Raw genomic sequence first — 115343 nt, 5'->3', positions numbered from 1 at the left:
TTCACCGTACAGGGCCTCGGTGATGGCGCGGTTGGCTTGACGTTCGCGGCCAAACAGGCGCTGGAACATGCGGAGGGTCTCCGAAACCGTTTGTTGGTGCGGCCTTGTTGCATCGGCAGCCAAGCTGGTTTACCGCTTTTGCCACCTCGCGCAAGCGCGTGTATCCGGATTGGCGCCCAGGCGACAACGGCGAAACGACGCGGCCGAGGCCGAAACAACCGGTGTGGGTATCCGATTGGGCTATCAAAAAAGGACCAATCGGACGGAGCCGGCGGATTGGATGGAGTTGTTGTTGCGCGCGCTGAAATTCAAGTCGGCACTATCGTCACGGCCGGTTGGCATCGTTTCCGTTGTGGCGCTCGCCACGGCGCTTTCGGCCTGCAACTCGACGAAGATGTTTGGCGATGTCACACCGGGCGAAACCCTGCACCAGGGCTATGTGATCGACCAACAGGCGATCGATTCCGTGCCCGTCGGCTCCAGCCGCGAGCAGGTGTTGCTGGCGCTCGGCAGTCCTTCGACCACCGCCATCTTCGACAATGAGGTCTTCTACTACATTTCCCAGACCCGCCGCCGCTCTGCCGCCTTCGCAAAGCCGAAGCTCATCGATCAACAGGTCCTGGCTGTCTATTTCAACAAGGAAGGCCGGGTCGATCGCATTGCCAAGTACGGCTTGAAGGACGGCAAGGTGTTCGACTTCATCTCGCGCACGACGCCGACTGGCGGCAAGGACCAGAATTTCCTCTCCCAGATCATTTCCGGTGCCGGCAAGCTCACGCCGAGCGCGGCCGGCAGCCTTATGGGCGCCGGCAACGGCATGTAGACCGCGCCGAACCTTCTTTATCGGGACAAAAGCCCGCGGAAGCGATCCCGCGGGCTTTTCATTTCGAGATCTGAGGCGGGGCCTTTATCCCGCCAGCCAAGGCTGTTCAGCCAGCCGCGCTATGCGCCAAAATCGCCAAAAGCAGCAACGCCACAATATTGGTGATCTTGATTGCCGGGTTTACGGCAGGACCGGCGGTATCCTTATACGGATCGCCGACGGTGTCGCCCGTCACCGAAGCCTTGTGCGCCTCGGAACCCTTGAGATGCTTGACGCCGTCCTTGTCAGTGAAGCCATCCTCGAACGATTTCTTGGCGTTATCCCAGGCGCCGCCGCCGGAGGTCATCGAGATTGCCACGAACAGGCCGTTGACGATGACGCCGAGCAGTGAGGCGCCGAGCGCGGCAAAAGCCGAGGCCTTGGAGCCTGAAATGAGCAGCACGCCGAAATAGACGACGAGCGGCGCCAGCACCGGCAGCAGCGACGGGACGATCATCTCCTTGATCGCCGCCTTGGTCAAAAGATCGACCGCGCGTGCGTAATTCGGCTTCGATGTGCCCTGCATGATGCCGGGATCCTCGCGGAACTGTTTGCGCACTTCCTCCACGATCGAACCCGCCGCACGCCCCACCGCCGTCATGGCGATGCCGCCGAACAGATAGGGGATCAGCCCGCCGAACAGCAGGCCGGCCACCACATAGGGATTCGACAGGTCGAAGGAGACCTCGCCCATGCCCTGGAAGTAGGGATATTTGTCGCCATTGGCGGCAAAGAACTTCAGGTCGTTCGAATAGGCCGCGAAAAGCACCAGCGCGCCAAGCCCGGCCGAGCCGATGGCATAGCCCTTGGTGACCGCCTTGGTAGTGTTGCCGACCGCGTCGAGCGCGTCGGTGGATTGACGCACCTCTTTCGGCAGGCCCGCCATTTCAGCGATACCACCGGCATTATCCGTGACCGGGCCGAAGGCATCGAGCGCCACGATCATGCCGGCAAGCCCGAGCATGGAGGTGACGGCAATCGCGGTGCCGAACAGGCCGGCCAATTGATAGGTGGCAATGATGCCGCCAACGATGACGATAGCCGGCAGGGCTGTCGATTCCAGCGAAACCGCGAGACCCTGGATGACGTTCGTGCCGTGGCCCGTCACCGACGCCTGGGCGATGGAATTGACCGGGCGCTTGTCCGTGCCGGTATAATATTCGGTGATAACGACGATCAGCCCGGTCACCAGCAGACCGACCAGGCCGCAGATGAACAGGTTTGTACCGGTGACCATCATGTCGTTGGCGGTCCCGAGATCCCCCCAGCCGATCGTCAGCGACGTGGCTGCGCCAAGGCCGATGACGGACAGGACGCCGGTGACGATCAACCCTTTGTAGAGCGCGCCCATGATCGAGCCGTTGGAGCCGAGCTTGACGAAAAAGGTGCCGACAATCGACGTGATGATGCAGGCGCCGCAGACGGCCAGCGGATAAAGCATCACATCGGCCAGATTGGGTGCACTGCCAAAGAAAATGGCGGCCAATACCATGGTCGCCACCACTGTCACCGCGTAGGTTTCGAACAGATCGGCGGCCATCCCGGCACAGTCGCCGACATTGTCGCCGACATTGTCGGCGATGGTCGCCGGATTACGCGGATCGTCCTCGGGAATTCCGGCCTCGACCTTGCCGACGAGATCGCCGCCGACATCGGCCCCCTTGGTGAAAATGCCGCCGCCGAGGCGGGCGAAGATGGAGATCAGCGAAGCGCCGAAGCCCAGCGCCACCAGCGAATCGACCACTTCGCGGCTGGCCAGCGGATGGCCGAGCGGCCCGGTGAGGAACCAGTAATAGACGGACACGCCAAGCAGCGCGAGGCCGGCCACCAGCATGCCGGTGATGGCGCCCGACTTGAAGGCGATATCGAGACCGGCCGCGAGGCTGTTGGAAGCAGCCTGCGCGGTGCGCACATTGGCACGCACCGAAACATGCATGCCGATGAAGCCGGCAGCCCCCGAAAGTATGGCGCCGATCAGAAAGCCGAGTGCGGCCGTGCCGGAAAGCAGCCACCAGGCGAGCAGGAAGACAACCACGCCGACAACGGCAATGGTGGTGTATTGACGGGCGAGATAGGCCTGCGCGCCTTCACGTATGGCGGCTGAGATTTCCTGCATGCGCGCATTGCCCTGGTCGGCTGCAAGAACCGACTGCGTTGCCCATATCGCATAGACAACGGAAAGCACGCCGCAGAGAATGACGACATAAAGCATAGTCATTTGCGGATTTTTCCTCGACTGCTGGTCCGGAAGACCCCTCCCCGGACATTGGACTCCGACCGGCGTCGTTTCCTCCGGGCGCCGCGTCGATGGGACGCATGCGAGCAGGTTCGTTCGAGAACGTCAAGACGGTGTCGGGCTTTGCGCGTACTTTCAGGCCGAACGGATGGCACTCGGGCATCTTTGCCCGATGACATTCACGGTCGCGAAGGCTCAGGCGGGGCGACGCCGGCTGCTCAACCCAAGTGCGACGATCGCCACCAGGCCGAGGCCCGCAACCGGCAGGACGATGCGAACCAGCGCGTCCCAGCCCCAGCCATTATAGACCGCGCCCGACATCAATGACGCGAAGGCGACGCTGGAGAACAGCACGAAATCGTGGAAGCCCTGCGTCCGGCCCTTTTCTTCGGGGGTGTAGCATTGCGCGACGATGGCCGTGGAGCCGATGAAGGCGAAATTCCAGCCGAGGCCGAGCAGGATCAAGGCGCTCCAGAACTGCCACAGATGGATGCCGGACATCGCCACCAGCGCGCAGGCGATCAGCAGCAGGAAGCCGATTGCCACCACGGTGGCGGCGCCGATTCGGTGGATGATGCGGCCGGTGAAGAAACTCGGCCCGTACATGGCCATGACGTGCCACGAAATGCCGAGTGTCGCCTGATCGGAAGAAAAGCCGCAGCCGACCATGGCCAGCGGCGCGCCGCAGCAGGAACAGGATGCCGCCGCCGACCGCGGCCAGCGCCATGATGGCGGCAAAAGAGCCGGCAAACGGCACCGGCATCAGGAGATCATGGGTGAAGATCACCGTTTGCGGGCCGAGCACCGCAGTGATGATACCACCCGCCAGCACGAAGGAAATGGCGCGCGCCTTGAATTCGGGCGGCGCATTGTCGGCGGCGGCAAAGCGGAACTGCTGCACAAAGGCGCTGCCGGAGCCAACCACCAGAAGGCCGGCGGCAAACAGCCAGAAGCTTGATTGAAACAGTGCAATCGTCGCGATCAAGCCGCCCAGCGCTGTCAGCAAGGTGCCGGTCAGGAAGCCGTTGCGGTGGCCAAGCGCACGAATGATGGCTGCCGCCGGCAACGCGCCAAGAGCGACCCCGACATTGAAACCGGTAAGCGGCGCCGTCGAAAGCGACTTGTCGGCGCCGAGCATGAAATGCCCGGCGAGCGCGCCGAGGGCGAAGCAGACAGGAGCCGCCGAACCCAGAACCGCTTGCGCAGCGGCCAGGATCAGCGCCGTGCGACGCGCCTCGCTTGCCGTGTGGTCAGCGGTGATCGCGGTCATGACGCGCCCTTGCCACGGCTCCCGCCGCGCATTTGCTTCGCCACGCGATCAAGCACCGCATTGACCAGTTTCGGCTCGTCCTCGACATAGAAGGCCTTGGCGATATCGACATATTCGGAAACGATGACAGCGACCGGCACGTCAGCACGCTTCATCAACTCATAAACGCCGGCGCGCAGGATAGCGCGCAGCGTCGAATCGAGCCGCGACAGCGGCCAGTCTTCGGTCAGCGCCTGGCGAATCACCGGATCGACCGTTTTCTGGTTTTCCACCACGCCGGCCAGGATGGCGCGGAACCACTGCGCGTCCGCCTCGCGATAGACCGCGCCGTCGACCTCCTTGCCGAGCCGGAAGGCTTCATATTCGGCCGTCGTTTCCAGAAGACCGCTGCCGGCAACATCCATCTGATAGAGCGCCTGCACGGCCGCAAGGCGCGCAGCACCGCGCTTGTTCGCCTGGCGTATGGGTGGAGTGACGGGGACGGGTTCGGTCAACGCGCGTCGCCTCCCAGCTTCTGCTTGAGCGCTATCATGGTCAGCGCGGCACGCGCCGCGAAACCGCCCTTGTCGGCTTCCGATCTGCGGGCGCGCGTCCAGGCCTGCTCCTCATTCTCGGTGGTCAGGATGCCGTTGCCGATGCAGACGGCCTCCTGCACCGAAAGATCCATCAGCGCGCGGCTCGATTCATTGGCAACGATATCGAAATGATAAGTATCGCCGCGAATGACCGTACCCAGCGCCACGAAACCGTCATAGGCCGTGCCGCCCTCGGCGGCGCCATCGAGCGCGAAGGTAATCACGGCCGGAATTTCCAGCGAACCCGGAACCGTCACGACGTCGTAGCTCGCGCCCGCCTCTTTCAGCGCGGCAATCGCGCCTTCGAGCAGCGCATCTGCCAGCCCGTCATGAAATCGCGCCTCGATAATGAGCACATGCGCCTTTTCAGGGCGGATGAATGCCTTGCCGTGCTGGGAAGTGCCTGCCATGTCGATCTCCGAGAAGCGCGTGACTTAGGCCGAAGTGACGCTGACCGCAAGCGTCCTCCTGCATCAACTTGGCTGGTTTGGTGTCGCGGCCTTACAGCCCCTCGCTCGCCGCCTGCGAAAGTCGTGCGGCGTAACGGGCCATGGTGTCGATCTCCAGATTGACCCGGTCGCCGACCTTGCGTTCGCCCCAGGTGGTCACGGTCAGCGAATGGTGGATCAAAAGCACGTCGAAGCGCGTGCCTTCCACCTTGTTGACCGTCAGCGACGTACCGTCCAGCGCCACCGAGCCTTTCGGCGCGATGAATTTCGCGAATTCGCGCGGCGCTTCCAAAATGAAGCGCACCGCCTCGCCTTCCTCTTCGCGCGCCACGATCTCGGCGGTGGCATCGACATGACCCGAGACGATGTGGCCGCCCAGTTCGTCGCCGATTTTCAGCGCCCGCTCCAGATTGATGCGCGTGCCCTTCCGCCAGCCGGACGCGGTGGAAAGGCGCAGCGCCTCCTCCCAGGCCTCGACCTCGAACCAGCGGGCATTCGAGCCCGCTTCGGGCAACGCGGTCACGGTCAGGCATACGCCGGAGCAAGAGATCGAGGCACCGATGTCGATCGTTCCAGGGTCATAGGCTGTCTCGATTCGAAGCCCCACCCCTTCATCGCGCGGCACGACCCGCGCGACCGTCCCGACATCGGTGACAATTCCCGTAAACATCAACCCGCCTCTATATCCCTGATCCATTCCGCACAGCTATCGTCACCGAAGCGCATGTCGCGCAGCTTGCGGAAACCGGCAGGAATGTGGGCGGCGTCCACGGGAGTTGCAATACCACCTTCGCCGATCTCCACTTCCCCTTGGAAAAGAACGATACGATCGACCAGTTCGTCTTCGAGCAGGGATTTAGCCACAGCCGCACCGCCTTCCACGAACAGGCTCGTCATGCCGAGCGCGGCGATATCTTCCAGCAATTCCGGCAGGGCGATATGGCCGTCATGTATCTCGGCACCGATAAAGCGTACGCCAAGCCGCTCGAACGCCGCCCGCTTCTGCGGATCGGCATCGTGGCCGACGACGAGATACAGCGGCACGCGCTCGATATCGGCAAGGAGTTTTGCATCCGCAGGCAGCCGAAAACGGCTGTCCAGTACGATTCGAACCGGCGAACGATTTTCGAGGCCGGGCAGCCGCACCGTCAACGCCGGATCGTCCTCCAGCGCGGTGCCGATGCCGACCAGGATGGCGTCGGCCTCCGCCCGCATCATATGCACGATACGCCGGCTGACCTCACCGGTAATCGCCACCTGCCCGGCGCCGCCACGACCGATCTTTCTGTCTGCCGAATATGCCATTTTGAGAATGACTTCAGGCCGCTTCTTCACGGAGCGGATGAGATAGCCTGCGAGATGATCGGCGGCCTCATCCGCCAACACCCGTTCGGTCACCGTCAGGCCGGCGGTACGCAGGATCGCATAGCCCTTGCCGGAAACACGCGAATCCGGATCGCTGGCCGCGCCGACCACACGCGTGATACCGGCCCGAACAAGCGCCTCGGCGCAGGGCGGCGTGCGGCCATGATGCGCGCAAGGCTCCAGCGTCACATAGGCGGTCGCGCCACGCGCCAGTTCTCCGGCTTCCGCCAATGCTTCGGTCTCGGCATGCGGCCTGCCGCCAATAGCGGTCACGCCGGTCCCTACGATCATCGGGCCGGAGCCGTCGTCGCGGACAATGATCGTGCCGACCGAGGGATTGGTGCCGGTGCGCCCGGCATTGCGGCGGGCAAGGCGAAGCGCGGCCGCCATATATCGGCGGTCAAGCGCCTCCTGCGCCACCGGGTCCGCGCTGGTCATTCGGCGTCCTCTTCGCCCTTCAGTTCGCCGAGCACGTCATGGAAGTCCTTGGCTTCGCGGAAATTGCGATAGACCGAGGCGAAACGGACATAGGCGACATCATCCAGCGATTTCAGCGCATCCATGACAAGACGGCCGACTTCCGCCGACGGAACCTCGGTTTCGCCGGAGCTTTCCAACTGGCGCACGATGCCGCTCACCGCCCGATCGATGCGTTCCGGATCGACGTTGCGCTTGCGCACGGCGATCTCTACCGAACGCAGCAGTTTGTCGCGGTCGAACGGCACCTTGCGGCCCGATTTCTTGACCACCACGAGATCGCGCAACTGCACACGCTCGAACGTGGTGAAACGGCCGCCGCAATCGGGGCATACACGCCGCCGGCGAATGGCAGTGCCATCCTCGGCGGGGCGCGAATCCTTCACCTGCGTGTCTTCGGACTGGCAATAGGGGCAGCGCATGATCGATGTTGCCTTACGTTTCTGGCGATAGCGAAGGCTTAAAGCCTTTCGGCGCGAGTGCAAATACGAGAACAGCCCCGCTATCGGGAGATAGCGAGGCCGCACAACAATTTCTATGCCGATGATCAGCCTTGGTAGGAATACATAGGGAAACGGTCCGTCAACGCGCCGACCTTCTTTTTCACCGCGGCTTCCACGGCCGCATTGCCCTCATCGGAATTGGCCGCCTTCAGCCCGTCCAGCACTTCGGCGATCAGATGACCGATCTCGCGGAATTCGGCCTGGCCGAAGCCGCGCGTCGTGCCGGCCGGCGTGCCGAGGCGAACGCCGGAGGTAACGAACGGCTTTTCGGGATCGAAGGGAATACCGTTCTTGTTGCAGGTGATGTTGGCGCGACCCAGCGCCTGTTCGGCCCGCTTGCCGGTCGCGTTCTTCGGGCGCAGATCAACCAGCATCAGATGGTTGTCGGTGCCGCCCGAAACGATGTCGAGCCCGGTTTCCTGGAGGCTCGATGCCAGCGCCTTGGCGTTGGCCGCGACATTCTCGGCATAGAGCTTGAATTCGGGTTTCAGCGCCTCGCCTAACGCCACCGCCTTGGCGGCGATGACATGCATCAGCGGGCCGCCTTGCAGGCCGGGGAACACGGCCGAATTGATCTTCTTGGCGATTTCCTCGTCATTGGTCAGGGTCATGCCGCCGCGCGGGCCGCGCAGGCTCTTGTGCGTCGTCGTCGTCACCACATGCGCGTGCGGCAGCGGCGACGGATGCACGCCACCGGCCACCAGGCCGGCGATGTGGGCCATATCGACCATCAGATAGGCGCCGATCGAATCGGCGATCTCGCGGAAGCGTTTCCAGTCCCAGATGCGCGAATAAGCGGTGCCACCGGCCAGAATCAGCTTCGGCTTCGTCTCGCGCGCCTTTTTTTCCACCTCGTCCATGTCGAGCAGATGATCGTCCTTGCGCACGCCGTAGGATACGACCTTGAACCACTTGCCGCTCATATTGACCGGCGAACCGTGCGTGAGATGACCGCCCGAATTGAGGTCGAGCCCCATGAAGGTATCGCCCGGCTGCAACAGCGCCAGAAACACCGCCTGGTTCATCTGGCTGCCGGAATTCGGCTGCACATTGGCAAAATTGCAGGAAAACAGCTTTTTCGCCCGCTCGATGGCCAGTTCCTCGGCCACATCGACGAACTGGCAACCGCCATAATAGCGTTTGCCCGGATAGCCCTCGGCATATTTGTTGGTCATGATCGACCCTTGCGCCTCCAGCACCGCACGCGAGACAATGTTTTCTGAAGCGATCAATTCGATCTCATGGCGCTGGCGGCCAAGTTCGTTGCGGATGGAGCCGAATATTTCGGGGTCCGCATCGGCAAGCGTGGTTTCGAAAAATGACGAGGAACCGTTCGAAGCGGCCGTTGCGATTGCCATGGCGTGACATCCTTGCTGCGAGGAAAATGCGTCGCGCCATTAACACGATTGGCCTTGCCTCGCCACGTTTGCCGCGCGAAATTTGCTGGCCCGATTGCGGCACCATGCTTGTCGGCGTGCCGCCTTTGGCACAAATGAAAAAGGGCCGCCCGAAGGCGACCCTCAAAACCTTGCTTACCCTAGTGTGGTGGATTTGAAATTCGTCGCACAATGAACCGAAGGCGCCGAACGAATTTCAAATCCTGAAACCACACTAGAGTCATATATTTGCTAGTGTTCCTTTCGAATCCGAAATTCGTAAGGCGTCTCTCGGAAATGATGCGAATTTCGGATTCGGGACACTCGCATCAAAGCGCCGAGGTCAATTCAAGTTCCTTGGCTCCATCCCAATGATAAATGTCGTCGCGGAACTGCACGACACCGGGACCGGTGGACCAGGCCGTGACGTAGAGGAAATGCACCGGCACCGGATTTGTCACCGGCACGGACTGGCTTTCCCCGGTCTTGATGGCGGCCTCAAAATGCTGGCGATCCCAGCCGGGCGTGTCGCGCAAGATCCAGGTGACAAGGTCACGCACATTCTGGACACGCACGCAGCCCGAGGAATCGAAGCGCATCAACTGCCCGAACAGGCTCTTTTGCGGCGTATCGTGCATATAGACGCCGTCGGGGCTCGGGAAATTGATCTTGACCGTCGCCATCGCGTTATTGGCGCCCGGATCCTGCCGAAAGCGATATTTCGCCGCCTCCTCAGTCGACCAGTCGATGGTCATCGGATCGACCTCGCTGCCATCCGGCGCGAACAGCCGGATATGGCTGTCCTTGAGGTAGTTCGGATTCTTGCGCATCAAGGGGATGATGTCCTTGCGTACGATCGAAACCGGCGCGTTCCAGTACGGATTGACGATGATCTCGTTGATCTTGGAATTGACGATCGGGGTCTGGCGATCGATCTTGCCGACGACCGCCGTATGGCGCGAAACCACGCGTCCGTTTTCCACCGCCTCGATTTCGGCAGCAGGAATGTTGACCAGCACGTAACGATCGCCAAGCTTGCCGACCTTATCGCGCAGGCGGCCGAGATTGGTCATCAATTGGTTGAGCCGGATCTGCGCCGGGACATTCATGGCGGCAAAGGTGTATTTGCCCGTCACGCCGTCGTCAGGCAGGCCGTGCCGTGCCTGGAAGCGCCGCAGCGCGGCATCGACATAAGAATCGAAGGACTGCGAAAAGCCGGCGCTTTGCGGCAGGTCGCCGCCGACCATCAAACGCTTGCGCAATGGCACGACGTCCGGGTCGACCACGCCGAGTTCGAGTTTCTTGGTATCGGGAACCTGCTGCCAGCCGCCCTGCGCGGCGATATTCTGGTATTGTCCGATGGCCTGTTCGGTGAAACTCACCGTCTGCGGGCTGAAGATCGGCAGCGTCGAAGCGACCTGCCCGCCATTGCTGACGCGGGCGTCGAACTGCACCTGCCAATCGCCGCGAGCGGTCGCGCCAAGCACGTCACCGAGGAAATCCTGCGCACGCGCCCTGCCTGCGATCGCGGTCGCTGCGAGCGTGGCTGCCCCGGAAAGAAACATACGACGACTGGTTTTCATGGACGTTCCAGACATTTCTGATGCTGTGCAATCGGCAATTCGGCAATCCGAATTGCCTGAACTGTACGGCCCCCAATCTTAACAATTGGCCAACCATGACGATATTCTCAACGCCGCAGAACCGGACGATGCCGGGTTCGGGCGCGGTACCGATCATCTCGCTTTCACCTGAATATGGCCGCAACGTGGCGCAGGTGCAAATCAATCCCCGATCCGCCCGGCCATCGGCGCGCGCGCCCAAAAAAGCTCAGGACCGATGCAGGGATACATCGGTCCTGACTGGAGGCATGAAGAAAACCGGCGCTTCGCCGGGCTTACATGCGATAGGCGATGGTGTCGTTCCAAAAGCGGTCGAGGCGCTGCAGGGCCTTGTTCATCTGCTTGAACTCGTCCTGGTTGATGCCGCCGACATGCTCGATCGAGCCGATATGGCGCTCGTACAGCCCGGCGACGACATCGGCGACCTCCTGCCCCTTCTCCGTCAGGCTGACCCGGACCGAGCGGCGGTCGATGCGCGAGCGCTGATGGTTGATGAAGCCGAGATCGACAAGCTTCTTGAGGTTGTAGGACACGTTGGAGCCGAGATAGTAACCGCGCGAGCGCAATTCGCCCGCTGTCAGTTCAGCTTCGCCAATGTTGAACAGAAGCAGCGCCTGGATCGCATTGATGTCGGAGCGGCTGTTGCGGTCGAATTCGTCCTTGATGACATCGAGCAGACGGCGATGCAGCCGCTCGACCAGTTGCAGCGATTCCATGTAGAGCATGCGGATCGACTCGCGGCGCTCGTCGGCAGCGTTGGCGGGCTTGGCAGCCTGGCTCGAAGTGTTCATTGTCTTTGCCTCTCGTTTGTCGCCTGGTGACTTTTTGTGTCTTTCACCTTGATCGCGACACTACCCAATACCTATAAAATTCGACTTAAACGCCAAGGCTAACAAGAGCTTACCGGTAACGACCTTGATAAGAGGCTTAACGAACGGTCACGCCGATCGGGAAAATTAACCTAAATAATGAGCGAATGGCCGAAGGCCCGCAAAACTACCGCGCGGCCTGCTTCTTCTGCCAATGAACGGCAAGACGCAGAGCGACGTAGACAATCGCCACGCCGCAATGCGTGAAGACGATCGACCAGTGCTGGCCGAAAAGCTGCGGCAGGCCGGCATACATGATGCACTCGGTCGCCGCGCACAAAAACCAGATGACCGGCCCCCACGACGCCAGCATCCACAGCCCCGCCGCCGCGAACGGGAAAAGCACGGCAAGCATGGAAGCGGCGACCTGCCAATGGACCGGCATCAGGTCGAAACGCCAGAGCGGGCCGGGATAGAAGCCGATCAGCCGCACCCAATAAAGAACGCCGAACAGCAGGCAATAAGCAGCAACGATACGCATGAACCAGGCGAGCGCGACCTCGCCCAGCAGAGGTCGAAGCACGACCGGATGGGCCGCATAGCCGTTCACAGCGTCAGTTCCCTGTCGCCCAATGGGGCAAAATAAGCGTCGATCTCAGCTTCGTCGACGTCTTCCAGCCGGGCCGGTTGCCAGGCCGGCGCCGTCCCCTTCTCGATAACGGCAGCGCGGATGCCTTCATAAAAATCGTGGCCGGCAAGCATGCGGTTGAGAATGCGGAACTCCATGCGCATGCAGTCATCCATGGAAAGGGCTGCACCCGAAGCAATTTCCCGGAACGCCACATTGAGGCTGGTCGGCGAGCGCGAACGCATCGTGGCGAGTGTCCTGGCCGCGAATTCATCACGCCCCGCCGCTTCTTCCAGGCTGGAGACCACGCCAACCAGGGAATCTTTGGAGAAATGATCGTCGATGGCGTCCAGAACCGCCTGTTCGCTCTCACGCGGCGCCGGAGCATGATAATCGGCAAGTACCGCATCCGGATCGCCGCTCTCGGCCAAGCTGGCGACGAAAGCTTCCTGATCCGCCGCCTTGATCGTGTGCGTGGCCAACCCCGACCACAGCGCGTCGCCATAGGGGATGCGGTTGCCGGTCAGGCCGAGATAGAAACCGAAATGGTGAGCCAGACGCGGCAGAAGATGGCTGCCGCCGACATCGGGAAAGAAGCCGATGCCGACTTCCGGCATGGCGAAAAGCGCGTTCTCGGTCATCACCCGATGCGAGCCATGGCCGGAAATGCCGACCCCGCCGCCCATGACGATCCCGTCGATCAGCGCAATGTAAGGCTTCTTGAGGCGCGCGATGCGGGCATTCAGCTGGTACTCCTCGGCAAAGAAGCCGACTGGCGGATTACCTCTGCCGCGCGCTTCATAGACCTGCACGATATCGCCGCCGGCACAGAACGCACGGCCCTCACCACGAACCAGCACCGCCGCGACACCATCGTCGGCCTCCCAGGCATCCAGCGCTTTGGCGAGACCGCGCACCATGGTGAGCGTCAGCGCATTGAGCGCGCGCGGCCGCGCCAGCGTGGCAATGCCGACCCTGCCCTGCCGCTCGAAGCGGATTTCATCGCCGCCGCCGAAATCCATGCGCACAAGAATCTCTCTCATCCCATCGGTTCATGAAAGTGCTAAAGACGGTGGAGGAATGCGTCAATGCCGCTGGCACAACCATGCCGCATTGGTCCCGCCCGGCATGCGTGATAGGAAGGCCGCGATCCCGGAGACACGCCATGAACAAATTCACTCCCGCCAAGCCAGCCGGCGCGCGCAGCGTCGATGAGATCACCGCCTCGCGCCGCCTGCGGCGCATGCGCAAGGCCGACTGGTCGCGCCGACTTGTGCGGGAAAACAGCCTCAGCGTGAACGATCTCATCTGGCCGATCTTCATCATCGAGGGCAAGGACCGGCGCGAACCCGTCGATGCCATGCCGGGTGTGTTTCGCCTCTCGGTCGATCAGGCGGTCAAGGAAGCCGAACGCGCCGCGAAACTCGGCATTCCGGCGCTCGCCACCTTCCCCAAGGTCGAGATGGGCCTGCGCGACAGGACCGGTGCCGCTATCCTCGATCCCGACAACGTCATCAATCGCGCCACCCGCGCCATCAAGGAAGCCGTGCCGGAAATCGGCATCATCACCGATGCCGCGCTCGATCCCTTCACCGACCACGGGCACGATGGCATCCTGCGCGACGGCATCATCGTCAACGACGAGACGGTGGAGCAGGTGACGGCGGCGGCCGTGCTTCAGGCGGCAAGCGGCTCCGACATCATCGCCCCCTCCGACATGATGGACGGCCGCATCGGCGCGATCCGCGACGCGCTCGACGCCAACGGTTTTCAGGACGTGGCAATCATGTCCTACGCAACGAAATTCCATTCCGCCTTCTATGGCCCCTACCGCGACGCCATCGGCACCGCCGGCCTGCTCAAGGGCGACAAGCAGACCTATTATCTGGATCACGCCAATTCGGACGAAGCGGTGCGCGAGGCCGAACAGGACCTGGCGGAAGGCGCCGACATGCTGATGGTCAAGCCCGGTCTGCCCTATTTGGATATCGTGCGCCGCCTCAAGGACGAATTCGCCATGCCGACCTTCGCCTATCAGGTGTCGGGCGAATACGCGATGGTCAAAGCCGCAAGCGCAAATGGCTGGATCGACGGCGAAAAGGTGATGCTGGAAAGCCTGCTTGCCCTGAAGCGCGCCGGCTGCGACGGCGTGCTGACCTATTTCGCCCCGCAGGTGGCCGAGGTGCTCAAGGGGTAATGCCCGTTCGATGACTTGAGCGGGCTATATACGGCGATATTTTATCCTACAATAACCCTGACGCACCTCAGCGCCTCTTTCTGTCCGCAATAGGAGGCATCCAATGGAATACCGCACGCTTGGACGTTCCGGCCTGAAGATCTCGACGCTGACCATGGGCACCATGACCTTTGGGGGAGCCGGCAAGTTCGCCAGGGTCGGCACCACCGACCTCGCAGGCGCGCGCCGGCAGATCGATCTTTGCCTCGACGCCGGCATCAATCTCATCGACACCGCCAATGTCTATTCGGACGGGCTTTCCGAGGAAATCATCGGCGACGCGCTCGACGGCAAGCGCAGGAACGACGTTCTGATCGCCTCCAAGGCGCGCATGCGGGTTGGCGACGGCCCCAATGACGAGGGCCTTTCGCGCCATCATCTCATCCGCGAATGCGAAAAAAGCCTGAAGCGACTGAAGACCGACGTCATCGATATTTATTTCCTGCACGAATGGGACGGCGTAACGCCGCTGGAGGAAACGCTCGCCGCGCTCGACACGCTGGTGCGGCAAGGCAAAGTCCGCTATGTCGGCTGCTCCAATTTTGCCGGCTGGCACATGATGAAAGCGCTGGGCATTGCCGGGCGCGACCGCTATCCGCGCTTCGTCACCCAGCAGATTCACTACACGCTGGAAGCGCGCGAAGCCGAATACGAGCTTTTGCCGATCGCGCTCGATCAGGGCCTCGGCGTGCTGGTGTGGAGCCCGCTCGCCGGCGGCCTGCTTTCGGGCAAATACAGCCGCGACAAGGCGACCGCTCGGCAATTGGCGGGCTGGCACGAACCGCCGATCCGCGATGCCGACCGGCTGTGGACAATCGTCGATACGCTCAGCGAGATCGGCAGGGAGCGCGGCGTTTCGGCGGCCCAGGTGGCGCTGGCTTGGCTGCTCACCCGTCCGGCCATCACCTCGCTGGTCATCGGCGCGCGCAATGAGGCCCAGTTCAAGGACAATATCGCCGCCGCCAGCCTGGCGCTGAGCGACGACGAAAAGGTCAGGCTCGACGCAGTCAGCCGCCCGCCCGCCATCTATCCCTATTGGCACCAGCAACAGACGGCGCACCGGCGCTTGGGTCCTGCCGACATCGTGGCCGGCCGCGAAGAAATACCCGAATGAGAAGACTGCATCACCGCGACCTTGCACGCCGGCGGGAGCGGACACCTGCATGACGGACACGACCTCGACCGGCGGCGCGATTGAGAGCGTCCATTGGCGGCGCAATCTGTTCGTCTGCCTCGGCGGCTCGTTCTCGACGCTGGTGGCAATGACGCTGCTGCTGCCCTTCCTGCCGATCTATGTCGAGGAACTCGGCGTCAAGGGCCATGCGGCCATCGTGCAATGGTCGGGCATCGCCTATGGCGCCACCTTCTTCGCCGCCGCTCTGGTGGCGCCGCTATGGGGGCGGCTCGGCGATCTTTACGGCCGCAAACTGATGCTGGTGCGCGCCTCCTTCGGCATGGCGGTGTGCATGTCGGCCATGGGGCTGGTGCAGAATGTCTGGCAACTGGTGGCGCTGCGGCTCTTGATCGGGCTCGCCGGCGGCTATTCCTCCGGCTCGACCATACTGGTTGCTATGCAGACGCCGAAGGACCGCTCCGGCTGGGCGCTCGGCACGCTGTCCACGGGCATTACCGCCGGCGCATTGGTCGGCCCGCTGATCGGCGGCATCCTGCCGCCGCTGATCGGCACGCGCGCCACCTTCTTCCTGTCGGGTGCGGTGATCTTCGTCGCCTTCCTCGCCACCACCTTCCTGATCAGGGAAAAAAAGCAGACGGTCGCGGAAGGGGGAAAAGCGGCCAAAGACGCGCCGAAAGGCGGCTGGGCGCAAATCCCCGACAAGCGGCCGGTGGTGGCCATGCTCGTCACCGGCATGCTGCTGATGTTCGCCAACATGTCGATCGAGCCGATCATCACCGTCTATGTTGCGCAACTGGTCGAGGATCAGAGCCGCGTCACATTGGCGTCCGGCATTGTGATGTCGGCGGCGGCGCTGGGCGCAATCCTGTCGGCGCCGCGCCTCGGCAAGCTTGCCGACCGCATCGGCCATTGGAACGTCATCATCGGCGCGCTGGCCGTTGCCGCCCTGCTGCTCATCCCGCAGGCCTTCGTCACCGAGAACTGGCAACTGGTCGGCCTGCGCTTTCTGATGGGACTGGCGCTGGGCGGGCTTGTGCCCTGCATCGTCAGCGTCATCCGCCATAACGTGCCGGACGGTGTCGGCGGCAATGTGCTCGGCATGTCGATCTCGGCGCAGTATGCCGGCCAGGTCGTGGGCCCGGTTTCCGGCGGCTTCATTGGCGGCCATTTCGGCATGCGCGCCGTCTTCCTCGGCACCTGCGTGCTGATGGCGGCGGGCGCGGCCTATAATTGGCTGGTGCGCACGCGCTTCACACAACAGGCCGCGCTTGCCGAGACCGGCGAAACCTGATTCGATCCGAAAAATAACCAGAATCGGACCGCGACAGTGCCAGAATCAAGCTACGCCAGCCGCCTGCTGATCCTCGCCGCCGGGCTTGCCGGTGCCGCCGGCGTGGCGCTCTCGGCGCTGGCCGCGCACAAGGGCGGCGCCTTCACCGGCACGGCGGCGAACTTCCTGCTTATACACGCGCCGGTCTTTCTCGCCGCCGGCCTGCTCGGCACTGGGCGCATGCTGCGCACCGCCTGCCTGATCCTGCTGGCCGGCCTGATCGTGTTTTGCGGCGACCTCTTGATGCGCGATCTTGCCGGCGCGCGGCTGTTTGCGTTCGCCGCCCCCATCGGCGGCACCTTGCTAATTCTCGGCTGGCTGGGCATCGCGCTTTCGGCACTCGCAAGAGCGTGATCCGGAGCGGACGCCGGTTTTTCCGAAAAGATCATGCTCAAACAACGAGATGAGAGCATGATATGCTTCAGGCCGAAATCATCCTGCTCTCAACGCCGGGCTTGATTTAGCCGCCCGCCCTCACCATTTTGCGGCGGATGGCTTCGCAACCTGCGGGCCGCAACAGAAAGACCGATTGGGAGAGCCCATGAACGCCCGCGTTCTCGACGGCGAGATCATCAATTCCAGGCTCGACGATGTTCGCGCCTATGACGGCGTGCGCACACGGCGCATCCTCGCCTGCATTGTCGACTATGTGATTATCGGCCTGCTCACCATTCCCTTTGCCATTCTGGTGTTCCTGCTTGGCGTCCTGACGCTCGGGCTGGGCTGGCTGCTCTACGGCATCCTCGTGCCAGCGGTCGCCATCCTCTATATCTGGAACACGCTGGGCAGCGCCCGTCAGGCGACCACCGGCATGCGCGTCATGGGCATCCGGCTGGAACGTCTCGACGGCAAGCCGCTCGATGCGCCCACCGCCGTCATCCATTCGGTGCTGTTTTGGGCCGGCAACGTCATCCTGACGCCGCTGATCCTTCTGGTGACGCTGTTTTCCGACCGCAAGCGCACTTTGCACGATCTTCTGCTCGGCACCGTCGTCGTGCGCGACGATCTCTGAGCCGCAGCCGTGCAAAGCCCTTGAATTTTTCTGCCATCACGCCAAGGTAGGGGTATTGGTGGCAGGCATCTTTCGACTCAATGACGCAGCACCCGACCCAGTCGCCGCAGTTTTTCCTGACAGCCCCTTCGCCGTGCCCTTATCTGGAAGGGCAGTTCGAGCGCAAGGTCTTCACCCATCTCGTCGGCGAGAAAGCGCCGGAGATGAACGACCTGCTCACCCAGGGCGGTTTCCGTCGTTCGCAGAACATCGCCTATCGGCCAGCCTGCGAGACCTGCCGGGCCTGCGTGTCGGTGCGAATCCTGGCGCAAGAATTCCAGCCCAGCCGCAACATGCGCCGCGTGCTTTCGCTCAATGACGATCTCGTCGGCACCATGCACGACGCCGAACCCTCGACCGAGCAATATTCGCTGTTTCGCGCCTATCTCGACGCCCGTCACAAACGCGGCGGCATGTCGGACATGACCGTTCTCGACTACGCCATGATGGTCGAGGACACCCATGTCGACACCAGGATCATCGAATACCGGCGGCGTGGGCCGGACACCTTCGTCACCGGACAGGGAAGCGGCGAACTGGTCGCCGTGGCGCTGACAGACCAGATGGCCGACGGGCTGTCCATGGTCTATTCCTATTTCGACCCGGAACTGGGCGACCGCTCGCTCGGCACCTTCATGATCCTCGACCACATCGAGCGCACGCGTGCCGCCGGCTTGCCCCATGTCTATCTCGGCTACTGGGTCAATGGTTCGCGTAAGATGAACTATAAGATGCGCTTCCAGCCGCAGGAGCATCTCGGGCCGAAAGGTTGGGAGCGCTATGCGCACGAAGCCGTCTGATCGGCTTTTTGGGCGCAGCCGCGCAACAATTCCCGTTCTTTCCGGAGTGCTCCCCCGTGTCCGAAAAAACTTCCGATCACGCGAAGGGCCTCGCCCTGACCGCTTTCGGTGGCCTCATACTCACGGTCGATATCCCGCTGATCCGGCTTGCCGACGGCGAAGCCTGGTCGATCCTGATGGTGCGCACCGGCGCCACCTTCCTCATGGCGCTGGTGATCTGGGTCGTATGGCGGCTGCTGACGCCGAAGGCGCCGCAACTGATCCCCGGCCGCGCCGGTGTCGCGTCCTGCGTGCTTTATGGCCTCGGCTCGATCACTTTCGTCACCGCCGTCTTCCACACCTCGACGGCCGATCTCGTTTTCATCCTCGCCTTCAACACCATGTTCGCCGCCCTGCTCTCCTGGCTTTTCCTGAAAGAGCGGCCGCAGCCGGTAACGCTGGCAGCCATGGCGGTGATGATCGTCGGCGTGCTCATCATCGTCGGCGCCTCACTCGGCACCGGCAATCTGTTCGGCAATCTGATGGCGCTGAGTTCGGCATTCTGCATCGCCGCCGCCATCACCATCTCGCGCGCCAGCGGCAAGGATATGGGCTTTACCGCGCTGGTCGGCGTGGTCTTCCCCTTCGCCGTCGCGGCGTTCATGGTCGCGCAGAACGGCTTTTATATCTCAGTGCCGGGCTGGATCATCTTCAACGGCGCGGTCGTCATGCCGATCTCGTTCTTCTGCTTGGCCAATGGCCCGAAATATATCTCAGGCCCGGAAGTGGCGATGTTTTATCTGCTGGAAACGGTGCTGGCGCCGGTCTGGGTGTGGATGATCTTTTCCGAACAGCCCTCGCGCTCCAGCCTTGTCGGCGGCACGATCCTGATCGTCACGCTGATCGCCCATTCCATGTGGCAATTGCATCAGGGGCGAAAACGGCGCGCCGCCTCGATCGTCCGTCATCCGGCCTGAGAACGCTGCCGCTCCAGCTTCGCGCTGCCGGCAATGCGGCGCGGCTCATCCTCGTTTTCCGGAACGGCTGACGCGGCGGCGAGATTGTCCGCCTCCTCGGCCTCATGCACCCATTCGCGCCAGATCGCCACCAGCAACGCCATCAGCACCGGGCCGATGAACAGGCCGAGGAAGCCCATCGTCTTGACACCGCCGATCAGGCCGAAAAAGGTCGGCAGGAATGGCAGCTTGATCGGCCCGCCTACCAGCTTGGGCCGCAGCGTCTTGTCGACGATGAACAGTTCCAGCGCGCCCCAGACAAATAGCGCCGCACCGGCGAATTGCGAACCACTGGCCACCAGATAGATCGACACCAGCGTGAACGACAGCGGCGCACCGCCGGGGATAAGCGCCATGATGCCGGTCAGCGCACCGAGCGTGACCGGCGAAGGCACGCCGGCCAGCCAGTAGGCGAAACCCAGCACGACCCCCTCGCCGATGGCGATCAACGTCATGCCGGTGACGGTGGAGGAGATCGTCGCCGGCACCACGCGCGAGAAACGCTCCCAACGTGTCGGCAGGATGCGCTCGCCCAACCGGTCCACCTGTGCTGCGAACGCCTCGCCGTCACGATAGGCGAAGAACAGCGCGATCATCATGAAGATCATCGTCAAAAGCAGCCCGAAGGCGCTGCCGCCGGCGGCCAGGACGGTGCGGTAGATGCTGCCGATATTGGCGCCGCTGACTAGTTGGATCACCTCGCCGACACCGCCGGGATGACCGAGATTGACGGTCCATAGCTCGTTCAGCCAGGGGCCGATCAAGGGCAGCGTGGCAATCCAATGCGGGGTCGGCGCGCCGCTATGATTGGCCTCGACCGCCCATGTCACCCATTCATGCACCTCGTTGGTGGCATAGGTTCCGGCCAGCGAAACCGGAACGACAAGAAAAGCGAGGATCAGCAGGATAGCGAGCGTCGCCGCCAGGGTCCGATTGCCGTCAACCGCGGCCAGAAGCCTGCGATAAAGCGGCCAGCTTGCAAAGGCGACGACAAGGGCCGCCAGAACCGGGAACAGAAAGCCGTGGAAGAAATAGACGCCGGCCGCCACGATCAGCACCAGCAGCCAGCGCGCCGCCGACAGCGGCGGGATGACGGCCGAGCGGATCGGCGTCGTCACACCGAAAAGCCTCGGCTCGCGCCGCGCCTTGTTGATCTGCGGTTCTTTCAAACGCTGCGCTCCATATTCATAGACACGGGCTTATCGCCATATCCCAAGCCTATCGGCTATCATAGTGCCGCATTCATGGCGGTCCGCCAATCGAGTCAACGCGGCGGCAAATGTGGACGGAATCGCAATAACGTCGACGCGAAACGATTGATACCATTCATATTGCGAACAGGCGGTGAACGCATGACCCTGACGAATGACCGGAATGGGTGCGTGCGGAGGCAATGCCGCTACATCAGCCCCCATGGTGAGGTGCGCAGCGAAGCGGAGCCTCGAACCACGAGGGCGGCTCCAGTTTGAGCAGTGCGTCGTTCGAGACGGCAGCTCACGCTGCCTCCTCACGATGAGGGAGGTTTTGTAACGTCGCCGCCTCAAAGCAATGACACGGGCGCTACATCAACCCTCATGGTGAGGTGCGCAGCGAAGCGGATCCTCGAAGGGCGGGGGCGGCTCCAGTTTGAGCAGCGCGTCGTTCGAGACGGCAGCTCACGCTGCCTCCTCACGATGAGGAGATTTGTGTAACGTCGCCGCCTCAAAGCAACGACACGGGCGCTACATCAGCCCTCATGGTGAGGCGCGCAGCGTAGCGGAGCCTCGAACCACCAGGGCGGCTCCAGTTCGCGTGGATGGAAATGTGTCGCCTGCCGCAGCCGATGAAAATAATCCCGTTATCGAACAAGTGCTTGCCCAATTTACGACGATTTTCCGCTCCGCCCTTTATCCACACCCAGGGCCGCAAGGCAGCGTGGCGATGATGAAGCGCGTTTGTCACCAGCCGGCAGGAGACCGGACCTCCTTATTGCGGTGCAATAGAAAAGGCGCCCCGCAGCCACTACATGGGCAGGACCATCAGGCCGGGCGGGTCTCGGGGCGTCTACAAATCGAGGTTGGAAAACGATGAACGGGACAGACAATCCGACTCGGGAAAACAACGACTGTGGTGATGCCGCCCCCTACATAACCTTCCTGGAAGCCATGAAACCGCTGACCGGAAAATGGAAGATCGAGATATTGTGGGCGCTGGCACAGCAGACCCGCCGCTTCGGCGAATTGCGGCGCGCCCTGCCCGGCATCACCCAGCACATGCTCTCGCTGCGGCTGCGCGAACTGGAGGCGGAAGGGCTGGTCAAACGCACCGTCTATCCCGAAAACGTGCTGCGCGTCGAATATGAAATCAGCGAGGCGGTACACGGCCTGAAGCCGGTTTTCCAGGCGGTCATCGCGTGGTCGCAGCAATACGGGCCGCTGTCTCGGCGCACCGGCGATCAGGCGGCGGAAACCTCATCCAGCGGCAAGGACATGGCGGCCTGAAACAAGGCCTTTCAAGTCAGTCAGCCAAACCTGCCGGTTCTCGGAAAGCCCTTCGGCACCATCCGCCCGGCAGCGGCGCGATTGCCGATCCATTCGGTGAGTTCGGCTTGCGGCCGCGTGAAGGTGCGATCTGCCGAATCGCGCCAGCTCAATCCCTCGGCCATGGTGAAGCACTTGATGTCGAGGACGCCGCCGTCCTTGTATCTTTGCAGGCGCACGCCCTTGCCGCGCGTCATTTCCGGGATCTCGGTCAGCGCAAACACCAGCATCTTGCGGTTCTCGCCGATGATCGCGACATGGTCGCCCTCGATCGCAAAGCAGAAGCGCGCCTCGTCGGGCGCCTTGACGTTCATCACCTGCCGGCCCTTGCGGGTATTGGCGACGACGTCGTCCTCCGGCACGACGAAACCGTTGCCCTGATGCGAGGCAAGCAGCAATTTCCGCTTCGGCTCATGCACGAAGGCCGTGACGATATCCTGATCGTTCTCCATGTCGACGATGATGCGCACCGGTTCGCCATGGCCGCGCCCGCCCGGCAGGCGGTCGGCGCCGATGGTGTAGAATTTGCCGCCGGTGGTGAAGATCAGGATCTTGTCGGTGGTCTGGGCATGGAAGGCGGTTTTCAGCGCATCGCCCTCCTTGAAGGCGAGTTGCGAATAATCGGAAAGATGGCCTTTCAACGCGCGCAGCCAGCCCTTTTGCGAGACAACGACGGTGACCGGCTCCTTCTCGATCATCGCCTGGGCGATGTCGGCGAGATCATGCTCGGGCGCTTCGGCGAAGGTCGTGCGGCGCGGCCCGAGTTCCTTGTTGTCCTCGGGGCCGAAATCCCGGCGCACCTTCTGGATTTGCCAGCCGATCGTCTTCCACTGCTTCGCTTCCGAGCCAAGCAGTTCCTCGATCTGTTTCTTTTCCGCGCTGAGTCCGTCGAACTCCTTGCGGATCTCGAATTCCTCCAGCTTGCGCAGAGCGCGCAGGCGCATATTGAGGATCGCCTCGGCCTGGACATCGCTGAGGTCCCACCGCGCCATCATCACCTGCTTCGGCTCGTCCTCCTCGCGAATGATGCGGATGACCTCATCGATATTGAGATAGGCGATAAGGTAACCGGCAAGGATTTCCAGCCGCCGCTCGATCTCGCCAAGGCGATGACGCGAACGGCGCAAAAGCACCTCGCGGCGATGCTCCAGCCATTCGACGAGCACCGCCTTGAGCGACAGCACGTTCGGCACCTTGCCGCGCGACAGAACGTTCATGTTGAGCGAGAAACGGCTCTCAAGCTCGCTGAGCTTGAACAGCGACTCCATCAGCAGGCCGGCATCGACGGTGCGGCTCTTCGGCACCAGCACGATGCGGATGTCTTCCGCGCTCTCGTCGCGTATGTCTTCGAGCAGCGGCAGTTTGCGGGCGATCAGATGCTCGGCGATCTTCTCGATGAGCCTGGCCTTCTGGACGCCGTAGGGGATTTCTGTGACGACGATGACCCAGGTGCCCCGACCCTGATCTTCCTGATGCCACCTCGCCCGGACGCGAAACCCGCCGCGCCCGCTTTCATAAGCTTCGAGGATAGACGCGCGGCTGTCGATGACGATGCCGCCGGTCGGGAAATCCGGCCCCTGCACGAATTGCATCAGGTCGGCCACGGAAGCGTCGCGATGATCGATCAGATGAAGCGCCGCGTCGCACAGTTCCGCCGCGTTGTGCGGCGGGATCGAGGTCGCCATGCCGACGGCAATGCCCGACGAACCATTGGCAAGCAGGTTCGGGAAGGCGCCCGGCAGCACGGCCGGCTCCTCGTCTTCTTCATTATAGGTGGGGCGGAAATCGACGGCATCCTCGGTGATGCCTTCCAGAAGGCCGGTCGCCACCTCGGTCATGCGCGCTTCGGTGTAGCGCATGGCAGCGGCGTTATCGCCATCGATATTGCCGAAATTGCCCTGCCCGTCCACCAGCGGGTAGCGCATGGAGAAATCCTGCGCCAGCCGCACCAGCGCGTCATAGATCGACTGGTCGCCATGCGGATGGAACTTGCCCATCACCTCGCCGACGATGCGGGCACATTTGGCAAAGCCCTGGTCGGGATTGAGCCGAAGCAGCCGCATGGCATGCATGATGCGGCGGTGGACAGGCTTCAGCCCGTCGCGCACATCCGGCAGAGCGCGGTGCATGATCGTCGAAAGCGCATAAGCGAGATAGCGCTCCTCGAGCGCCTTTTTCAGATCGACCGGCTCGATATTGTCGTCGTCACCGCCTCCTGGCGGCAAAAGCCCTTTTCCCATGGCTTGGAACTAGCCGAGAGGGTGATTCGCGGCAAGGGCAAGATGAAATCGGCTCGGCATGAAAAATCGTCGATTGCCTTTTCCCACGGTTTTCGCCATTTGTCTCGGTCTCGCTTTGCGCCGGCCGGTATTTTTTCAAGGCAGGCACGGTGCAGGTATGCATAGGATTTCAGCTACTCTTAGGAGCACGCAATGAGGACCATTCCCGCAACTGTCAGCAAACTGGCCTTCGCAGGTCTTCTCGCCGTCCTGCCCCTGCACTCGGCCTTCGCGCAGGATGCGACCGCCGTTGCCGAGCGTCTCAAGACATTGCTGGCCGGGCAAGGCCTCGAACTCACCTGGAGCGGCGTTGACGGCGACGCCTCGAAGATGACGCTTGAAAGCGTCATGGTGAAAGCGGCGGGTGAAAAGGACGGATTGCCGATCGGCGACATCGTTCTGGAAGGCGTCAGCGAGGATAATGGCGGCTACACCATCGACACCGCCTCCACCGGAAATTTCACGCGCACCAAGGACGGCACGACCATCGAGTTGAGCCCCTTCGTCATGCATGGCGTCAGCCTGCCGGCGGAAGGCAGCACCGACCCGCTTGCCTCGATCATGATGTACAAATCGGCCAATCTCGACCATCTCACCGTCAAGAAGGGCGACAAGACCGCCTTTTCACTCGAGAATTTCACGGTGGACGTTACCCTGCCGGCCGACGGCAATCCGCTCGAATTCAAGGGCAGCGTGGAGGAGTTCACCGGCGATCTTTCACTGGTCAAGGACCCTAAATCCAAACAGGCCATCGACGCGCTCGGCTACCAGACCATTTCCGGCAATATGAAGATGGCCGGTTCCTGGCAGCCTTCGGACGGCCAGATGGTCCTGTCCCAATACGACATCGCCGTGGACAATGCCGGCACATTCGGCCTGACATTCAGCATCGGCGGCTACACGCTGGATTTCATCAAGTCTCTGCAGGATCTCCAGAAGAAGATGGCGGCGCAGCCGGAAGGCGCGGACTCTTCCGCACAAAGCATGGCCATGCTCGGCCTGATGCAGCAATTGACCTTCACCAGCGCGTCAATTCGTTTCGACGACGATTCGCTGACCAACAAGATCCTCGACTATGTCGGCAAGCAGCAGGGCATGTCCGGCAAGGACATCGCCAACCAGGCCAAGGCGATCGTGCCCTTCGGGCTGGCGCAACTCAATAATCCCGAATTGACCGCTCAGGCCTCCAAAGCCGTAAACGCTTATCTCGACGACCCCAGAAGCATCGAGATCACGGCGAAGCCGGCGACGCCGGTGCCCTTCGCCATGATCGCGGCCGGCGCCATGTCCGACCCGAAGACCCTGACCAAGACGCTGGGCGTTTCGGTCACGGCAAATCAGGATTGACCGGATAAAAACAAAGTGCCCGACGGGCCGCGTCGATGGCGCGGCCTTTCCTCAGACTCTGCCTTGAGCTCGCCCGGCGGCCCTCTCGAACACCGGCCTCAATGGTTCCAGATCGATCGTGCCGACAGCCTCGCCGTCTTCAAAGCTGAGGGTCGCGCTAAAGCGCCGCGCCAGTGCCCGCATCGCCGCATTCTGGGCATGCGTGGTCACGCGCAATCTCGTATATCCAAGTCCCCTTGCCTGCGCGATCAGCCGCTCGAACAATTTGCCGCCAATGCCACGATGCTGCAAATGATGCTCGACCGAAAAGGCAATCTCGGCAGTCGGCTCCGCTTCTTCGGCCCGCTCGTGCAGTTCGGCCGCGCCCAGCACCTCGTCATCCTCGACATAGCCAATCACCGCCGTGCCCTGGGCAAACGAGCGATCCGCATAGCAGACGATGAATTCGTCGCTGGTCAGGCCATTGAATCGGTCCCGGCGGCTCTGCGCATCAAGGCGCAGCAGATGCGCGCGAAAACGCGGCAGGTCGGACGGTCGCAACTGGCGGATAACGCCTTTGGCCGGGAGAAGATGAATGATGTGGCTTTCCATGTCGTCGTCCTCGTGGGTCCTCCCCGAGTCGCATCTCGACATGCGTGATATCGTGCCTCGCAACATCACCTGCAAGCCGCGTTGGCGGATAGCAGCCCTGTCCGACACGCAAAGGTGACGAATTAAATCACCTATAATGCCGGGCCTGTCTGGAATTATTCCAAGGTATAGGCCATATTCGGCAAAGCAGCCTGCGGGCTCGCTTCGAAAGGACGTCCCATGCGACTGACACGCCAAACCAATTACGCCATCCGTATCCTGATGTACTGCGCCGCCAATGACGGGCAACTCAGCCGAATTCCCGAAATCGCCGCGGCCTACTCGGTTTCGGAACTGTTCCTGTTCAAGATATTGCAGCCGCTGGTCGAAAACGGCCTCGTCAAGACCGTGCGCGGCCGCCATGGCGGCGTGAGGCTCGGCAAGCCGGCCGAGGAGATCAACCTGTTTGATGTCGTGCGCGTGACGGAGGAAAGCTTCGCCATGGCCGAATGTTTCGAGAACGACGCGACCGACTGCCCGCTCATCGACAGTTGTGGCCTGAATTCGGCCTTGCGTGAGGCGCTCGGCGCGTTCTTCGCGGTCCTCGAGCGCCACACCATTGCCGAACTCGCCGCCAAGCGGCCGCTGATGCGTGATCTGCTCGGCATCGATCAACTGGAACGGCACGCGCCGGCCGCCTGATATTTCCGGTAAGCCGCCAGATAATTCTCAGTAGACGGATTGCGGCAGGACGAAGGGCATCCCCTTCGGTGGGAGCTTGCCGACCTGCAACCGGCAGCCGAATACCGTCTCGACCAGCCTGTCGTCGAGGATGTCGCCCGGCGCTCCCGTTGCGGAAAGCTGCCCACGGTGCATGACACACAGCCTGTCGGCATACATCGCCGCCAGATTGAGATCGTGCAGAATGGCGACGACACCGCCGCCCTGGCCGGCGAAATCGCGGGCAATATCCATGATGGTCAACTGGTGCCTGATGTCGAGGCTCGATACCGGCTCGTCCAGGAACAAATAGCGGGGCTGGCCATCCAGCACCGGCGCCCAGACCTGGCAGAGCACGCGGGCGAGTTGCACGCGCTGCTGTTCGCCGCCGGAAAGTTCCTGATAGAAGCGGCCGGCGAAGCCGTCGAGATCGACACGCGCCAGCGCGCGTTCGGGCAAGCGGCCCTCCTCGCCCGCCGAGACGCCGGACCGTCCACCGACCAATCCCAGCCGAACGACCTCGCGCACGGTGAACGGAAAGGCCAGCACGGCCGCCTGCGGCAGCACGGCACGCAGGCCCGCCGCCTTCACCGGCTTCATCGCGGCAAGGTCCTGCCCGTTGAGGCTGACCCTGCCGCCATAGGCCAGTTCGCCGCAAAGCGCCTTGAGAAAGGTCGTCTTGCCTGATCCGTTCGGCCCGACGATGACGGTGATTTCACCCGCTCGCGCCTGGAAATCGACGCCGGAAACAATGCGCCGTCTACCGATTTCAACCGTCAGGTCCTGGGCTTCGATCATGGCGCTCAAAGGTCCAGAATGCCGCGCTTGCGCAGCAATATCCAAAGGAAGAACGGCGCGCCGGCAAAGGCGGTGACGATGCCGATCGGCAGTTCTGCCGGTGAAACGACGGTGCGCGCCACGGCATCGGCCAGAAGCAGAAGCGTGGCGCCCAGAAGCGCCGAAGCCGGCAGCAGATAGCGGTTGTCCGGCCCGATGGCGAGGCGAAGCAGATGCGGCACGACAATGCCGATGAAGCCGATGCCGCCGCTGACAGCGACGGCCGAACCGACAGCCGCCGCCACGCCGACGATGGCGACATATTTCAGCCGCTGCACGGCGATCCCCAGATGGGTTGCGGTGGCTTCGCCCAGCGCAAGCGCATTCAGGCCCCGCGCCAGAAACGGCATTGCCGCCAGCGAAAGCACGATCACCGGCGCCACGACGCCGATCTTCTGCCACGTCGCGCCCGCCAGCGAGCCGAGCGACCAGAAGGTCAGGTCGCGCAATTGCCTGTCATCGGCGACGAAAATCAGAACCCCGGTTGCCGCCATGGCCAGCGCCGCAAGCGCGATGCCGGCAAGCAGCATGGTGGCGACGGAGGTTTGCCCGCGCCGCGTCGCCACTTGGTAAAGCACCAGCGTGACCGCAAGGCCGCCGCAAAAAGCCGCCAGCGGCAGTGTGAAAGTCCCGAAAAATGCCATGAGCGGAGCAAGCATACTGCCGCCGAGCACGATAATGGCAACCGCCCCGAGGCTGGCCCCTGCCGAAACGCCGATCAGGCCGGGATCGGCCAACGGGTTGCGGAACAGCCCCTGCATGACCGCGCCCGATACGGCAAGTGCTGCCCCCACCAGCACGCCCATCATCACGCGCGGCAGGCGGATATCATAGACGATCAGCCGGTCACGGGCGCTGAGCGCATCCATACCGCCGGAGGCCCCGAACAGCCCGTCGTGAAGAACGGCCAATGCGGAGGCATCGGATGCGCCGGACGTAAGGCTGAACAGCATCGCGGCACCGAGCGCGACACACAGGCCGGCAATGACCAGACGCGCGCGGGCGGACCGGTCCCCAGCCATACCCGATGCCATCCCGGAAAGCCCGGCCACCGACTGATCGGCCATTCGCGCCTGCTCCCGTCAGTTGGCGAGTTCGTCGCCATAGAGCGCGACGGCCAGATCGTGGATCGCTCCCGCCGTGCGCGGCCCGAAGCCCAGCAGGTAGGACCCGTCCATGCGCAGGACCCGTCGCTCGGCACCGGCCGGCGTGGCCGCAATCGCGGCATTGGCGAACAAGGCGTCGTCCGGAACCGCCGGGCCGGCATGGTCCATCATCAGGATCAGATCCGGCTTTGCCGTGATGATCGCCTCGTCCGACAATTGCTTGTAGCCGGAAAACCCGTCGATCGCATTGACCCCGCCGGCAAGCTGGATGATGCCGTTGGCGGCGGTGCCGCTGCCGGACGCCATGACCTTGCCGCCCTGCACCGACAGGATGAACAATACCCGCTTGCGCTTCTCGATACCCGTCGTCAGGTCTTCGGCGGCCTTCAACTCGCTATCCAACTCGCCGGCCAGCGCTTCGGCCTTGTCATCGACACCGAGCGCGGCACCGACAGCACGAACCTTGCCCAATATGCCCTGATGGTCGAAGCTTTCGGGAACCTCGATATAGGCGATATCGGCCTTCTTCAGCACATCGACTGTTTCGGCCGGCCCGCTGCCCTGCAACGCCAATATTCCGGTCGGATTGACGGACAACACACCTTCCGGCGAAAGCTGGCGCATATAGCCGACATCGGGCAGTTCCCGCGCCGCCGCCGGATAGGTGCTGGTCGAATCGCGGGCGACGAGCCGATCCTGTTCGCCAAGCGCATAGACGATCTCGGTGATCGACCCGCCGATCGAAACGATCCTTGCCTTGTCGGGAAATTCCTTCACGCCATCGGCGGCATGCGCGGCAAACGGCAGCCCGATTGCGATGGAAAGGCCGAATGCGGCGATGCGCGCCAGTTGCAGGAATCTGCTCATGGACGCGGCAGCCCTTCGGCCAGCGCGCGCCAGTCCGCCAGTTCCGGCTCGCCCTCATGGCGCTCGCCGAAGAACTGGATGATCAGCCGGCCGGCCGCGTCATAGGCTTCCAGCGAGGTGACATGGCCCTCGCCGGTCGGCTTGCGCACGCCCCAGACCTCATGGATATGGTCGAGCCGCAAATGCAGGTGGAACGTCTCGTCGAGCACGTTGAGCCATGGCCCCATGGGCTTGATGTTCTGAACCGGCCCCGAATGGATCTGCACGCAGCCGCCGCTGCCGACAAAGCACATGATCGGTAGTTCCTGCGCGACAGCCTGATCGAGCATGGTCGCGATAGCGCCGTCAGCAAGCCGCCAGGCATAGTCTTCTCCGACCAGATGCAGCGCCCGGCGCCGTTCGAGCTTCAATGTGCGCAGCATGCCGAAAAATTCGTGAACGTCCTTCAGCCGGCTCCAGCGAGCGCGCAAATCCGCAATGTCGACCTCACCAATTTCCGCCGGCTCGGCACGATCCGCCGCGATCACCTCGATGCCCGGATTCTGGTCGGCAGACAGAAGCTCGCCGACCAGTTTCTGATAGGCATAAAGATTGGACGACGCGCGCAGATGGATCTTGTGCACGGCATCGCCTGCCTTGTCGAAGAATTGCAGGCTGTGGCGCACCTCGCCTTCGCCGCGCTTTTCCACGGCGAAGCCATGCGCCCAGACTTTCGGGAAAATGCGCAGATCGATATCCCTGCCGAGCGCCATGGCGCTGTGATCGCCGGTCACGACCTTGTCGTAAACGCCGATCGTTTCATGCACGGCGCTTTCATTGCGCGTCAGCGCCATCACTTCGCCAACCGCTTCAAGGCCTTTCAGCAGGTCGTTGACGCGCGGCTCCAGCCGCCTGACACCGTCGCCGCAATGCGCGGCCACCAGTTCGACCTCCGAAATGCCAAGTTGCGCCGCAAGATCGCGCTCGCGCATTTTGGGATTTTCCGATCGTGCCCGCCTGATTTCCTGTGGGCCGGGCCTTACGCGCTGATCCATCGCTACACCTGTCTGCTGGCCCGCCCTGCGGCTGGCTGTAATTACGTGTTGACCGTGGTTACTTATTGAGAATGAGTTTGCCCTGCCGGGTGATCTTCAGCCGGTAGAGCGCACCGTGATGCTCGATGCCGATCTCGTGCTCGCCCTGGAAAAGCGCGCTGCTCGATAAAGTGCGCACCGAAAGAGGCATGGATTCGAAGCGCGGAGCCGGCTCCGTTTCCGAGCGGCGGTAGCGATGACGGAAACCGTCGGGCGTGTGCGAATTCATCTTGCCAAGTCCCTCTTTTCAACCGCCCCGCGGCCCCTGCCGGCGTCTGGTGAGAACGCCGATTCATTTCTTGACTATATCAATCATGTTTACTAGCAGTGCAATACCGGACTAAATGAGTCAAGATTAAAGGTCTGGAAAATTTCAATCGCAAGCGAGCGTCCGCGCCAGCCAGCGTCCAACAGGATTTTGGAGTTGAGCATGGGGTTGGGGATTCGTATGCGTATGGGGTCGTTCGGAACCGGGCGAGCGCCCGCAACAGCGCGAGCGAGCGCGGCCCTTTTGTCAGGCGTGGCGCTGGCGGCATTGGCTGGCACGCCGGCCATGGCGCAGGATATTTCCGGCCAGCAGGCGGTTGCCGGCCAGAACGTCGATGACGCGGGCACGGCAAAAGCCGCCGCCGAAAAGAACGCGAAAGGCGCGACCCTGCTCGACAGGGTTCTGCTCTTGAGCCGCACCGGTGAGACGGCGATCGAATCGCTGTCGTCTTCCAGCCATATCGACCAGGAACAGCTCGACCGGCGGATGGCCTCGACGGTGAGCGAAATGCTGTACGGCGTGCCTGGCGTGGCGGTACAGACGGGCGCCCAGCGGGTGAGATCCACCATCAACATACGCGGATTGCAGGATGCCGGACGCGTCGCCGTGCTCGTCGATGGCGCGCGGCAGAATTTCGGAATCATGGGCCATGACGCCGAAAGCCTGCTTTTCATCGACCCCGACCTCGTGAAGCAGGTAGACGTCATTCGCGGGCCGGTCGCAAACACCTACGGCTCGGGAGCCATTGGCGGTGTCGTTGCTTTCGAAACCAAAGACGCCTCGGATTTTCTGCACGATGGCGAAACATGGGCGGCGTCGACCACGGGTCGCTATGAGACCAATGGACAAGGTTGGACCACCGGCGCCACCGGCGCCTACCGCTTCAACGACGCAGCGGATATCATCGCCAACATCGTCTGGCGTGATTACGGAGAGTATAAGGATGGCGACGGCGATCGCGTGGGCGGCACCGGCTTCGACATGCTCAGCGGATTGGTCAAGACGACGATCCGTCCAACAGAAAACAGCGAATTGAAGCTCGGTTGGATCGGTTCGAAGGATGATTGGAGCAGCGTCGGCGGTGACGAGAACTACGATGTGAAGCAGAATACGTTCACCGCCCGTTACAACATCACGGACGAAGATAGGAAATGGCTCGACCTGCACATCAACACGTCGTTCAGCAAGGTCGATATGGACCGCGAAAGAGCCAGCGGCATTACCAATTACGGCCTCGATACATACGGCCTGGATATCTGGAATACATCCCGCTTCGACACCGGTGAGTTCTCTCACGAAGTCACCTATGGTGGAGATTGGCTGATGGACGATGTCGCCACGCACGCTCCCGGCGGCGGAAGTGACTTCTTCAATCCATCCGGCAAGCGCCGGTTATGGGGAGCCTACATTCAGGACAAGGTTACATATGATTGGCTGGAGGTGATCGGCGGGCTTCGCTACGATAATTATAGCCTCAAGGGAAATGGCGTGGACAATTCCGGTGATCGTGTGTCCCCGCGCATAACGGTCGGGGTTTCACCCTTCGACAGCGAGGCATTGAGCGGCCTGCAATTCTACGGAACCTATGCCGAAGGCTATCGCGCACCAACCGTCGCCGAAACGCTGATCAGCGGCATACATCCGGGAGGCGCGCCCTTCCCGTTCCTGCCCAATCCAAATCTTAAGCCCGAGACCGCAAAAACCTGGGAGTTCGGCACCAATTATCGGCTCAACGGCATTTTCAACAGCGACGACAATATTCGGCTCAAAGCAGCTTATTTCCACAACGACGTCGATGACTTCATCGGCTTCCAAGAGGGTAATCCAACCTGTTCAACGCCTTGGCCCTGCTCCCAACAAAATCAAAATTTCGCCAATGCGAAAATCGAAGGCTTCGAACTCCAGAGCCTTTATGATGCAGGCTGGGGTTACGTCGGCCTTTCCGCTTCGGTCATCAACGGACACAAAACGGACAAAAGCGGCATAAGAGAGGAACTTGATACTATTCCGTCCGCTCAGGTAACCGGGCAACTGGGCCTTCGTTTTCTTGAGGACAGGCTGCTTGTCGGCACCGAAGTGCAATACAATGCCGCACCCAGAGGCAACACCGTTGCCGGTGACTACACGCTGGTGAACGCGTTTGCCCAATACAACGTGAACGATAATCTCAAGGTCGATTTCCGCGTGGATAATCTCTTTGACGTGACCTATGTAAACGCACTTTCGGATCCATCCACTGGAGTCCTCTACGAACCCGGCATCACGTTGAAACTCGGTGCAACCATGCGATTTGGAGGCTGATGCAATCATGAAAACGGCAACCCTTTTTCTCTCGGCAGCCGTGATGACAGCGATGTCGTGGGGTGCGGTGGCGCAGGATACGGCCCAGGAATCCGCCAAGTCCGCCCCCGCACTTTCCCTCGAACTCAACGCGGTGCAGCCCTCCGACAAGGGCTGCCGCTTCACCTTCGTCATCCTCAATGATCTCGGCGCCGATCTCGACAGTGCGGCGTTCGAGGTCGCTCTGTTCAACATGGATGGCGTTGTCGATCGGTTGACGGTTCTGGATTTCAAGGAACTGCCAGCCGGCAAGACCAAGGTCACGCGCTTCGATCTTCCAGGGACCGATTGCGCCAAGGTCAGCCGTGTTCTTGTCAACAATGCCACCAAATGTTCCGGTAAGGGGATCAAGCCTGACGCGTGCATGAGCGCTCTCAAGACCGATACAAAGGGCAAGATCGCCTTCGGACTCTGATAGGAAAGACGGAAGTCTTGGGCATGGAACCGGCATTTTCACGCAACGTCTCAGCCTGGCCACCAGCCGGGACGGGCGTATTGCCGCTGGAGCCGGACGATCCTGCCATCGCGGTTCCGCCGAGCGCGCTCCGGCCATTTGTGCGCACGCCTGCCAACGAGAATTTCATCGCCGGCAACCGGAATGCTCCCGTCGCTCCGCCTGAACTCAAGGAACGAATTGGCGGCTCCAAAACCGAAGGCAAAAGGAAATGGCCTGCGGCCATCGTCGTCTCCTGCTGTCTCCACGCCGCCGCGGCTCTGGCATTCCTGACTGTGCCGGGCTCGATGATAGACCCTGCCGACCTGTCACAGATCCAGGGAGTGGATCAGGCCGGAGAGATGATTGCCGGCAACGCCGCCGAAGATCAGGTGAGTGCCGGCGATATCACCAATGTGACGCTCGTTCCCATGATAAGCGCGAAGCCGGTCGAGACGGTAAAAGCCGAGCCGGTCGATCCGGCCCGGACCGTCAAGCCGACCGAGCAAGCGGCAGCCGCGGCGCCGGTCACGGAAACGTTGGAGCCGGCGCGGGAACCAACAATGCCTGCAACAATCGACTCAACAATGGAAACGGCGACACCGGGCCACGAAATCCTTGCTGTGCAACGGGTCGAGCCCGATAATGCCAACAATGTAATTCAGCAATCCGCCACGACGGAGAAAGTGGAAGCGACACAACCCGCACACTCGCCGGAAGCTGCGGAAAAGATTGAGGAAATTCCCCAGGAAATCGAAGATCTGATCGTCGCCGAGGATATTCCGATACCGCAGCCGGCGCCGCCTCGGCCAGAGAAGAAGGCGGTCAAGACAGCGAAACACAAGCCCAGCGCCGGTTCCGGCGGCGCAGGCTCCAGGGATTCCAAGCGCGGCGAAGCCGACGGGCGGGACGCCGCCCAGGCCGCTCTCGCCAGCCAGGGCGCAAGCCGTTCAGGCATCGGCAACGCCGCCGTCTCCAATTATCCGGGCAAGATCGCCGCAAAGCTGCGGCGCGCGGCCCGAAACATTTCACGCGCGGCGCGCCGACAAGCCGACAGCAACGCGCAGGTGTCCTTTGTCGTGCGGAGCGATGGCGATGTTTCGTCCGTGCGTCTCGTCAGAAGTTCCGGCTCCCCGGATCTCGACAAGACCGCCGTCGCCATCATCCGCCGGGCGGCGCCGTTCCCGCCGATACCGCCGGAAGCGGATCGCGCAACGTGGGCTTTCACCTTACCGATCGGCCCATTCTGAACCACATTTTTCTTCACTAAAACAAGAGGATAGCTATGTACATCGCCATGAACCGTTTCAAAGTCCAGAACGGCCGGGAAGAGGAATTCGAAAATATCTGGAAGAACCGGAAATCCACCCTCGATGAAATGAAAGGCTTTCGGCAGTTTCATCTGCTGCGTGGTGCCTTCAACGAGGCGGAGAAGTACACTCTTTTCGCCTCGCACACGGTCTGGGATAGCCAGGAAGACTTTGTCACCTGGACGAAATCCGACAATTTCCGTGAGTCGCACAAGAATGCCGGCACCAGCAAATTGACCACCTATGGCCACCCGCAGTTCGAGGGTTTCTCGGCAGTGGAAGGCGCGTAAGCCTGCTGCTCAACGCATTGATAAATCAGAAAAAAGCGGTCGATCACGCTGATCGGCCGCCTCTTTGTCTTTCGGGTAGCGGTAGCCGTGTGTCAAACCGCCGCCAGCAGGCTGGCATTACCACCGGCAGCCGTCGTGTCCACGCAGACGGCGCGCTCATGCGCATAGGCCACCGGATACAGAACTTCCGAAACCACAGGCACGATCGGCCCCGCCCGTTCGGCTAGAGCACGGCGCAGTTGACGCACGCCGTCTGCGTCGCCCGACAAGGCGACAACATCGATCTCGAGCGAGGAAAGACCATCCGGATCAACCCGCGCATCGACGGCTGCAAGCGGCAGCCCCTTGCCGGTGAGCGCCGACAGGGCGGCAGAAGCACCCGGCGCGACGGCAAGCACCGCGTTGCCGGCAGCCAGCGCCTGAATCGCCTGTGTGAGCAGGGTCTCGGCATCCGGGCCGAGTGCAAGAACCCGCCCGCGCGGCACCAATGAGAGGGTGTTGGCCTCTCCCGTCGGGCCAGGCAGGTCGATCTGGCCGAAGTCGAGCGCGGCCGCGGCCGCAATTGCAGCAGCGCCCTTGCCCCGCAGATGTTTCCTCAGGATCGTCACACGGTCGGCGCGCATCGCCCAACCGCCGAGAGCCGGGTCAGGCATGTTGTCGGCCAGTTCCCTGGCTTTTGCCATGCGGCCTTCGGCAGCGACCGTGCCTGCTTCCGGACCCTTGCGGAAACGGCGCAGATAATGCGGCCCACCCGCCTTCGGCCCCGTGCCCGAAAGCCCTTCGCCACCAAAAGGTTGCGAGCCGACCACCGCTCCGATCTGGTTGCGGTTGACGTAGATGTTGCCGGCATCGATACCGTCGACGAAATGCTGGGCGCGGCCCTCGATGCGGGTGTGCAGGCCGAAGGTCAGCCCGTAGCCCTTGCGGTTGATCGCGGCGATCACCGCGTCGATCTTTTCGGCGTCGAATGTCGCGACATGCAGAACCGGGCCGAACACCTCGCGCTCCATCTCTTCGATACCTTTGACACGCAGCACATGCGGCGCGACGAAGCGGCCGTCTTTTGGTACGTCGAGCCGGGCAATTAGTTTGCCGTTCCTTTCCATCTCGGCACAATAATCACCGATCGCCTGCCGCGCCTCCTCGTCGATAACGGGGCCGACATCGGTGGAAATTTCCCACGGGTCGCCGACCTTCAACGCCTGCATGGCGCCGATCAGCATTTCGAGTACCTTCTTTTCCACATCCTTCTGGATATAAAGCACGCGCAAGGCCGAGCAGCGTTGGCCGGCGCTCTGGAAAGACGAGGCAATGATATCGCGCACCGCCTGTTCCGGCAGAGCGGTGGAATCCACGATCATGGCGTTCAGGCCGCCGGTCTCGGCAATCAACATCGCATCCGGCACGGCCGTGTCAGCCAATTGCCTTTCGATCAACTTTGCCACCTCGGTCGAACCGGTAAAGCACACACCCGCGATGCGCGGGTCGGCAGTCAGTGGTGCGCCGACCGTCGGCCCATCGCCGGGCAAAAGCTGGATGATATCTTCCGGAATGCCGGCGTCGCGCAGCAGTTCGACGGCGCGGTGAGCGATCAGCGGTGTCTGCTCAGCCGGCTTGGCGATCACCGCATTGCCGGTGACGAGCGCGGCCGCGACTTGTCCGGTGAAGATGGCAAGCGGGAAATTCCACGGCGAAATACAGGCGATGACGCCACGCGCTTCAGTACCATGCTCGGCATGCGCCGCTTCGCCGGCATAATAGCGCAGGAAATCGACCGCCTCACGTATCTCGGCCACCGCATCGGCCAGCGTCTTTCCTGCCTCACGCGTAGCAAGAGCAAAAAGCTCCACCGCATTCTTTTCATAAAGATCTGCGGCGCGGCGCAATATTGCAGCCCGCTCCGCGACGGGCTTGGCGGCCCAGCCGGGCTGCGCCTTGACGGCAAGGCCAACCGCCTTCGCCACCTGGGCAGGCGTGGCTTCCGTGACGGTGCCCACCAACTCGGAAGGTTTGGCCGGGTTCAACACCGGGTGCTGCCCGCCCTCTCCGACAGCGCGGGTCAACGGCCTGGCCTGCCAGCGATTCGCGCCGGCAAAGATCGTCTTGCATTTTTCAATCTCGGCCAGCGTTACGACATCGGTTATATCCCAGCCCTTTGCGTTCAACCTTCCATCGCCGAAGATCTCGCGCGGCCTGGGAATGTTGGGATTGGCTACCGATCCCTGCGTTTCGACAATCTCCAGCGGATCACGCGCAATCACTTGCGGCGGCACCGCATTGTCGGTCAGTTGGTGAACAAAGGAAGAGTTCGCACCGTTCTCCAGCAGGCGGCGCACCAAATAGGCAAGCAGGTCCGAATGCGCGCCAACCGGCGCATAAATGCGACAGCGCGTGCCCTCGACCTTACGCACGGCTTCATGCAGTTGCTCGCCCATTCCGTGCAGGCGCTGGAACTCGAAACTGTCCTTGTCATCCGCCATCGCCAGTATGGCGGCTACGGTATGCGCATTATGGGTGGCGAACTGCGGGTAGATGTGGTCGGACATCGCAAGCAACTTGCGCGCGCAGGCGATGTAGGAAACATCGGTGTTGGCCTTGCGGGTGAACACCGGATAGCCGGAAAGCCCCATCACCTGCGCTCGTTTGATCTCGGTATCCCAATAAGCGCCCTTGACCAGGCGAACCATGATCCTGCGATCCAGTGTCTTGGCCAGCGCATACAGCCAGTCGATTGCGAATGCGCAACGCGGGCCGTAAGCCTGCACCACGACGCCGAAACCGTTCCAGCCGGCAAGCCGCTCGTCCGCAAGCACGCGCTCGATGACATCGAGCGACAGATCGAGACGATCTGCCTCTTCTGCGTCGACGTTGAGGCCCATGCGGGCCTCGCGGGCGGCCATCGCCAGTGACAGCAGGCGCTCGATCATTACAGGCAGCATGGTTTCCTTCTGCACTACCTCGTAGCGTGGATGCAGCGCCGACAGCTTGACGGAAATGCCGTGATTGAAGCGGATGTCGGCGTTGCCCGCACTGCCGGCGAGCGCCGCGATGGCATCGGCATAGGCTTTCAGATAGCGCAAAGCGTCCTGTTCGGTGCGAGCCGCCTCGCCCAGCATGTCGAAGGAATAAAGATATCCCTTCGCGGTCATGGAGCGGCCGCGCTTGACGGCCTCGGCGATGGTACGGCCAAGCACGAACTGCTCACCCATCTCGCGCATCGCCGCCGCCACCGCCTTGCGGATGACGGGCTCGCCGAGACGCCTCACCATGCCGCGCAGCGTCCGATCGATCGATCCCTCGCCATCTTCGAGCACGCGCCCGGTCAGCATCAGCGCCCATGTCGAGGCGTTGACGAAGATGGAACTCGATTCGCCCGAATGTGCCGACCAGTCGTGCGGCGCGATCTTGTCGGCGATCAGGTCGTCCATGGTCTCGGCATCCGGTACGCGCAACAGCGCTTCGGCGAGGCACATCAGCGCCACGCCCTCCTTGGTGGAAAGGCCGTAGGCGGAAAGAAATACCTCCATCAGCCGCGGATCGGAGGAGCCGCGCACCGCCTTCACCAGATCGACTGCGCGCGCCATGATCGCCTTGCGTTGCTGCACCGACAGGTTGGCTGTCTCGATCAGGCGAGTCAGGGCAGCCGCTTCTTCGGGCAAGTAATTGGCACGCATCTGCTGGCGAATGGAATCTAGGATAGGCATGGGCGATCCTGATCAATCACGTGTTGAACGGCCGGCCGGAAGCACCTTCCAGCCCAAGTCCACAACAGTCTCTAGCACAAAGCCGATCGTCAAGCGGTCCAAAGAGATAGACAAGGAGGCCCAATCGATCTAGGAAATCGCAGTTGAACACTGAAAATGGATTACAATCCTGGCATCCGAAGACCGTTTGGACCGCATAGACCAGAGCATCGTGGCGGCGCTTTCCGGCAATGGCCGGCTATCCATGTCGGAACTGGCCGCAAAGGTCGGTCTATCCAAGACGCCGGTGCAAGCGCGCGTTAAGCGCCTGGAGAAGGGCGGCTTCATTCGCGGCTACGCGGCCATCATCGACCGCGCGCGCATGGGCGAAGGTCACGTCGCCTTCGTGCAAGTGAAACTGTCCGATACCCGCTCGGTCGCGCTCGACGCCTTCAATCGCGCCGTTCGCAACGTGCCGGAAATCGAGCAGTGCCATATGATGGCGGCAAGTTTCGATTATCTGCTCAAAGTCCGCACTCGCGACATTGCCGCCTATCGTCGCGTACTCGGCGAGCGCATCTCGGCTTTGCCGCATGTCGCGCAAACCTCCACCTTTGTTGCGATGGAGACGGTGAAGGACAAATAGTCCGACAGAACCTCAAAGCATGAGGTTGAACACGGTAGTGTCGGAGCCGTTCGAAGCCGAGACGGTAAAGCGCATCTGCCACCAGCCGCTAGCGTCGAACTTGATCCTTTCGATGCGATAATGCCCGCCGCCGAGATAGGCTGTTGCCTGCGGACTGGTCGGTAATAGGCGGTTACTGCGCGGCATACCGCCTGAAATATCGATTGCCGCATTAATCACCGGCTTTCCGGCGCGCGTCTTGACGGTAAGCAGCCAGGATTGGACGCCGCCAACTCGCACCGCCCCAGTTTCAGGACGGATGCTGACCAGAAACAGGCCAGCCCCGGATTTCTTCGATCGCGCCAAATCAGGCCCAGGCTCGCTGCCTTGACCGCTGAAATGCACTGCAGCGGCGATTCCGGCCAGAACCAGCGCAACAGCGCCGGCCTTCACAAGATATCGCCATAGCGAGGTAAAAACCGCTTTCCTCATCGTATGAGCGCCCGTGGCCTCAAAAATAGTGAACTCGCGAAAATCGTCATTTGTCAAACATGGTGTTGCGGTCAGCAAAAAGCTACAGCAGCTACATCACAGGGAGATGAAAGACATGACCGTCAAGGGCGTCGCCGCTATCGGCGAATGCATGTTGGAACTGTCGGGCCGGTCAGGCGACAGTTGGCGGATGGGATTTGCCGGCGATACATTCAACACGCTTTGGGCGTTGCATGCGCTGAGCGGCGAACGACCGGCGACGTACATTTCGGCCTTCGGCGATGACCCGTTTTCCCGCGATCAGATCGACTTTCTTGCCGGTCATGGAATCGGTATCGGCGCGAGCCCGATCATCGCAGGCGCCCGGCCTGGCCTTTACGCCATCACGCTGACCGGAGCCGAGCGTTCTTTCACCTATTGGCGCAACGACGCGGCGGCACGACAATTGGCGGCCGACCCGTCAGCCCTTGAAAGAAGCCTTAAAAATCAGTCTCTTGTCTATTTTTCCGGAATCACTTTGGCAATTCTGGACGCGCCTGCGCGCGAAGTGCTTCTGGCGGCAATCGCTGCTGCCCGTGCCGCCGGCTCGCTGATCGCCTTCGACCCTAATTACCGACCACGGCTCTGGCCGAGCCTGGCGGTCGCGCAGGCAGCCGTCTCACAGGCGCTGGCTGTCACGGATATTGCCTTGCCGACATTTCCCGATGAACAGATGTTGTTTGGTGACGTCGAGCCAGCCGCGACCGGCGCGCGGTTGGCGAAAACAGTCAATGAAATTGTCGTCAAGAATGGCGAGGCACCGGCTCTCGTTTTGGCGGCCCACCAGCAGGAACAAGTTCCGGCTATCCAAGTGGCGACGCCAGTCGATACCACCGGTGCCGGCGATTCCTTCAATGGCGGCTACCTCGCGGCCCGCCTTGCCGGGTATGCGCCGGCAGAGGCCGCGCGCCGCGCTCATCAGGTAGCCGCAGCGGTCGTGCAGGTTCGTGGCGCGCTGGCGCCTTTCGATGTGTTGCAAGCGGCGTTTGAGGGCTAAAAGCGGCTCGCTTTTTACCCCATCCGAAACCGATATTCGGTAACGTGATGGTAGGTCTCGCCGGGAAGAAGCTGCGCCTGCGGGAAATAGGGCCGGTTAGGGGCATCCGGCCAGACTTGCGGTTCGAGGCAAAAGCCGGAAAACGGCCTGTAGCCAAGCCCGCTCAAGCCGGGACCGGTTGGGGTCACATATTGGCCGGTGTAGAACTGAACGCCGGGCTCGGTCGTCCAAAGTTCCATTTCAACGCCTGAAACCGCCCCCTGCACCCATGCAGCCTGCTTCAGCGGGCCATGACTCGATGTCAGGCAGAAATTCTGGTCATAAGCAACCTGTTCGCCTTCGATCTTCATCTCGATCGGTCGTGCCTGGCGGAAGTCAAAGGGCGTATCATCAACCGGTTCCACCACACCGGTCGGAACCAGGTCGCCATCGGCAGGCAGATACGCGCCAGCATTGAGCATCAGCCGATGCCCGAGAATATCGGTTACCCCGCCGTCGTTCAGGTTGAAATAGGAATGCTGGGTCATATTGCAGATGGTGGGCTCGTCGCACGTCGCGGTCAGTTCGACCGAAAGCGTTCCGGGCAGTTTGACCCGATAGGTGCAAGTCGCCTCCAAAGCGCCGGGAAAACCCATCGTGCCGCCCGGATCGTGCAGGGAAAGTGTCACGAAATCGCGCCCATGCAGGACAACTGTCCAAGGCCGCCGCGAATAGCCAAAAGAGCCGCCATGCAATGTATGGCGACCATGCGCATTGCGTTCAGTCTGATACCGGTTCCCGCCGATGGTAAAACGGCCTTCGCGAATACGGTTGGTGTAACGTCCGACCAGAGCGCCGAAATGCGCCGTATCGTTCTCATATAATTCGAAGCGGTCGTAGCCAAGCACCAGCGGCGCATCATGGCCGACCAGGCGCAGATCCTGAATTATCGCACCCCAATTGACGATGTTGGCGCTCAAGCCGCCACCACGGATGGTGAAGCGGCGGATAGCCTCCCCCGCCTCGGTAGTCCCGAAAACCTCGCCGTCTTTCATCGATTATACCCGCCGGTGCGCCATCACGGCATCCGCACCGACATTAACAAATTCCACAGCTTTGAATCAGAGACCGAGACCGCCGATGCACACATATTTGGTATCAAGATAGTCATCGATGCCCTGATGCCCGCCCTCCCGACCGAGACCGGACTCCTTGACCCCGCCGAATGGCGCCTCCGGAGTGGTGATAACGCCCTCGTTCACGCCGACCATGCCGTATTTCAACCCTTCCATGACCCGGAAGGCGCGGCCGAGATCACCGGTGTAGAAATAGCAGGCAAGGCCGAATTCAGTGTCATTAGCGAGCGCCACTGCATCTTCTTCCTTTTCAAATTTAAAGACAGGCGCCAACGGTCCGAAGATTTCGTCCTTCATGAACTTCATGTCACGCGTGGCACCTGAAATCACCGTCGGTTGGAAGAAGGAGCCGCCGAGTTCATGGCGCTTGCCGCCGGCAACCACATTGCCGCCCTTGGCCACCGCGTCTCCGATGAACTCCTCGACCTTCTCCACCGCTTTTTCATCGATCAGTGGGCCTTGTTGCACGCCGTCTTCCAGACCTGGCCCCACTTTCAGTGCGTGAGCGGCAGCCGCCAGTTTTTCGACGAACTGGTCGTGGATGCCAGCCTGTACGAAGAACCGATTGGTACACACACATGTCTGGCCGGAATTTCGAAATTTCGCGGCAATCGCGCCCTGCACGGCGCGATCGAGATCGGCGTCGTCGAAGACCAGGAACGGCGCATTACCGCCAAGTTCCATCGAGACCTTCTTGACCGTCGCCGCCGATTTCTGAATCAGCATCTTGCCGACCTCGGTCGAGCCCGTGAAGGTGATCTTCTTGACCAAGGGGTTGGCGCACAGCTCATCGCCGATTTCACCGGCCGCGCCGGTGACGATGTTCACCACGCCTTTCGGCACACCGACCTCTTCGCACAGAGCACCCCAGGCAAGGCCCGAATACGGTGTTTGCGAGGCCGGCTTGACCACCGCCGTGCAACCAGCCGCAATGGCCGGACCGATCTTGCGCGACAGCATGGAGGACGGGAAATTCCATGGCGTGATGGCCGCGATCACCCCCACCGGTTCGCGCGTCACCAGCACGCGCCGATCGGTCCATGGCGAAGGCACCACATCGCCGTAAGCGCGCCGCGCCTCCTCGGCGAACCACAGCACATAAGCGGCGGAAGAGCCGATTTCGCCGCGCGACTCGGTCAACGACTTGCCTTGCTCGATGGTCAGCAGTTCGGCCAGCGCCTCCTGATTGTCCATGATGGCGTCATGCAACTTTCGCAACAGTTTGGAGCGTTCGAGCGCCGAGGTCTTGCGGAAAGTCCGGAACGCGCGATCTGCCGCTTCGATGGCGCGACGTGTCTCGGCTCCACCAGAACGCGGTACGGTTCCGATCTTTTGTCCGGTAGCCGGGTTGATGACATCGATCGTCTTGCCGGAATCGGCCTGCACCCATTCGCCGTCGATCAGGTTCGCTTCGCGCATGAAATGGCTTGTTTTCTGAAGCATGCTTAAACCTCCGCTGGACGCTGGCAGCGCCGCTGTCACGATTTCGACCGCGCTCTTACCCTAAGGTAAGACCAACGATCAATCGCTCGCTTCTATCTAAGCGATAGGCCACACTAATCCAGCAACGGCGATCCATAAAGTTGTGCTGGCGACCGCGCAGATGGTCGACAGGGTCAACTGGTTGGAGGCAAGCGCCTGCCCTGTGCCGAATTGCGCGGCGATCAGATAGGCGTTGACGCCGCATGGCATCGCCGCAGCGGCAACCGCGACCTTGGCGGTCAAGGGTGGCAATCCGAGAAACCAGGCAAACACCAGCACCAAGCCCGGCATCAGGCCAAGCTTCAGAACGGAAAGCAACAGGGCCGGCCTGAGATTTCCGGAAATGCCGAAGCGCCTTAGGCCCAGTCCGATGGAAAACAACGCGACGGGACCGGCGGCACCGCCAAGCGCGTCAACCAATCGTGCACCGACCCCGGACAGCGGAACTCCGCTAAAGCGCCATGCGAGCCCAGCTAGAATGCCGATGATGAGAGGATTGGCGAAAATCTTGCGTAGAAAGCTGCGCAGCACGCGCAAAGCATCCACTTCACCGTCGCCTTCGCTGCGGCCAAACATCTCGAACAGGATCACCGACGCCATCATCATGGTCGGCAAGTGCACGGAAACCAGAAGCGACAGCACTTCCACGCCCGGCTTGCCGAACACACCGGAGACGAAAGGAATACCGAGCAGAACGAGGTTGGAGAAAGCCGATGAAACTCCGCCCACCACGCCGGCACGTGAATCGCGTCCAAACAAGCGGGTCACGATAAAATGGCCAATGGTCCACGTCACCGCGGCTGCCGCGAAATAAACCGACCAGAGCGTCAATGGAGCCGCGCCGTGGAAATCGACCTCGGTCATGGTGCGGAAAAGCAGTAGAGGCATCGCCACATTGACCGCGAATTCCGCGATTGCCGCTCCGCTGTTGGCGCTGAGATAGCCGGTGAGACCAGCAAGATAGCCAAGCGCCACAAGGCCGAAAATGAAGACGACGGTTTCGGTGAGCGATGACATGGACGACCTGATAAGGGAGCGCGCCATAGCGAACAAGCGGCCGCGCCGGGTATTCTCATGGACCAATCAGGCAGCCGTATCGCCCCATGGCCGTGACAAGATACCTGTACCGCGATACGGGTGTCACCTTGTGTGCGCCCGACTTTGCTATCCCTATACAGATTCGGCCAGAGCCTTAGAACTGATGGACATTTACGATTTGAGCGCGGCGCTTACCAGTAAGCCTGCGCCCGCGGGCGCAAGAGTTGTCCGCGTCCAGGGGCGCAAGAGGATGTCGATGCCGAGAATAATATTTGCCCTGTTTTTCTTGGTCATGCCGGTCGTCGCCCAAGCCACGGAGGCCGGATGGGCCGCGTTGCGCGAAGGCGGTCATGTCGTTCTCCTAAGCCACGCCATGGCCAATGGCACCACCGATCCGGCAAATTTCGACATCGCCGTTTGTACCACTCAGAGAAACCTTTCGGCGCGCGGCAAGCAACAGGCGCGCAAGATCGGTGCGCTGTTCGGTGCACGGGCCGCACCCGTGGACCTGATTCTATCGAGCAATTACTGCCGCTGCCTGGACACCGCCCGCATGGCCTTCGAATCGGAACCTGAACCATTTCCGGCTCTTGATCTTCCGAAAGGCGACACAGTCGAAAAGGCTGCGCAGATGGCCGAGATCATCGGCCGCATTCGCGATTATTCCGGCTCAGGCAATCTGATCATGATCACGCACGGCCAAAATATTCAGAATCTGACCGGCATATCGCCGCACGCGGGCGAGGTCGTAATCGTCACTCCCGATGGCGATGGTCTGCGTGTGCTGGGCCGCGTGAGGTTCTGACCGAAGCCGCCGTGGAATTTATTCGCGTCTGATGAATTTAAGCGTGCCGACCACGTCGGAGCCACGAACCCCAGCACTGGCACTGTCCGAAGGGTGGTGGATACCGTCCATCACCACCACTTCATCGAAATCGAACGGACTGACTCCATCGAGACAGGCAGCGTTGATGCCATATTCCGTGGGATCTGAACGTCGCCGATGATGTGTATAAATCCCGCATACCGAACAGAAATAATGTTGCGCGGCGCCGGTATTGAACCGGTAGAGCGTCAGCGCGTCCCCGCCCGCCAATATCTCCAGGTCATCGAGTTTGGAGGTCACCGCGACCGCGCCGCGCATGCTGCAATAAGAACAGGTGCAACGGCGCGCCGAACGCAACCCGTCGGCGAGCCGCACACGGAAGCGAACCGTACCGCAATGGCAGGCTCCGTCGATTTCCGTCACATCAAGATCGAGCATGATTTGCTCTCCATTAACAGGCATCACATATAGCACGAAGCGGTACGGGATTGGCGGTGCAGGTTGGGCGTAAGAAATTGACCACCATATTCGGCCTTTTCCTGCCAGCAAAAACCGACTAGACAGCGCCAATATCTGCGGACAGGTTCCGCCCTGTTATTAAAGGAAAAGCCCTTGTCCACCACGTTCGAAAAAGTCGCCAAGATCATTGCCGATACCAGCGAGATCGATATCGACACGATCAAGCCGGACAGCCACACGATCGACGATCTGGGCATCGACAGCCTCGACTTCCTTGATATCGTCTTCGCCATTGACAAGGAATTCGGCATCAAAGTGCCGTTGGAGAAATGGACACAGGAAGTCAATGATGGCAAGGCATCGACGGACGATTACTTCGTAATGAAGAACCTTTGCGCCAAGATCGACGGACTGGTCGCAGCCAAGAACGCCTGACAACCTTCTCCATGAACGCGAACGACGTCGTCATTACCGGGATCGGCCTTGTCTCCTCACTTGGAGAAGGCGCAGACACGCATTGGGAAAAATTGTCGAAGCCCGGAATGGCGCCGGTACTCGATGCCGAACGTTTCGCGCCCTATACCGTTCATCCGCTCCCTGAAATCGACTGGACCCTGCAAATCGCCAAGCGAGGCGATCAGCGCCAGATGGAAACCTGGCAGCGTCTTGGCACCTATGTTGCGGGCCTCGCGCTCGACGACGCAGGCATCAAGAGCGACGAGGCGCTTTGCTCCAGCATGGACATGGTGGTGGCTGCGGGTGGAGGCGAACGCGATATTGCGGTCGATTCGGATATTCTCGCAGCCTCCGGCGCGCGCAGCGATTTCGACGTGCTGCTTAATGAGAAACTTACTACGGAATTGCGCCCTACCCTTTTTCTGGCGCAGCTTTCCAATCTTTTGGCGGGTAATATTTCCATTGTTCACAAGGTCACGGGTTCATCTCGCACCTTCATGGGCGAGGAAGGCGCCGGCGTCGCGGCAGTGGAGACGGCGGCGGCGCGCATCCGCTCAGGCCAGTCCACACACATGTTGGTCGGCGGCGCGTTTCAGACGGAACATCCCGACATGCTGCTCGGCTACGAACTTGCCGGTTATCTGCATCGTGGCGACTGGAAGCCGGTCTGGCAGCGTCAGAATTCGGAAGGTGGCGGTGTGGTATCCGGCTCCGGCGGCGCATTTCTGGTGTTGGAGAGCCGTGCGCACGCCGAAGGTCGCGGCGCAAAAATTTACACTGAACTCGGACCCGTTTTTTCCGGCCGTGCGCGCCGGTCGCGCGGTGAACTGAAGGATAGCCTCGAAGCCCTTTTTCAGGCCACGAACTTGCCGGAAGGCAATTTGCTCACAATATCTGGCGCTTCCGGTGGTCACAAGGCGACGATGACCGAAAAGGCCGTTCTCGAACACAGGCCGGGCTTGGCAGTACGTGCCTTCTCAAGCCTTACCGGCCACCTGAAGGAAGCCCAGTTTCCTTTCGCCGTAGCATTGGCGGCGCTGGCGGTCAGCCATAAATCCACTTATCCGGCATTGGACCCGGTCGAGGAAAAGCCGTTCGAGGGCGCACCGCGAAAGGTGCTTGCAACGACGGTCGGCTATCACCAATTCGAGGGTATGGCGCTGGTCGGCGCTGCCGATTGAGGTGTCAAACATGGCCAATCTGAAAGATCATCTGGGCAGACCGGTCGTTGCCGTCACTGGCATCGGCGTTGTCACATCGCTTGGGCGCGGCAAGGCTGATAATTGGGCGGCGCTGACGGCAGGAAAATCCGGTATTCATCCGATCACGCGGTTCCCTGTGGACCACCTCAACACCCGCATTTCCGGGATGGTCGATTTCCTTCCATCGAGTTCCAAAGGGGCCAGCGCCCTCACCTATGAATTGGCCGAAATAGCGGCACAGGAGGCCGTTGCCGAGGCTGGTATAGATGACGCGGATTTTGGCGGGCCTTTATTCCTGGCCTCTCCGCCAGTCGAGCTTGACTGGCACGACAGGCTGAGACTCTACAAAGATGGTAAGGACGGTGAAGCGCCGAGGAGGTTGCTGGAAGTGGCACGCAACCTCAATTCATCCGCTATGTTCGACACGTCACAGTTCGGTTTCGTTGCCGACAGGCTGGCCGATCGCTTCGGCACACGCGGACTGCCGATCACGCTTTCGACCGCTTGTGCCTCAGGCGCAACCGCCATTCAGCTTGGTGTGGAAGCGATACGGCGTGGAGAATGCGAGCGTGCACTCGCCATCGGCGCGGATGGATCGGCAACTGCGGAAGCACTGATCCGCTTTTCGCTACTTTCTGCCCTCTCTACCAGCAACGACATTCCGGAAAAGGCATCGAAGCCGTTCTCGAAGGATCGTGACGGATTCGTTCTGGCCGAGGGCTCGGCAGCGCTCGTGCTGGAATCCCTTCAGGCAGCGCTTGCCCGTGGCGCTAAGGTGATCGGCATATTACGCGGCTGCGGAGAGAAAGCCGACGATTTCCACCGTACCCGTTCAAAGCCGGACGGCTCACCCGCAATCGCTGCCGTGCGCGCCGCGCTTGCCGATGCGGGCCTTGCCGAGAACCAGATCGATTATGTCAACGCGCACGGCACATCAACATCGGAAAACGACAAGATGGAGCATCTGTCGCTATCGACGGTCTTCGGCGATCGTGTCGCAGAGATGCCAATCTCGTCCAACAAATCCATGATCGGTCATACCCTGTCGGCAGCGGGCGCCATCGAGGCTGCATTCTCGCTGCTGACCATGCGGGAAAGCGTCATTCCGCCGACGATAAATTATGACAATCCGGATCCTGCGATCGCGCTCGACGTGGTGCCCAATGTGAAGCGTGAAGCTACCGTCCGCACCGTACTATCCAATTCGTTCGGCTTCGGCGGCCAGAATACCTGCCTTGTCATGGCGCGGGAACCCGTTTAAGCGACGGGCATCGCAGCCGAACAAACCGACAGGCTCCATGCGCGCATTGCAACTCATCGAGGATCGCCGGCTCGAAACCGTCGACGTAGCCCTGCCCCCACCGCCTTCGCTCGGCGAGGTGACGCTTCGCATCAAGGCGGTGGCGCTGAACCATATCGATGTCTGGGGATGGCGCGGCATGGCGTTTGCCAAACGCAGGTTGCCGCTCACCATCGGCGCCGAGGCCTCGGGCGAAGTCGAGGCCGTCGGCCCCGGCGTATCGAATCTGCTTCCGGGCCAACTCGTTTCTATTTACGGCGCACGCACATGCGGACTTTGCCGCGCCTGCCGTGAAGGGCGTGACAATCTGTGCGAGCATGTTTCTGGCGTGCATGGCTTTCATCTCGACGGTTTCGCGCAGGAGAAGATCAACCTACCGGCACGCCTGCTGGTGCCTGCCCCCCCCGGTATCGATGCCATCGGGGCAGCCGTCGCGCCGGTCACGTTCGGCACGGTTGAGCATATGTTGTTTGACAACGCGCAGCTCGAACCCGGTGAAACGATCCTCGTCCATGCTGGCGGTTCCGGCATTGGCTCTGCCGCGATCCAACTCGCCAAGAAGATGGGCTGCACAGTCATTACGACAGTAGGGTCCGAAGCCAAGATGGAAAAGGCCAAGGCACTCGGCGCGGACCATGTCATCAACTACCGCGAGGACCGCTTCGAGGGCGTTACCCGCAAGCTCACCAAGAAGAAGGGCGTGGACGTGGTTTTCGAGCATGTTGGCGCCGACACATGGGCCGGCTCGATGCTCTGCCTGAAGCGCGGCGGTCGCCTCGTCACTTGCGGCTCAACTTCGGGCGTCTCCACTCAGATCAACCTGATGCAACTGTTCCAGCAACAGTTGAAACTGCTCGGCTCCTTCGGTTGCCGGATGGAGAATATGGCAAATGCCATGCAGAAAATGGCGGCTGGCCTAGTCCATCCTGTTATTGACACCATGGTCGACTTCAACGGCATCGATACTGCACTGAAGCGCATGGAAGGCCGCGACGTGTTCGGCAAGATCATTCTCACAGTTGATTGACACTTGGCGAAACGATCACTGACCAAACTGCGAAGGGACGTTGGGTTCGGCCTCGGTCTACGGCTGCGCAAGCTCAACTATTGGCTGACCGCCAAGGTCGCCATGGCCATAATGGCCATGCTGCGACGCCTGCCGCCAGACAAGGCATTGGCCTTCGCCGACGGGGCCGCGCGCCGGATCGGCCCGCTAGTTGGGCGACATCGCGTCGCGCTCAACAATCTGCGCCATGCCTATCCGGAAAAGAGCGAAGACGAGATCAGAACCATCGCGCTCGACATGTGGGGCAACATGGCCCGGCTAGCCGCAGAGTACATCTTTCTCGACCAATTGTTCGATTATGTTCCTCACACCAAAACATCCGGCCGCATCGAAGTTTCCGATACCAGTATCGAGCGTTTCGAGCGCATAGCCCACGAAGACAAGCCCCACATTCTATTCACTGGGCACCTCGGCAACTTCGAACTTCTGCCGGTGGCCGCCGCAACCTTCGGCATGAGCATAACGGCGCTGTTCCGCCCGCCAAACAATCCCTATTTGGCCAATTATATCAACTCTACCCGTAGCGCCTCGATGGGTGGTCTTCTGCCGTCCTCGACCGGCGCATCCTTCGCGCTGGCTTCAGTGTTGGAAAAAAGCGGCAATATCGGCGTTCTAGTCGATCAGAAATTCACACGCGGCGTGGAAACGACCTTTTTCGGTAGAAAATGCCAGAGCAACCCAGTGCTCGGCATGCTTGCCCGGCAATTCGACTGCGACGTCTATCCCGCCCGCTGCGTACGCCTTCCTGACAACCGCTTCCGACTGGAAATCGAGGAAAAGCTGGTCTTGCCGCGCGGACCGCGCGGCAACGTCGATGTCGTCAACACCACGCAACTCCTATGCGATGTGGTCGAGCGATGGGTACGCGAGGATCCTGGCCAATGGATGTGGTTCCATAAACGTTGGCAGATCAACGGGCGGCCGCGCAATGTAAGCTCTCGGCACTGAATAATGCTCACCGTTTGCCAGGATCAGTTTACCACCACAATGCGCGTGTTGGCAGGCCCGACGTCCTTGACCATCGCGTAGAAGCGCGCGGCATTCGGGGTTTTCAAGCGTACACAGCCGTGCGAGGCTGGCCGGCCCAGGCGTCTCACCGCATTGGTACCGTGGATGGCATAACCGCCACGGAAGAAGATGGAGTACGGCATCGGCGACATATGATATTTGCGTGAGTACCACATGCGATGCATACGCTGCGGACGATAGGTGCCTCGCGGTGTTATGTAGCCCTTCCGCGCTGTGGAGACTCGCCAGGTATAGAGAACTCGCCCATGTTTTTTCACAGTCATCGTCTGGCTTGAGACATCGATTCTCGCAACAAGATCGGCCGCCGTCGCTTCATTCGAAACACCAAACAGAATTGCCGCGAAAGCAGCCGCCACGATTACAGCGCCCTTCATGAGATCGCCCCCTTTATTCTCCCACCACAGCCATTGTTGCGCGGTTTGTATAATTTTTGAAGTCATGAAGCGAAATTTACTCGGAACGGCTGAGCAAACCGAAAATCGTATCGGTAGAATTTGAACGATCGGCACCGAGCCGCATTGCTTACACAGGCATGGCTTGGAGGTCTTCGACCCGAGTCTGATCATGTCATTTCGCCAGCTACGATCAGGAATCGGCCTGAATATCTCTTGCGCGGCTGGGCTGACGATTATGTTCAGGTTGAAGAACCGCCTTCAGTTCGTCATAGCGCGGCCACAAGCCGGTTTACTCAATAGCCATTTCGGGTTTCTATCCGCCGAGTCCGGGAAACGGGAGTTGACGATGGGACTGTTAAAGGCCCTTTTGGCCGCTGGCGCTCTGGCCCTGGCAATTGGCGTTTCAGGGACCACGTCAGCCTTTGCCGTACGGACCGATCTCGTGCTCGGAGTGACGCTCGAACCCCCGCATCTCGATCCCACCGCCGGCGCAGCCGCGGCCATAGACGAAGTTCTCTACGCCAACGTCTTCGAGGGGCTGACCCGCATCGGTCCTGACGGCGAGGTATTGCCGGATCTTGCCGAAAGCTGGACGATTTCAGATGACGGAAAAGTCTACATCTTCAAGCTGCACAGCGGCGTGAAATTCCATGATGGTACCGACTTTGATGCGAGCGACGTCAAATTTTCGCTCGACCGTGCCCGCGCGACCAATTCGGTCAACGCACAAAAGCAATTGTTCGCGGCAATCGATACGGTCGAAATCGTGGATCCCGCCACGGTAAAGATCACGCTGAAGCATCCCCAAGGCGCCTTCCTCTACAATATGGGTTGGGGCGACGCGGTGATGGTGGCGCCGGAATCGGCCGCTACCAACAAGCAGAGGCCGATCGGAACCGGCCCGTTCAAATTCCAGAACTGGGCCAAGGGCTCTTCGATCACATTGGTGAAATCGGATCACTATTGGGGCGACCCGGTGTTCCTCGACAAGGTGCAATTTCGCATCATCCCCGATCCCGCCGCCGCCGTTCCGGCAATGCTTTCCGGCGATGTCCAGGCGTTTCCCTTCTTCCCGCCCGATGCCGTTTCCCAACTTCAGGATGATCCAAATCTGCAAGTTGAGGTCGGCTCGACCGAAGGCGAGACGATCCTTGCCATGAACAACAAAAAAAAGCCCTTGGACGATCTCAAGGTGCGCCAGGCCATCTCCTACGCACTCGACCGTCAGGCGATCATCGAGGGCGCATCAGGCGGTCTTGGCGTACCGATCGGCTCACACATGTCGCCGTCCAGTAAAGCCTATCTCGATCTGACCGGCGAATATCCGCATGATGTCGCCAAAGCCAAAGAACTGCTCAAGGAAGCCGGTATGCCAGATGGCTTCAAGGCGACACTGAAGCTGCCGCCGCCCGACTATGCTCGCCTCGGCGGCGAGATCGTCGCGTCGCAATTGCGCGATGTCGGCATCGACCTTGAGATCATCCCGATGGAATGGGCGCAATGGCTCGATCAGGTCTTTACCAAGAAGGATTACGACTTGACCATCGTATCCCATACCGAGCCGAACGACATCGATATCTATTCGCGCAGGGATTATTATTTCAATTACCAGAACCCGGAGTTCAACAAGGGTATCAATGAGTTGAACCTGACCGCCGATGAAACGAGGCGCGACGAATTGCTGGAAAAAGCACAAAAGATACTGGCCGACGACGCCGTGGTCGGTTTTCTGTTCGAACTGCCCAAAGTCGGCGTCTGGAACAAGCATCTTCAGGGCTTCTGGAAAAACGCGCCCATCCAGGCCAACGATCTCACCAAGGTGAAATGGACGGATTAGGCTTTCCCCCTGTGGGGAGAGTAAGTCAGCTCATGATAGCTTACCCCGCTCGGCGCATTGCCATCGCCATAGTGACCCTGGTGCTGGCTTCCATCGTCGTCTTCACCATGTTGGAAATCGTGCCGGGCGATCCTGCACGCATTATGCTGGGTATGAATGCCAGCGCCGAACAGGTCGCGCAACTGCGTCACCAGATGGGGCTCGATGCACCTCTGTTGTTGCGCTATCTGCATTGGACGGGGGGCCTGCTGAAGCTCGATTTCGGGCAGTCTTACACTTATTCGGTCCCGGTCATCGATCTGGTGGCCGAACGCATGGCCGTCTCGCTGCCGCTGGCACTGATTGCGCTGGCGCTCTCCACGATCATCGCCATCCCCGTCGGCCTCTATTCGGCAAGCCGGCGAGGCGGTACCGGCGACACCATCGCCATGGGCACGGCGCAACTCGGCGTTGCCGTTCCGAATTTCTGGTTCGCCCTACTTCTGATTTACCTGTTCGCGGTCTGGCTGCATTGGGTGCCAGCCGGCGGCTTTCCCGGATGGGATGCCGGCATCGGCCTTGCCCTTAAATCGTTGGCGCTACCAGCGTTAGCCCTCGCTCTGCCGCAGGCTGCAATCCTGGCGCGTGTCGCGCGCTCTGCGCTGATCGAAGTGCTGTCAGAGGATTACATCCGCACCGCGCGCGCCAAGGGCATACCGCGCCGCGCCGTTCTGTGGCGACATGCCTTGCGCAACGCCATGATCCCCGTGCTGACCATCATGGGGCTGCAATTCGCCTTCCTGCTTGCCGGAACCATCATCATTGAGAACGTGTTCTATCTTCCTGGCCTCGGCCGATTGGTGTTCCAGGCCATCAACCAGCGCGATCTGATCGTGGTGAAAAGTGTCGTCATGCTGCTGGTCGCCATTGTCATTGTCGTCAATCTTCTGGTTGATCTGTCCTATGCTCTTGTCGATCCGCGCCTCAGGGGGCGGCCATGACACTCCATGCTTCCTTGCTTGGCGATAGGTCGGCTTCCCTGCTGCGCAGGGCGCTTTCCAACCGTTCGTTCGTGATCGGTCTGGTGATAGCCGTGGCTGTCGCGGCCGTGGCTTTGATTTCCTATGTCTGGACGCCCTATGACGTAACCAGGCTCGTTATCGCCGACAGAACACGGCCGCCTTCTCTGGCGCATTGGTTCGGAACCGATCATTTCGGCCGCGATATCCTGTCCATGATCATGGTGGGCGCACGCAACTCCATCGCCGTCGCACTGGTGGCGGTAGGCATAGGCATGGGCATAGGGGTGCCACTTGGCTGCCTTGCGGCGGCACGCGGCGGCATGTTGGACGAGGCGGTCATGCGCCTGAACGATCTGGTCTTTGCCTTTCCAGCCCTGCTTTCGGCAATCATGATTACCGCAGTTTTCGGACCGGGTGCGCTCAACGCAATTATTGCCATTGGCATTTTCAACATTCCGGTTTTCGCGCGTGTCGCCCGAGCGGGCGCGCTCTCCATCTGGCCGCGCGAATTCATCCTTGCCGCCCGTACTGCCGGGAAAGGCAAGATACTGATCACGATCGAGCATATCTTGCCCAACATCGCCACCCTGCTTCTGGTGCAGGGCTCCATCCAGTTCGCACTTGGCATCTTGGCTGAAGCAGGTCTGTCCTATGTCGGGCTCGGCGCGCAGCCGCCCATGCCAAGTTGGGGCCGCATGCTGTTCGACGCCCAGACGCGCATGACAGTCGCGCCATGGATGGCCATGTTTCCGGGCATGGCCATTGCCATAACCGTGCTTGGGTTCAATCTGCTCGGCGACGGGCTCGCCGATATCCTCGATCCGAGATCAAGGCGACGGCAATGAGCCTGCTTGAAATCGACAACCTGTCGCTGAACATCGGTGACCAGCCGATCTTGAAGGACATAGATATTTCCGTAGCGCCGGGCGAGATCATGGGGCTTGTCGGTGAATCCGGCTCCGGCAAGTCCTTGACGGCACTCACCATCATGCAATTGCTGCCTTTTGGCGCCCACACCACGGGCCGCGTGACGCTGGGCGGCATCGATATACTCGCCACCGACGAGGAACGCATGTGCCTCTTGCGTGGCAAAGAGGTCGGCATGGTGTTTCAGGAGCCGATGACCGCGTTGAACCCGCTGAAGACCATCGGTGAGCAGGTGGCGGAAGGCATACGCTGGCACAACAGGGCAAGCCGCGCCGAAGCAGAAGAGCAGGCGCGCATCATGCTCGACCGCGTCGGTCTGCCCGCGGAAAAATTTCCGCTCTCGCGCTATCCGCACGAATTGTCGGGTGGTCAGCGCCAGCGCGTTGTGATCGCCATCGCCTGCGCGCTCAAACCCAAATTGCTGATCGCCGATGAACCAACCACGGCGCTCGACGTGGTCCTGCAGGTGCAAATCCTCGATCTGCTGCGCGATCTCGTTACTGAAAACCGCATGGGCTTGCTACTGATCTCGCACGATCTCGCCGTCGTCACTGAAATGACCGACCGCATCACCATTCTGCGCCGTGGAGAAGTGCTGGAAGCCGGCAAGACGGCTGAGACCCTCTCCAGGCAACGCCATCCCTACACACGGCAACTGGCCCAGGCCTCCATGCATGTGCCGCAACGGCCTGTCTCTCCTGCACAGGAGAAGAACCACACGCCCTTGCTTGTCGTGGAATCACTGACCCGCGACTATCCAGGCTCACGCACCGCATGGTTGCGGCATGGAGAACCCCTTCGCGCAGTGGATAATGTCTCCTTTTCAATGCTCGCCGGCCAATCGACGGCATTGGTTGGTCGCTCCGGTTGCGGCAAGTCCACCCTGGCGCGAATGATCCTGGCGCTTGATCGTCCAAGTGCCGGAACCATCCGGTTTCGTGATGAAACCATTACCGACAAGCGAGAGCACGAATTGAAACTGGCCCGCCGTGGCATGCAGGCAGTGTTTCAGGACCCCTATGGCTCCTTCGACCCGCGCCAGAAGGTGGAAAGGCTCGTCACCGAACCGTTGCACCTTCTGGAAAAAGCGCCGTCGCGCACCGAGCGTCGTAATATGGCAGAGGACGCACTTGCCGAGGTCGGGCTCATCCCTTCCGACCTGGATAAATACCCGCACGAATTCTCGGGTGGCCAACGCCAGCGCCTGTCCATCGCCCGCGCCATTATCACGCGCCCGAAGCTGGTGGTTGCGGACGAACCCGTCTCTGCCCTGGATGTATCGATCCGCGCGCAAATCCTCGACCTCTTGGCCGATTTGAACAGCAGGCTGGGCATTGCCTATCTGTTCATCACCCATGATCTCACAGTCGCCCGCGCCATCACCGACGACGTCATGGTCATGCACGCAGGGCGGATCGTGGAACGAGGCGCGACCAAGGAGATACTCGACCATCCCCAATCCGAAGCCGCTCAGGCGCTCGTGGCCGCCGCTCCCGATTTGCATCGAGCCTTGGCGAGAAAATTGCAAGAGCAAGGGTGAGCGCCCCGCCCGTAAAAAGTGATCTATTGTTGCTCGTCCACCGCCGACACAGGGCTGATGCCGAGTACTTCCAGTGTACGACGCAACAAGCGCACCTCGTTCTCGGCAAGATGCCGGTCTGCTCTTGCAATCTCGGCCATATGGCGGGCGAGCAACCTGCGTCGATCCATGCTGAGATCCCGAAAAACTGCGATCGCCTGAACTCCATCGGTCTCATAACCAAAATCGTTCAGATACTCGATCACATCGTCAATACTGGTTTCGGGAATATCAAAGGATTCCAGACAAATGCGCCTGAACGCATCCATCTCACTTTCGCTGACCGTGCCATCGGCCAGGATCATGCGAAACAGCATCAGGAGTTCGGCCGAAAGTGCGGGATCGTCCGCCACCTTGCGCACGCCCGGATCGCCCTCGAAAAGAGCAAGCATCTGATCCAGCAGGGCAATGGCCATGGGCTACTTCTCCAGCGAAAGCATATCATTATCTTGAAATCGGCATTGTGCAATCGTGGCCGCTGTGGTCGAAGCAGGGCATCCTTCGCCCTGCTCCCGGCTCATCATGTTCGACCTCGCACTCCAGACCGTCACGATGCTGGCCGTGGCTTCCTTCATCGCCGGCTTCGTCGATTCGATTGCCGGTGGCGGAGGGCTGATTACCGTCCCTGCCCTGCTGCTTGCAGGCCTCTCGCCGGTCGAAGCTCTCGGCACCAACAAAATTCAGGGCCTGTTCGGTTCCGCCTCGGCCACCCTGACCTATGCTTCCAAGGGACAGGTCGAGCCGCGCCGCCAGATTCGGTCCGCCGTGATGGCCTTCCTGGGCAGTGCACTGGGTGCATTGGCCGCGACCGTGATACCCGGCGCATGGTTGAGTGCGGCACTGCCGATCGTGCTCATCCTGATTGCGCTGTTTTTTGCCTTCAAGCCGAATATGAACGACGTGGACAGGACCGAGCGCATGTCTCCGGTGTTGTTCGGCCTGACAATGGCACCGCTGGTCGGTTTCTATGACGGCCTTTTCGGCCCCGGCGCGGGCTCGTTCTATATGTTGGCTTTTGTCACGCTTGCAGGCTTCGGCGTTCTCAAGGCGACCGCGCACACCAAGTTGCTCAATTTCGCCTCCAATCTTGGCGGATTTGCCGTGTTCGCGGTTGTCGGGGTGATCTACTGGAAGATCGGCCTGCTGATGGGCGCAGCGCAGTTCCTTGGCGCGCGCACCGGCGCGCTACTGGCCATCCGCAACGGCGCGAACCTGATCAAACCGCTTCTGGTTCTGATGTGTGTAGCGCTGGCAATGAAACTTCTCTCCGATCCCGCGAATCCATTGCGCGTCCTGGTCGGTATGTAACCGGCATTACCGGGCCGCAGCGAAGATCGCATCGCAGTCGAGGTGGCGCTCCAGTTCGACCGCAATCTCGTCCAAGGCTTTTTCAACCTCGGCACGGTAACTGGTGCCCGCTTCAGTGATGCCGAGCCCCTTGAGGAACATCGCTCGAAATCGGTCCGCACCGAAAATTCCGTGCAGATAGGTGCCGAACACCTTTCCATCGGCAGACGTCGCACCATCCTCGATACCCTCGATCAGCGCGACGGGACGCCGGCAATCCGGCCCGGTCGTGCGACCAAGATGGATTTCATAACCGGACAAAGGCACGTCGAACGCCGCTGAGCGCGCCTCGACATTGCGCACGGTTTTCTCCGGTTCCATGATCGTCTCCACATCGAGCAAACAAAGCCCCTCCGTTTCGGTGACGCCACCTTCAATTCCCTGTGGGTCACGCACGCGGCGGCCGAGCATCTGAAAACCGCCGCAAATGCCGACAATGTGACCGCCGCGCCGCCGATGTGCGGCAAGGTCGCCGTCCCAGCCGTTTTCGCGCAGCATGAGGAGATCGCCTATGGTGGATTTCGAGCCGGGAAGAACAACCAGTCCGGCATCCGGCGGTAACGGTTTGCCGGGCGGCACGAACACGACTTCGATTTGCGGCTCCGCTTTGAGCGGATCGAGATCGTCGAAATTGGCGATGCGCGACAGCATCGGCACCGCCACCTTCAACGCACGCTTCTCGCCGGAAGCCAGCCGCTCCAGCACCACCGAATCCTCCGAAGGCAGCCGCGCCGCCGATTTCAGCCACGGCACGACACCAAAGCATTGCCAGCCGGTGAATTTCTCGATTGCGGCGATCCCGTCGTCGAACAGCGAAACGTCACCACGGAATTTGTTGATCAGAATGCCGACAATCATTTGCCTGTCTTCTTCCGGCAGGATCAGATGCGTCCCCGCAATCGAAGCGATGACGCCACCCCGATCGATATCGCCGACAAGAACCACCGGCACCTTGGCGCGCGTGGCGAAGCCCATATTGGCGACGTCGCGCGCCCGCAAATTGATCTCCGCGGGTGAACCCGCACCCTCGACGATGACGAGGTCGGCACCCTCGCCGACCTGCTGCCATGAATCGAGTACAGCATCCATCAGTTGGCCCTTGAGAGTCTGGTAATCGCGCGCCTGCGCCTCGCCTATGACCTTGCCTTGCACCACCACCTGCGCGCCAATATCGGTCTGGGGCTTGAGCAGGACCGGGTTCATGTGGACCGTTGGCTCAACACCGCACGCAACAGCCTGGAGCCACTGCGCCCGACCGATCTCGCCGCCCCCCGCCTCTCCCGGCAAATCCGCAACCGCCGCATTGTTAGACATGTTTTGCGGCTTGAACGGCCGAACTTTCAGCCCCCGCCTCGCCGCAGCCCGGCAAAGCCCGGCCACCAGCACCGTCTTGCCGACATCGGACCCCGTGCCTTGCAGCATGATTGCACGCGCCATTCACCTGACCTCACTGATCACCAAAATTTGCAGCCATACCCGTCGCCGAACACCAATCCACGCACAGCGGCTGCGCTCATCGTCGGGTTGCGCGGGCGCATCATTGGTCTAGATTGATTTTCGCGCATAGCCAAAAACGACATTCGGGAGAAGGCCATGGACAGCGTTGTGCAAGCGGCCGGCGGCCAGTTCGAACTCAACGAAGACCAGCGCGCGATCCAGGCCATGGCCGGCGCTTTCGCGGCCGAGCGTGTCGCGCCCAACGCGCTTGACTGGGACCGCAACCGGCATTTCCCCAGCGATGTCATCCGCGAGACAGGGCCGCTCGGCCTCGGTGGCATCTATGTCCGCGAGGATGTCGGAGGCTCCGCGCTCGGCCGGCTGGACGCAGTGCTGATCTTCGAGGCGCTGGCTAAAGCCTGCCCGGCCTTTTCTTCTTTCATCTCCATTCACAATATGGCGGCCTCAATGGTCGACCGCTTCGGCAATGAGGAGCAGCGCCAGCGCTTCTTGCCTAAGCTGACGTCGATGGAATGGCTGGCAAGCTATTGCCTGACCGAACCAGGTTCCGGCTCGGATGCCGCCGCGCTGAAGACCAAGGCCGTGCGCAGCGGTGGGGATTATGTGCTGAACGGCGCCAAGCAATTCATCTCCGGCGCCGGCGACAGCGATGTTTATGTCGTCATGGCGCGAACCGGCGCCGATGGCCCGAAGGGCATTTCCACCTTTGTCGTGCCCAAGGATGCGCCCGGCCTCGGCTTCGGCGCGCTCGAGCACAAGATGGGCTGGCACCTGCAATCCACCCGCCAAGTGATCTTCGAGGATTGCATGGTGCCGGCAGAAAACCTGCTCTCGACGGAAGGTGCGGGTTTCTCCATCGCCATGGCCGGCCTTGATGGCGGCCGCCTCAACATCGCCGCCTGCTCGCTCGGCGGCGCGCACTCGGCGCTGGAAAAGGCGCTGGCCTATACCAGCGAGCGGAAAGCCTTCGGCAAGACCATCGACCAGTTCCAGGCATTGCAATTCCGGCTGGCCGATATGGAAACGGAACTTCAGGCGGCACGCATCTTTCTCTATGCGGCGGCTTCGAAGCTAGATGTCAAAGCTCCCGATGCCTCCAAATGGTCAGCCATGGCCAAGCGCTTCGTCACCGACACCGGCTTCGAGGTCGCCAATCAGGCGCTGCAACTGTTCGGCGGTTACGGCTACCTGCACGATTACGGCATCGAGAAGCTGGTGCGAGACCTGCGCGTTCACCAGATCCTGGAAGGCACCAACGAGATCATGCGCGTCATCGTCGCGCGGCATCTGATAGGAAAATAGCAATGACCACCATCGCTTTCATTGGCCTCGGTAATATGGGCAACCCGATGGCCGCCAATCTCGTCAAGGCCGGCCATACGGTGCTCGGCTTCGACCTCATGCCGGAGAATCTTGCCGTCGCAAAGGAGCACGGCGTCACCATCATGGCCGACGCAGGAGCAGCCGTGAAAGAGGCCGAAACCGTCATCACAATGCTGCCAGCCGGAAAACATGTGCTTTCGGTTTATGAGGACATTGCCGCAAAAGCGAAAAAGGCCACCCTGTTTATCGATTCATCGACCATCGACGTCGAATCGGCGCGCAAGGCGCACGCCATCGCCCAGAAACACGGCCATGCCTCGATCGACGCGCCGGTTTCCGGTGGCACCGGCGGCGCTGCGGCCGGGTCGCTGACCTTCATGGCCGGCGGCCGCAAGGACGCCTTCGCTCGCGCCGAGCCGATTCTCGAACCCATGGCCGGTCGCATCGTACATTGCGGCGATGATGGCGCCGGACAGGCCGCCAAGATTTGCAACAACATGATCCTTGGCATTTCCATGATCGGCGTTTCGGAAGCCTTCGTGCTCGCCGAAAAGCTCGGCCTGTCACATCAGGCGCTGTTCGATGTCGCCTCCACCGCCTCCGGCCAATGCTGGTCACTGACGAGCTATTGCCCGGTGCCGGGGCCGGTGCCGAACTCGCCTGCCAACAAAGATTATAAGCCAGGCTTCGCGGCAGCTCTGATGCTGAAGGATTTGAAGCTTGCCCAAGAGGCGGCACAGGCAGCCGGCGCGGCCACACCGCTCGGCGCAGAAGCGGCCCAACTTTACAATCTGTTCAACCAGCAGGGCAATGGTGGCGTGGACTTCTCCGGCATTATCGGATTCCTGCGCGGTCATTCGGCGTAAATATCAGTATTTATTACCATGTTCTAAAACGCGATGGATAAAAACTTCAAAATTTAGGTTTGATTAAGCTCTCGCTAACCACGCGGTAACGATGTGCCTGTAGAACGGAACGCGAGGCGGAAGTCGCAGTCCGCTGAGCGCTCCGGATCAGGTCTCGCGTACCGGAGCAGCCAAGTTTCGCAGGTTTGTCGTCGCGAAGCGCCATGCGTATCTGGCAAAGCCGCGCTCCTGGAGAGCGCGGCTTTTCCGTTGTCGGCCGCAACCGGGTCACATGGCCCGTAAATCGGCTTCGGCAAGATCGAGCGCCTTGGCGATGCGCTCGCAGGCCATGTCGATAGTGGCGCGCGTCCAGATCAACGGCGGCGACAGGATCATCGTGTCGCCGGTTGCCCGCAGCATCATGCCATTTGCAATGGCATGATCGCGCACCACGACAGCCGCTTTACCATTGCCCTCGAAGCGCTCCTTCGTAGCCTTGTCCTTGACGATCTCGATCGCTCCCATCAGCCCGACGGAACGCACCTCCCCGACAAGCCCTTTACCGGCAATCTGTTCCTGCAGGGCCTGCGCAAAATAGGGACCAGTGTCGGTCTTCACTCTCTCGACCAGCCCTTCCTTCTCGATAATATCGAGATTCGCCAACGCTACCGCACAAGCAACCGGATGCCCCGAATAGGTGTAACCGTGATTGAATTCGCCGGATTTTTCCACCAGCGTCCTGGCGATCCGGTCGCCGACCAGCAGCGCCGAAAGCGGCTGATAGCCTGACGTCAACGCTTTGGCTGTAGTGATGGTGTCGGGCGAAATGCCATAGGTCGTCGCGGCAAACCATTCGCCCGTGCGGCCGTAACCGGTGATAACTTCGTCCAGCATCAGCAGGACGTCATATTTGCGACAGATGCGCTCCACTTCCGGCCAGTAACTCGCCGGCGGGATCTTCACCCCGCCCGCACCCATGACCGGCTCGCCGATAAAAGCCGCAACCTTGTCCGCGCCGGCTTCGAGAATGGCGTCCTCAACGGCCCTGGCGGCGCGCAGGCCGAAATCATGATCGCTCTCACCCGGTAACGCTAGTTCATAGGCATAAGGCATCATCACATGCACAATGTTGGGAACGGCACCGCCAAGTTGCTGATGCATCGGCTCCATGCCGCCCAACGACGTGCCGGCCACGGTCGAGCCGTGATAGGCGTTCTGGCGCGAAATGATGCGGTTCTTCTCCGGCTTGCCTTCCAGCGCCCAGTAGTGACGCACCAGCCTCAGCGCCGTATCGTTGGCTTCCGAACCGGAAGATCCATAAAATACCTGGTCGATGCCCTTTGGTGCGATTTCGGCCAACCGCTTGGACAAGAGCACCGGCGTCGGCGTCGAGCATTTGAAGAACGAATTGTAGTAGGGTAATTCCTTCATCTGCCTGTAAGCGGCATCCGCGAGTTCATCGCGGCCATAGCCGACATTGACGCACCATAGACCGGCCATACCGTCGAGAATCTCGGCACCTTCAAGATCATAGATGAACGGGCCTTCGGCGCGTGTGATGATACGCGAGCCGGCCGCCCGCAATTCCTTGTGGTCGGTGAAGGGATGCAGGTGATGCGCCGCATCGATATGCTGAAGCTGCTTCAGCGAATAGTTCTGATAAGTCATGGATTTGATCCTCTTTCCTGAATCGATCCGGCAAGCGCCGGTGCGGATTTCAGGTGAGCGGCGGCGGCGAATAACCAATGCGTGCGCACAGCCGCAAAAGTTCGGCGTGGCGCGTACGCGGCGAAGGCGTCACGGCAACATCGAACCTGCTGCGATCGACTTGCGGAAAAACCATGCGCCAATCTAGCCGGAAGGCGTGCGGCCATTCAAGCCGGGGCGCCGCACGATGCTGGCAAGCACCAGCGCCACGCACATCGCACCCATCACCAGCGGCAGGCCCGGTGCTCCAAAAAGCTCCATCGCGGCGCCGGTCAGCGGCGGCAAGGCAACACCGCCGACGCCCCATGTCATGGCGAAAGCCGCGTTGCCGGCAAGCAGCGCCGGGCCGGAGAAGCGCTCGCCGAGTTCAATGATCGTCATGGTGTAGATGCCGAAGGACACGGCGCCCCAGACGAAGACCAAAGGCCACACCAGCAGTGTTTCCATCAAGTACGGCAGGAGCAGGCAACCAAGCGCAGTCAAAATCGCGCAGCCCAGCCGAACAATGCGGGCTCCCATTCGCTCCGCCAACAGGCCGAGCGGCACCTGCATGGCGATATTGCCGGCAACAAGAACCGACAGCAGCGCCGAAACCCGCCCCTCCGTGATACCGAAATACGCACCATAGACCGGCATCAAGGCAAGCACTGTCTGCTCGAAACCCGCTGCCACCACCACAGCGAAAAGCAACAGCCGGGCGAGCGGAATGAAGCCCAGGACCGACACTTTCGGGTCGGACTTGTGCACCTGCGGCAAGCGGTGCACCACCGAGGCGAGCACCGCGCCGCAGATAACGAAAGCACAGATGCCAATCAAAAAAGGCGGCCAACCTTCCGCGCCGACGAAAAGCAGGCAGAGGGGACCCGAAGCAAAGCCAGCCGAAGTCGAGGTGGAATAGATGCCCACGATGCGACCACGTCTTGCGGGCGGCGCCAGCGCGATGATCCAAACCTCGCTCAGCACGTAGAGCGGGTTCGTCACCATGCCCATCAGGAAGCGCAGTGGAAACCAGGCATAAAGATTGTAGGTCCAGCCGATCGCCACCAGCATCACCGCCGAAAGAACGGCGCAAGCGAGCGCGGTGCGCCCAGCTCCGAAGCGCCGCGCTAGCCATGGCACCAGGAGCGACGACAAGATGAAGCCGATCGGCGTCATCGCGGCTGACAGGCCGATCAGCGCCGGTGCAACGCCCTGCCGGTGCAGAATGAAGGACAGCAGCGGATAGGTCAGACCCTGCGCAATGGCGAACACCGAGACCGTCGCAATGACGCCCGCAATAACCATCCAGGAGACGGGTCTCGATTCATGGCTCTGTTCGCTCATGCCGCAACAGGATCAGGGCCATTTGCCAAAAGCAATCTCGTACGGGGCCAGGACCAATCGAAGGCCCTCGCCTGAACCGATGCGCACTTAGCTTGCGAAGCGCTCAATAGTGAAACGCGACAGGTCATGCGCAGTCATGCGCTCCGTCGCAAGATCGGCCAGCGCCTCTCCGATCACGCTGGCAAACTTGTACCCGTGGCCGGAACAGGGAGAAGCCACTACGATGCGCGGATCGGCTGGCAACAGGTCGATGATGAAATCCTCGTCCGGCGTTTTGGTATAGATGCAGGTCCGCATCTTTTTCAGCGGTCCCGCCGCTGCCGGCAAATACCGCTCCAGAAAACGGCGCATGCGCGCCTCGTCAGCCGGACCGGCATCCTGTGTGGCGCTTGCGGCATCAGCAAGGACGCCGCTATCGTTGTGAAAGGCGCACTTGAAACCGGACGCGGTAAACTGCGGGAATCCGTAACCAACCTCGCCATCGGCGCCGTCGATGATGAAAACCGGGAGGCTGCCGAGCGCCACATCGGCTGGGTCGCGCGCCTCAAACCAGCACAGAACCTGCCGTGTCAGCGTCAGTACGGGCTTGAGTTGCGGCACGAACTCTCCGACCCAGGCACCGGTTGAGACAATCACCGATCCGGCCTCGAAAGTTCCTTGCTCCGTGATAATGCGAACGGACGTCGCGTTCGATTCAATGGCAAGCACGGGGTTGTTCATCACCACGCGCGCACCTGTCGCTTGTGCCAATTTAACATGCAGCGCATTGGCCTTCTCGGGTTGCAGGAAACCGCCGTCCGGCTGCCATACACCGCTGTAGCCGTCCGGCAGGTGAAACTGCGGGAACCGCTTTTCGATCGCCCGCGCATCCAAGGCCTCATGCGGCAGACCATGCAGGCGGCTTGCCGCCAGCGAACCTTTCACGATCATGCTGCCCGGCTTACCCATTTCCAGAATACCGGTGACGGTAAGTATTGTTTCGTTGGTTAGCGTCTCCAGTGCGCGCCAGTTCTCATAGGCCTTTCGAGCCAGCGGCACATAGGAAGGGTGTTCGAAATAACCGAGCCGGATGGCGCGCGATTCGCCATGCGAGGAGCCACGCTCATGCCCGATCTCAAAACGCTCGATTCCGATGGCTCGCACGCCACGCCGCGCAAGATGGAACAGTGCGGCACTTCCCATCGCGCCCAAACCGACGACGGCCACGTCACAAAAACTCAATTTACCCTCCTTCCCAGTCCGCAATCATGGCCCGCTCGACAGTGGGCACAGACATGGCGCGAGCAATTACCAGTATGCGGAAAGCCCAGCAGTCATGTCGTTTCCTTCGTCCTACGGGTCGTAGCCTCCGCATTGGTCGCATCAACTCAGGTTCATTATGCCGGCGCAACACTCGAGGCACAGGAACAGACATGAATGCAGAGCTTCCTCCCGACAAACCGGCCTCGGCGGCCGAGCATGTACGGCGCGGCGGTCGGGCCGGCAAGCGTTCGCATGATCGCGCGGCATTCGAGCAACCTGCCTTTCGCCAACCCAGATTGCCGTTCCAGCCAACCAAGCTGATTTCCGACGATCAACTCGAATCGATCCACCTAGCCTCATTGCGCGTGCTGAAGGAGATCGGCGTCGACGTCCTGCACGATGAGGCCCGGCGCATCATGAAAGCGCACGGCGCCGACGTCCGCGATGGTAGAGAACGCGTGCGCTTCGATGCCGATATGGTACTTGACTTGATTGCGCATGCGCCGTCCGAATTCACACTGCATGCCCGCAATCCGGCGCATAATGTTCGACTGGGTGGCGACAACATCATTTTCGCGCAGATGGCGTCGGCGCCGAACTGCTCCGATGCTGACCACGGACGGCGCCCCGGCAACCAGATGGACTTTCGCAATCTGGTGAAGCTTGGCCAGATGCACAATATTCTTCATGTCACTGGTGGTTATCCGGTCGAACCGGTCGACCTTCATCCGTCGATTCGCCATCTGGAGTGTTTGCGCGACTTCGTGATCCTGACCGACAAAGTCTTCCACGCCTATTCTCTGGGCCGCGAACGAAATCTGGACGGTATTGAAATCGCCCGCATCGGGCGTGGCGTGGCGATGGAACAATTCGTCGAAGAGCCCTCGCTTCTGACCATCATCAACACCAACTCGCCGCTAAAACTCGATATCCCGATGATGGAAGGGATCATCCAGATGGCATCGCACGGGCAAGCTGTCATAGTCACGCCCTTTACTCTCGCGGGAGCAATGGCGCCGGTAACGGTAGCTGGCGCGCTGGTTCAGCAGAATGCCGAAGCGCTCGCCGGCATCGCCTTCGCACAGATGGTGAGGAAAGGCGCGCCGGTGGGCTATGGGGGCTTCACGTCCAATGTCGACATGAAGTCAGGCGCGCCGGCGTTCGGAACCCCGGAATATATGAAGGCGCAACTCATCGGCGGCCAACTGGCCCGCCGCTACAAAATTCCCTACCGCACGTCGAATGTTTGCGCCGCTAATACACTCGATGCACAGGCAGCTTATGAAAGCGTGTTTTCGCTGTGGGGCTGCGTCCAGGGCGGCGGCAACTTCATCAAGCACGCCGCCGGTTGGCTGGAAGGCGGCCTCACCTGTTCTTATGAGAAAACCATTCTCGACATCGATCTGTTGCAAATGATCGCTGAGTTTCTGACACCGCTCGATTTCTCTGAAGAAGCGCTGGCGATCGACGCCATCCGCGATGTAGGACCTGGCGGTCACTTCTTCGGCACGCCGCATACCCAGGCTCGTTACAAGACGGCTTTCTATCCACCCATCGTCTCTGACTGGCGCAATTTCGAGACATGGGTTGAACACGGCTCTCCGACAGCGATACAGCGCACGAACCGTGTCTGGAAGGAGCGACTGGCGATCTATGAGGAGCCACATATCGATCCCGCTATCCGTGAGGAAATCGATGCCTTCGTCGCGCGGCGCAAAGCCGAAGGCGGCGCCCCGACGGATTTCTGATCAATCTGAATCATTTACTCCATTCTCGGACCTATCTCCATGAAATCCCATGCAAAAGTTATTGTCATCGGCGGCGGCGTCGTCGGCTGTTCGGTTCTTTATCACCTCGCCAAAGCGGGATGGAACGACATCATGCTCATCGAGCGTTCGGAATTGACGTCCGGTTCCTCCTGGCATGCCGCCGGCGGCTTCCATACACTCAATGGCGATCCGAACGTTGCCAAGCTGCAAGCTTATACGGTGCAACTCTATAAGGAGATCGAGGAGCTTTCCGGCCAATCCTGTTCGTTGCACCTGACTGGCGGCGTCATGCTGGCAGACAGCCCCGAGCGCATGGACTTCCTCAGGCTCGCCCATGCCAAAGGGCGCTATCTCGGTATGGACACGGAACTGATCACGCCTGCGGAAGCCAAGGCGATGTTCCCGCTCATGGATGAGAAGAACTTCGTCGGCGCCATGTGGGATCCTGTCGAGGGTCATCTCGATCCGTCCGGCACGACCATCGCCTATTCCAAGGCAGCCAAGAAGCTCGGCGCCGAAATCGTGCTGCGCAACCGCGTGGTGGAACTGACGCAGGAGGCGGACGGCACCTGGAATGTCGTCACCGAACAGGGCACCGTGAAGGCTGAGCATGTGGTGAACTGTGGTGGCTTATGGGCCCGCGAAGTCGGGCGCATGGTCGGCATCGAATTGCCGCTGCTCGCCATGGAGCATATGTACCTGCTGACCGAGCCGATGCCGGAGGTCGAGGAATTCAACGCTCGCACGGGCCGCGAGATGGTCGGCGTGCTCGACTTCAAGGGCGAGATTTATACGCGTCAGGAGCGCAACGGCGTGCTGCTCGGCACCTATGAAAAGGCCTGCAAGCCTTGGTCGCCGATCAACACGCCGTGGGATTTCGGCCACGAGCTTTTGCAGCCCGACATTGACCGCATCGCGCCCTCGCTGGAAGTCGGCTTCAGGCATTTCCCTGGCATCGAAAAGGCCGGCATCAAGCAAATCATCAACGGTCCATTCACCTTCGCACCGGATGGCAATCCTCTTGTCGGCCCGGTGCCTGGATTGAGCAACTATTGGGTCGCATGCGCGGTCATGGCCGGCTTTTCGCAAGGCGGCGGCGTCGGCCTCGCGCTGTCGAACTGGATGGTCAACGGCGATCCCGGCTTTGATGTTTGGGGCATGGACGTTGCCCGTTTCGGCGAATGGGCGACCCTCCGTTACACCAACGCCAAGGTGCGCGAAAACTATTCCCGGCGCTTTTCGATCCGTTTTCCAAACGAGGAATTGCCGGCTGCAAGACCGGCGCAGACCACTCCACTCTACGACACCATGCTCGCCAACAATGCGGTGATGGGCGATAGCTGGGGGCTCGAAACTCCGCTATGGTTCGCGCCGAGAGGAACAGAGCCGAAAGACAGCGTTTCCTTCCGCCGCTCCAACGATTTCGAACATGTCGGTGCCGAAGTGCGAGCTGTACGCGAAGGCGTCGGCGTCACCGAAATCGCCAATTTCGCCAAATATGAGGTGTCAGGGTCAGGTTCGGAAGATTTTCTCAACCGGCTGATGACCAACCGCATGCCGAGGAAGAGACGCATCGTCCTTACTCCGATGCTCAATGAATCCGGCAAGTTGATCGGCGATTTCACCATCGCGCATGCGGATACCGACCGATTCATGGTCTGGGGTTCGTCGGCCGCCGCCAGATATCATATGCGCTGGTTCGAAAAACATCTGCCGAAGGATGGTTCCGTCCGTATCCACCGCTTTGATCAGACGCTTGTCGGCCTGTCGATTGCCGGTCCGAAATCACGCGATCTGCTGCAAAAACTGGTCGACACCGACGTTTCCAACACCGCCTTCCGCTTCATGGATTATCGCGAGATGGCGGTCGGCGGCGCACCAGCAATCGTTAACCGGGTGACTTATACCGGCGATCTCGGCTACGAGATCTGGATGCAGCCGGCTTATCAGCGTCTCGTCTACGAGAGCATCAAAGAAACGGGCTCGGAATTCGGCATTGTCGATTTCGGCATGCGCGCGCTGCTTTCCATGCGCCTGGAAAAGAATTTTCCCACGTGGTTTCGTGAACTGCGGCCGATCTACGGTCCGTTCGAGGGCACAATGGACCGCTTCATCCGCATGGAAAAGAACGATTTCATTGGTCGCGAGGCCGCAGCGAAAGAGCGGGAACAAGGTCCGAAACTGCGTCGTGTCTCTTTCGTCGTTGACGCACTCGACGCCGACGTGATGGGTGACGAGCCGATCTGGGCGAAGGTTTCCACCGACTACGGCACGATAGAAAAGCCGCATGGCTATGGCGCGCAGCGTTTCGACGAAACCGGAAAGGAAGTACGCACCTCGCAAGCCGACGAAGGTGCATCCTCGATCCGCGGCATCATCGACGGCGATTGGCGGGTCGTCGGCTGGGTGACGTCCGGCGGTTACGCCCATCATGTTCAAAAGTCGATGGCGCAAGGCTATGTGCCGGCAGCACTGGCTGGAAACGACGGTGAAGGCCTGTTCGAGATCGAGATTCTCGGGGCACGGCGCCCTGCCCGCATCAATATCGAGCCATTGTTCGATCCGACCGGCGCAAAGATGCGGAGCTGAACCGGCTGCTAGAGCGCCGTGCGTTCAATCGAACGCACAAACGACGCTCTAACACTTTGACGGAGCATCGGATTGACCCAAAACGAATTCCACTTTTCGGTCCAAAGCTCCAGCGATTCCGACGTCCGGAAATGCTCGCAGCAAACAGGGATTCAAACGTCAAATTCCTCCCTCAAGTATTAGCAGCCGCTGGTTGTGAAGCAGGGCGGCTTCATGGTAGCGGGGCACGATCCTGCGTGGCCATGGAGTGCCGATTGAATTTTGCCGACAAATCCGCTGACTGGCTGAGTATCGCCAGAATCGGCCCCTTCGGCGCCCTTACTGTGCTGCTTGCGCTTTATTGCGTCGTGCAGGTCGTCATGATGCCGCTTCTTTCAGTCTGGATGGGCACCGGAGTCGGCGTCGATGATGCCGAACAGCTGATGTATATGCGCTTTCTGTGGGCCGGCTATGGCGGCTCGCAACCGCCATTGTTCACCTGGCTGCTGTGGCTTGTCTCGTCGATCTTCGGCACCAGCGTGCTCACCCTCAAGATCGTGAAGTACACACTGTACCTGGCAACACTGCTTGCAATCTTCGCCGCTGTTCTACGTTCCGGTTATTCCCGGCGCGCGGCAACCGCCGCAATGCTCGGCCTGTTCCTCTTCCCGCAATTCCTCTGGGAAATGCAGCACAGCCTGTCGCATTCAGTTGCCGCAGTGTGCTTTTCCGCAGTTCTGCTGCTTGCATATTTCGAATTGCTGCGCAGCCGCTCCAATCTCGCCTACATTGCCTTCGGTCTGGCGATGGGTTTGGCTATCCTCGGCAAATACAACAATTTCATCTTGATCGCCGCCCTGTTCACGGCTGCGCTCTCCCTGAGAGAGGCGCGCAGGGTCGTCTTCACCCCACGCATGACAATAAGCCTTGCCGTAGCGCTGCTTGTCTGCCTGCCAACGCTATACTGGAACGTCGCCCATCCGGGTGAATTCATGGCTCGCAGCTATAAATTCGGTCTTGCCTCGAACGGCCTGACGACTCGCCTGGCCGGCATTGCGCGATTTCTCGATGCTGCACTGAACTTCGCCGGAGTACCGATTCTGGTCAGTGCCTTGGCTTTTCTCCTGGCGCGGTCCGCACCGCGGTCCGAACCCCTGCCGCCAGCCATCTGGGAAAAACTCACCGTCCGCACTATAGCCATCGGCTTCGGCATCATCGCGATCTTGATGATTGCGAGCGGCGCGACTAAATTCCGCGATCGCTGGTTTCTACCGGTCCTGCTCTTTCTGCCCGTCGCCGTCGCCATGTACGCAGACAGATTGGGCGAGCGCGGCATTGTGGCCCAAAAGGTTCTGATCTGTACGGGCGCCGTGCTTGCATTGCTCGCCCTTCCTTTCACCTGGTACTATCAGGTTTATGGTGGAACGAGCGGTGGCAGCATTGCGCGCATCGACTATAGCCAACTTTACAAGGACATGACCGTCAACGGGCCAGTGAATACCGTGGTCTCGGATTGGCACTGGGTTGGCAATCTGCGGCTTGTCGAGCCGCAACTCGTTGTCTTGAGCCCGGAAGTGCCAGATTTTTCACACCAGCTACGCGAACCGGTGATGCTTATCCTGCTCGATACAGGCACCCCAAGACCGGGCATGCTGGAGGTGGCCGCAAAGGCCGGTTATGAGCCTGCGGATTACGGCCGAGCGTTCGAGATCAAGCAGATATTCGGCGGCAATGGCGAGCCAAGACAGGTTTTCACTATGCGTCTGAAAAAGATCGCGTCCACGCCGCAATAAGATGCGAAGCACGCAGAACGACCTCAGTCGATGGGGTCTGTATCCGTCGTCATGCCGAGTTCATGCAGCGTCTCACGCAGAACGAGCCGATCTCTTTGCGATACCGCCCTGCCCGCAATGAAAGGCAGGCCCTTGCGGCGCGCTGTCCACCCAACGACCCGAAGTCCGGCTGAAACGGTCGGCTCGAAATGTTTGAAAAGACTCCATGAACGACAATCTATTGCCGCAACGTCCGCTTTGCCCCGTGCGACCGCACGGAGCGAGGCGCGGTGCCCTCCAGTTTCGATGCAACTGGAAAACAATCCCAGTGTTTCATCGAGCGATTCAATATCCCGGCTGATTGCGAGCATGCCAGACATCGAGTCCACGCTGTTATAGGCAAGGCGCCTGCCGCGCAGCAGATCCAGCGAAAGGAGCGAACCACCACTTACCGGTGGCACAACCGCTTGATCGCAGATGTCCGAGCGCATGACGAGTGCACTGGAATAAAGTTCGCCGTCACCTCCTTCGAAGGCCGAATAATCGGGCTGACCGATGACCGAGACATGCGCGGCAAGGCCGAGCCCCATCGGTCCCCAACATGTCTGCGCAAACAACAATGCCGGATGTAACCAGAGCGCGTGCAAATCGAACTCATTTGGCGGCAGCGTTGCGGGATCTGGCGCAATTGTCATACCCGCCTGATCACGAATCCCGCCTGGAACGGGCGGCAGGTCGGCATTCCGGCGCACTAGCTTACTTGGCGCATCAACGCCCTTGTTATGAAGCGCCACGCATAGCGCTGCCCACTCCGCATCCGTCGCCGCCCGCGTTTCGGGCCAGTCATACATCGGCAGCGCCGCGATCCATTGGCTCATAGTATGAAGGACAAGTTTCCGGTTGCGGATGCAAGTCTCGGCCGAAGATTACGTTCATTCCTTCGGCGGTTCGGCCGGCACTGGCGCACTGCCCAGCCCATTCAGGCTGCGGGCACGAATACGAGGCTTGAATGCCCGGCCTGATTCAGGGGTTCGGCGCAGCACAGGATGCACCACCGGCTCCTTGGCACGGAACGCATACACCTTCAACATGGCGAAATAATTAGGAAAGATATAGCCGTTGTTTTCTTTCAGCCACGCCTCGCGGCGGGCACGAAACAGCCTCGGCAACTGATACCATGCGACAGTCGGCTGCTTATGATGAACAAAATGAAGATTGTTGTTGAGGAACAGAAGCGCCAGCGGTGAATGCTCCACAATCACAGTACGCCCCTCCGGACGCTCCGACCATTGATGTTCGGCAAAGGTGCGGATGGAAATCAACGACAGGCCGATCCATGTCGGTGCGAGAATGTAGAGCCAGATCGGCATGCCGAAGCTGAAATGCACGATGACCAGCACAGGAACCAACCCCGCGACATGCAGGAACCATGCCTTGCGGATGCTGCGATCTCCGGCCAGTATGGCTTTCACATCGGCAATGAAGAAGCCGACGAAGGCAAGCCATGGCCCGAAGATCAGGCGGCCAATCATCGTGTTGTTGATATGCAGCAGATATTGCATCGCTCGCGGCATTGTGTCGTGCCGCCATAGCGCCTGATAATAGCTTTCAGGATCGTCGAACGGATCGGTCAGCCGCTCGTCATAATGATGGCGTAGATGCAGCGTTTTGAATCGGCGATACGGCCATGCAATGCCGAGAGGCAGGAAGACCAGCCATTCGTTGATGCGTGCATAGCGTGTCGGATGCCCGTGCAGCACCTCGTGAACGAGCGATGAGTGCAACGCTACGGTCAAGGCCAGCAAGCCAAGAGCGAGGAGCGGATACGCCGGCCAGATGAACAGGCCAGCGACCAACCACAGCCCATAGCAGAACAGAATAAGCGCGACAGTCGGCCACTCGACCGCTCGTGCCTGTCCTGCCCTGCCTTGCCTGCTCGTCATCGTCGTCAATCTCCGGAATCATTGAATGCTGACAACATGGTGTCAGGACACATTTTCGCCGACAACGCGACAATGCGCATATAACGTTTATTATGCGCACCTAAGTCATCTTATGTTGTGAATTATCAACTCGTGGATAGAATAACCTTGGGGCGAATGTGGCTACCATGCCTCCGCAATGGAATATTTTACTGCCAGAAGGGAATACTAAGATGGACAAGCGCGACCTCTCTGGCGTCTTCCGTGATCGGCTTCGGCTCCTTCTGACACGCTCCGACCTCAACCAGTCGGCGTTTGCTGCCACGGTCGGTATCGATCGCTCAGCCTTGTCGCAATTGCTGTCAGGCACCTCCACACGCTTGCCGCGCGCCGAGACACTGCTCAATATCGCCGCGAGGTTCGAGGTCTCGCTGGATTGGATGCTCGGCCTCAGTCACGATGAAGGCGTTACCGGCGAGATCCGGGAAAGCCTGGAGATCGAGGAAGCGTCAGGCGGTTTCGACCAGACGCTTTTGGCGAAATGGCACGCTGAGGCGATCGGCACCAAAATTCGCTATGTGCCGGCGGGCATTCCCGATCTGCTACGCACGGAAGCGCTTGTCGAATATGAATCCGGCATCACCAACCGAAGCCGCGAAACGCAGATCGACGAGACGCAATATCGCATCGATTACAACCGCCGCCCCGAGACGGACATGGAAGTATGCATGCCGCGCCATACACTGGAAATCTTCGCGCGCGGGTTGGGCATATGGAGCGGTTTTCCGCCGGCCGCACGGCGGGCTCAACTCCTCTACATGGCGCATCTCCTGGAAGATCTCTATCCGACGTTCCGGCTGTTTCTTTATGATGGGCGCGCGCGCTATTCGATCCCCTACACGATTTTCGGACCGTATCGTGCGGCCATCTATGTCGGCGATATGTATCTGGTGCTGAGTGCCGCACAACCGATCCAGAAGTTCACCCGTCATTTCGACAATCTGATCCGGGCCGCCGACATCAACGCCCATGAAGCGGGGAATTTCGCCCGCCAACTGGCTGAAATGGTGATTGCAACAGACACCGCAGACATTGACATCATATAAAGATTTCTTTATATGATTAGTCAAAACACTCACCCAAAGGCCCGCCATCAATGCTCAATCCGATCGATGCCCTGATCGCCGAAAAAGGCGTGCTTCTCGCAGACGGCGCTACCGGGACCAATTTGTTTGCCATGGGCCTGGAAGCGGGCGAGGCCCCTGAACTTCTTAACGAAACGGCGCCTGAGACAATAACCAGCCTGCATAAAAACTTTGTCGAGTCCGGCGCCGACATCATCCTGACCAATTCCTTCGGCGGTACCCGTCATCGACTGAAACTCCATCATGCGCAGGATCGCGTTTTCGAATTGAACAAGCGCGCGGCGGAGATCGCCCGCGCTGTCGCTGACAAGGCGGATCGCAAGGTCATCGTCGCCGGTTCGGTCGGCCCGACCGGCGAACTTCTGGTTCCACTCGGCGCCATGACTTATGACGAGGCGGTCGATGCTTTTGCGGAGCAAATCGAGGGCCTGAAGGCCGGCGGTGCGGAAGTCGCCTGGATCGAGACCATGTCTGCACCGGACGAAATCCGAGCCGCGGCGGAAGCGGCGATCCGGGTTGGTCTGCCTTACACCTACACCGGTTCGTTCGACACCGCGGGCCGCACCATGATGGGCCTCTTGCCGAAGGATATCCACGCCGTAGCTGACGGATTGGCCGAGGCGCCGCTTGGCGTTGGTGCCAATTGCGGCGTCGGTGCGTCTGACATCCTGGCATCGCTGCTCGACATGACGGAGGCGAAGCCGGATGCCACCGTCATCGTCAAAGGCAATTGCGGCATCCCCGAATTTCACGGATCGGAAATCCACTATTCCGGCACGCCGGAACTAATGGCCGATTACGTCCGGCTTGCGGTCGATGCCGGCGCCAGAATCATCGGCGGTTGCTGCGGAACGTCTTTCGGCCATCTGGCTGCCATGCGCAAAGCCCTTGACAACCACCAGAAAGCAACACGGCCGACCCTGAACACGATCATCGAACGTATCGGGCCGTTGCGCAACAAGGCTCCATCGAGCACGGAGACCGGCGAAGGGCGCCGGGAACGCCGGCGAGGCCGCGGCTGATCCCTCGTTTTCGATTATTCCGATATCCGGCCAAAGTGTGAGATGCACTCAGTTGAACGCACGGCACTTTAGCCACGGTTGCCTTCTCAGCCAGCCTTGCCGACCGATACGGTCCTAGCCCCGACATGCAGTGCCCTGCCCGCTCCGCTGCCCATCCAGGCAGCGGCAACGCCGAGCGTCACCATCAACACGGCCGCCCAGTCGAAGCTGCCGGTCCAACTGCGGATCAGGCCGACAAGCAGAGGCCCGATAGCCGCAAGAACATAGCCGATACCCTGTGCCATGCCTGAAAGGTGCGCGGCGACATGGGAGTCGGGCGAACGCAGAACGATCACGATCATCGCTGCCGCAATCAACCCGCCCTGCCCGATGCCCTGGAGCACTGCCCAGAACGGAACCGTCCATGTCGGGGCGAACATCAGGCCTAGCAGAGCGGCCGTGGCAAGCGCGACGAGACCGACATTGACGCCACGCTGGTTGCGCCGGCGCACGGCAAAGGACGGCACGGCAAGACAGGTAATCACCTGTGCCATCACCGAAAGAGAGACGATGCCGCCCGCAACGGCAGGTTCGAAACCGCGCTCGCGCAGGATTGGGGCCAGCCAGCCGAACACGCAATAGGCCAAAGCCGATTGCAATCCCATGAATAACGTCACCTGCCATGCGAGTCGGTCCTGCCACAGACCGACCACACGGAAGGCTGAACGTGCGCGCGGCATCCTGGCTGACAGCGCCTGCGGGGCAAAGATGAAGATCACGGCCAATCCCGGCACCGCCCAGGCAGCAAGCGCGCCCGACCACGAACCAGCGACGCTTTCAATAGGAAGCGTCAGTCCGGCACCGGCAGCCGCGCCGGCACAAAGCGCCATGGTATAAAACCCCGTCATGATCGCTGCGCTTTCGGGGAAATCACGTTTGACCACGCTCGGCAGCAGGACATTTGAAACGGCGATGGCAGCGCCCGCCAATAACGTCGAGAAAAATAGCAGCGGCACCGACTCAACGCCGCGCAACGCAGTGCCGATCGTCAGCAGCAACAATGCTCCCAACAATATACGCTCAGCGCCGAATCGCCGCGCCAATTCAGGTGCAAAAGGCGCGAAAACACCGAGACAGACCACCGGCAATGCAGTGAGCAGGCTAGCTCCCGCAGTCGAAAGACCGGTTGCATGGGTTACCTCCGCCAAAAGCACGGAAAGTGACGAAAACAATGGCCGCAAATTGAAGGCAATCATCACTAAGCTGGCGCCGAACAGCAATTTTGTTCCTCGCGAGCGGAACCGCGGTGCTGACGGCGGAGGAAGGCTGTCTTCTTCGGCATCGACAAGTTGCCTGCCCAAGGCGGCCAAAGGCGGCTGGGAGGGAGTGTGGGATGCATTATCGGGCATTCAACAACCGGTCGAGTTCTCGGAGGCATTTCGAGCGGGCCTCAATCTCGCATAGGCAAGCCCGCGAACGCCGCCATGTGGAATACCTGCACCTCTAACGGATAGCGATGGGCCACGCCATAGGGGCACGCATTGCGATCAAGGCAGCCAGTTGTTCGACAGGGTTCACCATTCTGCCCTCGCACATGCGTAAGGCAATCCTGATAGGCGAAACCGGAGGACGAATAGGCCCGAGCCGGACAGGCCTTCAGGCAAGGTTTTCCAACACATGCGTCGCAAAGATGAATCGGTTTCTCAAGTGCCGTCACCACTATTTCCCGGTCGAACAGAAGCGCTCCGCGATAGGCGTGCCACAGGCCATATTCCGGGTGCATCAGGATACCGAGCGGGGACGACCGAAGCCCCTCCGCCCGCATGGCCCATTGCTGGAATGGCATGAATGGCCTCTCACTGGGCGAAATTGCCCTCGCTCCGACCTGCGCCGCCACCTCACCGATAACCAGGTTGGACCAGGTATCGAGCGGGTTCTCGATGTTTTCCGGTTGGTCGGCCAGCCAACGCTGAAAATGCGGCCAAGGCGCCGCGCCTGCCTGCCCCACCAGAAGAACCGCCTTTGCCGGCTCCCCCGAAGGGCCGGGCGGCGCGTCTTCCGAAGCGCCAAAATTAAAGCCGCCGCGTAAGATCAGACCATGCGGCGCAAATAGTCTGGCGACCGATGCGCAATCGGTCACGGCATCAACGGCGTGCGGCTGCCGGCAAGAATGCGGCCGCCGACCAGAATGAAGCAGGCTCCGGCGAATCTTTCAATCCAGTGTCGAGTTCGACTGAATAGACGCACGACCGGGCCGGACGACATGAACAGGCTGACGATGGAATACCAGATCAGCGAGCTTGCAATAATCAGCACTATCATGGCCGCCATAAGCCAACCTGGCGTCGCTGCCGTGACTGAAGTAGCAAAAACGGAGGCGAACAGAACGATGGCTTTGGGATTGGTCAGCGTCACGCCAAGCCCGAAGATCAGCGGATTGCCGCGCCTCGCCTTTTGACTGAGTTCAACCGGTTCGGGCTTGGCCAAAAGAAGCTTGATGCCGAGATAGATAAGGTAGGCGCCGCCGACGATACGGATCAGCCAAGCCAGCCATTCGAAGCGGATCAGTACAGCCGACAGGCCGGCAAGGCCGAGCGTCGCATAGAAGCCCAGCCCAATCGAGACCCCAATGGCCGTAAGCAGCCCCGCCTTGGCTCCGTGTGTCATCGAAGAGCGCACCACGCCGATGAAATCCGGCCCGGGCAGGACAAGAGCCGGGATGAAAATGGCAAAAACGCTGATTAGAACGACGGCCGGGTGCATGGCGAAATCCTCCGAAACCCGATGAGGATTTCATCTGGCCGGCGCACCTGCAAGCAGGATTTCAGCCAGCCCGCATCCCCGTCCAAATGCACGTCATTCTCCATCCGGCTGCTTGAAGGCGCTGCGCCAGACTTCCTTATGGATGATGTTGGCCACTTTAGCCCGGCCGGAATCGGGCTCCTTTCAAGTGAAGGCGTCAGGCATCGACTCCTTCTTCTTGGCAATGAAGTCCTTGAGGCCATCGTCGATGCCCGGATCGAGGAACGGCGCCTCATAGCTTTCCAGCCAATGACGCGCGAGTTGGTTGGCGCGTTGCGGCGCAGTCTTTTCGCCTTCGGCCAGCCACTGCTCGAACGAATTGTTGTCAGCGATGCTCGAACGATAGAATGCAGTCTGGAAATTGGCCTGCGTGTGATCGCAGCCGAGATAGTGGCTGCCCGGCCCGACCTGCCGAATGGCGTCCATCGCCTGGCCGTTCTCCGACAGATCGACCCCTTCGGCGAACTTTTGTTGCATACCGAGCTGGTCGATATCCATCATGAACTTGTCATAGCTCGAAGCAAGCCCGCCCTCCAGCCAGCCAGCAGAATGTAACACGAAATTGGTGCCGGCCAGAATGGTGGAGTTCAACGTGTTGGCGCTTTCATAGGCCGCCTGCGCATCCTCGGTTTTGGATGCACAGAGCGAGCCGCCTGTACGAAACGGCAGACCGAGACGGCGGGCAAGTTGAGCAGCGCCATAGGAAACCAGCGACGGCTCCGGCGTGCCGAAAGTCGGCGCGCCCGATTGCATCGAAATGGAAGAGGCGAAGGTGCCAAACAGCACAGGCGCCCCCGGGTTCACCAACTGCGTGAACGAAGCACCGGCGAGCACTTCGGCTAACACTTGCGTGAGCGTTCCCGCCACCGTCACCGGGCTCATGGCGCCTGCAAGAATAAACGGCGTGACAATGCAAGCCTGGTTATGGCGCGAATAGACCTTGAGCGCACCCAGCATGGTCTCATCGAACACCATCGGCGAATTGGCGTTAATGAGGCTGGTCAGCACCGTATTGTTCTCGACAAATTCGTCGCCGAACACGATCTTGGCCATAGCCACTGTGTCCTCGGCGCGTTCGGGCGCGGTCACCGAGCCCATGAACGGCTTGTCGGAATATTTGATATGGCTGTAAACCATATCGAGATGGCGCTTGTTGACCGGCACGTCCACCGGCTCGCACACTGTGCCGCCCGAATGGTGGATGGAAGGCGCCATATAGGCAAGCTTCACGAAATTCTGAAAATCCTCGATTGTGGCATAGCGACGGTTGCCGTCGAGATCGCGCACGAAGGGCGGGCCGTAGACGGGAGCAAAGACGGTCGCATCGCCGCCAATCTGAACGGAGCGGTCACGATTACGCGCATGCTGGGTAAAGATCGGCGGCGCGGTCTTGAGCAACGAGCGACATAGGCCTTTGGGAAAATGCACACGCTGGCCTTTGACGTCGGCGCCAGCCTGTTTCCATAATTCCAGTGCCTCCTCATCGTCGCGAAACTCGATGCCGGTCTCTTCCAACACCGTGTCGGCATTCTTCTCGATCAGCGCCAGACCTTCCTCGTCCAGCACCTCATAGACCTTGATTTTGCGCCTGATGTAGGTGAGCTGCGTGCCTGGCCCGCCGCCAGAACGCGCCGCGCGCCGCGCAGCCGCGCCACCGCTTGCGCCGCGCCCGCGCCGACCACTAGCCGCGTGATGATCGCCCTCATGGTTATCAACTGCCGCGTTCTCACTCATATTCGTCTTCCCTGAATCCGTGCCGGCCACCCATGCGGCGGCGCCTTGCCGGATCGTAGTCATGCACTTTACTAAAAACGGCCAGCCAGCGCCAACGCCTGTCTCAAAATCGACAAGAAATCCCTTAGATTTCCGGTCGCTTTCCTTTTGCAGAAAGTCGCAAATCAGCTATGGGTACACGCCTTCCAGAGGATAGGTATTGGGCAAAGCTTTTGGCGCGGCAATAATGTCGCCCGGCGCAATGAGGTTAGTGGACATGGCCGACGACGAAATTATCCTTTCCGAGCTTTCCGACGACGAACTCGTGCAGCAGATGCATGACGATCTTTATGACGGCCTGAAGGAAGAGATCGAGGAAGGCACGAACATCCTGCTCGAGCGCGGTTGGGTCCCTTACAAGGTGCTGACTGAGGCCTTGGTCGAAGGCATGCGCATCGTCGGCGAGGATTTCCGCGACGGTATTCTGTTCGTACCGGAAGTATTGCTTTCCGCCAACGCGATGAAGGCCGGCATGGCGATCCTGCGCCCGCTGCTCGCCGCTACCGGCGCACCCAAGCAAGGTAAGCTGGTGATCGGCACGGTCAAGGGCGACATCCACGACATCGGCAAGAACCTCGTCGGCATGATGATGGAAGGCGCAGGCTTCGACGTCATCGACCTTGGCATCAACAATCCGGTCGAAAAATACCTGGCGGCGATTGAAGAGCATCAGCCTGATATCGTCGGCATGTCGGCGCTTTTGACGACAACAATGCCTTACATGAAAGTTGTCATCGATACGATGAAGGAAAAGGGCATCCGCGACGACTATGTCGTGTTGGTCGGCGGTGCGCCGCTCAACGAGGAGTTCGGCAAAGCGGTCGGTGCCGATGCCTATTGCCGTGATGCCGCCGTGGCGGTGGAAACCGCCAAGGACTTCATGAAGCGCAAGCACAATGTGCGCGCAACCGCCTGAGGCCGGAAAGCGGGCATTGCCTTGTGCAAATGCCCGCTCGTCCCCAGATTAGATCGTGGCCCAGCTAAGCTTTGGGCCAATTAAATCAGAGACCAGTCAGATTACTGGTTTATCGAATCTTCGACCGCGTTAGCGGTGTTGTTAATGTCCTTGCCCGCGCCGCGGACGGTGTTCGCACAAGCTGCAAGGGCCAATGCGCAGGCAAGAACGGCAAGGGGTGCTAATCTTGACAATTTCATGGATGGAAAGTCCCTCTCTCTAAAGGTTCACGCCCCAGCAACGAAAGCCCGTTCGAGTGGTTCCATGGCTGCCGAGCAAAATCAGAAACTGGATAAGCAGGACAGGCTACTCGTCATCGCCTGTGGGATGATCGCGCGAGAGATTCTTGCCGTCAAGGCGCAACTTGGCCTTGACCATCTCGAACTCAACTGCCTGCCGGCCGAGTATCATTTCTACCCTGACCGCATCGCGCCTGCCATGGATGAAGCGATCACGGAAGCCAAGGCGCAAGGCTTCCGACACATCTTCGTCGGTTATGCCGATTGCGGAACCGGCGGGCATCTCGACGTGGTTTGTGAGAAACATGGGGTTCAGCGCATGGCCGGCCCGCATTGCTTTGCCTTCTACCAGCGTATGGAGACGTATCGCAAAATCGCCGACGACGACATGATGTCGTTCTACATGACCGATTTTCTGTGCCGCCAGTTCGACGCCTTCTTCATCAAGCCGCTCGGTCTCGACAAGCACCCTGAACTGATCGCCGACTATTTCGGCAATTACGAAAAGCTGATCTATCTCGCGCAGACCGACGATCCGGAACTGGACAAGGTAGCGCAGATGGCAGCCGATATGCTCGGCCTGGTTTATGAACGAAGGCCAACTGGCTATGGCGATCTGCCGGCCGGCCTTGCGCGCGCCGCCGAACTTCAATCGCATTGATCTGATTTTTCCGCTGACGCACAGTGCGCCGCGCATGAATCGGAGAATCGTGATGCATCCCTCTGCCTTGGCTCTCGTCCTCCTTGCTGTCGCCATTCCAAGCTACGCTCTCGCCGATGGCGTCGTGCAGAAGCGCATGACACCGGCCGACAAAACCCGGCTCGAAAATTATGAACAGACGCGTGAAGCGGCTTTAAAAGAAGCAGAGGCAGGTGATCCTGCTGCCATTCGCACCTTAGATACAGTTCTGTCGAAGCCGCCCGTCGCCTTTTCCGATCAGGATCTGACTGGCAACTGGCGCTGTCGCACTATCAAGATTGGTGGTGATACCAAATTGATCGTTTACGACTGGTTCAAGTGCAGGGTCACGGATGACGGCTCTGGCTGGCAACTCACGAAAAGCACTGGCTCACAGCGCACTGAAGGCCGTCTTTATGACGATGGCGAAAAGCGCGCCATTTATCTGGGCTCCTTCCATGTCGCCGATGAGCCGATCAAGCCTTATGGAAGCGGCCCGAAAACAGATCAGGTCGGTTATGCGTTCCGCAGCGGCCCCGATAAGTGGCGTATCGAATTTCCAGCCCCCTATTACGAGTCCAAGCTGGACATTCTCGAATTGACGCGCTGAAGCGGCGTTTTCTTCCAAATAGCATATGCTTTCGCATCGGCGCGCACATCGCTTCATTCTGTGACATCGTCGCGCGTCGTTTTTGAATGCACGCGCGTCGTCCCATGAGAAGCGGGCATTCGCCCGTTACGTCAAAGCTCAACAATATGAGGAGAAAGACATGGCTGACCTAATTGTCGTTTATTGGCGCGATATTCCCGCGCAGGTCATCGTCAAACGCGGCAGGCAAAGCGCCAAGCGCGAATTGTCACTGCGTTTCACAGAGGCGATCGATATGGCAGCCATGCGTTCCGGCGCGGCCGGAACCGACGCCTATTTGTCGGAATGGCGCAGGGCCGATCCGATTCCTGTTGGCGACGATCTCGAGGTCGAGGTCGAAAAAGCGGCGACGAATCTCGAAGAGACATATCATCGGGAGCGACTTGTCGCTCTCGCCAAGGCTGGCGGCAAGGAAAATGACTGAGATCAAGCCAATCGAGCCAGGCTCCACCACGCCATTGAACGGCACGCCTCCGAGCGCTCCGGCCGGCATGACCCAGGCCGCGATGGTCAAGAAGGCAGCGCCCAAAACGGCTTACAAGCCGGCGGACGTGTCGCCGCAGCGACGCGTACAGCGCAGCTATACAGTGCGCCTGTGGGCGATACGTCATTCGCGCCTGCTTGAATGGTTCTACGCCCGCTTTGCCGATGTCTTCCTGATGCTCCATCCCCTGTGGAATGGCATCGGTTATGCCCGTGTCGAAGCCCCGGTGAAATTCGTCGAAAAGCGGGTCAAGGGCATCATGTTCGATTGCCGCATGTGTGGCCAGTGCATCCTCTCGTCAACCGGCATGTCGTGCCCGATGAACTGTCCCAAGCAATTGCGCAACGGCCCTTGTGGCGGCGTGCGCGCGAACGGCAATTGCGAGGTCGAACCCGATATGCCTTGCGTTTGGGTAAAGGCATGGGAAGGTTCGCGCAACATGGTCAAAGGCGACGCTATTTTGAACGTCCAGAAGCCGGTTGATCAATCCTTGCGCGAAACTTCTGCATGGTTGCGCGTTACCGCGCAGGCGGCAGCGGCGCGCAAGACTCCGAGCGATGGAGCATCCGCATGAGTGCGGCCCGCCCTCCCCAGCAAGATGAAAATCCATCCGGCATCGATCTGCCGCTTGATCCTCTGCCCGGCCATACTTCGCCCGGACGGCTGGAGCGCGTATTGCGCCGAGGCGAATTCGCGGTGACAACCGAATTGAACCCGCCCGACAGCGCCGATCCGGAAGACGTTTACAATCGTGCCCAGATTTTTGACGGCTGGGTAGACGGCATCAATGCCGTCGATGCATCAGGCGCCAACTGCCATATGTCGTCGGTCGGCATATGTGCGCTTCTGACCCGCATGGGTTATGCGCCGATCATGCAGATCGCCTGTCGCGACAAGAACCGCATCGCCATACAGGGCGACGTGCTCGGCGCAGCCGCCATGGGCGTTGCCAACATACTGTGCCTGACTGGCGACGGCGTGCAGGCAGGCGATCAGCCCGGTGCCAAGCCGGTGTTCGATCTCGACTCCATGTCGCTGCTCGAGACCATTCGCATCATGCGCGACAATGGCAAGTTCCTGTCGGGGCGCAAACTGACGACGCCGCCGCAGCTTTTCCTGGGCGGTGCCATTAATCCGTTTGCCCCACCCCACGATTTCCGTCCGCATCGTCTGGGAAAGAAGATCGCCGCCGGCGCGCAGTTCGTGCAGAGCCAGTACTGCTTCGATGTGCCGATGTTCCGCACCTACATGCAGCGCGTGCGCGATCTCGGCTATACCGAAAAGGTCTTCATCATGTGCGGTGTCGGCCCGCTTGCCTCGGCAAAGACGGCAAAATGGATCCGCTCGAATGTGCCTGGCATTCACATTCCTGACGCCATCATCAAGCGCCTCGAAGGCGCTCAGGACCAGAAAAAGGAAGGCAAGCAGATCTGCATCGACATCATCAAGGAGGTGAAGGAAATCCCTGGCGTGTCAGGCATCCATGTCATGGCCTATCGCCAGGAGGAATATGTCGCCGAGATCGTTGATGAATCGGGCGTGCTCAAGGGCCGCAGGCCGTGGCACCGCGAGGCCCGTGCCGACGACAAGATCGTTGCCGACCGTCTGGACCAGATCCTGCACGACGGTATCACTGAAACCCAGGTGGACATGGTCAAGAGCGCGCATTGAAACCGCCACGACGGCCATTCACTTGATCGACAACCAATAACGATATAAAGAACTCTTTATATCATATGGAGACCCTTCATGACCCGCACCATCGTCGCCTCGGCGACCCGTGAGATCGTAATCGGCTTCGATCAGCCCTTCTGCGTGATCGGCGAGCGCATCAATCCGACCGGCCGCAAGAAGCTCGCTGCCGAGATGGTTGCCGGGAATTTCGACACTGTGAAGAAAGACGCGCTCGAGCAGGCCGCCGCAGGCGCCACCATGCTGGATGTCAATGCTGGCGTCACCGCCGTTGACCCGAACGCCACGGAACCGGAACTTTTGGTGCAGACGCTGGAGATCGTGCAGAACCTCGTCGATCTGCCGGTATCGATCGACAGCTCGGTCTCGGCCGCCATCGAGGCAGCACTGAAAGTCGCCAAGGGCCGGCCATTGGTCAATTCCGTGACCGGCGAGGAAGAGAAACTCGAAAAGATCCTGCCGTTGGTCAAGAAGTATAACGTGCCGGTCGTTGCCATCTCTAACGACGAAACCGGTATCTCAATGGACCCGGACGTACGCTTCGCCGTTGCCAAGAAGATTGTCGAGCGCTGCGCCGATTTTGGCATTCCCGCCCATGACGTTGTGGTTGACCCGCTGGTTATGCCGATCGGCGCGCTGGGTGACGCTGGTCGTCAGGTCTTTGCCTTGCTGCGTCGCCTGCGCGAGGAGTTGAAAGTTAACACCACCTGCGGCCTGTCCAATATTTCCTTCGGCCTGCCGCATCGCCATGGCATCAATGGCGCCTTCATTCCAATGGTGATCGGCGCCGGCATGACCTCCGCCATCATGAATCCGTGCCGCCCACAGGAAATGGAAGCCGTGCGCGGCGCCAACGTATTGGCTGGGACCGACAAGGATTGCATGACCTGGATCAAGACCTACAAGGATTTCAAGCCGGGCGAACACGTCGCCCCACCGCCGGTGGCTATTACGTCTCCTTCGGCTGACGGCGCAGCAGGTAGCAATGGTGGGCGTCGCCGTGGTGGGCGCGAGGCGCGCATGGCGCGAGGATAGGCTCCCATGTCAGGCCGATTTCAGCAGCAGGTCGAACAGCGTCATGCCGGCATACGGGCCGGCAACGCCGATGATCGCTCCAGCGATGAAATCGCCGTCGAGGGCAGGCCAGAAGGCATGCAGCAACAGCGAGCCCGCGACCGATCCGGCAATGGATGCGGCGAGATATTGCGGATTCCTGAGCCAAGAGCCCCTGAATAGGCGGGCCATGAAGAAGGAACCCAGGACAGCGGAAAGAAGCAGTTCGGACATTTATCTCACCTACAGGTCCGATTTTCCGCCCGCTTTCACAACAATCACTTAAGCCAAGACAGGGCTTTTTAAGCGGTGTGAGAAAATGAACGTCGAAGTCCGTGACCCTCTCGTCCTGTTCATGCCTTCGGGCAAGCGCGGGCGCTTTCCCATTGGCACAAGCGTGCTCGATGCGGCACGCCAGCTTGGCGTCTATGTCGAAAGTGTGTGCGGCGGGCGCGCCACCTGCGGACGTTGTCAGATCGAGGTGCAGGAAGGCAATTTCGCCAAGCACAAGATCATCTCGTCGCTTGAGCACATCTCGCCCAAGGGCCCAAAGGAGGATCGCTACGAGCGCGTGCGCGGCCTGCCCGAAGGGCGTCGGCTGTCTTGCTCCGCCACCGTCCAGGGCGACCTCGTGGTGGACGTGCCGCAAGACACCGTCATCAACGCCCAGGTGGTGCGCAAGGCGGCTGTGGACCGCCATATCGAGCGCAACCCGGCCGTCCAGCTCTGCTATGTCGAGGTGGACGAGCCCGACATGCACAAGCCGCTCGGCGATCTCGATCGGCTGAAACATGTCCTGGAGAAGGATTGGGGCTGGAAGGACCTTCTGACCACGCCACATCTGATCCCGCAGGTCCAGGGCATCCTGCGCAAGGAGAATTGGGGCGTCACCGTTGCCATTCATCGCGATACCGAAACCTCGCAACCCGTCATCATTGCCATGTGGCCGGGGCTGAAGAACGAAGCCTATGGCATCGCCTGCGATATCGGTTCCACCACCATTGCCATGCATCTGGTGTCGCTTCTGTCAGGCCGCATCGTCGCATCCTCGGGCGCGTCGAACCCGCAGATCCGCTTCGGCGAAGACCTGATGAGTCGCGTTTCCTATGTCATGATGAATCCAGACGGGCGCGAAGCCATGACCAAGGCCGTGCGCGAGGCCGTCAATACGTTGATCGGCAAGGTCTGCGAGGAAGGTGGCATTGACCGTCACGATATTCTCGATTCCGTATTCGTCGCCAATCCGATCATGCACCACCTGTTCCTCGGAATAGATCCAACCGAACTTGGCCAAGCGCCCTTCGCGCTTGCCGTCTCGGGCGCCCTGCAATATTGGGCACACGAGATCGACCTCGACCTCAATCAGGGCGCGCGTCTCTATACCCTGCCCTGCATCGCCGGGCATGTTGGCGCGGACGCTGCCGGCGCCACCTTGTCGGAAGGCCCTTACCGCCAAGACAAGATGATGCTTCTCGTCGATGTGGGCACCAATGCCGAGATTATTCTGGGAAACCGCGCGCGCGTCGTCGCTGCATCGTCGCCTACCGGGCCGGCTTTCGAGGGCGCTGAGATTTCCGGTGGTCAGCGTGCCGCACCCGGCGCAATCGAGCGCGTGCGCATCGATCCAGATACTCTGGAGCCAAGATTCCGGGTCATCGGCGTGGATAAATGGTCCGACGAGTCCGGCTTCGAGGAAGCGGTGGGGGCCGTGGGCGTCACCGGCATTTGCGGTTCGGCGATCATCGAGGTGGTGGCGGAGATGTATCTCGCCGGCATCATCTCAGAAGACGGCGTCGTGGACGGTGAAATGGCGGCTCGGTCGCCACGGGTCTTTCAAGACGGTCGCACCTTCTCCTATCTGTTGCGCGAGGGCGAACCCCGGCTAGTCATCACGCAACGCGACGTGCGTGCCATCCAGTTGGCCAAGGCCGCGCTTTATGCCGGTGTCAAGCTGTTGATGGAAAAGCAGGGCGTCGACCACGTCGACATGATCCGTTTTGCCGGTGCCTTCGGCTCATTTATCGACCCTAAATATGCGATGGTTCTGGGCCTTATCCCCGATTGCGATCTGGCCGAAGTCAAGGCGGTCGGCAACGCGTCCGGCACCGGTGCGCTGATGGCGCTACTCAATCGCGGCCATCGCCGCGAAATCGAGGACGAAGTTCACCGGATCGAAAAGATCGAGACTGCGCTGGAACCGCATTTCCAGCAGATTTTCATCGATGCCATGGCCCTGCCAAACAAGGTCGACCCCTTCCCCAAACTGGCTGAAGCGGTCAAGCTGCCGCCTAGAAAGGTTCTTGCCGAAGCTGAAACAGGAGAGGCCACCCCGCGCCGCCGCTCCCGCGAGGAACGGGCTGCAAGGCGCGGTCGCGCCTGAGTTTCAGATACGGCCCAGGCCGCCAAAACACTCTGTATCAGAACCTCCCGGTCTCACGGAACACGTCGAATGTCGCCCTGATATGGTCGGCGGCAGCTTTGACCGGCGCATTGGCGTCGGCTGGAACGATCATCGCGAGACTGTAATTGCCAATCTCAGGCATGCCGTCTTTAGGCGTGAGTTCCACCATGTCATCGCCTAGGAACGATTTCGGCAATGGCGCGACAGCCAGGTCGGCCATGATCGCGGCGCGTTGGCCCGCCGTGTGGGCACTCATATAAGCAACGCGGTAGTTGCGGCCTTCACGCCCCAGCGCCTCCAGCGCGCCGGCCCGCCAGACACACCCCTCCTCCCACATCGACACCGGCAGCGGCTCGCATCGATGCGCACAGCCTCCCTTGGCGCCGGCCCAGACGATCGGCTCGGTCAAGAGAACTTCAGCGCCAGCCGCATTGGCATTGCATGAATTCGTCAGAAGCGTGATGTCGAGCGCCCTGTCATCCATGCGCCGGCGCAAATTGGCAGACTGGTCGATCACCACATCGACGGCGATCGAAGGATGCGACTGGGCAAACCGCTTCAAGACATGCGGCAAGACGCGCTCGCCATAATCGTCCGGCGAGCCAAGGCGCACCACGCCCGAAATGTCGGGTACAATGAATTTTGACACCGCCTCGCGATTTATCGACAGCAGCCTGCGCGCATAGCCAAGCAGCATTTCACCATCGGTGGTGAGAGCCACCGAGCGGGCATCGCGCGCAAAGACAGAACGGCCCAGTATATCTTCCAACTTCTTGATCTGCATGGAGACCGCCGATGGCGTGCGATACACCGATCCTGCCGCCGTGGTGAAACTGCCCGTTTCGGCAATTGCAACAAAGGTGCGCAGAACGTCGAGATCAAGCAGAGGCAATGGGTGATTGAGAGGAGCATTCATCACGACCTACCTTCAATTATTCTAACACAAAACATCATTTCATTTCGTTTGATTGAATACAAATCCAACCTCATAGTCAACACGTCAAGGTAGGAACGCAGCCCTCAATCGGCGCAGTTGCCGTCAATCGAACCAAGGGAGAGTGAGATGACCATTCTTTACCCCAAAAGCCTGCCCTCTATCGGCCAACTCGCAAGGCGATACCTCGTCACACGCAGCAGATATCGCACTGAAAAGGCCATACGGGCTCTGCCGATCGAACTACAAAAAGACATCGGTTGGCCGGAATCCGACGATTTGCGGATGCAGGCTCAAGGGTTCAAAGCACTACACATCCCTATCGGATCGAAAAACCGCTCGCATTTTCAACGACATACGAACAGCCGATCGAGCCATGCGTAAATTGCAAATGTCCTATGAAGCCGACGCATCGCAGGCTCAAAGCTTGGCTAATACTTTGAAAATAAGAGAAAAAACCTCGCCCCAAGTAAAACGACACCACCAAATGTCGCTTTTTATATGAAGCGCTTCGCATTTCCGATCGGATTCCCACAATGGCACGCCTATATGCACGTCAACGAGCTGCCCCACTCCATCACGCGAAGGCGACCCGTCTTGGCCACCTTATGGAGACTGACATGAAGCTTTTTTCGCGCCTCTTTTCCCGTCGTCAAACGAACCTGACGACCGCACTCGAACGTCAGCGCCTGGCAAAGACCATGCCAGGCCAGACCGGTGCTGTTGCGGCCGCCCGCTTGGGAATTATAGCCTGACCGGATTGATTCGGCAGCGATGAAACCCGGCATCATTATCGCCGCCTGGCCAACATGGCCGGGCGGTGTTTTACGTGTGCTCATATCAAAATTTAATTTGCTGAAACACATCTAGCCGATTGACAAGAAACGCTTTTCCTGATGACGCTATACTGATAGCGACATCTGTTCGCGTCTTGACCTCGGGAGGGTCCCGTGAACGCCGACAAACAAGCGATCAAGCGATCGCTGGTCTTTTTTCTTGTTCCAGATTTTACCATGGTCGCCTTTGCTACGGCGCTCGACCCGCTGCGGATCGCCAACCGCATGCTCGGCTATGAGGCTTATCGCTGGAGACTGGCTAGCCTCGACGGCAGGCCAGTGCGCGCGTCCAATGGAGTGGAGTGCGCCGTCAACACGTCGCTGGACGATGAACGCCGCAAAATGGGCGGGTCCGACCGTCCCTCCATGGCCGTAGTCTGCACGGGCGTAAATATCGAGAAATACCAGAACAAGTCGGTCTTTGCTTGGCTACGCGAAGAATACAATCGCGGCGTCGCCATTGGCGGCCTGTGCACTGGCGCTTATGTGCTGGCGGCTGCCGGGCTTCTGTCGAACCGGCGCTGCGCCATCCATTGGGAAAACCTGCCCGGATTTTCTGAGGCCTTTCCCAAGGCCAATGTTTTCGCCGACCTGTTCGAAGTTGAGCAGAACATCTACACCTGTGCCGGCGGCACCGCCGCGCTTGACATGATGCTCAAACTTATTGGCGAAGACTTCGACGACAACCTCGTCAACCGCATCTGCGAGCAGGTTCTGACAGATCGCGTACGTAGTCCGACCGACCGCCAACGTCTACCGTTGCGTGCCCGCCTGGGCGTGCAGAACTCCAAGGTTCTCACTATCATTGAACTGATGGAGGCGAACCTTTCCGAACCACTCTCGCTTATCGAAATCGCCGATCATGTTGGCCTGTCGCGTCGGCAGATCGAGCGCTTGTTCCGAACGGAAATGGGCCGCTCTCCTGCCCGCTACTATCTGGAAATCCGCCTTGATCGCGCTCGGCATCTTCTGATCCAGTCGTCGATGCCGGTGGTCGAGGTCGCGGTTGCCTGCGGTTTTGTTTCGGCCTCTCATTTTTCCAAATGTTATCGAGAGCTCTATGCTCGCTCGCCGCAGCAGGAGCGCGTGGACCGCAAACAGTTGCTGGCCGCCTGATTTCAGACATTGGCCAGCCATTCACGAATATGAAAGCCATTCCAGCCTATTTCTCGGCGCCACACAAGGGAACTGAGATGGCAGGGATTGCCTTCGTCGGGACGGGCTTCGTCGCCGACTATTACATGACTACACTTGCCAACCATCCGGAGCTTCGGCTGGCAGGCGTGTTCGACGAGAACCCCGAAGCAACCGCGCGATTCTCGACCTTCCACAAGGTGCGACGCTATTCTTCCATGGAAGAATTGCTGGGCGACCCGGCAGTCGCTATCGTTGTCAATCTCACCAACCCCGAAAGTCATTACGCGATCTCTCGCCTCGCGCTCGAAGCCGAAAAGCACGTCTATAGCGAAAAGCCCCTCGCCATGAATCTCGATGAAGCCGAGGGGTTGGTGAAGCTTGCTGCCGAACGGTGCCTCTGCCTAGCTGCCGCGCCCGCCAATGGCTTGAGTGAGGCCCATACGGCAGTGGCCGCAGCACTTGCCGATATCGCGATCGGGCAAGTCCGCCTTGTCTATGCCGAGATGGAAGATGGCCCGGTTTTCCGTCAGAACTGGCGAACGTGGCGCTCGCGTTCCGGTGCTTCGTGGCCTGGCCGGCATGAATTCGAAATCGGCTGCACGCTCGAACATGCCGGCTATGCGCTGTCTTGGCTGGTCTCGCTGTTTGGGCCTGTTGAAAGCTTGTCAGCATTCTCGGCTTTGACCTTCCCGGACAAGGGCATCGGCAATACGGCATCGCTCGGGCCGGACTTTTCGGTCGGTTGTCTGAACTTTCGTTCAGGGCCGGTGGCACGGCTCACCTGCGGTCTCGCCGCTCCCAAAAGCCGGTCGTTGACCATACTGGGCGATGCCGGTTCTATCGTCGTACGCGATTTGTGGGATCATAACTCGCCGGTGCATATGGAAAGAGTCGGAGAACCCCGCTCACTGCTGACCAAGGTGCTGGGCCGCGTCGAGCATAGCCTCGGCACGACGCTCCCTTTCAATTTGCCGCGCGGCCGCCGCCTACGCCTTGGCGAAACGTCAAGCTTGCGCCTGCCGGGCTTTCCGTCACAAATCGATTTCTGCGCCGGCATCGCCGCGATGGCGGAAGCGGTTGAACAAGGCAGCAAGCCGTTTTTCTCCGGCGACGTCGCCCTGCATATTACTGAAATAGCATTGGCACTCTCCGACGCGGGTGGCCGAGGCGGTTCCTACCGCCCGCGCTCCGGCTTCAACCGAACGTTCGCGCCGGCTGGTTCCGCACCTCTTCGATGACCTTGAGGACTGCAACGCTTTCGGCAAGCGGCATGATCGGGCTCTCCGTCGCTCCGGCTCGCACCGCCGCCATTACGGCCAGCGCCTCAAACTGCAGCCCGCCGCCAGGGAAAGTATAAGTTTCACTTCTCTTGCCGGGAACAGGCAGGCGTGAAAACATCCGGCCGATAAGCCCCGGCGCCGAAGCACCTCCCCCCAACAGTGGCAGATTGCGCAGCCTGCGGCTGAAAACCGTCAATCGTCGTGCTTTCAGAAATGGCGGCTCCAGCCTCAGCGCACCTTCCGTGCCGAATACAGTGAAGCTGTTTTCTCCGTCGTGGGTAAGCCCGCAGGCAAGGTCCGCTGTGGCATCGCCAAATTGCAACCGAAAACGAGAACGGCGATCGACGCCGCTAGCGGCTGCTTCCCACGTTCCCTCCACCATGGTTGGCGTTCCCAAAAGGCGAATCGCAAGCGACAGCGGGTAAACTCCAAGATCCAGCGCAGCTCCGCCGCCCAGCGCGGGATCGAACAGTCGGCCGCCAGTTCGCTCATCATGGCTATAGGCAAGCTCTGCCCGAAGCCCTGTTACCCGGCCGACGGTCCCCTCTTGCACGAGCCTTGCCGTAGCTTCGACCGCAGGCAGGAAGCGGCTCCATAACCCTTCCATGACGAAACAACCATTCCGCGCCGCAGCATCAGCAATCGCCTGCACGTCACGAGTCGTTGTGGCAATCGGTTTTTCGATCAGGGCCGGCTTTCGCGCCGCGATGACCGCCAATGCCTGCTCGGCATGAAGGACGTTCGGCGTCGCGATATAGACGGCGTCGATAGCCGGCTCGGCAAGTAGAGCCGGAAGATCCGTGAAAACGGTGGCTTCCGGCACCAAGCGCGCCAAGGGGACGGCCGATGCCTCCGTGCGTGCGCAAATCGCGCCGACCTTGGCTTGAGGTGCATAAGCGAGGTCGGCCGCGAACTGGGTGGCTATCGCGCCGGAGCCAACAATACCCCAAACAAAGGGGGGGTCGCCTGACAACGCCGCCTCCATTCCCGTCTCCCACAGCACTCTTCCAGCGATTGACAAATCGGCAAAGGCGTTGCCGACGCTCAAGTCGCCAAAAGAGATGTGTTTTCAGGTCTTTATTCGCGCTGTCAACTCCGCGGCTTGAGATTCTCCGGATCGTAGAGCGGCTTGTAGCCAACCCCCGCCACCTCGACGGGATAAGTCTCGCCGAAATATTCGACCTGCAACTTGCGGCCCTCCTGGCAATAGGCGTGAGGAAGATAAGCAAGCGCGATGTTCTTGCCGATGGTCGGACCGTAAGCCACCGAACTGGTGAAGGAACGGCGGCCAAGCTCGTCGACCAGTGTCTCACCCGTTGCAGGATCCATGACCGGCATGATGCCGACCGGATAGCGCGCGACGCCCCTGGCATCGACATTGTCGGTCATGATCAGCGTGCACAGCACCGCCGGCTGGTGGGCGCGCGCCTTGTATTCCTCGTGCTTCGCCTTGCCACAGAAATCCGCTTCCTTGACCTTAGGCCTCGCCAGATCGGCCTCGAACAGATTATACTCGGTCAGCAGATCTGCGTTCTGCAATCTCAAGCTCTTTTCCATACGCCGCGTGTTGGCATAGGTTTCCACGCCGACGGCAATGACGCCGGTCGAACGCAACGCGTCCCATACAGCCAGGCCGTCCTCATAGCGCATATGCAACTCCCAGCCCTGCTCGCCGACATAGGACAGTCGGAATGCCGTAACGTCCTTGTCGGCAATGCGGATCGGCTTGATTGCGGCGAACGGGAAATTCTCCTGGCTCAGCCCTTCCGGGTTCTCAACCACCTTCTGCAAGGTGGTGCGTGCATTCGGCCCCCAGATACCGATGGTTACATATTTTTCGGTCACGTCAGTGACTGTAACATCGAAGCCCTTATCCTGAGCCACCCGGCGGATATAGTGATAATCGCGTGGGCCGGCATCCGCCCCGTCGATAACGCGGCAACGATCAGCCATGCGGATGACCGTGAGGTCGGCGCGCACCATGCCTTCTTCGTCAAGGAAATGAGTGTAGATGCCCTTGCCGATCAGCTTATCGCCGCCGATCCTGGCCGCACACAGCCATTCCATTAGTGCGACGTGATCCGGCCCTTCGACATCGATCATCGCGAAATGCGAGAGGTTGATGATGCCGCAATCCTCGCTCAGGGCCAGATGTTCGGCATTGGAGACACGCCAAAAATGACGGCCATCCCATTCATTTTCGCGCATTGGCACGCGCTCGCCGTATTTCTCCAGAAGATTCTCATTGGCTGCATAGCCGTGCGCGCGCTCCCAGCCGCCAAGCTCCATGAAATAGCCGCCGAGTTCCTTTTCACGTTCCCAAAATGGAGAGCGGCGCACATTGCGTCCCTTGGAGAAGGGTTCGCGTGGATGCACCGCCGGATTGTAAATCTTCATCGCCGTTTCGGTGCAGCGGTCCCAGATGAACTGTTCTGTCATCTGATGCGGATAAAAGCGCGCATAATCGATGGCGTGGTGGTCGACAGGCGTACGCCCGTCCGTCATCCAGTCGGCGACGAGTTTGCCCATGCCGGGGCCGTCCTTGACCCAGATGCCCACCGCATACCACAATCCCCTCACCTTCTGGCTTTCGCCAATGGAGGGACCTCCGTCGATCGTCACCTGTAGCAAGCCGTTGAACGAATGGCTTTCATTGTAACCGAGTTCGCCGAGAATCGGCGTCAACTCCATGGCGCGCTCCAGCGGCGCGAGGATCTGCTCCATGTCGAGGTCGCGTTGCGAGGGAGAAAGCCGCGCCTGATCCTTTTCCAGCAGATCGCGCGGGTGCACCAGACGCGGGTTGGTTTCCTCGTAGTAGCCCCACTCGATCTGCCCGCCCTCGGCAGTTTTCGGATCGCCGGTATCGCGCATATAGGCCGAATTGCCCTGGTCGCGCATGAGCGGCCAGCCGATCTCCTTGCCGGTGCCGGCAAACTCATCATAGGGACCGAAAAAAGTCAGCGGGTGATCGACCGGCATGACGGGAAGGTCCTCGCCTGCCATCTCCGCGATCAGGCGGCCCCACAGGCCGGCACATACAACAACATAATCGGCATAAATCGTGCCCCGATCCGTCACCACCCCTTTGAGACGGCCATTCTCGATGACGAGCGATTTGGCAGAGGTATTGGCAAACGCCTGTAGCTTGCCGGCGGTCACGCCCTGTTCGACCAATTTGCCAGCGACCGTCTGCGAGCGCGGAATGACGAGGCCGGCGTCCGGGTCCCACATACCGCCCTGCACAAGGCTCTCCTCAATGAGCGGAAATTTTTCCTTGATCTCTGCCGGATCGACCAAGCGTGCGCGGGTGCCGAAAGCCTTCGCCGACGCAACCTTGCGCTTGATCTCGTCCATGCGCCCATCGTCACCGACCCGAGCCACTTCGAGGCCGCCTATACGCGCGTAATGGCCCATCTTTTCATAGAAATCGATGGAATACAGCGACGACCAGCAAGACAGGAAATCGTGGCTCGTCATGTAGCAGAAGTCGGAGGCGTGCGCAGTTGAGCCGATATCCGTCGGAATACCGGATTTGTCGATGCCGACAATGTCGTCCCAACCACGCTCGATCAAATGATGGGCGACTGATGCACCTACAATGCCGCCCAAGCCGATGATGACGACTTTCGCTTTCTCCGGAAATTTTGCCATGCCTGCGACTCCGACGTAAGATTTCGGGGCACAGTATAGAGCGCGGCGGTGCGATTGCAGCCTGTTTGCGACACGGCAAAGAAGCAGCGCGACCTGCGGTTTCCGGCATATATTACGCACGATCGATATAACCGGTTGTTAACCCTGCCCGGCAAATATGAACGTCCCGAAAGGTGGCACGCGCCAATGAACGGGATTCTGGGCGGAAGAACAACGAATATGACGACAGCAAGGGAAAACACGCAAGAAATCTTGCGTGGCTCGATCAGGACGTCGCCGATCGCAATCCTCCTTGTCGTCATCGCCGGGCTGGCTGTATTGCTTATGCTGCCGCTCACCGCCCCCATCGGCCCGATGTATTGGGATGTCTTCATCTATTTCGACGCGGCAAACCGGATCTTGAACGGGCAAGTGCCGATCAACGATTTCTTCGCCCCTGTCGGACCGCTCGGCTACTATATCTTCACTGGTGGCACAATTCTGTTTCCCCGCGCCCAACCCGTGCTGCTTGCCCACTGGTCATGGCTTGTTGTCACCGCCCCGTTGATCGCATTGATCATCATGGATGTGGACCGGCGCTCCCGCAACACTGCCTTGGCCTTGCTGATCCCGTTTCTGGTTTTTGCAGTGTTGCCGTTTAACACCCGCTCCTTCTATCCATTTCCTGGCTCCGATGGGTTCGGCATATACAACAGGCACACCAGTCAACTGCTCTACGTCCTTGTCGCAGCACTCATCTTCGTACGCAGCGCACGCCTTCTTTGCATCGTCATTGCGGTGTCGATGCTGGCCTTGTTCTTCGGAAAGATCACTGGCGCGGTTTCGGGTGCAATACTTTGCCTTTTCGCGCTGCTCGCCGGTCGTTTATCACTTCGCCACGCAGTTATCGCTGCACTTGGCTTTTTTGCCGTTCTGGCAATTGTCGAATTCAGCAGCGGGCTGGTTACGAGCTACCTGAAAGATATTTTCTCACTGGTGGCAATGAACGACGAGACACTGGCACCCCGCTTCGTACAATCGGCCTCACTCAATTTCGGCGTACTTGCAAGCGGATTGCTATTGGCTGCATTGAGCGCCATCGCCAACAGCCGGCATCTCAGCGCTGATTTGGGTCTTATCCGGCGAGAAAAGACGCTTCACAGCGTCTCACGGTTGCTCGATAACGACGCACTATGGTTGGTGGTCGTGCTGTTCGCCGGCGTCCTGTTCGAAACGCAGAACACGGGAAGCCAGGCTATGATATTGATTTGGCCTGCCGTGCTTGCGTTGCTCCTCCACTTGGAGCCCGCTACTGCGAAGCCAAAGACACTCGTCGCCACGATGGCTCTCGCTGGTGCCTGTGTTTTGCCGCCATTGGTGTATACGGTCGAGCGCGCCGCGCGTGCCTATATCGGCTCGGTGAAAAACGTCGACCTGCCGAACCAGCATCTGAAAACGCTGGGAGCCGTAAACCTGCGCCCACGCGTCATGGAGCGGACACAGCGCGTCTTGCCCATTCTGACATCACACCACGAAGCGTTCACAAGCTTTGCCAAAGTCGGCGAGTTGCCCTCGCCGGCGCTCTACTCGGAATTCGGCTTCCAGATCGGACAGCTCATCGAAATGGACCGTAACATCAGCAGCCTACTTGAGTTGGAGCAAAAAAGCGGCATTCACTTTTCGACGATCATGACACTGGAGTTCGTCAATCCCTACCCATGGCTGATGAATCGCAACGCACCGAAATACGTTGCTATCGGAGCAGATCCTTTCCGCGCCGTCCCGAATCCAGATTCCCAGGAACTGAAGGCGGTCCGCGCCGTGGACATCGCAATCTTGCCCACCTGCCCACTTACCGACGCCAACCTTCAGCTTCTGAAAATCTACCAGCAGGGTTTGGCGCAGCACATCCGCATCAAACTTAACGACTGCGCGGACGCCCTCGTGAACCCCCGCCTGGCAGCAAGGCTGCCACGTCAGTGAGCAGGCGTACGTTCCCTATCTGACCTGACTTTTGACGAAGTCCTTCACGATCGCCACAATCCCGCGCGAAAGCAGGCTATCGAGCGCTTCGACGAAGCGATCAACATGCTCTCGCTGGCAAATCAACGGCGGCTCCAAGCGGATGACGTTGCGATTATATTCGGTGAAGGCGACCAGCACGTCATAATCGCGCAATAGCAGCGCCCCCGCAAAGCCGGACAACGAGCCTTTCAACTTGTCATCGAGCATCGAAACCATTGGCCGCAACACCATCGGCAAGGTCTGTGAGAAGTCATGGAATTCCAACCCGATCATCAAACCCTGACCTCGGACGTCCTTGATGATCTTGGGATATTTCACACGCAGCGCCTCAAGTCGCTCCAGCAGATAGGCACCGGTATCGGCGGCATTGTCGATCAGACCTTCGTCATAAAGCACGTTGAGAGCTTCGATCGCCGTTATGCAGGCCTCGCCCATGCCTCCGAAAGTTGCCTGAGCGTGGATCATCGCGGTCTTGGGTGCACCATAGGCCTTCATGTAAACGTCAAGTTTGGCAATCATCGCGCCGACCGCCGCCTTGCCGCCACCCAGAGATTTGGCCAAGGCAGTGATGTCAGGCACCACGCCGTAATGCTCGAACGCATAGAAGCGGCCTGAGCGGCCGTAACCGCATTGCACTTCATCGGCGACCCACAAGACATCATACTGGTCGCATAGCGCACGAAGCTTTTGCCAATATTCGGCCGGCGCCTGGACGATACCGCCGCCTCCCTGGATGGTCTCCAGCACAATGACGCCAATCTCTGGATCAGCGCGAAACAGGCGCTCGGTGGCGTCAATGTCGCCGAACGGCACGCGGACAGTGTTGTCGGTCAGTTTGAACTCGCCGCGATAAAGCGCTCCATCGGTAATGGCCAAAACACCCTTTGTCTTGCCGTGGAAGGAATTCTCCGCATACACAATCTTGGGACGCTTTGTCCCGGCAGCGCGTTCGGCAAGTTTAACCGCGGCTTCCATTGCCTCGGAGCCTGAAGAGCCGAGGAACACCATATCGAGATCGCCGGGCGAACAAGCCGCAAGATTGTGGGCGAGCGCGGCCGCATATTGCGACATGAACGCAATGGCGATTTCCTGACGTTTCTCGTCCTGGAATTTCTTGCGCGCCTCGATAATGCGAGGGTGGTTGTGACCGAAGGCCAGCGAGCCGAAACCGCCGAAGAAATCGAGGATCTTGCGGCCGGCCTGATCGATATAGAACATGCCTTCAGCGCGTTCGATCTTGACCTTGTGGAAACCGAGTAACTTCATGAAATGGAGTTGACCGGGATTGATATGCGCTTTGAACAGATCGGTGATGCGCGCCACATCCAATGCCTTGGCATCCTCGACACCAAGCAGGTCTGGCTTGGTGATACGAATCGGCGATAGCGGCGGTGCATTTACCATCGCGCGGTCTGCGATGTGTTCAGGTTTGGTCATGACTGTCATTCGAGCAACTCCTTCGGCCAGCTATTCGGCAGGCACCTGATCGGCCGCAAGCGTGCGGTTTTCCTTGGCCGCGCGATATTCGCTATAGGCCGCGATCAGCATGTCTTCGTCGCGATATTGCGGTACCCAGCCGAGTTGACGCTCACCCTTGGATACGTCGAGCACGCATTCTTCGTCAGCGATCAAATATTGCTCCGGGTCCATGATCGGCATGTTCATGAAGTCGAGCAGGTCGAGCGTGCGCTTCACCGCCCAGCCGGGCGTCGGCAGAAGGATCGATTTCGAGCCGGCATGCCGGATCAGGTCGCCGAGCAACTTGCGCACCGGCGGCGGATTGAGCGAGCCTAGATTATAAGCCTCGTTCGGAACACCGGTCTTCCAGGCCGCGCGGCAGGCTTCGGCACAATCGAAAACGGAGATGAACTGGTAGGGGTTCTTGCCCGAACCGATCATCGGCACCGGCAGATTCCAGTCGATCAGCTTAAACAATTTTTCGAGGATACCGAGCCGTCCGGGACCGATGATGAGGCGCGGCCGAAACAGCGAGATCATCATACCGCGTTTACGCCACTCGGCCGCCAGATCCTCGGTCTTCTGTTTCGACCATCCATATTCACCGAGCGGCGCAACCGGATGTTCTTCCGTCATCGGATAAGTGACCGTATGGCCGTAGATCATGTCCGTTGTGAAGTGGACGAGTTTTTGAGCACCCGCTTTGTCCATGGCCCGGATGATATGCTCGGTCCCATGGAAATTCACCGGAAAGAAGAAATCGTGGCGCTTGGCCCGAATCTGAATCGGCGACAGCATTTTTGCCGACAGATTATAAACCATGTCGTCGCTCTTAATGCCTACCGCCGCGATAGAACGCGGATCGGTGACGTCACAATGGACATGGCGGACCGACCGATAATGCCGGAGATCGCTCCTGGCGATATCTGCGACAATAACTTCCTCGCCGTCGGCAATCAGTTTGGGGACAAGGTGGCGACCGACGAAGCCGTCACCGCCGAAAATTATGTGTCTCATTCTGAAATCTCGCTTGTTTGCAAGGATGTTGAAGCAACATTCGTGCCAACTTCGTGGCTCGAATGGCCGCTTTGCGCAATTAGGACAGTTCCAGCGCAGATGAGCGCGATACCGGCGATGCGCCAAGCATTGAGATCCTCGCGGAAAAGGAAATAGGCAAACACGGCGACTGCGACATAAGCCAGGCTTAGGAACGGATAGGCGAAAGAAAGCTCCACCTTGGAAAGCACATAGAGATGCGAAGCCATCGAAATGACGAAGGTGCACAGCCCAAAAAACACCCAGGGGTTGACCACCACCTGGAGGAGCTTAAGAAGCGGGTTGGCGCCTTCAAAACTGATTACCCCAAGCGATATCATGCCCTGCTTGAGCATCAATTGCGCCGCCGCGTTGGTCATGACCGTGAAGAGGATGAACGGTAGATATTTCATTGCTTATTCTGCCGCCTGCATGGAGTTCTCGTTATTTGGCCTCAGACTGCCTGCTGTGCGGCGCCAGAAATCAGACATGAACGCAGGGTCGCGACAGACATCGAGTTGGCGCCAATTCGGGAAGGAAGCCGCGAAAACATTCGCTTCCATCCGCGCATCCTTGTAGGGATTGACGGCCCCTCCGGCATCAATGGCAATACGGTCCAGAAGCCTTAAGAGCGAAAGCGTTTTCTCGCCACGGTTCGGAAAATCGAGCGTCAGCGTGTAGCCTGCGCGTGGAAACGAGAGCAGGCCCGGCGATTTGACTGCGCCGAAGCGCTTGAGCACGGTCAGGAAGGAGCCCTGCCCAGACCTGCGCGCCGTAGCAAGCAAGGCTTCCACCACCCCGCTTGCCCCCTCTGGCGGCATGACACTCTGGTGCTGAAACAATCCTTTTGGTCCATAGAGGCGGTTCCAGTTCCGCACTTTATCCAGCGGGAAAAAGAAACTTCGATAACCAGTGTGTCGAACGTTCTTCTCGCGACACTTCTTCCACTGATACGCAGAATTGAATACTCGCAAAAACGGGTGATTGAGCACAGTGAAAGGCGGCTGAATGGGGACCGACAATCGGCCGCCCGAACGTGTCGTCGTGCGCGCGCCAGATTCGGCATGATTGCCCGTTAGCAGAATCCCACGTCCGCCGGCTGAAAGCTGGTCTATCCACGCGACGGCATATTCATTGGCCGTGTCGGCCTGTGCGGCGATGTCAAAGAATTCGCGTAGATCGCGGAAGGGGGTCGCCTTTTCGATAATGTCCAAAGAAGGCACTCGCATCAATCGGATCGATGCCGACAGCATGAGGCCTGTCAGCCCCATCCCACCGATGGTCGCCCGGAACAAGGCGCCGTTGCGAGAGGCTGAACAAACATGGCGGCGACCATCCGACCGAAGAAGTACAAATGATTCGACATGGCAGCCGAAAGTGCCGCGGCGATGGTGGTTCTTGCCGTGGATATCGTTGGCGATTGCGCCGCCGAGAGTCACGTATTGCGTGCCGGGCACGACGGCCGGAAAGAAACCGAACGGCGCAGCGTGGGCAATGATGTCGCGCAGCAATGCACCCGACTCAGCCTCAATGATCCCCGTTTGCGGATCGAAGGAAAGAATGCGATCCATCGCCCGCATATCGACGATCACGCCAGACATGTTCTGACAGCTGTCGCCATAGGAACGCCCGTTACCGAATGCGAGCAGCGACCCCTTGGCAGCATTTTCTGTCTCAAGCGTGGCAATTGCTTCGGGCGGCTCTATCACGCTCGGCGTGGCCGGCCGTATTCGACCAAAGCTGTGGTAATCGCCAGCCGTCATTACAATGCCCCGCCAACCAGCAGCATCGCGCCGATGGCCACGACGATCTGGCTACGCCAGTCGCGAACGATGAAAACGACGGGATCGTCATGCATTTCATCTCGCCGGGCCAGGATCCATACGCGCATGGTCATGTAGAGAATGATCGGTGGCAGCGGCCACATCACCCATGCGTGGGGGTAAAGCTCGCGAACAGCTTCGCTGTTCATGTAAAGAGCCAGAACCAGAGCCGACGAAAACGCCGAAGCCATTCCCGCCTGCGCAATGATTTCCTGATCTTCCGTGCGATACCCCCGCCCTGCAATACGCTCGCCTGGAGACAACGCCGACGTCCGCAGTTCGACATAGCGTTTCACGAGGGCCAATGACAGAAAGAAGAAAATCGAAAAGGCGAGCAGCCAGAACGAGACCCCGACTTGCGTGGCCGCCGCACCCCCCAGAACCCGCACTGTGTAAAGTCCTGCCAGCGTCAGCACATCGATCAACAGCATTCGCTTTAAACAGAGCGAATAAGCTGTCGTGAGAACCATATAACCGACAAGCACGCCAAGAAACGGTGGCGGGCAAAACAGCGCCGTCAAAATGCCGATCACCAGCAGTACGGCTATCGAAACAAGGCCGAACGGAATGGAAAGCGCGCCGCTGGCAAAGGGTCGATGTCGCTTGGTGGGATGTTGTCGATCAAGCGCCAGATCAAAAAAATCATTAAGTATGTAGATTGCCGAGGCAACCGCACTGAATGAAACAAACGCCAAAATGCATTGTCGGATTAGATTTGCATCGAGATATTGATGCGAAACCACCACCGGAACGGCGACCAGCCCGTTCTTCAACCATTGATGCACACGCAGCATCTTGAGCACGGCGCTGATACCAGGTTTCTGCCCCGGCAAAGTCTCGCAGCTATGCGCAATCTGATAGCGCGCAGCTTTTCTGTCTGGTGCCACGACGATCGACGAGCGAGCCGCTTCGAACACGGCAAGATCGTGCCTGCTGTTGCCAGCATAGTCGAAACCACCATCACCATATGCAGCAATGAGAGCTTCACGCTTGCGGCTGGAGGTCAGATTGTGCCGCCCGTCGGTCGCAAGCACTTCATCAAAAATACCCAGGTGCGCCGCAATCGCCTCTGCGAACTTGCGTGGCGTTCCTGTAGCCAGAATGAGCTTGCGGCCATCGGCGCGTTCAGTCTGCAACCGAGCAAGAAGCGGCCCCCGATAAGGCAAGGCGGCTGGATCGATATCGATACGACTGGCAATTTCACACTTCAACCGGGCCGCTCCACCGGCGAGCCAGACTGGCACCAGAAGAAGATAAAATGGATTCTTTCTGAGGAGGCTGAATAACCCCTCCCACAACAAATCCGTGGCGATAAGCGTACCGTCTAGATCGACTGCAAGAGGTATCGCGTTTCGATCCGATCGCGCGTCCATAAACTCTGCCCTGCCCATTCCCGACACCGTTTCGGCGTCCCCGGAAAGGCTATAGCGAGGAAGGAACTAGCGAACGTTAAAACGAATGGACTGGAAAGCCGCGATGGCCGCAATTCGCCAGACATCGTTAAACGCGTATTACTGCGAATGCTAAAATGCCGGAGAAATCGACACCGAGATCAAAACTTACTTGATACGCGCCACGCCACCTGAAATCTCGATGGTTTCTGAGCCGTTCAATGCTTCAAGGTCACCATTCGGCAAGGTGACGAAGCAACCTTTAGGGCAGAACTGGACAGTCTCTCCAGGATTGATCTGCAAATCTGTCTTGCTGCTGCCTTGTGTTACAACCAGCGTACGCGGCTCGGAATCCTTATTGATCGCACTGGCTGCGAAACCGGCATTTACTGCCGACAACAGAGCAACGGCGGCAACAAGAATCTTCCACATCAGCGTTTCCGGTGTTCCACCGTCCCTATTGCGCTTTGCATGGTAGCTCCATGCGAGGCAGCTTATAGGAGAACCCGAATGAACCGCAACTGAACGCCCCACTCACACCTCAACCGGCTCAGCGACGTTGCTTGTATCAAAGTGGGTCAGGGCCTCTCAACTTGCGCCTGCGCTTGCCGGCCTGCTCCTTTGCCTTTTCACGCGCCTCTGCTCGGGCTGCGAATTCCGCTTCGACCTTGTCATCGTCGGTCGGCCATGGGGCCGGCTTCCTGGCCGAAACGACAGCCTGAACTGTCGAAGGAATCTCTATGCCTTCCTTGGCAAAAGCATCGATGATCGCGAAGCGTATGTCGTTTTGCACCGCACCGCCGTTCAAAATATCCGCCAGAAAGTAGCGGATCTCGAATTCAAGCGCCGCTGGTCCGAAATTGATGAATTGAATAAACGGTTCGGGGTTCTTCAGCACCATAGGGTGTCCGCGGACAATGTCGGACAGCAATTCATAGGCTCGCTTGACGTCGGAGCCATAGGCCACGCCGACCCTGATCTCCACCCGACCCAACTTGTTTCGGTGCGTCCAGTTGCCAACGGCATCGTTGATGAGGATCGAGTTTGGCAGGATCACGGTCTGGCGTTGAAACGTCTCGATCTCGGTCGCGCGCACGCTGATTTTCTTGACCGTGCCGCTCACGGCGCCGGCTACGATCCAGTCGCCAACCTTGAACGGCCGTTCGGCAAGCAGGATCAGTCCTGACACGAAATTCGACACGACATTCTGGAGACCAAAACCGATCCCGAGAGAGAGCGCACCAGCCACGAGTGCGAGGCTCGACAAATTGATGCCCGCAGCCGAGATGCCGATCAGTGCAGCGATGGCCACGCCGGCATAGCCGACTGCCAAGCGGATCGAGTTGCGCACGCCGGCATCGACACGCCCGCGGGCCATGACCGATCCGTCAAGCCAGCCCTGAAACCATCGTGTAACGAAATAGCCGATGACGAAGACCAAAATACCGCTGAGGACACCGGTAATCGAAATGGTCACCGATCCAATCGTCACGCCCTGAGCCATTCCGTAGGCCCAGCTTTGCAGATCGCCGGGATGAAATCCCCACATCAGAAGAATGAGGGGAAGGAACAGAACCACGATAAGAATGTTAAGCGCGACGCTGACCGCAAGCCCCAATTGATCGAGCGTGATGTCTTCCACATTCGTCCGGGCGGCCAGCCAGCGGCCGGAGGCAGATGCGCCGAAACCACCTTCCGCGCCGAGCGCCCGTGCGCTCAGGAAGCCAATATAGGCCATAAGCAGGATCGTGCCGGTCACTACCACCTGGATCGAGGCGAACATCGCCAACCGGACATAACCGAGAAGCGCCGCAACGATGATGAAACCGCCCAGGGCAAAGATCGTGCTACGCAACCACGTCGGCCATGGGCGCCGTATGCCGGTGCGGGTCCGGAAAGGTTTCACCAAACCCATCAGAAGCAGAATAATGCCCACGGCGATCGCCGCGACGAAACTGCGGGCGATCGTTAGCGACAAAGGCGAACCCATCTGTTCGTTCACCACGCCAAGAAAAATATGGATGCCGATAATCACAGCCATTGCGGTCGCCAGACGGATCAGCCAGCGCCCAGCATGCGGCTCGACAGGGATCAAACGCCAGTTCGGCAATCGAGGCGAAAGGGCGGCATTCGCAAGCCTGTTGACGCAGAAGATTGTGGCAACGACGATCATGAACCCCTGAAGGAAGACGCCGATGTCGCCGCGCAGTACATTCGAACGGTCAAAGAAGTAATAGGCCGCCGCGAAGAAAGCCGCGAGAGATGCGGTCGGCACCAGTGTTGTCCAGAACGTCACCGATAAGCGGGCGAGATAAGGCGGGTCTTCCACACTTTTGTCTGGATAGAGCATGTGGCCAAAAAGCCGCCGCCCTCCGAAGAACAGAATAGCTGCGGCGGCGAGCGCGAGCAGTGTCGCCATGAGCATGGCTTGGAGCTTGAATTTAACAGCGAACATCAACCAGGAAGAAACCGCGTCGTAGAAGCGTGAAAATTCCGTCCTCGCATCGACGCCGATCTTCTCGCTGAATGCCGTCGTCAGTTCAAAGCGGTGTGTCAGCACCTTGCGGAAAAGCTCGCTGCGCATCGCCGTTGTCTTGTCGATCAAGCTGTTCATCCGCAGCGACAGAGTTTCCGCCACGGAAAGCACGGCATTGATCTGCGCTTTCTGTGCCTCAAGCGTCTTGCGCTCGGTGGCAACGATTGCGGGCTCCGGAGGCTTTCCCTCTGCCGGCACCGGGCCAAGCTCTTCCAGGCGCCGGTTGATTTCAGCAACTTTCGGCCGAAACGCCAGTGCGCTTTGCAATGCCTGGCTCGAAAGAGCCTCCAGTTGCAAGCGGTCATCGAGCAGGCCGGAATCTTCATCGGCGTCTGCCGGGATTTTCTTTTCCAACGCATCCGTCTTGCTGGAAAGTGCCTGCAGCACCTTCTGCTGCTCGGCGATCATACCGGCAATGCTTTGCCCGACTTCCTGTGCGGCTCCCGAGTTTGGCGGCGATGCGAACGCGGCCAACGCGAGAACGGCAAGCAGGCGAAGCAATCGCAAAACCATGATATGTCGGCCGTCCTGCATGGAGGCTGGAACCTGAAAGCCTGTTATTGATAAAGATGCCAAAGGCGCGGAGCAAGTCACGGCGCTGAGTATCGGCCGAGTCGGTCTTCTGAAAAGGCATGGCGCAAAATTGACCTTGACCGGCTCCGCTGACCTATAGTGTGCGGCATCCTTTGAAACAGAATGCGTGAAACATGGCGGAATATTCGGCCCTTGCGCTGGTCAGGAATGCGCTCAACGGCAACAGGGACTGGAAGCCGGCATGGCGTAAGCCCGAGCCCAAAGCATCCTACGACGTGATTGTCATCGGCGGCGGCGGCCACGGCCTGGCAACTGCCTATTATCTGGCCAAGGAGCATGGCGTCACCAATGTCGCGGTGGTGGAAAAAGGTTGGCTTGGCTCGGGTAATGTCGGCCGCAATACCGTCACCGTGCGATCGAACTATCTGCTGCCGTCCAACACACGCTTCTACGAGCATTCGATGAAGATGTGGGAAGGGCTTTCCCACGACCTCAACTACAACGTCATGTTCTCGCAACGCGGTTGCCTCAACCTTGCCCATACGCCGGCGCAACTGGACGATTACGCACGGCGTGGCAATGCCATGCGCCATCTCGGCGTCGATGCCGAATTGATGACGCCCTCTGAGATCAAGCGTCTGATGCCGGCCATCGATATATCGGCCAAGGCCCGTTTTCCAATCTTCGGCGGTCTCATGCAGCCGCGCGCAGGCACCGCACGGCACGACGCAGTCGCATGGGGCTATGCTCGAGGAGCCGACCGTCGCGGCGTCGACATCATCGAGAATTGCGAAGTGACCGGATTCCTGCGCGAAGGCGAACGCATCGTGGGCGTGACAACCGTGCGCGGCGACATCCGCGCCAAAAAAGTGGCGGTCGCCGTGGCCGGCAGCACCGGCCGCGTCATGCAGATGGCCGGGATCGAGCGGCTGCCGATCGAAAGCCATGTGCTGCAGGCCTTCGTCACAGAGTCGCTCAAACCCTTCCTCGATACGGTCGTCACCTTCGGCATGGGCCACTGCTACGTCAATCAGTCGGACAAGGGCGGTCTTGTCTGCGGCGGCGACATAGACGGCTATAATTCCTATGCCCAGCGCGGTAATCTACCCATCGTCGAGGATGTGATGAGCGAGATGCTCGCCCTGTTTCCCGGTCTTGGCCCCGTTCGCGTCCTGCGAGCCTGGGGCGGGCTGTGCGATATGACGATGGACGGCTCGCCCATCATCACCACCGGCCCCCTGCCCGGCATGTATCTCAATTGCGGCTGGTGCTATGGCGGCTTCAAGGCCACGCCCGCTTCCGGATGGTGCTTCGCCCACACCATCGTCAGGGACGAACCGCACGAACTCAATGCCGCATTCACGCTCGACCGTTTCCATCACGGCATCCTGATCGACGAAAAAGGCCAGGGCGCAACGCCTCGGTTGCATTAAGCCATGATCCCGAACCGAAGGGCCACGCCGGCGAAAAATAGGCACCGGTATTCAGACAAGATCATGGCCGAATAAAAAGATACAAACGATGCTCATCACCTGTCCTTATTGCGGCCCGCGCGACCTGTCCGAGTTCACCTACCAGGGGGACGGCAACCGCACGCGCCCTGCCCCTGCCTCGCAGGACCTCGACGCCTGGAACGCCTATGTCTATGATCGGCTGAACCCGGCCGGTGATCACAACGAGATATGGCAGCATTCCGGTGGCTGCCGGTCGCATCTGCGCGTGGTGCGCAATACGCTGACGCACGAGATTTCCAGCGTCGGCTTCGTGCGTGGCGACGCGCATGCACGCAAGCCGGGAGCCCGCAAATGAACCCACGCCGCACGGCAACTGGCGGACGGGTCAACCGGCAGAGACCCGTCCGCTTCACCTTCGACGGCACCGCCTACACGGGCCACGCCGGCGACACGCTTGCCTCGGCACTGCTGGCCAATGGCGTCGTCCTGGCCGGGCGCTCGTTCAAATATCATCGCCCGCGCGGCCTGCTCAGCGCCGGTCTCGATGAACCGAACGCGCTGGTGACGGTGATGCGCGGCAAGGTCCGCGAGCCGAACGTGCCGGCCACCATGATCGAAATCCATGACGGGCTCACCGTTGAAAGCCAGAACCGTTTTCCCTCGCTGGCGTTCGACATCGGTGCCGTCAACCAGCTTGCGGGGAAGCTGATTTCGGCAGGCTTCTACTACAAGACCTTCATGGGGCCGGCGATCGGCCCGCTCAAGGGCACGCGCTTCTGGATGCTGTGCGAGCATGTCATTCGCCGTGCCGCCGGCCTTGGGCGTGCCGGCGAAGCACCCGATACATCGCGCTATGAACGCATGAACGCCTTCTGCGACGTGCTCGTCGTCGGCTCCGGCCCGGCTGGCCTGATGGCCGCCAGCGCCGCCGCCGAGCATGGTGCCAACGTCATTCTCGCGGAAGCCGATGCACATGCCGGCGGCAGCGCCAACTGGTCGGGCGAGACGATCGACGGCATGCTGGCCGCCGACTGGGCGGCCGACATGGCGGCTGGCTTGCGCGAGCGGCCCAATGTTCGCCTGCTGCGCCGCACGGCCGTCTGGGGCTGCTATGACGGCAACACGCTTGTCGCGGTGGAGCGCGTCAGCGATCACAAGGCAAAGGCCGGACCGGGCGAGCCACGCCACCGCCACTGGGTCATCCGCGCCAGGTCGGTGGTTCTGGCGACCGGCGCATTCGAGCGGCCGCTGGTATTTCCCGGCAATGACAGGCCAAGCGTCATGCTGGCTTCCGCCGCCGAGCGCTACGCCAATGAATTCGGCGTGTTGCCGGCAGAGACGTTCATCGTCTTCACCAACAATGACAGCGCCTATCTCTCCACCATCAGCCTGAAGAAAGCGGGGGCCAACATTGCGGCCATCGTCGATGTGAGGCAGGACGTGGGCGAGGCCATGCGTATTCTGGCCAGTGAGGCCGGAGCCGAACTGCTTGCCGGCCACGCCGTCGTCGCGACCGAGGGCGGCAAGGCGCTGCGTGGCGTCAAGGTGCAACGTTTCAACATGACGAGCGGCACCGTGTCGGGCGAAGCCCGCTCGCTTTCCGCTGATGGCCTGTTGATGTCGGGCGGCTGGTCGCCGGCCATCCATCTCGCCAGCCAGGCCGGCGCAAAGGCCGAGTGGGACAATGGTTTGCAGGCCTTCCTCCCTCCCGCCCCCGCTCGGAATTCGCGCTGGTTGGGTGCCGGAGCCTTTACCGGCAATTTCTCCACCGGGGGCGCATTGGCCGAAGGCCATGCCGCGGGTCTCGCCGCCTGCGGAGCCGAACCGGGTGAAACAAGCCTTCCCACGGCCGAAACCACGCTCGGCAGCCCCGAACCCGCGCCTGTGTTCGAGATCAAGGCACCGGGCAAGGCGTTCGTCGATTTCCAGCATGACGTGACCGTCGACGACGTGCGGCTCGCCCATCGCGAGGGCTTCGTCTCGGTCGAGCATCTCAAACGCTACACCACGCTCGGCATGGCGACCGATCAGGGCAAGACGTCCAACGTCGCGGGTCTCGCCATCATGGCCGAAGCGCGCGGCCTGCCGATACCGGACGTGGGGACCACGCGGTTCCGCCCGCCCTTTTCGCCGGTATCGCTCGGTGCGTTCGCCGCCGAACGTTATGGCGACCTCAGGCCCGAGCGCCTGACACCGATGCACGACTGGCATGTCGAGCACGGCGCCACGATGCAACCGGCCGGGCTTTGGTTTCGCCCGCAAATCTACGGCCTTGCCGGCGAGACCATCGAACAGGCCTATGTGCGCGAGGCCGCGGCAACCCGCGAGGCGGCGGGCATTGTCGATGTCTCGACACTTGGCAAGATCGCGGTGCAGGGGCCGGACGCGGCGGAATTCCTCGACCGCGTCTACACCAACATGTTTTCTTTCCTGCCGGTCGGGAAAGCCCGTTACGGCCTTATGCTGCGCGAGGACGGCCTTGCCTTCGACGACGGCACGACCTGGCGTCTCGGCGATAACGACTTCCTGATGACCACCACCACGGCCAATGCCGGCAAGGTGATGCAGCATCTGGAATATTTCCTCGACGTCATCTGGCCGGAACTGAAGGTGAGCCTCGTTTCCGTCACCGACCAATGGGCCGGCGCGGCCATCGGCGGCCCGAGCGCACGCGACATTCTTGCAGCCTGCGTGAGGAAAACCGGTGTCGATAACAAGGCCCTGCCCTTCATGGGCATCGTCCACGGCACGATTGCCGATGTGCCGGTGATGATCTGCCGGCTGTCCTTCTCCGGCGAGATGGCTTTCGAGGTCTATTCGCCCGCCGATTACGGCACCCATGTCTGGGAGGCGCTGATGGAGGCCGGCAGGCCGTTCGGGCTCGTGCCCTATGGCATGGAGGCGCTCGGCGCGATGCGCATCGAAAAGGGTCATGTCACCGGCGCCGAAATCGACGGCCGGACAACGGCGCGCGATCTCCATCTCGACTGGATGCTTTCGAAGAAGAAGCCGTTCATCGGCTCTGCCATGATGGACCGCGAGGGATTGATCGCTTCCGGCCGCATTCAGTTGGTCGGCCTGCTTTCGCTCGATGGCCGGCCGCTCGGCGGCGGCGCTCACATCGTCGAGGCGGTCGACCAGGAAAACCCGCACGGCTCGATCGGGCATATCACCGCCGCCTGCTATTCGCCGGCGCTCGGCAAATATATCGCGCTGGCGCTGGTCGAGGGTGGCAAGGCCCGCCACGGCAGCCGCGCCTTCATCTCCGATCCGCTGCGTAATCGTTACGGCCCGGTCGAGATCGTCAGCCACCATTTCTTCGACCCCGAAGGGAGCCGCATGCATGGCTAGTCGAAACACGGTCGAGCGCCTTTCACCGCTGGAGCCAGTCTATCAACCCGGCCTCCACGGGCAGAGCGAACACGGCGCCGGCGTCACGCTTTGTGAAGCAAAACAGGGTTCCATTCTGCAACTGACCGCATGGCCGGGTGAAGAAAAGCGCATGATTGCCGCGATCCGCTCCGTCGCTCGCCTTGCCGTGCCGGACGGCGCCGGCGGCGGCATCGTCAAGAACGGAAAAGCCGCCTTCGGTATCGCGCCGGGGAAATTCACCGTCACCGCCGAGGAGGAAGGACTGGCCGAAGCCTTTGCCGCATCTCTCAAGCCCGCCATCGGCACCGTGACCGACCTTTCGCATGGGCGCACGATCATTCGTATTTCAGGCGAGAAGGCCGAATGGGTTCTGGCGAAGCTCTTTGCCATCGATTTCTCGCTCCCCGCCTTCCCCATCGGCGCGGGGCGCTCGACCGTCCATCACGACATCTTCGCGCAGATCCAGCGCACCGATAACGACAGCTTCGACATTCATGTCTTCCGCTCGTTCGCACGGGCGTTCTGGAAACTGCTTTGCCACAGCAGCGAGGAAGTCGGCTACGAGGTGCAATAACAAACGCTCGCGCTTCATCGCTGCCACGCCCGGCAAATGCCGTCTGGCTATTGTAAAAGAACGGACCTTTCTGGCTGAAAGGTCGGGAAGCGGGCGCGGGGCCGTACCTCCTAAGTTTAATGATATGGCACGGTTGTCCGCGCCCGCCGGCGTTTCTACCCTTGCCTTTCCCGGCCCATCGCCCATTTGCGNGGCGCGAGCAACGCAGGTCCGGTTCGGGCCGGGCGGTTCCGTTCACTGTTACGGATAACACACCCGGCGCCACACTTGCCTGGATGCTCGAGTGTGCACACCCGTTCCCGATAGCAAGCTGCTGAGGAGGATTATGCGCGAGGGATGGAGGGTGTGGATAAAGGAGCGGGGAAGAAATCGCTCTGATTTGGCAAGCGCCTGATCGGCAACGGAATTATTCTCATCAGCCGCAACCGCTGACGATTTTTCATCCACGCCAATCGCGACCGTCAGCGGGACAGCACCCCCCTCTGGCCCGGCGGCCATCTCCCCCACAAGGAGGGAGATCAGATTTCATGACGGCTTTCGCCAATCACAAAGGTTGGGAAGTTGGCGGGTGGGCGAAGCTGCTGATCTCCCTCCTTGTGGGGGAGATGGCCGGCAGGCCAGAGGGGGGGTATGCCTCGCGCCAACCTTCCTCATGCTGAGCCGGCGAAAACTGCCGTCGGAGCATGCACCTGTGCGCCGGAGTGCCTACCACCTATCCGGCAAACGTCACCCAATCCGCCAGAGGTGCGCGGTCGGTGCGGAATTCGCTTTCCGGCTTGCTGGTGTCCTCCAAGCCGATAGCCATGCCGCACACCACGACTTCTTCTTCGCCAATGCCGAGCACCGGCCTGATCTGGCGATGGTAAGGTGCGAACGCCGCCTGGGGGCAGGTGTGCAGCCCCCTCGCCCGCGCGGCAATCATGATGTTTTGCAAGAACATGCCGTAATCGATCCATGACCCCTGATTGAGCCTGCGGTCGATGGTGAAGATCATGCCGACCGGCGCATCGAAGAAGACGAAATTGCGATCATGCTGCGCGCGCATCCGATCCACTTCGCGCCGGCCGATGCCCAGCGCGCTGTAGAGGCCGAAGCCGTTGGCCCGCCGCCGCGACAGATACGGCTCGAAGAAATGATCGGGATAATATTTGTATTCGTCCCACTCGGCCTTTTCGGCGCGAATGCCCGAATTGAGAATCGCCTCGCTGATCTTCTGCTTCACGGTTCCCTTGGCGACATAAACCCGCCATGGCTGCATATTGGTGCCGGACGGTGCCCGCGCGGCAACGTCGAGAATCTCCGCAATAACCGCATCGTCCACCGGATCAGGTAAAAAAGCCCGCACGGAACGCCGCGAGGCAATAGCCTCGTCAACAATTGCCGTCTCGTCCAATTGCGGGGAGTTTTGCGGTGCCAGCATGGGTCGTGCCCTACCAAGATATCTGCACGGGCGTCCCCCACGCCAACTGTGCGCTGCCTTGGCACGAACAGCGAAAAGGGCGCAAGTAAATCTTGGTTGACATGAAATTACCCTTGATTTTTTCATGCAACTGCCATCACATGAAATCCTGACAGATTTTTTCATGAGGCGGCGATCGTGACCTCCGCGACAGCGTTATCGGATCAGCAGGGCGTGCATCTGCTCGCCGGCGACATCCGCGCGCTGCGCAAGGCGCGCGGGCTGACTTTGTCCGAAATCGCGCTGAAGCTCGGCCGCTCGGTCGGCTGGGTCAGCCAGGTCGAGCGCGGCCTGTCGATGCCCTCGCTGGCCGACATGCGCGCCTTCGCGGCCCTGTTCGACGTGCCGATCAGCCTGTTCTTCGGCCATGACGTGGAAGACGAGCGCGAACGCGGCGTCGTCGTCCGCGCCGGTCGCCGCCGCGCGCTCGGCACCAGCGAGACCGGCCTCGTGGAAGAGCTTCTGTCGCCCGACCTCGGCGGCTCCTTCG

The 115343-nt window shown here is 60.2% G+C and carries 106 protein-coding genes and 1 pseudogene (2 of these 107 cut by a window edge); 55 read left to right on the top strand and 52 right to left on the bottom strand.

Annotation, left to right across the window (positions count from 1 at the left end):
* A protein-coding gene (locus BFN67_RS01590; RefSeq protein WP_080917817.1) for a ubiquinol-cytochrome C chaperone family protein crosses the window boundary here: on the bottom strand, positions 1-69 show its 5' portion. The gene continues 504 nt to the left of window position 1, outside the view; the window shows 69 of its 573 coding nt (coding positions 1-69); it begins with the start codon at positions 67-69; its stop codon lies beyond the left edge, outside the window.
* A gap of 211 nt (positions 70-280) precedes the next feature.
* Here BFN67_RS01590 and BFN67_RS01585 point away from each other — a divergent pair, with 211 nt between their 5' ends.
* A complete protein-coding gene (locus tag BFN67_RS01585) occupies positions 281-823 on the top strand; it encodes an outer membrane protein assembly factor BamE (RefSeq protein ID WP_192856742.1) in 543 nt (180 codons plus the stop codon).
* A gap of 106 nt (positions 824-929) precedes the next feature.
* On the opposite strand, the gene BFN67_RS01580 is transcribed toward BFN67_RS01585, so the two are convergent.
* The 8 genes and pseudogenes from BFN67_RS01580 to glyA all read right to left on the bottom strand — a co-directional run bounded on the left by BFN67_RS01580 (position 930) and on the right by glyA (position 9095).
* The gene (locus tag BFN67_RS01580) at positions 930-3080 is read right to left on the bottom strand and encodes a sodium-translocating pyrophosphatase (protein ID WP_080917816.1); all 2151 of its coding nucleotides are present in this window, start codon (positions 3078-3080) and stop codon (positions 930-932) included.
* 213 nt (positions 3081-3293) lie between these two features.
* Positions 3294-4368 (bottom strand): annotated as a pseudogene (locus tag BFN67_RS01575) (MFS transporter).
* Positions 4365-4862: a transcription antitermination factor NusB gene (nusB, locus tag BFN67_RS01570; protein ID WP_080917815.1), complete on the bottom strand. Its 498-nt coding sequence runs from the start codon at positions 4860-4862 to the stop codon at positions 4365-4367. The pseudogene BFN67_RS01575 and the gene nusB overlap by 4 nt, the downstream one beginning before the upstream one ends.
* Positions 4859-5353, bottom strand: coding sequence for a 6,7-dimethyl-8-ribityllumazine synthase (gene ribH / locus BFN67_RS01565; RefSeq protein WP_080917814.1), 495 nt, complete (start codon positions 5351-5353; stop codon positions 4859-4861). Before ribH ends, nusB begins: the two co-directional genes overlap by 4 nt.
* A gap of 91 nt (positions 5354-5444) precedes the next feature.
* Entirely contained in the window at positions 5445-6062 is a 618-nt protein-coding gene (locus BFN67_RS01560; RefSeq protein WP_080917813.1) for a riboflavin synthase, read from the bottom strand.
* Entirely contained in the window at positions 6062-7195 is a 1134-nt protein-coding gene (gene ribD / locus BFN67_RS01555) for a bifunctional diaminohydroxyphosphoribosylaminopyrimidine deaminase/5-amino-6-(5-phosphoribosylamino)uracil reductase RibD (protein WP_080917812.1), read from the bottom strand. The genes BFN67_RS01560 and ribD overlap by 1 nt, the downstream gene beginning before the upstream one ends.
* Positions 7192-7656: a transcriptional regulator NrdR gene (gene nrdR, locus BFN67_RS01550; protein ID WP_080917811.1), complete on the bottom strand. Its 465-nt coding sequence runs from the start codon at positions 7654-7656 to the stop codon at positions 7192-7194. Before nrdR ends, ribD begins: the two co-directional genes overlap by 4 nt.
* A gap of 125 nt (positions 7657-7781) precedes the next feature.
* Complete coding sequence (gene glyA / locus BFN67_RS01545; RefSeq protein WP_080917810.1) at positions 7782-9095, bottom strand: serine hydroxymethyltransferase; 1314 nt, start codon at positions 9093-9095, stop codon at positions 7782-7784.
* 26 nt (positions 9096-9121) lie between these two features.
* Here glyA and BFN67_RS24245 point away from each other — a divergent pair, with 26 nt between their 5' ends.
* The gene (locus BFN67_RS24245) at positions 9122-9292 is read left to right on the top strand and encodes a hypothetical protein (RefSeq protein WP_158083454.1); all 171 of its coding nucleotides are present in this window, start codon (positions 9122-9124) and stop codon (positions 9290-9292) included.
* Between the two features lie 150 nt (positions 9293-9442).
* On the opposite strand, the gene BFN67_RS01540 is transcribed toward BFN67_RS24245, so the two are convergent.
* The 4 genes from BFN67_RS01540 to BFN67_RS01525 form a co-directional block, all read right to left on the bottom strand.
* Positions 9443-10696: a L,D-transpeptidase family protein gene (locus tag BFN67_RS01540; RefSeq protein ID WP_080917809.1), complete on the bottom strand. Its 1254-nt coding sequence runs from the start codon at positions 10694-10696 to the stop codon at positions 9443-9445.
* Positions 10697-11010: 314 nt separating this feature from the next.
* Positions 11011-11526 (bottom strand): transcriptional regulator LdtR, encoded by a 516-nt coding sequence (gene ldtR / locus BFN67_RS01535; RefSeq protein WP_080917808.1) that lies wholly within the window; start codon positions 11524-11526, stop codon positions 11011-11013.
* Between the two features lie 205 nt (positions 11527-11731).
* Positions 11732-12154 carry a DUF6163 family protein gene (locus tag BFN67_RS01530; protein ID WP_080917807.1) on the bottom strand — a complete coding sequence of 141 codons (423 nt, stop codon included), beginning with the start codon at positions 12152-12154 and terminating at the stop codon, positions 11732-11734.
* Complete coding sequence (locus BFN67_RS01525) at positions 12151-13194, bottom strand: enoyl-CoA hydratase/isomerase family protein (RefSeq protein ID WP_080917937.1); 1044 nt, start codon at positions 13192-13194, stop codon at positions 12151-12153. The genes BFN67_RS01530 and BFN67_RS01525 overlap by 4 nt, the downstream gene beginning before the upstream one ends.
* Positions 13195-13337: 143 nt before the next feature.
* Between BFN67_RS01525 and hemB the strand changes: the two genes are divergently transcribed.
* The 7 genes from hemB (at position 13338) to BFN67_RS01490 (ending at position 19680) form a co-directional block, all read left to right on the top strand.
* A complete protein-coding gene (gene hemB / locus BFN67_RS01520) occupies positions 13338-14369 on the top strand; it encodes a porphobilinogen synthase (RefSeq protein ID WP_080917806.1) in 1032 nt (343 codons plus the stop codon).
* Positions 14370-14472: 103 nt separating this feature from the next.
* Positions 14473-15522: an aldo/keto reductase gene (locus BFN67_RS01515; protein ID WP_080917805.1), complete on the top strand. Its 1050-nt coding sequence runs from the start codon at positions 14473-14475 to the stop codon at positions 15520-15522.
* A 49-nt stretch (positions 15523-15571) separates the two neighbouring features.
* Complete coding sequence (locus tag BFN67_RS01510) at positions 15572-16834, top strand: multidrug efflux MFS transporter (protein ID WP_080917804.1); 1263 nt, start codon at positions 15572-15574, stop codon at positions 16832-16834.
* 36 nt (positions 16835-16870) lie between these two features.
* Positions 16871-17227, top strand: coding sequence for a DUF423 domain-containing protein (locus tag BFN67_RS01505; protein ID WP_080917803.1), 357 nt, complete (start codon positions 16871-16873; stop codon positions 17225-17227).
* Positions 17228-17414: 187 nt separating this feature from the next.
* Positions 17415-17885, top strand: coding sequence for an RDD family protein (locus BFN67_RS01500; RefSeq protein ID WP_080917802.1), 471 nt, complete (start codon positions 17415-17417; stop codon positions 17883-17885).
* A gap of 80 nt (positions 17886-17965) precedes the next feature.
* Positions 17966-18724: an arginyltransferase gene (locus tag BFN67_RS01495; RefSeq protein WP_080917801.1), complete on the top strand. Its 759-nt coding sequence runs from the start codon at positions 17966-17968 to the stop codon at positions 18722-18724.
* Positions 18725-18780: 56 nt separating this feature from the next.
* Positions 18781-19680, top strand: coding sequence for a DMT family transporter (locus BFN67_RS01490; RefSeq protein WP_080917800.1), 900 nt, complete (start codon positions 18781-18783; stop codon positions 19678-19680).
* Here BFN67_RS01490 and BFN67_RS01485 read toward each other — a convergent pair.
* Entirely contained in the window at positions 19668-20888 is a 1221-nt protein-coding gene (locus tag BFN67_RS01485) for an AI-2E family transporter (RefSeq protein WP_080917799.1), read from the bottom strand. The two genes, BFN67_RS01490 and BFN67_RS01485, sit on opposite strands and share 13 nt — an antisense overlap.
* Before the next feature lie 897 nt (positions 20889-21785).
* Here BFN67_RS01485 and BFN67_RS01480 point away from each other — a divergent pair.
* A complete protein-coding gene (locus BFN67_RS01480; protein WP_080917798.1) occupies positions 21786-22199 on the top strand; it encodes a winged helix-turn-helix transcriptional regulator in 414 nt (137 codons plus the stop codon).
* A 20-nt stretch (positions 22200-22219) separates the two neighbouring features.
* Here the strand turns inward: BFN67_RS01480 and parC are convergent, their stop codons facing one another.
* Complete coding sequence (parC, locus tag BFN67_RS01475; RefSeq protein WP_080917797.1) at positions 22220-24478, bottom strand: DNA topoisomerase IV subunit A; 2259 nt, start codon at positions 24476-24478, stop codon at positions 22220-22222.
* A gap of 192 nt (positions 24479-24670) precedes the next feature.
* Here parC and BFN67_RS01470 point away from each other — a divergent pair, with 192 nt between their 5' ends.
* The gene (locus BFN67_RS01470) at positions 24671-25864 is read left to right on the top strand and encodes a hypothetical protein (RefSeq protein ID WP_080917796.1); all 1194 of its coding nucleotides are present in this window, start codon (positions 24671-24673) and stop codon (positions 25862-25864) included.
* A 51-nt stretch (positions 25865-25915) separates the two neighbouring features.
* Here BFN67_RS01470 and BFN67_RS01465 read toward each other — a convergent pair whose 3' ends face one another.
* Entirely contained in the window at positions 25916-26455 is a 540-nt protein-coding gene (locus BFN67_RS01465; protein ID WP_080917795.1) for a GNAT family N-acetyltransferase, read from the bottom strand.
* A gap of 219 nt (positions 26456-26674) precedes the next feature.
* Here BFN67_RS01465 and rirA point away from each other — a divergent pair, with 219 nt between their 5' ends.
* Positions 26675-27136 (top strand): iron-responsive transcriptional regulator RirA, encoded by a 462-nt coding sequence (gene rirA / locus BFN67_RS01460; RefSeq protein ID WP_080917794.1) that lies wholly within the window; start codon positions 26675-26677, stop codon positions 27134-27136.
* Positions 27137-27163: 27 nt separating this feature from the next.
* Here rirA and BFN67_RS01455 read toward each other — a convergent pair whose 3' ends face one another.
* The 5 genes from BFN67_RS01455 to hemP are packed head-to-tail and all read right to left on the bottom strand — an operon-like array spanning position 27164 to position 31266.
* The gene (locus BFN67_RS01455; RefSeq protein WP_080917793.1) at positions 27164-27952 is read right to left on the bottom strand and encodes a heme ABC transporter ATP-binding protein; all 789 of its coding nucleotides are present in this window, start codon (positions 27950-27952) and stop codon (positions 27164-27166) included.
* A 5-nt stretch (positions 27953-27957) separates the two neighbouring features.
* Positions 27958-29058: a FecCD family ABC transporter permease gene (locus tag BFN67_RS01450; RefSeq protein WP_080917792.1), complete on the bottom strand. Its 1101-nt coding sequence runs from the start codon at positions 29056-29058 to the stop codon at positions 27958-27960.
* Positions 29059-29073: 15 nt separating this feature from the next.
* Positions 29074-29964 carry a heme/hemin ABC transporter substrate-binding protein gene (locus BFN67_RS01445; protein ID WP_080917791.1) on the bottom strand — a complete coding sequence of 297 codons (891 nt, stop codon included), beginning with the start codon at positions 29962-29964 and terminating at the stop codon, positions 29074-29076.
* Entirely contained in the window at positions 29961-30998 is a 1038-nt protein-coding gene (locus BFN67_RS01440) for a hemin-degrading factor (protein WP_080917790.1), read from the bottom strand. The genes BFN67_RS01445 and BFN67_RS01440 overlap by 4 nt, the downstream gene beginning before the upstream one ends.
* A gap of 58 nt (positions 30999-31056) precedes the next feature.
* Positions 31057-31266 carry a hemin uptake protein HemP gene (hemP, locus tag BFN67_RS01435; RefSeq protein WP_080917789.1) on the bottom strand — a complete coding sequence of 70 codons (210 nt, stop codon included), beginning with the start codon at positions 31264-31266 and terminating at the stop codon, positions 31057-31059.
* 219 nt (positions 31267-31485) lie between these two features.
* Here hemP and BFN67_RS01430 point away from each other — a divergent pair, with 219 nt between their 5' ends.
* The 4 genes from BFN67_RS01430 to hmuQ are packed head-to-tail and all read left to right on the top strand — an operon-like array spanning position 31486 to position 35678.
* Positions 31486-33606 (top strand): TonB-dependent hemoglobin/transferrin/lactoferrin family receptor, encoded by a 2121-nt coding sequence (locus tag BFN67_RS01430; RefSeq protein WP_425349729.1) that lies wholly within the window; start codon positions 31486-31488, stop codon positions 33604-33606.
* Between the two features lie 7 nt (positions 33607-33613).
* Entirely contained in the window at positions 33614-34060 is a 447-nt protein-coding gene (locus tag BFN67_RS01425; RefSeq protein ID WP_080917936.1) for a hypothetical protein, read from the top strand.
* 23 nt (positions 34061-34083) lie between these two features.
* On the top strand, positions 34084-35328 hold the full coding sequence (locus tag BFN67_RS01420; RefSeq protein ID WP_080917787.1) for an energy transducer TonB family protein: 1245 nt from the start codon (positions 34084-34086) through the stop codon (positions 35326-35328).
* Between the two features lie 35 nt (positions 35329-35363).
* Positions 35364-35678 (top strand): heme-degrading protein HmuQ, encoded by a 315-nt coding sequence (hmuQ, locus tag BFN67_RS01415; RefSeq protein ID WP_080917786.1) that lies wholly within the window; start codon positions 35364-35366, stop codon positions 35676-35678.
* 92 nt (positions 35679-35770) lie between these two features.
* Here the strand turns inward: hmuQ and putA are convergent, their stop codons facing one another.
* Entirely contained in the window at positions 35771-39382 is a 3612-nt protein-coding gene (putA, locus tag BFN67_RS01410; RefSeq protein WP_080917785.1) for a bifunctional proline dehydrogenase/L-glutamate gamma-semialdehyde dehydrogenase PutA, read from the bottom strand.
* 187 nt (positions 39383-39569) lie between these two features.
* Here putA and BFN67_RS01405 point away from each other — a divergent pair, with 187 nt between their 5' ends.
* Complete coding sequence (locus BFN67_RS01405; RefSeq protein ID WP_080917784.1) at positions 39570-40007, top strand: Lrp/AsnC family transcriptional regulator; 438 nt, start codon at positions 39570-39572, stop codon at positions 40005-40007.
* Between the two features lie 12 nt (positions 40008-40019).
* On the opposite strand, the gene BFN67_RS01400 is transcribed toward BFN67_RS01405, so the two are convergent.
* Complete coding sequence (locus BFN67_RS01400) at positions 40020-40556, bottom strand: FixH family protein (RefSeq protein ID WP_245295121.1); 537 nt, start codon at positions 40554-40556, stop codon at positions 40020-40022.
* Positions 40557-40593: 37 nt separating this feature from the next.
* Here BFN67_RS01400 and BFN67_RS01395 point away from each other — a divergent pair, with 37 nt between their 5' ends.
* A complete protein-coding gene (locus BFN67_RS01395) occupies positions 40594-41514 on the top strand; it encodes a sugar kinase (RefSeq protein WP_080917934.1) in 921 nt (306 codons plus the stop codon).
* A gap of 14 nt (positions 41515-41528) precedes the next feature.
* On the opposite strand, the gene BFN67_RS01390 is transcribed toward BFN67_RS01395, so the two are convergent.
* The 3 genes from BFN67_RS01390 to BFN67_RS01380 all read right to left on the bottom strand — a co-directional run bounded on the left by BFN67_RS01390 (position 41529) and on the right by BFN67_RS01380 (position 45128).
* Positions 41529-42548: an aldose epimerase family protein gene (locus BFN67_RS01390; RefSeq protein WP_080917783.1), complete on the bottom strand. Its 1020-nt coding sequence runs from the start codon at positions 42546-42548 to the stop codon at positions 41529-41531.
* Between the two features lie 66 nt (positions 42549-42614).
* A complete protein-coding gene (locus BFN67_RS01385; RefSeq protein ID WP_080917782.1) occupies positions 42615-44072 on the bottom strand; it encodes an NAD-dependent succinate-semialdehyde dehydrogenase in 1458 nt (485 codons plus the stop codon).
* A gap of 96 nt (positions 44073-44168) precedes the next feature.
* Positions 44169-45128 (bottom strand): AEC family transporter, encoded by a 960-nt coding sequence (locus BFN67_RS01380; RefSeq protein ID WP_080917781.1) that lies wholly within the window; start codon positions 45126-45128, stop codon positions 44169-44171.
* Between the two features lie 277 nt (positions 45129-45405).
* Between BFN67_RS01380 and BFN67_RS01375 the strand changes: the two genes are divergently transcribed.
* Positions 45406-45954 (top strand): histidine phosphatase family protein, encoded by a 549-nt coding sequence (locus tag BFN67_RS01375; protein ID WP_080917933.1) that lies wholly within the window; start codon positions 45406-45408, stop codon positions 45952-45954.
* Between the two features lie 18 nt (positions 45955-45972).
* Here BFN67_RS01375 and BFN67_RS01370 read toward each other — a convergent pair whose 3' ends face one another.
* Entirely contained in the window at positions 45973-46413 is a 441-nt protein-coding gene (locus BFN67_RS01370; RefSeq protein WP_080917780.1) for a GFA family protein, read from the bottom strand.
* 174 nt (positions 46414-46587) lie between these two features.
* Here BFN67_RS01370 and BFN67_RS01365 point away from each other — a divergent pair, with 174 nt between their 5' ends.
* From BFN67_RS01365 to BFN67_RS01345, 5 genes are read left to right on the top strand one after another with little or no spacing between them, the layout of a single operon-like run.
* Positions 46588-46869 carry an acyl carrier protein gene (locus tag BFN67_RS01365; RefSeq protein ID WP_080917779.1) on the top strand — a complete coding sequence of 94 codons (282 nt, stop codon included), beginning with the start codon at positions 46588-46590 and terminating at the stop codon, positions 46867-46869.
* An 11-nt stretch (positions 46870-46880) separates the two neighbouring features.
* A complete protein-coding gene (locus BFN67_RS01360; protein ID WP_080917778.1) occupies positions 46881-48071 on the top strand; it encodes a beta-ketoacyl-ACP synthase in 1191 nt (396 codons plus the stop codon).
* Between the two features lie 10 nt (positions 48072-48081).
* Complete coding sequence (locus BFN67_RS01355) at positions 48082-49353, top strand: beta-ketoacyl-ACP synthase (RefSeq protein WP_080917777.1); 1272 nt, start codon at positions 48082-48084, stop codon at positions 49351-49353.
* Positions 49354-49390: 37 nt separating this feature from the next.
* Positions 49391-50419, top strand: a complete 1029-nt coding sequence (locus BFN67_RS01350) for a zinc-binding dehydrogenase (RefSeq protein ID WP_080917776.1) — start codon at positions 49391-49393, stop codon at positions 50417-50419.
* A 3-nt stretch (positions 50420-50422) separates the two neighbouring features.
* Positions 50423-51406, top strand: coding sequence for a lipid A biosynthesis lauroyl acyltransferase (locus BFN67_RS01345; RefSeq protein WP_080917775.1), 984 nt, complete (start codon positions 50423-50425; stop codon positions 51404-51406).
* A 23-nt stretch (positions 51407-51429) separates the two neighbouring features.
* On the opposite strand, the gene BFN67_RS01340 is transcribed toward BFN67_RS01345, so the two are convergent.
* Entirely contained in the window at positions 51430-51861 is a 432-nt protein-coding gene (locus BFN67_RS01340; protein WP_080917774.1) for a L,D-transpeptidase, read from the bottom strand.
* 367 nt (positions 51862-52228) lie between these two features.
* Between BFN67_RS01340 and BFN67_RS01335 the strand changes: the two genes are divergently transcribed.
* The 4 genes from BFN67_RS01335 to BFN67_RS01320 are packed head-to-tail and all read left to right on the top strand — an operon-like array spanning position 52229 to position 57187.
* The gene (locus tag BFN67_RS01335) at positions 52229-53719 is read left to right on the top strand and encodes an ABC transporter substrate-binding protein (protein ID WP_080917773.1); all 1491 of its coding nucleotides are present in this window, start codon (positions 52229-52231) and stop codon (positions 53717-53719) included.
* Between the two features lie 32 nt (positions 53720-53751).
* Positions 53752-54699: an ABC transporter permease gene (locus BFN67_RS01330; protein ID WP_080917772.1), complete on the top strand. Its 948-nt coding sequence runs from the start codon at positions 53752-53754 to the stop codon at positions 54697-54699.
* Positions 54696-55565: an ABC transporter permease gene (locus BFN67_RS01325; protein WP_080917771.1), complete on the top strand. Its 870-nt coding sequence runs from the start codon at positions 54696-54698 to the stop codon at positions 55563-55565. The genes BFN67_RS01330 and BFN67_RS01325 overlap by 4 nt, the downstream gene beginning before the upstream one ends.
* Positions 55562-57187, top strand: a complete 1626-nt coding sequence (locus BFN67_RS01320) for an ABC transporter ATP-binding protein (protein WP_080917770.1) — start codon at positions 55562-55564, stop codon at positions 57185-57187. The genes BFN67_RS01325 and BFN67_RS01320 overlap by 4 nt, the downstream gene beginning before the upstream one ends.
* Before the next feature lie 23 nt (positions 57188-57210).
* On the opposite strand, the gene BFN67_RS01315 is transcribed toward BFN67_RS01320, so the two are convergent.
* Positions 57211-57642 carry a tellurite resistance TerB family protein gene (locus tag BFN67_RS01315; RefSeq protein WP_080917769.1) on the bottom strand — a complete coding sequence of 144 codons (432 nt, stop codon included), beginning with the start codon at positions 57640-57642 and terminating at the stop codon, positions 57211-57213.
* Positions 57643-57748: 106 nt separating this feature from the next.
* On the opposite strand from BFN67_RS01315, the gene BFN67_RS01310 reads away from it, so the two are divergent.
* Positions 57749-58534, top strand: a complete 786-nt coding sequence (locus tag BFN67_RS01310) for a TSUP family transporter (RefSeq protein WP_080917768.1) — start codon at positions 57749-57751, stop codon at positions 58532-58534.
* A 6-nt stretch (positions 58535-58540) separates the two neighbouring features.
* Here the strand turns inward: BFN67_RS01310 and BFN67_RS01305 are convergent, their stop codons facing one another.
* Positions 58541-60010, bottom strand: coding sequence for a cobyric acid synthase (locus tag BFN67_RS01305; RefSeq protein WP_080917767.1), 1470 nt, complete (start codon positions 60008-60010; stop codon positions 58541-58543).
* A 156-nt stretch (positions 60011-60166) separates the two neighbouring features.
* Between BFN67_RS01305 and BFN67_RS01300 the strand changes: the two genes are divergently transcribed.
* Positions 60167-61333 (top strand): isobutyryl-CoA dehydrogenase, encoded by a 1167-nt coding sequence (locus BFN67_RS01300; RefSeq protein ID WP_080917766.1) that lies wholly within the window; start codon positions 60167-60169, stop codon positions 61331-61333.
* Between the two features lie 2 nt (positions 61334-61335).
* Complete coding sequence (mmsB, locus tag BFN67_RS01295) at positions 61336-62220, top strand: 3-hydroxyisobutyrate dehydrogenase (protein WP_080917765.1); 885 nt, start codon at positions 61336-61338, stop codon at positions 62218-62220.
* Between the two features lie 267 nt (positions 62221-62487).
* Here mmsB and BFN67_RS01290 read toward each other — a convergent pair whose 3' ends face one another.
* The gene (locus tag BFN67_RS01290) at positions 62488-63867 is read right to left on the bottom strand and encodes an aspartate aminotransferase family protein (protein WP_080917764.1); all 1380 of its coding nucleotides are present in this window, start codon (positions 63865-63867) and stop codon (positions 62488-62490) included.
* On the opposite strand from BFN67_RS01290, the gene BFN67_RS24620 reads away from it, so the two are divergent.
* Entirely contained in the window at positions 63866-64054 is a 189-nt protein-coding gene (locus BFN67_RS24620; RefSeq protein ID WP_204842110.1) for a hypothetical protein, read from the top strand. The genes BFN67_RS01290 and BFN67_RS24620 overlap by 2 nt on opposite strands.
* Here BFN67_RS24620 and BFN67_RS01285 read toward each other — a convergent pair.
* Positions 64051-65229: an MFS transporter gene (locus BFN67_RS01285; RefSeq protein ID WP_080917763.1), complete on the bottom strand. Its 1179-nt coding sequence runs from the start codon at positions 65227-65229 to the stop codon at positions 64051-64053. The genes BFN67_RS24620 and BFN67_RS01285 overlap by 4 nt on opposite strands.
* 87 nt (positions 65230-65316) lie before the next feature.
* Positions 65317-66450, bottom strand: coding sequence for an N-methyl-L-tryptophan oxidase (gene solA, locus BFN67_RS01280; protein WP_139788971.1), 1134 nt, complete (start codon positions 66448-66450; stop codon positions 65317-65319).
* Positions 66451-66641: 191 nt separating this feature from the next.
* On the opposite strand from solA, the gene BFN67_RS01275 reads away from it, so the two are divergent.
* The 3 genes from BFN67_RS01275 (at position 66642) to BFN67_RS01265 (ending at position 72601) form a co-directional block, all read left to right on the top strand.
* Positions 66642-68219, top strand: coding sequence for a trimethylamine methyltransferase family protein (locus tag BFN67_RS01275; RefSeq protein WP_080917762.1), 1578 nt, complete (start codon positions 66642-66644; stop codon positions 68217-68219).
* 39 nt (positions 68220-68258) lie between these two features.
* Positions 68259-70829, top strand: a complete 2571-nt coding sequence (locus BFN67_RS01270; RefSeq protein WP_080917761.1) for a GcvT family protein — start codon at positions 68259-68261, stop codon at positions 70827-70829.
* 254 nt (positions 70830-71083) lie between these two features.
* The gene (locus tag BFN67_RS01265) at positions 71084-72601 is read left to right on the top strand and encodes an ArnT family glycosyltransferase (protein WP_158083453.1); all 1518 of its coding nucleotides are present in this window, start codon (positions 71084-71086) and stop codon (positions 72599-72601) included.
* 23 nt (positions 72602-72624) lie between these two features.
* On the opposite strand, the gene BFN67_RS01260 is transcribed toward BFN67_RS01265, so the two are convergent.
* Positions 72625-73275, bottom strand: coding sequence for a PhnD/SsuA/transferrin family substrate-binding protein (locus BFN67_RS01260; RefSeq protein ID WP_425349723.1), 651 nt, complete (start codon positions 73273-73275; stop codon positions 72625-72627).
* A 237-nt stretch (positions 73276-73512) separates the two neighbouring features.
* Positions 73513-74523 carry a fatty acid desaturase gene (locus BFN67_RS01255; RefSeq protein ID WP_080917758.1) on the bottom strand — a complete coding sequence of 337 codons (1011 nt, stop codon included), beginning with the start codon at positions 74521-74523 and terminating at the stop codon, positions 73513-73515.
* 212 nt (positions 74524-74735) lie between these two features.
* Here BFN67_RS01255 and BFN67_RS01250 point away from each other — a divergent pair, with 212 nt between their 5' ends.
* Positions 74736-75608 (top strand): helix-turn-helix domain-containing protein, encoded by an 873-nt coding sequence (locus BFN67_RS01250; protein ID WP_080917757.1) that lies wholly within the window; start codon positions 74736-74738, stop codon positions 75606-75608.
* 50 nt (positions 75609-75658) lie between these two features.
* Entirely contained in the window at positions 75659-76669 is a 1011-nt protein-coding gene (gene bmt / locus BFN67_RS01245) for a betaine--homocysteine S-methyltransferase (RefSeq protein WP_080917756.1), read from the top strand.
* Between the two features lie 86 nt (positions 76670-76755).
* On the opposite strand, the gene BFN67_RS01240 is transcribed toward bmt, so the two are convergent.
* From BFN67_RS01240 to BFN67_RS01225, 4 genes are all read right to left on the bottom strand, one after another.
* Entirely contained in the window at positions 76756-78057 is a 1302-nt protein-coding gene (locus BFN67_RS01240) for a CynX/NimT family MFS transporter (RefSeq protein ID WP_080917755.1), read from the bottom strand.
* Positions 78058-78098: 41 nt separating this feature from the next.
* Positions 78099-78788 (bottom strand): hypothetical protein, encoded by a 690-nt coding sequence (locus BFN67_RS01235; protein WP_080917754.1) that lies wholly within the window; start codon positions 78786-78788, stop codon positions 78099-78101.
* Complete coding sequence (locus BFN67_RS01230) at positions 78785-79411, bottom strand: LysE family translocator (protein WP_080917753.1); 627 nt, start codon at positions 79409-79411, stop codon at positions 78785-78787. The genes BFN67_RS01235 and BFN67_RS01230 overlap by 4 nt, the downstream gene beginning before the upstream one ends.
* 183 nt (positions 79412-79594) lie before the next feature.
* The gene (locus BFN67_RS01225; protein WP_080917931.1) at positions 79595-81184 is read right to left on the bottom strand and encodes a trimethylamine methyltransferase family protein; all 1590 of its coding nucleotides are present in this window, start codon (positions 81182-81184) and stop codon (positions 79595-79597) included.
* A gap of 256 nt (positions 81185-81440) precedes the next feature.
* On the opposite strand from BFN67_RS01225, the gene BFN67_RS01220 reads away from it, so the two are divergent.
* Positions 81441-82139 carry a corrinoid protein gene (locus tag BFN67_RS01220; RefSeq protein ID WP_080917752.1) on the top strand — a complete coding sequence of 233 codons (699 nt, stop codon included), beginning with the start codon at positions 81441-81443 and terminating at the stop codon, positions 82137-82139.
* 101 nt (positions 82140-82240) lie between these two features.
* Here the strand turns inward: BFN67_RS01220 and BFN67_RS24675 are convergent, their stop codons facing one another.
* Positions 82241-82378, bottom strand: coding sequence for an entericidin A/B family lipoprotein (locus tag BFN67_RS24675; protein WP_080917751.1), 138 nt, complete (start codon positions 82376-82378; stop codon positions 82241-82243).
* A 64-nt stretch (positions 82379-82442) separates the two neighbouring features.
* On the opposite strand from BFN67_RS24675, the gene BFN67_RS01210 reads away from it, so the two are divergent.
* From BFN67_RS01210 to BFN67_RS01185, 6 genes are all read left to right on the top strand, one after another.
* Positions 82443-83078, top strand: coding sequence for a DUF1638 domain-containing protein (locus BFN67_RS01210; protein ID WP_080917750.1), 636 nt, complete (start codon positions 82443-82445; stop codon positions 83076-83078).
* Positions 83079-83124: 46 nt separating this feature from the next.
* Entirely contained in the window at positions 83125-83706 is a 582-nt protein-coding gene (locus tag BFN67_RS01205; protein ID WP_425349728.1) for a DUF4893 domain-containing protein, read from the top strand.
* Positions 83707-83866: 160 nt separating this feature from the next.
* Positions 83867-84169 carry a virulence factor gene (locus BFN67_RS01200; protein WP_080917929.1) on the top strand — a complete coding sequence of 101 codons (303 nt, stop codon included), beginning with the start codon at positions 83867-83869 and terminating at the stop codon, positions 84167-84169.
* Positions 84170-84251: 82 nt separating this feature from the next.
* Positions 84252-84803, top strand: coding sequence for a methylenetetrahydrofolate reductase C-terminal domain-containing protein (locus tag BFN67_RS01195; RefSeq protein WP_245295130.1), 552 nt, complete (start codon positions 84252-84254; stop codon positions 84801-84803).
* Positions 84800-85900, top strand: coding sequence for a methylenetetrahydrofolate reductase (locus tag BFN67_RS01190; protein ID WP_080917748.1), 1101 nt, complete (start codon positions 84800-84802; stop codon positions 85898-85900). Before BFN67_RS01195 ends, BFN67_RS01190 begins: the two co-directional genes overlap by 4 nt.
* 78 nt (positions 85901-85978) lie before the next feature.
* Entirely contained in the window at positions 85979-86956 is a 978-nt protein-coding gene (locus BFN67_RS01185; protein ID WP_080917747.1) for a methyltetrahydrofolate cobalamin methyltransferase, read from the top strand.
* Positions 86957-86965: 9 nt separating this feature from the next.
* Here BFN67_RS01185 and BFN67_RS01180 read toward each other — a convergent pair whose 3' ends face one another.
* On the bottom strand, positions 86966-87208 hold the full coding sequence (locus tag BFN67_RS01180) for a hypothetical protein (RefSeq protein ID WP_080917746.1): 243 nt from the start codon (positions 87206-87208) through the stop codon (positions 86966-86968).
* A gap of 85 nt (positions 87209-87293) precedes the next feature.
* Here BFN67_RS01180 and BFN67_RS01175 point away from each other — a divergent pair, with 85 nt between their 5' ends.
* The gene (locus tag BFN67_RS01175; protein WP_080917745.1) at positions 87294-89354 is read left to right on the top strand and encodes an ASKHA domain-containing protein; all 2061 of its coding nucleotides are present in this window, start codon (positions 87294-87296) and stop codon (positions 89352-89354) included.
* 37 nt (positions 89355-89391) lie between these two features.
* Here the strand turns inward: BFN67_RS01175 and BFN67_RS01170 are convergent, their stop codons facing one another.
* A complete protein-coding gene (locus BFN67_RS01170; protein ID WP_080917744.1) occupies positions 89392-90291 on the bottom strand; it encodes a LysR substrate-binding domain-containing protein in 900 nt (299 codons plus the stop codon).
* Between the two features lie 147 nt (positions 90292-90438).
* On the opposite strand from BFN67_RS01170, the gene BFN67_RS01165 reads away from it, so the two are divergent.
* The 4 genes from BFN67_RS01165 (at position 90439) to BFN67_RS01155 (ending at position 93520) form a co-directional block, all read left to right on the top strand.
* On the top strand, positions 90439-90693 hold the full coding sequence (locus BFN67_RS01165; protein WP_080917743.1) for a hypothetical protein: 255 nt from the start codon (positions 90439-90441) through the stop codon (positions 90691-90693).
* Between the two features lie 236 nt (positions 90694-90929).
* Positions 90930-91064 carry a hypothetical protein gene (locus tag BFN67_RS25035; RefSeq protein WP_139788969.1) on the top strand — a complete coding sequence of 45 codons (135 nt, stop codon included), beginning with the start codon at positions 90930-90932 and terminating at the stop codon, positions 91062-91064.
* Between the two features lie 258 nt (positions 91065-91322).
* Positions 91323-92261: a GlxA family transcriptional regulator gene (locus BFN67_RS01160; RefSeq protein ID WP_425349727.1), complete on the top strand. Its 939-nt coding sequence runs from the start codon at positions 91323-91325 to the stop codon at positions 92259-92261.
* A gap of 77 nt (positions 92262-92338) precedes the next feature.
* On the top strand, positions 92339-93520 hold the full coding sequence (locus BFN67_RS01155; RefSeq protein WP_080917928.1) for a Gfo/Idh/MocA family protein: 1182 nt from the start codon (positions 92339-92341) through the stop codon (positions 93518-93520).
* Here BFN67_RS01155 and BFN67_RS01150 read toward each other — a convergent pair.
* Complete coding sequence (locus BFN67_RS01150) at positions 93477-94547, bottom strand: Gfo/Idh/MocA family protein (RefSeq protein WP_080917741.1); 1071 nt, start codon at positions 94545-94547, stop codon at positions 93477-93479. The genes BFN67_RS01155 and BFN67_RS01150 overlap by 44 nt on opposite strands.
* Before the next feature lie 104 nt (positions 94548-94651).
* On the bottom strand, positions 94652-97213 hold the full coding sequence (locus tag BFN67_RS01145) for a GcvT family protein (protein ID WP_080917740.1): 2562 nt from the start codon (positions 97211-97213) through the stop codon (positions 94652-94654).
* Positions 97214-97399: 186 nt separating this feature from the next.
* Between BFN67_RS01145 and BFN67_RS01140 the strand changes: the two genes are divergently transcribed.
* Positions 97400-99175 (top strand): hypothetical protein, encoded by a 1776-nt coding sequence (locus tag BFN67_RS01140; RefSeq protein ID WP_245295120.1) that lies wholly within the window; start codon positions 97400-97402, stop codon positions 99173-99175.
* Between the two features lie 15 nt (positions 99176-99190).
* Here BFN67_RS01140 and BFN67_RS01135 read toward each other — a convergent pair whose 3' ends face one another.
* The 7 genes from BFN67_RS01135 to BFN67_RS01105 all read right to left on the bottom strand — a co-directional run bounded on the left by BFN67_RS01135 (position 99191) and on the right by BFN67_RS01105 (position 107973).
* A complete protein-coding gene (locus BFN67_RS01135) occupies positions 99191-100621 on the bottom strand; it encodes an aspartate aminotransferase family protein (RefSeq protein ID WP_245295129.1) in 1431 nt (476 codons plus the stop codon).
* Between the two features lie 63 nt (positions 100622-100684).
* The gene (locus BFN67_RS01130) at positions 100685-101692 is read right to left on the bottom strand and encodes an NAD-dependent epimerase/dehydratase family protein (RefSeq protein WP_080917737.1); all 1008 of its coding nucleotides are present in this window, start codon (positions 101690-101692) and stop codon (positions 100685-100687) included.
* The gene (locus tag BFN67_RS01125; RefSeq protein WP_080917736.1) at positions 101689-102123 is read right to left on the bottom strand and encodes an EamA family transporter; all 435 of its coding nucleotides are present in this window, start codon (positions 102121-102123) and stop codon (positions 101689-101691) included. Before BFN67_RS01125 ends, BFN67_RS01130 begins: the two co-directional genes overlap by 4 nt.
* A gap of 3 nt (positions 102124-102126) precedes the next feature.
* Entirely contained in the window at positions 102127-103473 is a 1347-nt protein-coding gene (locus tag BFN67_RS01120; protein WP_080917735.1) for an FAD-binding oxidoreductase, read from the bottom strand.
* Positions 103473-104906 (bottom strand): UbiA family prenyltransferase, encoded by a 1434-nt coding sequence (locus tag BFN67_RS01115; RefSeq protein WP_080917734.1) that lies wholly within the window; start codon positions 104904-104906, stop codon positions 103473-103475. The genes BFN67_RS01120 and BFN67_RS01115 overlap by 1 nt, the downstream gene beginning before the upstream one ends.
* 186 nt (positions 104907-105092) lie before the next feature.
* Positions 105093-105356: a hypothetical protein gene (locus BFN67_RS01110; RefSeq protein ID WP_080917733.1), complete on the bottom strand. Its 264-nt coding sequence runs from the start codon at positions 105354-105356 to the stop codon at positions 105093-105095.
* 136 nt (positions 105357-105492) lie between these two features.
* Positions 105493-107973, bottom strand: a complete 2481-nt coding sequence (locus BFN67_RS01105; RefSeq protein WP_080917927.1) for a mechanosensitive ion channel domain-containing protein — start codon at positions 107971-107973, stop codon at positions 105493-105495.
* A gap of 194 nt (positions 107974-108167) precedes the next feature.
* On the opposite strand from BFN67_RS01105, the gene BFN67_RS01100 reads away from it, so the two are divergent.
* The 4 genes from BFN67_RS01100 to soxG all read left to right on the top strand — a co-directional run bounded on the left by BFN67_RS01100 (position 108168) and on the right by soxG (position 113394).
* Positions 108168-109427, top strand: a complete 1260-nt coding sequence (locus BFN67_RS01100; RefSeq protein WP_080917732.1) for a sarcosine oxidase subunit beta family protein — start codon at positions 108168-108170, stop codon at positions 109425-109427.
* An 88-nt stretch (positions 109428-109515) separates the two neighbouring features.
* The gene (locus BFN67_RS01095) at positions 109516-109803 is read left to right on the top strand and encodes a sarcosine oxidase subunit delta (protein ID WP_080917731.1); all 288 of its coding nucleotides are present in this window, start codon (positions 109516-109518) and stop codon (positions 109801-109803) included.
* Complete coding sequence (locus BFN67_RS01090) at positions 109800-112799, top strand: sarcosine oxidase subunit alpha family protein (RefSeq protein WP_080917730.1); 3000 nt, start codon at positions 109800-109802, stop codon at positions 112797-112799. Before BFN67_RS01095 ends, BFN67_RS01090 begins: the two co-directional genes overlap by 4 nt.
* Positions 112792-113394, top strand: coding sequence for a sarcosine oxidase subunit gamma family protein (soxG, locus tag BFN67_RS01085; protein WP_080917729.1), 603 nt, complete (start codon positions 112792-112794; stop codon positions 113392-113394). Before BFN67_RS01090 ends, soxG begins: the two co-directional genes overlap by 8 nt.
* Before the next feature lie 712 nt (positions 113395-114106).
* Here soxG and BFN67_RS01075 read toward each other — a convergent pair.
* On the bottom strand, positions 114107-114814 hold the full coding sequence (locus tag BFN67_RS01075; RefSeq protein ID WP_080917727.1) for a nitroreductase: 708 nt from the start codon (positions 114812-114814) through the stop codon (positions 114107-114109).
* Between the two features lie 219 nt (positions 114815-115033).
* On the opposite strand from BFN67_RS01075, the gene BFN67_RS01070 reads away from it, so the two are divergent.
* Positions 115034-115343: the 5' portion of a helix-turn-helix domain-containing protein gene (locus tag BFN67_RS01070; protein ID WP_080917926.1), read on the top strand. It continues 233 nt past the right edge of the window; the window shows 310 of its 543 coding nt (coding positions 1-310); it begins with the start codon at positions 115034-115036; the stop codon falls past the right edge of the window.

Origin of the sequence: Manganibacter manganicus (assembly GCF_002075885.1) — a bacterium.
Lineage (GTDB): Bacteria > Pseudomonadota > Alphaproteobacteria > Rhizobiales > Rhizobiaceae > Mesorhizobium > Mesorhizobium manganicum.
This window is presented reverse-complemented; position numbering and strand designations above follow the sequence as displayed.

Excerpts from the sequence above, each read along its gene's own strand:
- BFN67_RS01585 (WP_192856742.1), top strand. The coding sequence starts at position 281 with ATGGAGTTGTTGTTGCGCGCGCTGAAATTCAAGTCGGCACTATCGTCA.
- BFN67_RS01580 (WP_080917816.1), bottom strand. The coding sequence starts at position 3,080 with ATGACTATGCTTTATGTCGTCATTCTCTGCGGCGTGCTTTCCGTTGTC.
- ribH (WP_080917814.1), bottom strand. The coding sequence starts at position 5,353 with ATGGCAGGCACTTCCCAGCACGGCAAGGCATTCATCCGCCCTGAAAAG.
- BFN67_RS01560 (WP_080917813.1), bottom strand. The coding sequence starts at position 6,062 with ATGTTTACGGGAATTGTCACCGATGTCGGGACGGTCGCGCGGGTCGTG.
- ribD (WP_080917812.1), bottom strand. The coding sequence starts at position 7,195 with ATGACCAGCGCGGACCCGGTGGCGCAGGAGGCGCTTGACCGCCGATAT.
- nrdR (WP_080917811.1), bottom strand. The coding sequence starts at position 7,656 with ATGCGCTGCCCCTATTGCCAGTCCGAAGACACGCAGGTGAAGGATTCG.
- glyA (WP_080917810.1), bottom strand. The coding sequence starts at position 9,095 with ATGGCAATCGCAACGGCCGCTTCGAACGGTTCCTCGTCATTTTTCGAA.
- BFN67_RS24245 (WP_158083454.1), top strand. The coding sequence starts at position 9,122 with ATGCGTCGCGCCATTAACACGATTGGCCTTGCCTCGCCACGTTTGCCG.
- BFN67_RS01540 (WP_080917809.1), bottom strand. The coding sequence starts at position 10,696 with ATGAAAACCAGTCGTCGTATGTTTCTTTCCGGGGCAGCCACGCTCGCA.
- ldtR (WP_080917808.1), bottom strand. The coding sequence starts at position 11,526 with ATGAACACTTCGAGCCAGGCTGCCAAGCCCGCCAACGCTGCCGACGAG.
- BFN67_RS01525 (WP_080917937.1), bottom strand. The coding sequence starts at position 13,194 with ATGGATTTCGGCGGCGGCGATGAAATCCGCTTCGAGCGGCAGGGCAGG.
- hemB (WP_080917806.1), top strand. The coding sequence starts at position 13,338 with ATGAACAAATTCACTCCCGCCAAGCCAGCCGGCGCGCGCAGCGTCGAT.
- BFN67_RS01515 (WP_080917805.1), top strand. The coding sequence starts at position 14,473 with ATGGAATACCGCACGCTTGGACGTTCCGGCCTGAAGATCTCGACGCTG.
- BFN67_RS01510 (WP_080917804.1), top strand. The coding sequence starts at position 15,572 with ATGACGGACACGACCTCGACCGGCGGCGCGATTGAGAGCGTCCATTGG.
- BFN67_RS01500 (WP_080917802.1), top strand. The coding sequence starts at position 17,415 with ATGAACGCCCGCGTTCTCGACGGCGAGATCATCAATTCCAGGCTCGAC.
- BFN67_RS01495 (WP_080917801.1), top strand. The coding sequence starts at position 17,966 with ATGACGCAGCACCCGACCCAGTCGCCGCAGTTTTTCCTGACAGCCCCT.
- BFN67_RS01480 (WP_080917798.1), top strand. The coding sequence starts at position 21,786 with ATGAACGGGACAGACAATCCGACTCGGGAAAACAACGACTGTGGTGAT.
- parC (WP_080917797.1), bottom strand. The coding sequence starts at position 24,478 with ATGGGAAAAGGGCTTTTGCCGCCAGGAGGCGGTGACGACGACAATATC.
- BFN67_RS01470 (WP_080917796.1), top strand. The coding sequence starts at position 24,671 with ATGAGGACCATTCCCGCAACTGTCAGCAAACTGGCCTTCGCAGGTCTT.
- BFN67_RS01465 (WP_080917795.1), bottom strand. The coding sequence starts at position 26,455 with ATGGAAAGCCACATCATTCATCTTCTCCCGGCCAAAGGCGTTATCCGC.
- rirA (WP_080917794.1), top strand. The coding sequence starts at position 26,675 with ATGCGACTGACACGCCAAACCAATTACGCCATCCGTATCCTGATGTAC.
- BFN67_RS01455 (WP_080917793.1), bottom strand. The coding sequence starts at position 27,952 with ATGATCGAAGCCCAGGACCTGACGGTTGAAATCGGTAGACGGCGCATT.
- BFN67_RS01450 (WP_080917792.1), bottom strand. The coding sequence starts at position 29,058 with ATGGCCGATCAGTCGGTGGCCGGGCTTTCCGGGATGGCATCGGGTATG.
- BFN67_RS01445 (WP_080917791.1), bottom strand. The coding sequence starts at position 29,964 with ATGAGCAGATTCCTGCAACTGGCGCGCATCGCCGCATTCGGCCTTTCC.
- BFN67_RS01440 (WP_080917790.1), bottom strand. The coding sequence starts at position 30,998 with ATGGATCAGCGCGTAAGGCCCGGCCCACAGGAAATCAGGCGGGCACGA.
- hemP (WP_080917789.1), bottom strand. The coding sequence starts at position 31,266 with ATGAATTCGCACACGCCCGACGGTTTCCGTCATCGCTACCGCCGCTCG.
- BFN67_RS01430 (WP_425349729.1), top strand. The coding sequence starts at position 31,486 with ATGCGTATGGGGTCGTTCGGAACCGGGCGAGCGCCCGCAACAGCGCGA.
- BFN67_RS01425 (WP_080917936.1), top strand. The coding sequence starts at position 33,614 with ATGAAAACGGCAACCCTTTTTCTCTCGGCAGCCGTGATGACAGCGATG.
- BFN67_RS01420 (WP_080917787.1), top strand. The coding sequence starts at position 34,084 with ATGGAACCGGCATTTTCACGCAACGTCTCAGCCTGGCCACCAGCCGGG.
- hmuQ (WP_080917786.1), top strand. The coding sequence starts at position 35,364 with ATGTACATCGCCATGAACCGTTTCAAAGTCCAGAACGGCCGGGAAGAG.
- putA (WP_080917785.1), bottom strand. The coding sequence starts at position 39,382 with ATGCCTATCCTAGATTCCATTCGCCAGCAGATGCGTGCCAATTACTTG.
- BFN67_RS01395 (WP_080917934.1), top strand. The coding sequence starts at position 40,594 with ATGACCGTCAAGGGCGTCGCCGCTATCGGCGAATGCATGTTGGAACTG.
- BFN67_RS01390 (WP_080917783.1), bottom strand. The coding sequence starts at position 42,548 with ATGAAAGACGGCGAGGTTTTCGGGACTACCGAGGCGGGGGAGGCTATC.
- BFN67_RS01385 (WP_080917782.1), bottom strand. The coding sequence starts at position 44,072 with ATGCTTCAGAAAACAAGCCATTTCATGCGCGAAGCGAACCTGATCGAC.
- BFN67_RS01380 (WP_080917781.1), bottom strand. The coding sequence starts at position 45,128 with ATGTCATCGCTCACCGAAACCGTCGTCTTCATTTTCGGCCTTGTGGCG.
- BFN67_RS01375 (WP_080917933.1), top strand. The coding sequence starts at position 45,406 with ATGCCGAGAATAATATTTGCCCTGTTTTTCTTGGTCATGCCGGTCGTC.
- BFN67_RS01370 (WP_080917780.1), bottom strand. The coding sequence starts at position 46,413 with ATGCTCGATCTTGATGTGACGGAAATCGACGGAGCCTGCCATTGCGGT.
- BFN67_RS01360 (WP_080917778.1), top strand. The coding sequence starts at position 46,881 with ATGAACGCGAACGACGTCGTCATTACCGGGATCGGCCTTGTCTCCTCA.
- BFN67_RS01355 (WP_080917777.1), top strand. The coding sequence starts at position 48,082 with ATGGCCAATCTGAAAGATCATCTGGGCAGACCGGTCGTTGCCGTCACT.
- BFN67_RS01350 (WP_080917776.1), top strand. The coding sequence starts at position 49,391 with ATGCGCGCATTGCAACTCATCGAGGATCGCCGGCTCGAAACCGTCGAC.
- BFN67_RS01340 (WP_080917774.1), bottom strand. The coding sequence starts at position 51,861 with ATGAAGGGCGCTGTAATCGTGGCGGCTGCTTTCGCGGCAATTCTGTTT.
- BFN67_RS01335 (WP_080917773.1), top strand. The coding sequence starts at position 52,229 with ATGGGACTGTTAAAGGCCCTTTTGGCCGCTGGCGCTCTGGCCCTGGCA.
- BFN67_RS01330 (WP_080917772.1), top strand. The coding sequence starts at position 53,752 with ATGATAGCTTACCCCGCTCGGCGCATTGCCATCGCCATAGTGACCCTG.
- BFN67_RS01325 (WP_080917771.1), top strand. The coding sequence starts at position 54,696 with ATGACACTCCATGCTTCCTTGCTTGGCGATAGGTCGGCTTCCCTGCTG.
- BFN67_RS01320 (WP_080917770.1), top strand. The coding sequence starts at position 55,562 with ATGAGCCTGCTTGAAATCGACAACCTGTCGCTGAACATCGGTGACCAG.
- BFN67_RS01315 (WP_080917769.1), bottom strand. The coding sequence starts at position 57,642 with ATGGCCATTGCCCTGCTGGATCAGATGCTTGCTCTTTTCGAGGGCGAT.
- BFN67_RS01310 (WP_080917768.1), top strand. The coding sequence starts at position 57,749 with ATGTTCGACCTCGCACTCCAGACCGTCACGATGCTGGCCGTGGCTTCC.
- BFN67_RS01305 (WP_080917767.1), bottom strand. The coding sequence starts at position 60,010 with ATGGCGCGTGCAATCATGCTGCAAGGCACGGGGTCCGATGTCGGCAAG.
- BFN67_RS01300 (WP_080917766.1), top strand. The coding sequence starts at position 60,167 with ATGGACAGCGTTGTGCAAGCGGCCGGCGGCCAGTTCGAACTCAACGAA.
- mmsB (WP_080917765.1), top strand. The coding sequence starts at position 61,336 with ATGACCACCATCGCTTTCATTGGCCTCGGTAATATGGGCAACCCGATG.
- BFN67_RS24620 (WP_204842110.1), top strand. The coding sequence starts at position 63,866 with ATGGATTTGATCCTCTTTCCTGAATCGATCCGGCAAGCGCCGGTGCGG.
- BFN67_RS01290 (WP_080917764.1), bottom strand. The coding sequence starts at position 63,867 with ATGACTTATCAGAACTATTCGCTGAAGCAGCTTCAGCATATCGATGCG.
- BFN67_RS01285 (WP_080917763.1), bottom strand. The coding sequence starts at position 65,229 with ATGAGCGAACAGAGCCATGAATCGAGACCCGTCTCCTGGATGGTTATT.
- BFN67_RS01275 (WP_080917762.1), top strand. The coding sequence starts at position 66,642 with ATGAATGCAGAGCTTCCTCCCGACAAACCGGCCTCGGCGGCCGAGCAT.
- BFN67_RS01270 (WP_080917761.1), top strand. The coding sequence starts at position 68,259 with ATGAAATCCCATGCAAAAGTTATTGTCATCGGCGGCGGCGTCGTCGGC.
- BFN67_RS01260 (WP_425349723.1), bottom strand. The coding sequence starts at position 73,275 with ATGACAATTGCGCCAGATCCCGCAACGCTGCCGCCAAATGAGTTCGAT.
- BFN67_RS01255 (WP_080917758.1), bottom strand. The coding sequence starts at position 74,523 with ATGACGAGCAGGCAAGGCAGGGCAGGACAGGCACGAGCGGTCGAGTGG.
- BFN67_RS01250 (WP_080917757.1), top strand. The coding sequence starts at position 74,736 with ATGGACAAGCGCGACCTCTCTGGCGTCTTCCGTGATCGGCTTCGGCTC.
- bmt (WP_080917756.1), top strand. The coding sequence starts at position 75,659 with ATGCTCAATCCGATCGATGCCCTGATCGCCGAAAAAGGCGTGCTTCTC.
- BFN67_RS01240 (WP_080917755.1), bottom strand. The coding sequence starts at position 78,057 with ATGCCCGATAATGCATCCCACACTCCCTCCCAGCCGCCTTTGGCCGCC.
- BFN67_RS01230 (WP_080917753.1), bottom strand. The coding sequence starts at position 79,411 with ATGCACCCGGCCGTCGTTCTAATCAGCGTTTTTGCCATTTTCATCCCG.
- BFN67_RS01225 (WP_080917931.1), bottom strand. The coding sequence starts at position 81,184 with ATGAGTGAGAACGCGGCAGTTGATAACCATGAGGGCGATCATCACGCG.
- BFN67_RS01220 (WP_080917752.1), top strand. The coding sequence starts at position 81,441 with ATGGCCGACGACGAAATTATCCTTTCCGAGCTTTCCGACGACGAACTC.
- BFN67_RS24675 (WP_080917751.1), bottom strand. The coding sequence starts at position 82,378 with ATGAAATTGTCAAGATTAGCACCCCTTGCCGTTCTTGCCTGCGCATTG.
- BFN67_RS01210 (WP_080917750.1), top strand. The coding sequence starts at position 82,443 with ATGGCTGCCGAGCAAAATCAGAAACTGGATAAGCAGGACAGGCTACTC.
- BFN67_RS01200 (WP_080917929.1), top strand. The coding sequence starts at position 83,867 with ATGGCTGACCTAATTGTCGTTTATTGGCGCGATATTCCCGCGCAGGTC.
- BFN67_RS01195 (WP_245295130.1), top strand. The coding sequence starts at position 84,252 with ATGGTCAAGAAGGCAGCGCCCAAAACGGCTTACAAGCCGGCGGACGTG.
- BFN67_RS01190 (WP_080917748.1), top strand. The coding sequence starts at position 84,800 with ATGAGTGCGGCCCGCCCTCCCCAGCAAGATGAAAATCCATCCGGCATC.
- BFN67_RS01185 (WP_080917747.1), top strand. The coding sequence starts at position 85,979 with ATGACCCGCACCATCGTCGCCTCGGCGACCCGTGAGATCGTAATCGGC.
- BFN67_RS01180 (WP_080917746.1), bottom strand. The coding sequence starts at position 87,208 with ATGTCCGAACTGCTTCTTTCCGCTGTCCTGGGTTCCTTCTTCATGGCC.
- BFN67_RS01175 (WP_080917745.1), top strand. The coding sequence starts at position 87,294 with ATGAACGTCGAAGTCCGTGACCCTCTCGTCCTGTTCATGCCTTCGGGC.
- BFN67_RS01170 (WP_080917744.1), bottom strand. The coding sequence starts at position 90,291 with ATGAATGCTCCTCTCAATCACCCATTGCCTCTGCTTGATCTCGACGTT.
- BFN67_RS01165 (WP_080917743.1), top strand. The coding sequence starts at position 90,439 with ATGACCATTCTTTACCCCAAAAGCCTGCCCTCTATCGGCCAACTCGCA.
- BFN67_RS25035 (WP_139788969.1), top strand. The coding sequence starts at position 90,930 with ATGAAGCTTTTTTCGCGCCTCTTTTCCCGTCGTCAAACGAACCTGACG.
- BFN67_RS01160 (WP_425349727.1), top strand. The coding sequence starts at position 91,323 with ATGGTCGCCTTTGCTACGGCGCTCGACCCGCTGCGGATCGCCAACCGC.
- BFN67_RS01155 (WP_080917928.1), top strand. The coding sequence starts at position 92,339 with ATGGCAGGGATTGCCTTCGTCGGGACGGGCTTCGTCGCCGACTATTAC.
- BFN67_RS01150 (WP_080917741.1), bottom strand. The coding sequence starts at position 94,547 with ATGGAGGCGGCGTTGTCAGGCGACCCCCCCTTTGTTTGGGGTATTGTT.
- BFN67_RS01145 (WP_080917740.1), bottom strand. The coding sequence starts at position 97,213 with ATGGCAAAATTTCCGGAGAAAGCGAAAGTCGTCATCATCGGCTTGGGC.
- BFN67_RS01140 (WP_245295120.1), top strand. The coding sequence starts at position 97,400 with ATGAACGGGATTCTGGGCGGAAGAACAACGAATATGACGACAGCAAGG.
- BFN67_RS01135 (WP_245295129.1), bottom strand. The coding sequence starts at position 100,621 with ATGGTAAATGCACCGCCGCTATCGCCGATTCGTATCACCAAGCCAGAC.
- BFN67_RS01130 (WP_080917737.1), bottom strand. The coding sequence starts at position 101,692 with ATGAGACACATAATTTTCGGCGGTGACGGCTTCGTCGGTCGCCACCTT.
- BFN67_RS01125 (WP_080917736.1), bottom strand. The coding sequence starts at position 102,123 with ATGAAATATCTACCGTTCATCCTCTTCACGGTCATGACCAACGCGGCG.
- BFN67_RS01120 (WP_080917735.1), bottom strand. The coding sequence starts at position 103,473 with ATGACGGCTGGCGATTACCACAGCTTTGGTCGAATACGGCCGGCCACG.
- BFN67_RS01115 (WP_080917734.1), bottom strand. The coding sequence starts at position 104,906 with ATGGACGCGCGATCGGATCGAAACGCGATACCTCTTGCAGTCGATCTA.
- BFN67_RS01110 (WP_080917733.1), bottom strand. The coding sequence starts at position 105,356 with ATGTGGAAGATTCTTGTTGCCGCCGTTGCTCTGTTGTCGGCAGTAAAT.
- BFN67_RS01105 (WP_080917927.1), bottom strand. The coding sequence starts at position 107,973 with ATGGTTTTGCGATTGCTTCGCCTGCTTGCCGTTCTCGCGTTGGCCGCG.
- BFN67_RS01100 (WP_080917732.1), top strand. The coding sequence starts at position 108,168 with ATGGCGGAATATTCGGCCCTTGCGCTGGTCAGGAATGCGCTCAACGGC.
- BFN67_RS01095 (WP_080917731.1), top strand. The coding sequence starts at position 109,516 with ATGCTCATCACCTGTCCTTATTGCGGCCCGCGCGACCTGTCCGAGTTC.
- BFN67_RS01090 (WP_080917730.1), top strand. The coding sequence starts at position 109,800 with ATGAACCCACGCCGCACGGCAACTGGCGGACGGGTCAACCGGCAGAGA.
- soxG (WP_080917729.1), top strand. The coding sequence starts at position 112,792 with ATGGCTAGTCGAAACACGGTCGAGCGCCTTTCACCGCTGGAGCCAGTC.
- BFN67_RS01075 (WP_080917727.1), bottom strand. The coding sequence starts at position 114,814 with ATGCTGGCACCGCAAAACTCCCCGCAATTGGACGAGACGGCAATTGTT.